The 115,226-nt window shown below is 71.3% G+C and carries 87 protein-coding genes, 2 pseudogenes and 1 riboswitch (1 of these 90 only partly in view); of the genes and pseudogenes, 25 read left to right on the top strand and 64 right to left on the bottom strand.

The features are described from left to right. Positions 1-222 precede the first annotated feature (222 nt). From ACFYY6_RS25900 to ACFYY6_RS25885, 4 genes are read right to left on the bottom strand one after another with little or no spacing between them, the layout of a single operon-like run. Positions 223-1,482, bottom strand: coding sequence for a TIGR02679 family protein (locus ACFYY6_RS25900; protein WP_389195380.1), 1,260 nt, complete (start codon positions 1,480-1,482; stop codon positions 223-225). Then, positions 1,473-5,588 carry a TIGR02680 family protein gene (locus ACFYY6_RS25895; protein WP_389195377.1) on the bottom strand — a complete coding sequence of 1,372 codons (4,116 nt, stop codon included), beginning with the start codon at positions 5,586-5,588 and terminating at the stop codon, positions 1,473-1,475. The genes ACFYY6_RS25900 and ACFYY6_RS25895 overlap by 10 nt, the downstream gene beginning before the upstream one ends. Further along, complete coding sequence (locus tag ACFYY6_RS25890) at positions 5,585-6,817, bottom strand: TIGR02678 family protein (RefSeq protein ID WP_351623853.1); 1,233 nt, start codon at positions 6,815-6,817, stop codon at positions 5,585-5,587. The genes ACFYY6_RS25895 and ACFYY6_RS25890 overlap by 4 nt, the downstream gene beginning before the upstream one ends. After that, positions 6,814-8,424: a TIGR02677 family protein gene (locus tag ACFYY6_RS25885; RefSeq protein ID WP_389195374.1), complete on the bottom strand. Its 1,611-nt coding sequence runs from the start codon at positions 8,422-8,424 to the stop codon at positions 6,814-6,816. The genes ACFYY6_RS25890 and ACFYY6_RS25885 overlap by 4 nt, the downstream gene beginning before the upstream one ends. Positions 8,425-8,687: 263 nt before the next feature. Between ACFYY6_RS25885 and ACFYY6_RS25880 the strand changes: the two genes are divergently transcribed. Genes ACFYY6_RS25880 through ACFYY6_RS25870 form a run of 3 tightly spaced genes read left to right on the top strand, consistent with a single transcriptional unit; the run spans position 8,688 to position 12,733 of the window. Then, positions 8,688-9,971: a serine/threonine-protein kinase gene (locus tag ACFYY6_RS25880; protein ID WP_389195371.1), complete on the top strand. Its 1,284-nt coding sequence runs from the start codon at positions 8,688-8,690 to the stop codon at positions 9,969-9,971. Positions 9,972-10,007: 36 nt separating this feature from the next. After that, the gene (locus ACFYY6_RS25875; RefSeq protein ID WP_389195368.1) at positions 10,008-12,518 is read left to right on the top strand and encodes a C-terminal helicase domain-containing protein; all 2,511 of its coding nucleotides are present in this window, start codon (positions 10,008-10,010) and stop codon (positions 12,516-12,518) included. 8 nt (positions 12,519-12,526) lie between these two features. Beyond that, on the top strand, positions 12,527-12,733 hold the full coding sequence (locus ACFYY6_RS25870; RefSeq protein ID WP_389195365.1) for a hypothetical protein: 207 nt from the start codon (positions 12,527-12,529) through the stop codon (positions 12,731-12,733). A gap of 271 nt (positions 12,734-13,004) precedes the next feature. On the opposite strand, the gene ACFYY6_RS25865 is transcribed toward ACFYY6_RS25870, so the two are convergent. The 4 genes from ACFYY6_RS25865 to ACFYY6_RS25850 form a co-directional block, all read right to left on the bottom strand. After that, entirely contained in the window at positions 13,005-14,333 is a 1,329-nt protein-coding gene (locus ACFYY6_RS25865) for a class I SAM-dependent RNA methyltransferase (RefSeq protein ID WP_389195362.1), read from the bottom strand. Between the two features lie 148 nt (positions 14,334-14,481). Further along, positions 14,482-16,530 carry an APC family permease gene (locus tag ACFYY6_RS25860; RefSeq protein WP_351516355.1) on the bottom strand — a complete coding sequence of 683 codons (2,049 nt, stop codon included), beginning with the start codon at positions 16,528-16,530 and terminating at the stop codon, positions 14,482-14,484. A 237-nt stretch (positions 16,531-16,767) separates the two neighbouring features. Further along, a complete protein-coding gene (locus ACFYY6_RS25855; RefSeq protein WP_351623988.1) occupies positions 16,768-17,832 on the bottom strand; it encodes a 1-aminocyclopropane-1-carboxylate deaminase in 1,065 nt (354 codons plus the stop codon). Positions 17,833-18,364: 532 nt separating this feature from the next. Further along, positions 18,365-19,042, bottom strand: a complete 678-nt coding sequence (locus ACFYY6_RS25850) for a GntR family transcriptional regulator (protein ID WP_388651624.1) — start codon at positions 19,040-19,042, stop codon at positions 18,365-18,367. Between the two features lie 507 nt (positions 19,043-19,549). Here ACFYY6_RS25850 and ACFYY6_RS25845 point away from each other — a divergent pair. Beyond that, complete coding sequence (locus tag ACFYY6_RS25845) at positions 19,550-20,218, top strand: TrkA family potassium uptake protein (protein ID WP_073789829.1); 669 nt, start codon at positions 19,550-19,552, stop codon at positions 20,216-20,218. Then, positions 20,218-20,895: a TrkA family potassium uptake protein gene (locus tag ACFYY6_RS25840; protein WP_351516353.1), complete on the top strand. Its 678-nt coding sequence runs from the start codon at positions 20,218-20,220 to the stop codon at positions 20,893-20,895. Before ACFYY6_RS25845 ends, ACFYY6_RS25840 begins: the two co-directional genes overlap by 1 nt. An 87-nt stretch (positions 20,896-20,982) precedes the next feature. On the opposite strand, the gene ACFYY6_RS25835 is transcribed toward ACFYY6_RS25840, so the two are convergent. From ACFYY6_RS25835 to ACFYY6_RS25820, 4 genes are all read right to left on the bottom strand, one after another. After that, the gene (locus tag ACFYY6_RS25835) at positions 20,983-21,762 is read right to left on the bottom strand and encodes a DUF3159 domain-containing protein (RefSeq protein ID WP_351516351.1); all 780 of its coding nucleotides are present in this window, start codon (positions 21,760-21,762) and stop codon (positions 20,983-20,985) included. A gap of 3 nt (positions 21,763-21,765) precedes the next feature. After that, a complete protein-coding gene (locus ACFYY6_RS25830) occupies positions 21,766-22,191 on the bottom strand; it encodes an OB-fold nucleic acid binding domain-containing protein (RefSeq protein WP_351516350.1) in 426 nt (141 codons plus the stop codon). Between the two features lie 234 nt (positions 22,192-22,425). Then, a complete protein-coding gene (locus ACFYY6_RS25825; protein WP_073789836.1) occupies positions 22,426-23,118 on the bottom strand; it encodes a response regulator in 693 nt (230 codons plus the stop codon). Between the two features lie 98 nt (positions 23,119-23,216). Beyond that, entirely contained in the window at positions 23,217-25,769 is a 2,553-nt protein-coding gene (locus ACFYY6_RS25820) for a sensor histidine kinase KdpD (protein WP_351516349.1), read from the bottom strand. 418 nt (positions 25,770-26,187) lie between these two features. Here ACFYY6_RS25820 and ACFYY6_RS25815 point away from each other — a divergent pair, with 418 nt between their 5' ends. Both ACFYY6_RS25815 and ACFYY6_RS25810 read left to right on the top strand, forming a co-directional pair. Then, positions 26,188-27,153, top strand: a complete 966-nt coding sequence (locus ACFYY6_RS25815; RefSeq protein ID WP_351516348.1) for a M20/M25/M40 family metallo-hydrolase — start codon at positions 26,188-26,190, stop codon at positions 27,151-27,153. Positions 27,154-27,349: 196 nt separating this feature from the next. Continuing rightward, positions 27,350-28,786: a M1 family metallopeptidase gene (locus ACFYY6_RS25810; protein WP_351516347.1), complete on the top strand. Its 1,437-nt coding sequence runs from the start codon at positions 27,350-27,352 to the stop codon at positions 28,784-28,786. Between the two features lie 92 nt (positions 28,787-28,878). Here the strand turns inward: ACFYY6_RS25810 and ACFYY6_RS25805 are convergent, their stop codons facing one another. From ACFYY6_RS25805 to ACFYY6_RS25775, 7 genes are all read right to left on the bottom strand, one after another. Beyond that, the gene (locus tag ACFYY6_RS25805; protein WP_351516346.1) at positions 28,879-29,547 is read right to left on the bottom strand and encodes a potassium-transporting ATPase subunit C; all 669 of its coding nucleotides are present in this window, start codon (positions 29,545-29,547) and stop codon (positions 28,879-28,881) included. A gap of 133 nt (positions 29,548-29,680) precedes the next feature. Beyond that, positions 29,681-31,807 (bottom strand): potassium-transporting ATPase subunit KdpB, encoded by a 2,127-nt coding sequence (gene kdpB, locus ACFYY6_RS25800; RefSeq protein ID WP_386607546.1) that lies wholly within the window; start codon positions 31,805-31,807, stop codon positions 29,681-29,683. Then, complete coding sequence (gene kdpA / locus ACFYY6_RS25795) at positions 31,804-33,468, bottom strand: potassium-transporting ATPase subunit KdpA (protein ID WP_389195357.1); 1,665 nt, start codon at positions 33,466-33,468, stop codon at positions 31,804-31,806. The genes kdpB and kdpA overlap by 4 nt, the downstream gene beginning before the upstream one ends. A gap of 7 nt (positions 33,469-33,475) precedes the next feature. Next, on the bottom strand, positions 33,476-33,565 hold the full coding sequence (kdpF, locus tag ACFYY6_RS25790) for a K(+)-transporting ATPase subunit F (RefSeq protein ID WP_037777601.1): 90 nt from the start codon (positions 33,563-33,565) through the stop codon (positions 33,476-33,478). 432 nt (positions 33,566-33,997) lie between these two features. Next, positions 33,998-34,771, bottom strand: a complete 774-nt coding sequence (locus ACFYY6_RS25785) for a DUF3710 domain-containing protein (RefSeq protein WP_351516342.1) — start codon at positions 34,769-34,771, stop codon at positions 33,998-34,000. Between the two features lies 1 nt (position 34,772). Then, positions 34,773-35,306 (bottom strand): dUTP diphosphatase, encoded by a 534-nt coding sequence (dut, locus tag ACFYY6_RS25780; RefSeq protein WP_351516341.1) that lies wholly within the window; start codon positions 35,304-35,306, stop codon positions 34,773-34,775. Then, positions 35,306-35,890 (bottom strand): PaaI family thioesterase, encoded by a 585-nt coding sequence (locus ACFYY6_RS25775; RefSeq protein WP_351516340.1) that lies wholly within the window; start codon positions 35,888-35,890, stop codon positions 35,306-35,308. The genes dut and ACFYY6_RS25775 overlap by 1 nt, the downstream gene beginning before the upstream one ends. A 58-nt stretch (positions 35,891-35,948) precedes the next feature. On the opposite strand from ACFYY6_RS25775, the gene ACFYY6_RS25770 reads away from it, so the two are divergent. Further along, the gene (locus ACFYY6_RS25770) at positions 35,949-36,404 is read left to right on the top strand and encodes a DUF3093 domain-containing protein (protein ID WP_351516338.1); all 456 of its coding nucleotides are present in this window, start codon (positions 35,949-35,951) and stop codon (positions 36,402-36,404) included. Between the two features lie 71 nt (positions 36,405-36,475). Here ACFYY6_RS25770 and ACFYY6_RS25765 read toward each other — a convergent pair whose 3' ends face one another. From ACFYY6_RS25765 to ACFYY6_RS25750, 4 genes are all read right to left on the bottom strand, one after another. Beyond that, a complete protein-coding gene (locus ACFYY6_RS25765) occupies positions 36,476-37,468 on the bottom strand; it encodes a hypothetical protein (protein WP_351623877.1) in 993 nt (330 codons plus the stop codon). A 12-nt stretch (positions 37,469-37,480) separates the two neighbouring features. Then, the gene (locus tag ACFYY6_RS25760) at positions 37,481-37,777 is read right to left on the bottom strand and encodes a DUF4193 domain-containing protein (protein WP_003965732.1); all 297 of its coding nucleotides are present in this window, start codon (positions 37,775-37,777) and stop codon (positions 37,481-37,483) included. A 404-nt stretch (positions 37,778-38,181) separates the two neighbouring features. Beyond that, complete coding sequence (locus tag ACFYY6_RS25755; protein ID WP_351516334.1) at positions 38,182-39,411, bottom strand: ATP-binding protein; 1,230 nt, start codon at positions 39,409-39,411, stop codon at positions 38,182-38,184. A 6-nt stretch (positions 39,412-39,417) separates the two neighbouring features. Continuing rightward, positions 39,418-40,071, bottom strand: coding sequence for a response regulator transcription factor (locus ACFYY6_RS25750; RefSeq protein ID WP_073789918.1), 654 nt, complete (start codon positions 40,069-40,071; stop codon positions 39,418-39,420). A gap of 397 nt (positions 40,072-40,468) precedes the next feature. On the opposite strand from ACFYY6_RS25750, the gene ACFYY6_RS25745 reads away from it, so the two are divergent. Next, positions 40,469-40,642 (top strand): hypothetical protein, encoded by a 174-nt coding sequence (locus tag ACFYY6_RS25745; RefSeq protein ID WP_199883344.1) that lies wholly within the window; start codon positions 40,469-40,471, stop codon positions 40,640-40,642. Between the two features lie 326 nt (positions 40,643-40,968). Here the strand turns inward: ACFYY6_RS25745 and ACFYY6_RS25740 are convergent, their stop codons facing one another. After that, positions 40,969-41,784: an inositol monophosphatase family protein gene (locus ACFYY6_RS25740; RefSeq protein WP_351516332.1), complete on the bottom strand. Its 816-nt coding sequence runs from the start codon at positions 41,782-41,784 to the stop codon at positions 40,969-40,971. 114 nt (positions 41,785-41,898) lie between these two features. Continuing rightward, complete coding sequence (locus ACFYY6_RS25735; RefSeq protein ID WP_389195354.1) at positions 41,899-43,026, bottom strand: ferrochelatase; 1,128 nt, start codon at positions 43,024-43,026, stop codon at positions 41,899-41,901. 239 nt (positions 43,027-43,265) lie between these two features. Here ACFYY6_RS25735 and ACFYY6_RS25730 point away from each other — a divergent pair, with 239 nt between their 5' ends. Further along, positions 43,266-44,513: an MFS transporter gene (locus tag ACFYY6_RS25730; RefSeq protein ID WP_389195351.1), complete on the top strand. Its 1,248-nt coding sequence runs from the start codon at positions 43,266-43,268 to the stop codon at positions 44,511-44,513. Further along, on the top strand, positions 44,470-45,792 hold the full coding sequence (locus ACFYY6_RS25725; protein ID WP_351516327.1) for a D-arabinono-1,4-lactone oxidase: 1,323 nt from the start codon (positions 44,470-44,472) through the stop codon (positions 45,790-45,792). The genes ACFYY6_RS25730 and ACFYY6_RS25725 overlap by 44 nt, the downstream gene beginning before the upstream one ends. A 241-nt stretch (positions 45,793-46,033) precedes the next feature. Here ACFYY6_RS25725 and ACFYY6_RS25720 read toward each other — a convergent pair whose 3' ends face one another. Further along, a complete protein-coding gene (locus ACFYY6_RS25720) occupies positions 46,034-47,098 on the bottom strand; it encodes a hypothetical protein (protein ID WP_389195348.1) in 1,065 nt (354 codons plus the stop codon). Between the two features lie 498 nt (positions 47,099-47,596). Here ACFYY6_RS25720 and sepH point away from each other — a divergent pair, with 498 nt between their 5' ends. Then, complete coding sequence (gene sepH / locus ACFYY6_RS25715; protein WP_389195345.1) at positions 47,597-48,643, top strand: septation protein SepH; 1,047 nt, start codon at positions 47,597-47,599, stop codon at positions 48,641-48,643. Between the two features lie 245 nt (positions 48,644-48,888). Here the strand turns inward: sepH and ACFYY6_RS25710 are convergent, their stop codons facing one another. Continuing rightward, on the bottom strand, positions 48,889-49,716 hold the full coding sequence (locus tag ACFYY6_RS25710; protein WP_351516321.1) for a sulfurtransferase: 828 nt from the start codon (positions 49,714-49,716) through the stop codon (positions 48,889-48,891). 238 nt (positions 49,717-49,954) lie between these two features. Here ACFYY6_RS25710 and ACFYY6_RS25705 point away from each other — a divergent pair, with 238 nt between their 5' ends. Next, positions 49,955-50,734, top strand: a complete 780-nt coding sequence (locus tag ACFYY6_RS25705) for a VOC family protein (RefSeq protein WP_351516320.1) — start codon at positions 49,955-49,957, stop codon at positions 50,732-50,734. Between the two features lie 24 nt (positions 50,735-50,758). Here the strand turns inward: ACFYY6_RS25705 and ACFYY6_RS25700 are convergent, their stop codons facing one another. The 5 genes from ACFYY6_RS25700 to ACFYY6_RS25680 form a co-directional block, all read right to left on the bottom strand. Next, positions 50,759-51,697: a PaaX family transcriptional regulator C-terminal domain-containing protein gene (locus tag ACFYY6_RS25700; RefSeq protein WP_351516319.1), complete on the bottom strand. Its 939-nt coding sequence runs from the start codon at positions 51,695-51,697 to the stop codon at positions 50,759-50,761. 60 nt (positions 51,698-51,757) lie between these two features. Then, entirely contained in the window at positions 51,758-52,408 is a 651-nt protein-coding gene (locus ACFYY6_RS25695) for a thymidine kinase (protein ID WP_351516317.1), read from the bottom strand. A gap of 236 nt (positions 52,409-52,644) precedes the next feature. Continuing rightward, complete coding sequence (locus ACFYY6_RS25690; RefSeq protein WP_351623889.1) at positions 52,645-53,832, bottom strand: nucleotide pyrophosphatase/phosphodiesterase family protein; 1,188 nt, start codon at positions 53,830-53,832, stop codon at positions 52,645-52,647. Next, positions 53,832-54,428 (bottom strand): DUF5998 family protein, encoded by a 597-nt coding sequence (locus tag ACFYY6_RS25685; protein WP_073789878.1) that lies wholly within the window; start codon positions 54,426-54,428, stop codon positions 53,832-53,834. The genes ACFYY6_RS25690 and ACFYY6_RS25685 overlap by 1 nt, the downstream gene beginning before the upstream one ends. Positions 54,429-54,622: 194 nt before the next feature. Next, the gene (locus tag ACFYY6_RS25680; protein ID WP_351623891.1) at positions 54,623-57,625 is read right to left on the bottom strand and encodes a GNAT family N-acetyltransferase; all 3,003 of its coding nucleotides are present in this window, start codon (positions 57,623-57,625) and stop codon (positions 54,623-54,625) included. A 172-nt stretch (positions 57,626-57,797) separates the two neighbouring features. Here ACFYY6_RS25680 and ACFYY6_RS25675 point away from each other — a divergent pair, with 172 nt between their 5' ends. Beyond that, entirely contained in the window at positions 57,798-58,079 is a 282-nt protein-coding gene (locus tag ACFYY6_RS25675) for an HPr family phosphocarrier protein (protein WP_073789882.1), read from the top strand. Positions 58,080-58,351: 272 nt separating this feature from the next. On the opposite strand, the gene ACFYY6_RS25670 is transcribed toward ACFYY6_RS25675, so the two are convergent. The 3 genes from ACFYY6_RS25670 to ACFYY6_RS25660 all read right to left on the bottom strand — a co-directional run bounded on the left by ACFYY6_RS25670 (position 58,352) and on the right by ACFYY6_RS25660 (position 62,510). Beyond that, positions 58,352-59,143 (bottom strand): M23 family metallopeptidase, encoded by a 792-nt coding sequence (locus ACFYY6_RS25670; RefSeq protein WP_386607549.1) that lies wholly within the window; start codon positions 59,141-59,143, stop codon positions 58,352-58,354. Positions 59,144-59,155: 12 nt separating this feature from the next. Next, positions 59,156-59,325: riboswitch (cyclic di-AMP (ydaO/yuaA leader) on the bottom strand. Between the two features lie 402 nt (positions 59,326-59,727). Then, on the bottom strand, positions 59,728-61,110 hold the full coding sequence (locus ACFYY6_RS25665) for a M16 family metallopeptidase (protein ID WP_389195386.1): 1,383 nt from the start codon (positions 61,108-61,110) through the stop codon (positions 59,728-59,730). Between the two features lie 26 nt (positions 61,111-61,136). Further along, a complete protein-coding gene (locus tag ACFYY6_RS25660; RefSeq protein WP_351516311.1) occupies positions 61,137-62,510 on the bottom strand; it encodes a pitrilysin family protein in 1,374 nt (457 codons plus the stop codon). A gap of 282 nt (positions 62,511-62,792) precedes the next feature. On the opposite strand from ACFYY6_RS25660, the gene ACFYY6_RS25655 reads away from it, so the two are divergent. After that, entirely contained in the window at positions 62,793-65,243 is a 2,451-nt protein-coding gene (locus ACFYY6_RS25655) for a DNA topoisomerase IV subunit A (RefSeq protein ID WP_351623895.1), read from the top strand. A gap of 55 nt (positions 65,244-65,298) precedes the next feature. Here ACFYY6_RS25655 and ACFYY6_RS25650 read toward each other — a convergent pair whose 3' ends face one another. Beyond that, positions 65,299-66,540 carry a GTP-binding protein gene (locus ACFYY6_RS25650; RefSeq protein ID WP_351516308.1) on the bottom strand — a complete coding sequence of 414 codons (1,242 nt, stop codon included), beginning with the start codon at positions 66,538-66,540 and terminating at the stop codon, positions 65,299-65,301. Positions 66,541-66,561: 21 nt separating this feature from the next. Beyond that, positions 66,562-67,722 carry a citrate/2-methylcitrate synthase gene (locus tag ACFYY6_RS25645; RefSeq protein ID WP_351516307.1) on the bottom strand — a complete coding sequence of 387 codons (1,161 nt, stop codon included), beginning with the start codon at positions 67,720-67,722 and terminating at the stop codon, positions 66,562-66,564. A 108-nt stretch (positions 67,723-67,830) separates the two neighbouring features. Between ACFYY6_RS25645 and ACFYY6_RS25640 the strand changes: the two genes are divergently transcribed. Beyond that, entirely contained in the window at positions 67,831-69,156 is a 1,326-nt protein-coding gene (locus ACFYY6_RS25640) for a citrate/2-methylcitrate synthase (RefSeq protein ID WP_389195340.1), read from the top strand. Between the two features lie 118 nt (positions 69,157-69,274). Here ACFYY6_RS25640 and ACFYY6_RS25635 read toward each other — a convergent pair whose 3' ends face one another. From ACFYY6_RS25635 to ACFYY6_RS25620, 4 genes are all read right to left on the bottom strand, one after another. Further along, positions 69,275-70,867 (bottom strand): cation acetate symporter, encoded by a 1,593-nt coding sequence (locus ACFYY6_RS25635; RefSeq protein ID WP_386607551.1) that lies wholly within the window; start codon positions 70,865-70,867, stop codon positions 69,275-69,277. Further along, positions 70,864-71,307 (bottom strand): DUF485 domain-containing protein, encoded by a 444-nt coding sequence (locus tag ACFYY6_RS25630; RefSeq protein ID WP_351623992.1) that lies wholly within the window; start codon positions 71,305-71,307, stop codon positions 70,864-70,866. The genes ACFYY6_RS25635 and ACFYY6_RS25630 overlap by 4 nt, the downstream gene beginning before the upstream one ends. Positions 71,308-71,438: 131 nt before the next feature. Continuing rightward, a complete protein-coding gene (locus ACFYY6_RS25625) occupies positions 71,439-72,308 on the bottom strand; it encodes a LuxR C-terminal-related transcriptional regulator (protein WP_389195337.1) in 870 nt (289 codons plus the stop codon). Between the two features lie 157 nt (positions 72,309-72,465). Continuing rightward, complete coding sequence (locus tag ACFYY6_RS25620) at positions 72,466-74,586, bottom strand: type IIA DNA topoisomerase subunit B (RefSeq protein WP_386607553.1); 2,121 nt, start codon at positions 74,584-74,586, stop codon at positions 72,466-72,468. Between the two features lie 439 nt (positions 74,587-75,025). Here ACFYY6_RS25620 and ACFYY6_RS25615 point away from each other — a divergent pair, with 439 nt between their 5' ends. Beyond that, complete coding sequence (locus ACFYY6_RS25615; protein ID WP_351516300.1) at positions 75,026-75,259, top strand: hypothetical protein; 234 nt, start codon at positions 75,026-75,028, stop codon at positions 75,257-75,259. A gap of 99 nt (positions 75,260-75,358) precedes the next feature. Here ACFYY6_RS25615 and ACFYY6_RS25610 read toward each other — a convergent pair whose 3' ends face one another. The 7 genes and pseudogenes from ACFYY6_RS25610 to ACFYY6_RS25580 form a co-directional block, all read right to left on the bottom strand. After that, the gene (locus tag ACFYY6_RS25610; RefSeq protein WP_351516299.1) at positions 75,359-76,189 is read right to left on the bottom strand and encodes a serine protease; all 831 of its coding nucleotides are present in this window, start codon (positions 76,187-76,189) and stop codon (positions 75,359-75,361) included. A 140-nt stretch (positions 76,190-76,329) separates the two neighbouring features. Beyond that, on the bottom strand, positions 76,330-77,877 hold the full coding sequence (locus ACFYY6_RS25605) for an RNA polymerase sigma factor (RefSeq protein WP_351516298.1): 1,548 nt from the start codon (positions 77,875-77,877) through the stop codon (positions 76,330-76,332). Between the two features lie 323 nt (positions 77,878-78,200). After that, positions 78,201-79,067 carry a FadR/GntR family transcriptional regulator gene (locus ACFYY6_RS25600; protein WP_351516401.1) on the bottom strand — a complete coding sequence of 289 codons (867 nt, stop codon included), beginning with the start codon at positions 79,065-79,067 and terminating at the stop codon, positions 78,201-78,203. Positions 79,068-79,246: 179 nt separating this feature from the next. After that, positions 79,247-81,007, bottom strand: a complete 1,761-nt coding sequence (locus tag ACFYY6_RS25595; protein WP_389195333.1) for an ATP-binding cassette domain-containing protein — start codon at positions 81,005-81,007, stop codon at positions 79,247-79,249. 110 nt (positions 81,008-81,117) lie between these two features. Next, the gene (locus tag ACFYY6_RS25590) at positions 81,118-81,882 is read right to left on the bottom strand and encodes an NUDIX domain-containing protein (RefSeq protein WP_351516296.1); all 765 of its coding nucleotides are present in this window, start codon (positions 81,880-81,882) and stop codon (positions 81,118-81,120) included. Positions 81,883-82,060: 178 nt separating this feature from the next. Continuing rightward, positions 82,061-83,368: a DUF4192 domain-containing protein gene (locus ACFYY6_RS25585; RefSeq protein WP_351623912.1), complete on the bottom strand. Its 1,308-nt coding sequence runs from the start codon at positions 83,366-83,368 to the stop codon at positions 82,061-82,063. Positions 83,369-83,815: 447 nt separating this feature from the next. Then, positions 83,816-84,182, bottom strand: a pseudogene (locus ACFYY6_RS25580) (helix-turn-helix domain-containing protein); the annotation flags it as partial. Between ACFYY6_RS25580 and ACFYY6_RS25575 the strand changes: the two are divergent. From ACFYY6_RS25575 to ACFYY6_RS25565, 3 genes and pseudogenes are all read left to right on the top strand, one after another. Then, a pseudogene (locus ACFYY6_RS25575) lies at positions 84,108-84,266 on the top strand (hypothetical protein); the annotation flags it as partial. The pseudogenes ACFYY6_RS25580 and ACFYY6_RS25575 overlap by 75 nt on opposite strands. A gap of 67 nt (positions 84,267-84,333) precedes the next feature. Continuing rightward, positions 84,334-84,897 (top strand): asparagine synthase-related protein, encoded by a 564-nt coding sequence (locus tag ACFYY6_RS25570; RefSeq protein ID WP_351516294.1) that lies wholly within the window; start codon positions 84,334-84,336, stop codon positions 84,895-84,897. 19 nt (positions 84,898-84,916) lie between these two features. Beyond that, positions 84,917-85,270 (top strand): asparagine synthase-related protein, encoded by a 354-nt coding sequence (locus ACFYY6_RS25565; protein WP_351623914.1) that lies wholly within the window; start codon positions 84,917-84,919, stop codon positions 85,268-85,270. On the opposite strand, the gene ACFYY6_RS25560 is transcribed toward ACFYY6_RS25565, so the two are convergent. Further along, positions 85,171-87,330 carry a RecQ family ATP-dependent DNA helicase gene (locus ACFYY6_RS25560; protein ID WP_389195330.1) on the bottom strand — a complete coding sequence of 720 codons (2,160 nt, stop codon included), beginning with the start codon at positions 87,328-87,330 and terminating at the stop codon, positions 85,171-85,173. The two genes, ACFYY6_RS25565 and ACFYY6_RS25560, sit on opposite strands and share 100 nt — an antisense overlap. Positions 87,331-87,736: 406 nt before the next feature. Here ACFYY6_RS25560 and ACFYY6_RS25555 point away from each other — a divergent pair, with 406 nt between their 5' ends. Next, entirely contained in the window at positions 87,737-88,375 is a 639-nt protein-coding gene (locus ACFYY6_RS25555; RefSeq protein WP_351516291.1) for a hypothetical protein, read from the top strand. A gap of 156 nt (positions 88,376-88,531) precedes the next feature. Here ACFYY6_RS25555 and ACFYY6_RS25550 read toward each other — a convergent pair whose 3' ends face one another. The 5 genes from ACFYY6_RS25550 to ACFYY6_RS25530 form a co-directional block, all read right to left on the bottom strand. Then, positions 88,532-89,152: a hypothetical protein gene (locus tag ACFYY6_RS25550; RefSeq protein ID WP_389195327.1), complete on the bottom strand. Its 621-nt coding sequence runs from the start codon at positions 89,150-89,152 to the stop codon at positions 88,532-88,534. A gap of 60 nt (positions 89,153-89,212) precedes the next feature. Further along, positions 89,213-89,923: a ribonuclease HII gene (locus tag ACFYY6_RS25545; RefSeq protein ID WP_351516288.1), complete on the bottom strand. Its 711-nt coding sequence runs from the start codon at positions 89,921-89,923 to the stop codon at positions 89,213-89,215. Positions 89,924-90,297: 374 nt separating this feature from the next. Further along, complete coding sequence (locus ACFYY6_RS25540; protein WP_386607561.1) at positions 90,298-92,061, bottom strand: DUF4153 domain-containing protein; 1,764 nt, start codon at positions 92,059-92,061, stop codon at positions 90,298-90,300. Between the two features lie 404 nt (positions 92,062-92,465). Next, the gene (locus tag ACFYY6_RS25535; protein ID WP_351516284.1) at positions 92,466-93,368 is read right to left on the bottom strand and encodes an ADP-ribosylglycohydrolase family protein; all 903 of its coding nucleotides are present in this window, start codon (positions 93,366-93,368) and stop codon (positions 92,466-92,468) included. A gap of 11 nt (positions 93,369-93,379) precedes the next feature. Continuing rightward, on the bottom strand, positions 93,380-94,039 hold the full coding sequence (locus tag ACFYY6_RS25530) for a histidine phosphatase family protein (protein ID WP_073789703.1): 660 nt from the start codon (positions 94,037-94,039) through the stop codon (positions 93,380-93,382). On the opposite strand from ACFYY6_RS25530, the gene ACFYY6_RS25525 reads away from it, so the two are divergent. Beyond that, positions 94,033-94,392 carry a GNAT family N-acetyltransferase gene (locus ACFYY6_RS25525; protein WP_351516282.1) on the top strand — a complete coding sequence of 120 codons (360 nt, stop codon included), beginning with the start codon at positions 94,033-94,035 and terminating at the stop codon, positions 94,390-94,392. The genes ACFYY6_RS25530 and ACFYY6_RS25525 overlap by 7 nt on opposite strands. 22 nt (positions 94,393-94,414) lie before the next feature. Here ACFYY6_RS25525 and ACFYY6_RS25520 read toward each other — a convergent pair whose 3' ends face one another. Continuing rightward, a complete protein-coding gene (locus ACFYY6_RS25520) occupies positions 94,415-95,020 on the bottom strand; it encodes a DUF4937 domain-containing protein (RefSeq protein ID WP_351516280.1) in 606 nt (201 codons plus the stop codon). Positions 95,021-95,327: 307 nt separating this feature from the next. Between ACFYY6_RS25520 and ACFYY6_RS25515 the strand changes: the two genes are divergently transcribed. Further along, positions 95,328-95,864, top strand: coding sequence for a TerD family protein (locus tag ACFYY6_RS25515; protein ID WP_351516279.1), 537 nt, complete (start codon positions 95,328-95,330; stop codon positions 95,862-95,864). A 790-nt stretch (positions 95,865-96,654) separates the two neighbouring features. Here the strand turns inward: ACFYY6_RS25515 and ACFYY6_RS25510 are convergent. Next, positions 96,655-99,546, bottom strand: a complete 2,892-nt coding sequence (locus ACFYY6_RS25510; protein WP_389195323.1) for a vitamin B12-dependent ribonucleotide reductase — start codon at positions 99,544-99,546, stop codon at positions 96,655-96,657. 164 nt (positions 99,547-99,710) lie between these two features. Further along, positions 99,711-100,220, bottom strand: coding sequence for a transcriptional regulator NrdR (gene nrdR, locus ACFYY6_RS25505; protein ID WP_386607563.1), 510 nt, complete (start codon positions 100,218-100,220; stop codon positions 99,711-99,713). Between the two features lie 720 nt (positions 100,221-100,940). Here nrdR and lexA point away from each other — a divergent pair. Then, positions 100,941-101,735 (top strand): transcriptional repressor LexA, encoded by a 795-nt coding sequence (lexA, locus tag ACFYY6_RS25500; protein ID WP_073789716.1) that lies wholly within the window; start codon positions 100,941-100,943, stop codon positions 101,733-101,735. 267 nt (positions 101,736-102,002) lie between these two features. On the opposite strand, the gene ACFYY6_RS25495 is transcribed toward lexA, so the two are convergent. The 5 genes from ACFYY6_RS25495 to ACFYY6_RS25475 form a co-directional block, all read right to left on the bottom strand. After that, positions 102,003-103,973 (bottom strand): ATP-dependent DNA helicase, encoded by a 1,971-nt coding sequence (locus tag ACFYY6_RS25495; protein ID WP_351516274.1) that lies wholly within the window; start codon positions 103,971-103,973, stop codon positions 102,003-102,005. 38 nt (positions 103,974-104,011) lie between these two features. Further along, positions 104,012-106,063 carry an IucA/IucC family protein gene (locus ACFYY6_RS25490; protein WP_389195383.1) on the bottom strand — a complete coding sequence of 684 codons (2,052 nt, stop codon included), beginning with the start codon at positions 106,061-106,063 and terminating at the stop codon, positions 104,012-104,014. A gap of 171 nt (positions 106,064-106,234) precedes the next feature. Continuing rightward, on the bottom strand, positions 106,235-107,149 hold the full coding sequence (locus ACFYY6_RS25485; RefSeq protein ID WP_351623933.1) for a GNAT family N-acetyltransferase: 915 nt from the start codon (positions 107,147-107,149) through the stop codon (positions 106,235-106,237). 112 nt (positions 107,150-107,261) lie between these two features. After that, entirely contained in the window at positions 107,262-109,157 is a 1,896-nt protein-coding gene (locus ACFYY6_RS25480) for an IucA/IucC family protein (RefSeq protein WP_389195320.1), read from the bottom strand. A gap of 27 nt (positions 109,158-109,184) precedes the next feature. After that, positions 109,185-110,564 carry a diaminobutyrate--2-oxoglutarate transaminase family protein gene (locus ACFYY6_RS25475; RefSeq protein ID WP_389195317.1) on the bottom strand — a complete coding sequence of 460 codons (1,380 nt, stop codon included), beginning with the start codon at positions 110,562-110,564 and terminating at the stop codon, positions 109,185-109,187. Between the two features lie 333 nt (positions 110,565-110,897). Between ACFYY6_RS25475 and ACFYY6_RS25470 the strand changes: the two genes are divergently transcribed. After that, positions 110,898-112,118 carry a hypothetical protein gene (locus ACFYY6_RS25470; RefSeq protein ID WP_351516265.1) on the top strand — a complete coding sequence of 407 codons (1,221 nt, stop codon included), beginning with the start codon at positions 110,898-110,900 and terminating at the stop codon, positions 112,116-112,118. A gap of 195 nt (positions 112,119-112,313) precedes the next feature. On the opposite strand, the gene hflX is transcribed toward ACFYY6_RS25470, so the two are convergent. After that, entirely contained in the window at positions 112,314-113,834 is a 1,521-nt protein-coding gene (gene hflX / locus ACFYY6_RS25465; RefSeq protein ID WP_351516264.1) for a GTPase HflX, read from the bottom strand. Positions 113,835-114,022: 188 nt separating this feature from the next. Then, positions 114,023-115,226, bottom strand: the 3' portion of a protein-coding gene (locus ACFYY6_RS25460; protein WP_351516262.1) for a M1 family metallopeptidase. Its footprint extends 248 nt past the window's final position; 1,204 of the gene's 1,452 nt are visible here — the last part of the coding sequence; its start codon lies off the right edge, out of view; the stop codon is at positions 114,023-114,025.

The raw sequence follows: 115,226 nt of genomic DNA, 5'->3' as shown, positions 1-115,226 counted from the left end.
AGATCCAGTACCGCCCGGACCTGGTCGACGGATGCCTCGCCAGCACCGACCTGATTATGGACGACTGACCGACATCACGAATTCAAGTTCAGTAGCGACGCCGACCTATCAGCGATCACCTCGGCAGCCGTGCTCGCCGAGGTGATCCACTCCCAGGTCGATGCCGCCGCGATAGGCGGACGCTCTCCCAACCACCTTTGCCCAGCTGGGCGGTCACGATCCTCACGCGAGATCGGACAACAACAGCTCCAGTTCCCTCTCCTCCTCGACACGAACACCGAGTTCGGCGACGGCCGCAGCGAGTGCGGGCTCCCAGGGAGTCTCCGTGGGGGTGCTGGCGAGCGGTGACAGTGGAGGTGAGGCGCAGCGGAGCACGGCGGCGCGGTAGTCCGCGGCCGTGTAGCGCCAGGGCCGCCACGGGACGCGGCGGCGAAGGACGCCGGCGATCCGGAGCCCGCCCCAGTCGAAGTCCCCGTGGTAGTACAGGGTCGCTCCGTGGGCGTGCAGACCACGGAGCAGTGTGAGGGCGGCGGCGGAAGGCTGGCCTTGGAGGCAGACCAGGGGCGGGCAGGCAGGACCGAGCACGTCGGCCGCCGCCGCGAGGACGGTCGGATTCTCGCAGATTCGCACCATGGGAGCGGCGACGGCCGGAGGCTTGCGGGTGAGCTGGCGAAGGGTGAGCACGCAGGGTTCGCCTTCTTCGGCCAGGCGGTCCAGGGCTGGGGTGCCGCGCAGGTTCAGGGTCAGGACGGTCGAGGACAGCTCGTCCCGCAACAGTCCCACCGAGGCCCAGGCATCGCGTCGCCATTCGGCGCCCTGCCCCTCGTGGAAACCGGTCAGCGCACGAGCCCCGGACAGGGTAATGGTGGCCAGCGGTGTGCCGTCATCAAGGGCGTGAGCCCAGCCGAGGACCCGGGCGGCGAAGGCGGGTAGCGAGACGACTGGGACGGCGGGGAGTGCGCGCAGGGCGGTACACACCCCGGTGAGCAGATCGAACGTGACGTCTGGAGTGCGCCCCAGGCGCCGCGCCAGGCCGTCGGCGCGAATCCGGGCCGCCCACTCCGCAAGCGCAGGGACCGCAGCGACAAGCTCGTCGAGCGGCGTGTGCGCCCGCTTCCAGGCGTCCTCCTCCACTTGGCGGGCTTCGACGGGCGATGTGACAGGCCCGGTGAGCGCCGCGACCGCGGCGGCGAGGCCATTCGGGCTTGCGCCCGAACGGCGCAGTACGGCGTCGACCGCTTCCAGCCGTACGGTCAGAGACCTGCCGCCACCGGGGGCCCGGGCGAGAAGTCGTTCGGCCGCCGCCCGCTGGGCCGGAGTGGGATCAGCCAGGGACACGGAACCAGTCAGGGGCTGCCCGGCCACCAGTCGTCGGCGCGCTCGTTCGACGAGCCAGGAGATGTCCGGTGTGCCGAGCAGCCGGGCGAGCCGCGGGCTGTCGACTGCTTCGGTGCCGGGCTCAGGCCCGTGGGTCAGTTCCACAGCGGCTCGGGCTCCTCTCCTCCGGGCGCGTCCTGGGGCGCGTGCCGTATGGGGTCCTCGCGGCGCTGCCGTCGCGTGCCGTCCCACTCCCAGCGGGTGACGAGGACCGCCGCCACCTCGTCGATCCGGGACAGCTGGGCGATGGCGATGCCGGGCACCTGCGGGTAGCAGGACCACTCCCGTTCGCTGGTCATGACCACATCGAGGTCGAAGGCGCTCAGCAGGCCGAGGCACTTGGCGCGGGAATCGTCGTCCACGCCGGCGAACGCCTCGTCGAGGGTGACCAGGCGGGGCGCGTGCGGGCTGCCCGCGCTGGCGTAGTGAGAGGAGGCGGCGGCGAACAGCGGTACGGACACGGCGAGGACGCGTTCGCCGCCGGAGGCGGGGCCGGTGGCCGGGACCCAGCGCCCGTGCTGGTGGCGTTCGACGCCGAATTCGTGCCAGGAGCGGTAGTCGAGCGCGGCGGTGAGGTGTTCGAGCCAGCTGCCCGACCCGTCGTCGGACTGCTGGCGGGCGATCTGGGCCTGGAGGAACTCGCCCACCGCCGCGCGGTCCTCCGAAGTCCAGGCGTCCGCGGACTGGCGCAGCCTCTCGCGGGCTCGGGCCAGTCCGGACGGGGCCTTGCGCGAGGCCCGCCATACCAGCCGGAGTCTCATGCCGGTGGAGGTGGGACGGTCCTCCAGTTCGGCGTTCATGTCCCGCACCTGTCGTTCGGCGGCACCGATGAGTTCCTGGAGGGTGCCGGCGACCTCGGTGATCAGGTGAGTTTCGAGGATCTCGCGTTCGTGCGCGGACAGGATGCGGGTGAGCTCGCCGACCTCCGTGGCGAGCGCGTCGGCGAGTTCGGGTACGGCACGCTCGCGCCCCTGGTAGACGATGTCGACGACCACGCCGTCCTCGACCATGCGGGCGGACGCGCTGTGCCCGTGCCGGGACAGGGTGTCCTGCAGGGTCTTGAGTTCCTCGCTGAGTCGACGCTGGACGCGTTCCCAGGCGGCATCCGTGTCGTCGACGTTCGACAGGCCGGATTCGATGGCGCGGGCGAACGCGATGGCCGGGGTCGCAGCCCAGTGACCGTCGTCCGAGGCGGGGACGGTGGCCTCGGGCAGCGCGACCGCGACCAGGCCGGTGGCCGTGAAGCGCTGGAGGGCGAAGATGGCCTCCGCACGTGCGTCGACGGCTTCGGCGAGGTCCTTCTCCAGTTGCTCGATCCGCCCCTCGGCCCGGCTCGCCTCCCGGTCCGCCTGGGCGTGACGCTGCCGGGCGTTCTTCTGGTCGGTCTCACAGATCCGCTGGGCCTCGGCGGTCTCGGCGAGGCGCCGTTCGAGTTCAGCGACGACGGCGCCGACGGTGGAGCGCAGGGTCTGGTGGCGTTCGTCGGCCGCGGCCGCCTCGCGCACCGCCTCTTCAGCCCGCTGGGCGAGGTCTGCGACCCGCTCCTTCGCCTCGGCCGCCTCGGCACGCTCGTCGTCCACCTGCCGTGCGGCCTCCCCTTGTTCGCGCAGCGCGGGCCACAGAGCCGCCAGCGTGGCGGCGAGGGAGCCGAGGGCGTGACGCACGGCGGTGAGTCCGGCCCGATCTGCGGGCAATCCCAGATCAGTGGCGGCCTCGGCGAGTTCGGCGGCGGCCCGCTCGGCGTGCTCAGCCGCCTCGGTGGCCTCGGTGGCGCGCTCTTCATACCGGGCACGAGCCTTGCGTACGGTCTCAGCGGCTGCGCTCACGAGCGCGTGCGCCCTGGTGAGCGACGACTCGTCGGGGACCTCGGCGAGCTCGGCGTCGAGCATGCGCCGGCGTGCCGCGATCGCCTGGGACCGAGCCGCGAGATTCTCCGATTCCTCGCGCAGGGAGACGAGTTCGATACCGAGCAGGGCGACGCGGGCCCGGCGCGCCGCCTCGCGCGCGCCTTCGCCGATGTACGTGGCGGCGGGCTTGGCCCATGTACCGGTGAGTGCGCCGACCCGAAAGCGCCCGTCGGGTGCCACCCATGTCGCGGCTTCTCCCCTGCCGTCGAGGCCGATGGCCGCGAGCAGCCGGGTCACCGTCACCTCGTCCACAGCGGTGGCTTGTCGATCGCCGTGGTCCAGGGCCGGGCACAGCACATCCGCCAACGAAGGGCCGCTCACCACCCCGTTCGACGGGGAGAACAGGACATCGTGTCCGTCCACCGCCAGGACGGAGCCGTCTGGCAGCACCCATGCGTCGAGGAGGCCGGAGGCTTCGAGCGCCGCTTCGAGCCCGGCGTGGTCGGCTTCAGGCAGTTCGTCACGGAAGTCGACCAGGCGCCAGAGCGGCGCGCCTGGCAGCGTCTCGCGCAAGCCGGGGGTGCGCGTCGCCGGGGGCTGGGGTTCGCTTCCGGTGCCGGCTTCCAGTGCGGCGAGATCGCGACGGGTCTCGGTGATGCGCTCTGCCAGCTCCGTGGTCTCGCGGGCGGCTTCGGCCGCCTGGTCGGCGAGGTCCGCCGAGCGGGCGGTGTGCGCCCGGGTGGCCTCGACCCGCGCCGGGTAGGGACCGTCGAAGTGACGGGTCCACTCCTGGAGGTCGTCCAGGAGGCCCGTCTCGTCGGCGTAGGCCAACTCCTTCCAGGCGCGGGCCCTCTCTCGCACGTCGTCAAGGAGGGCCCGGTCTGCCCGCGCCGCGTTCTCCTCCGTCTCGCAGTGCGTCTCTGCGGCCAGTGCGAGGTCGGTCTCCGCCTCGTCGAGACGGCCCGCCGCCCGACGGTACGCGTCGGCGGCCTGCTCGGACGCTTCGAGGCGGCCCTCGACGTGGGCGAGCGCCCGCTGGGTGCGGGACGCGGCGTCCTCGACGGCGCGCTGCGATTCGGGCTCGGGCAGCATGACGTCCGCCGGCAGGACGACGTGCGCGGCGGCTGCCTGCTCCCGCGCGTGGGCGTACGTCACTTCGGCCCGGCCCCGTGCGGCGCGCAGCCGGTTGTCCGCGGTGCCGAGCCGCCCGAGCGCCTTGGTGTGGAGGGCGTCCGCCTGCTCCAGGTCCCCCCGCGCCCGGTCGGCCTCTTGCGTCGTTCGCAGCACGGCCTGCGCGGCGTGCTCCAGCTCTCGGGCGTCGCGCATCTCGGGCGCCTCGCGCAGCGCTTTCTCCTGGGCCCGCAAGCGTTCGCTGGTCTCAGCCAGGGAGCCGATCTCCTCTTCGGCTGCCGCTCGCTTCTCCACCGCGCCGGTGCGCCGCTCCTGCGCCTCTGCCAAATCTCGCTGTACGCGCTCGTAGCGGGAGTGCTCGGCGCGCGGAAGCCGGGCACGGCGCCGGGTGGCGATCCGGGCGTACCGCCTGTAGTACTCCAGGAAGGCGGCAGCAGCTCGCTCGGCGGCGGACGCGGCGGCCAGCTCGTCCTTCTCCTCGTCCAGGGAGCGGAACGCCTCGGCCACGTCGGCGATGACGGCCTGGTCCATGGGCGGCAGCGCCTCGGTGAGGGCGCGGGAGAGAGCGGCTTCGTTGGGCCGCTTGGAGAGCTGGGGCTGGCGCAGCTGGATGAGCAGGTCGATGAGGGCGGCGTACCGCTGCTCTCCGAGGCCGAAGAGTGCCTCGTCGACGGCCCTGCGGTACGCCTTGGCCTGGTCGTACACCAAGCCGTACCCCTCGACGGCCTCGGCGAGGCGGTCCCGGGACAGGGCCGTGCCGGTGGCGTCGAGGAGACGGAAGGTCCCCTCCGCGCGCTCCGTGGAGCCGTGGGCGACGCGTTGACGGGTGACGGCGTACCAGTGCCGGGCGATGCCCCGTCCGCTGACGGCCTTGAGCCCGCACAGCAGCGTACGGAAGTGCTGCTCGCCGGTCGTGTCGTCGAGCCTGCCGAACTCGACCCAGGTGTAGCCGAGCCGTTCGGAGTGCGGGTGCTCGCCGCCGAGGAGGAGGTTCCATTCCATCCGCTTGCCCGGGTCGCCGTCGGGTTCGACTCGCCGCGGGCTGAGGTCGCCGTCGAGCAGGAACGGCAGAGTCAGGGCGAGCACCTTGGATTTGCCGGTGCCGTTGTTGCCGCGCAGCAACAGGCGTCCGTCCCGGAAGTGGAACTCCTCCACGTCGTAGTGGAACAGGTCGACGAGCCCGATGCGCAGGGGCTGCCAGCGGGAACGCCGCGGGGTGGGGAGGCGGGTCACGAGGTGGCCTTTCGCTGCGGAGGCACGGGGGCGGAGCCGGGTTCGCGGATGACGGTCTCGCCGACCGCGTACCGGGCGAGGGCGGGTCGCACCATGACCGCGTACGGATTACGGGAGACCAGGCCGAGCGCGGTGAGACGGTCGAGGGCCTGTTCGACGAGCTCGGTCTCCATGCCTGGTTCCCGGGCGGACTTCGACCAGAAGCCGCCGTGCTGGGAGGCGAGTTCACGGACGCGGAGGGCAAGCTCGTCGAGAGGGACGGGGCCGTCTGCGGCGGCCAGGTGCTCGGCGATCAGCAGGGTGACGTGGCCGTGGGTGCCCTGCTCGGGCATGCGGACATCGGTGAGGTCGTCTTCGGGGTCGACCATGGCGATCCCCTCGGCCCGGACCTCGGCGACCAGCCCGGTCAGCTCGGTGATCCTAGCGGTGAGGAAGCCGCGCTGCCGGGTGAGGTAGCCGAGCTCCGCGTCGGTCAGGTCGTCGTAGTAGACCACCGGGTCGTCGAGCAACCTGCGAGTGAGTGAGCGGCGCATGGCGCGGAAACGCAGTTCGTCACTGTCCAGAGCGGTTTCGGCCACGAGTTCGGCGAGGCGGTCGTCGAGGGTTGCCGCAGAGATGGTGGAGGGGCCGCGGTGGGAGGCCAGTAGTCCGGCGAGGACGCGACGTTCTACGTCGTACAGGACATCCCCCGCTCCGCTGACGTAGGCATCTTCCTCGCCCGCGACCCGACGCAGCACGCCGTGGCCGAGCAGCAGCCGTACGACGGCGGCGAGGTCGAGGCGCTCGTCGCGGCGTTCCAGGGCGAACTCGATCCCCGTCGCGGCGAGTCGGGGATCGGCGGCGTCGAGGACGATCTGGTCGGCGAGGCGCCCGAGGGCGATCTGGGCCTCGCCGCGTTCGAGGGCGGCGAGCGCGAGACAGAGCAGAACGTAGCGGCGGCGGGTGAAGGGAGCGGCACCGCGGGTTGTGTCCCGCGCGGGGTGGGTGGGGTCGGTGAGGACACCGGGACTCTTGCGCAGCCGGGCGGCTTCGGTGTCCACCTGGAGTGCCCAGCCGGTGTTGCGGTCGAACCACTCCCGTAGTTCCGATGTATGCCGGCGGACGAGGCGGAACTCGTCGGCGTACCGGCCGCGCGCGAGCAGAAGCGGCTGCTTGAGCAGGGCGCGGGCCGCCTTGCGCAGCTCGGCGGCGTGCTGGCCGTCCAGCACCTCGGCGAGTGGTGTGGTCATCGGCCGGGTTCTCCGTCCGTCAGGCCGTCTCCGCCCGCAGGACCGCGTCCCCCCATGAGGTCGACGATCTCGATGAGGTGGTCCGGGCCGCTGAAGACTCCGCCGGGGGTACGAACCTCGGCGGTCGTGCCGTCGGCGAGTGCGGTGAGTCTGATCTCCATGGAGCCGTCGTTGCTGGTGGCCGTGGTGTGCCGCATGCCGGGCCGCCACGTGGCCAGGGCGTCCCCGAGCAGCTGGAGGAACAGCCCGAAGGAGCCAGGGTCGAGCTCGCCGAGACCGGACAGGCGCGTGACGCCATGGGTGACGAGCCGGGCACGGGCAGCGGCCGTTTCGGCGGCCTGCTTGGCGGCGGTCTCGGCGAGCAGGCGCCGCCGCTCCTCCCGGTCCTCGACCTTGCGGGGCTTGCCACGCCGCTCGTAACTGCCGGTGCGGCGCAGTTGTGGGCTGATGCGCAACGGCTCGGCCTCGGCCCACGGGGTGGCGGCCGGGACGGGCCGCGCCGCGCGGGCGGCGAGGGTGTCGGCGTCGACGGTGAGGTGCCGGGCCGGATAGAGGCCGAAGGCGGCCCGCCACAGCCGGTGCCGGGCGTCGTCGTCAGGCGCCTCGGCGAACCAGCGCGCGAGCGTGCGAAAGTCGGCCGAGCGGTCGGAGCGGCCGGCCCGGCGTTCGTTCAGGGCTCGTACGACGGCCAGGAGCTGGGGAATCGCGCCGAGCGCCCGACTGCGCAGGAGCCTGGCCTGCGACTCGCGCCCGTCCCTGCTGATGAACCACGCGCCGAGCCCTGACCAGCGGGCGGCCCACCGCTCGTACACCTCCCGCTCCGCGTTCGCGGCCTCCTCCGGCGAGGCGTCGGCGGCCTCCCGCTGGGCGGCTGCCCACAACAGAGGCTCCACCCTCCCGTCCTCTTCCAGCTCCAGGATCAGCCGCGCGATCCGCCCGCCCAGCGTGATCAGATCTTGGATGAACCGCTCCAGGTACTGGATGAGCCGGTCTTTGTACGCGAGGAAGACCTCCTCCTCGACGTCGTGCAGGTCGATGGTCCGCTGGAGCGATCCCATGAAGGCCCGGGCATTGTCGGCGAGCGCGGCGAACCGGCTGGCCAGCGTGTCGAGCGCCAGATGAGTCTTGGCCGGATCCGGCTCCTCCTCGGCGGCCAGGACGAGAAGTGCCCGCAGCTGGGTGACGATGTCGTGCAGGGCCACAGCCTGGAGGGCGCCGCGGCGCCCGAGCGCCTCGTCGTAGGCGGACAGCGCCTCCTCGACGGCCTCTCCCTCCCGGGTGAGCTGGTAGATGAATCGCTTCCGGTAGAAGTCTTCGACTGCGGTCACGCGGGCGGTGTCGGGGTCCGCCCGCAGGTTGCCCCAGCCGACGAGCTTGTCGAGCGCGCCGGCGACGGCGTCCAGCTCGGCGGGACGGATGTCCGCCGGCAGCGCGGTGTGCACCTCCTCGGGCCGCAGGTGGACCGCGAACCGTTCCTTGGCCGTCAGGAACGCCCGCATCACGTGGCGGTAGAGCGGGGTGTTCGGCACGGTGAGGTGAGCGAAGGGGCCAAAGCCCGACGGCTCGGGAAGGGGGCCGGTGGAAGTGCTGGGGGCGGTGACGGTCATCGCCCGCCATTATCCCTGGGGCGCGGCGACCGCGGAGGGATACCGAAGTACCCAGCTGATTCACGCCTCCCTGATCGGCTCGGAAGGGCAGGGCGAAGCCTGAGCTCGCGGAAACTGTTCTCGATCACCACTGGCTGTATCCGGCCAGGGCATGGGCGGTCTGACCCGAACCCGGCCCTATGTCGGACACCGCCGATACCCTATGGCCCGTACGCGCGCGACCAGCGCACGGCCTTCGGTAGATCTTCGAGGTGGGGACCAGAGTGAACGCAACGCCGCTGAGCCCGGACGATCCGGCCGAACTGGGCGGGTTCACGCTGCTGGGACGGATCAGCCACGGCGGCATGGGCCAGGTCTACCTCGGCGAGTCCGCTGCCGGTGAGGCCGTCGCGGTGAAGGTGATCAAACCCACGGTCGTCGACTCGGAGACCCGGCAGCGGTTCGCCCAGGAGATCGAGGTCCTCAAGACGATCTGGGGACCGCGCGTCGCCGCGTTCGTGAAGGCCGACACAGAGTCGGAGCAGCCGTGGCTCGCGACCGAGTACGTGGAGGGTCCCGACCTGCGTCGGCTCCTCGACACCCGGGGTGTCCTGTCGCCCCTGGCGGCCGCTTCGCTCGGAGCGACCCTTGCCGAGGCGCTGGCCGGAGCCCACAGCCAAGGGCTGCTGCACCGAGACCTCAAGCCGGCGAACATCCTGCTCGGCCCCAACGGCCCCAAGATCATCGACTTCGGCCTCGCCGTCTTCGCCGAGTCCAGCGCCTCCCTCACCGCGCCGAACATGGTGATGGGCACTCCTGCCTGCGTGTCTCCGGAGCAGGCGAACGGGGAGAAGCCGCTGACGGCCCCGGTGGACGTGTACGCGCTCGGGGCGGTGCTGCTCTTCATGACCACGGGCCACTATCCGTACCAGGCCGATCACGTACAGGTGCTGTTCAGTCACATCGTCGACCCCGACAAGGACCCTGACCTGTCGGGAGCCCCCGAGGAACTGGTCGGCCTCCTGTCGTCCATGCTCCGATACGCGCAGCAGGACCGTCCGACGATGGACGAGGTCGTCACCGAGTGCGTGGCGGTCATCAAGGCGCACGGGGCGACCGTGGCCCAGGCCCGACGGCAACTGGCCTCCCTCACCACGGTCGCGTACGAACCGCCGGGGCCCTCCCCCGTACCGGCTCCCGCCCCGCCGCTCACGGATGCCGAGGCCTTCGCCGAGGTGTCGACTCTCCTGGCACCGAACCCGGCGGCCGTGGCGCCGACCGTACCGCTGCAGCAGCCCGCCACCCCCGCCCACCTGCCGGGCTACACCCCGACGGTAGCGGTGCCCCCCAGGAGACCGAGCCCACGGCCGAAGCCGCGCCGCAGCCCACGCCCGCGTCGCCTGCCGGCCCGCGCCGTTCCGCCGCCGCGCTCCGGATCGCGGCACAGTTGCGGGAGACGTACGCGTCGACAGCGCCGTTCTGAGCGGACCGGCAGGCAGCGAGACGCCGGGGCGGGCCGGACAGAGGTGACCATCGCCCCTTGTCCCGGGCCGTGGCCCGCACGATGATCTACACAGTTCAGCGGCTATCAGGAGGTACCGCGGGTGACCGCCCAGCAGTCCAGTGGGCAGCCCGTCCCGAGCACCGGTACGAGCCTCCCGCCCGGCGCCCAGATCGTCGTACGCGATGAGGAATGGCTGGTCAAGAACGTCACCCGGACCGATCACCACGGTGATCGCATCGAAGCCGTCGGGATCTCCGAGTTCGTCCGCGATCAGGAGGCCGTCTTCTTCACCGGCCTGGAACGCACCCGCGACGGCGCGCCCGGCATCGAGCTGATGGACCCCGCCAAGACCACGCTGATCAGCGACGACTCGCCGAACTTCCGCCGTAGCCGGCTCTTCCTCGAAGCGATTCTCCGCAAGACCCCGCTGCCCCAGTCCGAGCGCGGTCTGGCCCTCGCCGACAGCTTCCTGCTCGACTCGCTCCCCTACCAGCAGCGGCCCGCGCAGCTCGCGCTCTCGGGTCAACTGGCCCAGGTCTGGCTGCCCGCCGAGGGCCGCTCGGTGAGCGAGGTCCCGCTGTTCCCGTACACCCTGCTCAAGTCCTTCCTCTCCTCGCACGCCGCGCTGAGTTCGACGGTCGAGACCCGCATCAAGACGCTGGAGAAGAAGAACGACCCGGACGCCACGGGCGCCGAACTGGCCGCGCTCCAGCGTCTGCGGGAGCTGACGATCGGTCTGGCCGCGCAGGACTCGGCCAAGTTCACCGCTCTCGTCGAGCAGTTGAAGGCGATCGGGGTCGGACCGCGCAGCGAGACACGCGTCGTGGTCTTCTCCGAACGCGTCCAGACCCTGGAGTGGCTGCGGTCCGTCGTGCCGGCCGCCCTCGGTTTCAAGGGCAAGGCCTTGGAGGAAGCCGCCCGTGTGATGCACGGCGGCCTCTCCGACGAGCAGCAGATGAGTTGCGTCGAGGACTTCGGCCTCGCCGACACACCCGTACGCATCCTCTTCACCGGTGATGTGGCCTCCGAGGGTGTCAACCTCCACTGGCAGTGCCATCAGCTCATCCACTACGACGTTCCGTGGTCGCTGATCCGCATCGAGCAGCGCAACGGCCGTATCGACCGTTACGGGCAGGTCCACAAGCCACAGTTCCGCGCCCTGATCCTGACCAGCGAGGTGGACGGCGCGAAGGACGACCGCACGGTCGCCGAGCGCCTCCTTGAGCGGGAGGACGAGGCACACCGCTCGCTCGGCACGGCGGAGGCGGTCTCCGGCCTGTACCGCGCGGAGGCCGAGGAGAAGTCGCTGATCCAGGACCTGCTCAAGGGCCGGACGGTCGACGAGTCGCTCCAGCACACCGCCAATGAGGCGGGCGGGGCGGACGATTTCCTGGCCGACTTCTTCGCCCAGGTCGACGACGTGTCCGCCGAGCCCGCCTCAGAGGCCTCCACGTCCGGGTCCGCGCCGGACGATTCCTCGGCGCCGCCGAAGGCCCACGTGCCCCGTCTCTTCACGACCACCCGCGAGTTCGTCGACGAGGCGGTACGTGAGGTCTTCCCGGACGCCCAGCAGTCCCTCGGGATGGACCGCGACCCCGAGAACGGCCTGATCTCCTTCAGGCCTCCGGCCGACCTGGTGCACCGGCTGAAGGCGCTGCCGCCCGACTACCGCCGCGAGCAGCGCCTGAGCGCCGGCAGCCGGGCAAAAGCCAAGCCTCCCCCACAGCCTCGCGTTACGTTCACGGAGCAGCTGTTCCAGGAGCTCGCGGAGGCCGGCGGCAGGATCGTCAAGAGCGGCAGCGGTCCGGACTTGGAGAAGTGGCCGTCCCGCGTCGCCGCGGCACGCAGGTCTGGAAGGATTCCGGAGACGAAGGAGCTGTACGGGGGCTGGTGCCCTGGCGGATACGAGATCAAGCTCGTCGACATCCCCGCCTGGCGCCTCGCCGTCCTCGCACCCGTCCCCGTTCCCTCCCGGCTCGCGCGGCCGCACGCCGTGGTCCGGGCCATGCAGAACGAACAACAGCCACTGCGCCTCACAAAGCCCGTCCAAGGACGTGCCCTCCGGCTCGTCCAGGCGCTGATCATCGCTGCCGAGGCCGTAGGACATTCCAGTTCGGCAGGACAGACCGGCTTCGCGCCCCCGTCTCATCGCCGCCGCAGGCCAGGGCATCTCCCCATTTCACCATCACCGCACAGGGCCAGACCGTGGGGTTTCTCGTCCTCCAGGAGCAGGACCGGACCGAGCACGTCGCCACCGAGAAGGAGCTCGCCGCGGCCAAGAAGGACTCCTGGGTCAGGATCCCCCGCTTCGACTACACCCCGTCCGAACGGCTCCGTTTCGTCCTCAGCGGCGGCCAGCCACACCGGGCAAGCGAATGGTCCGACACCCCCGGCCGCCCCCTCGAAGACCAGCTCGCCGAGATCGCCCAGGAGGTCACCCTCCGCGGCGAAGCTGCTGAACGCAGACGCCAGGACGAGATCGAAGCGGCACGCCAGAAGCGCATCCGCTGGGAAGCCGCCATGGAAGAAGCCCGCATCCGATACGCCGAGGCGTACCGCGTCAGGCATTTCGAAGCGCAGGAAGTGGCATGGCGCCACGCCACCCGACTGACGGAGTACGTGAGCGCCGAACGCACGCACGTGGAGGCCATGCTGCCGGGGCAGGCAAGAACCGAAGCCGAGGCGTGGATCAGCTGGGCAACGGCCACCATCGAGCGCCTCGACCCGCTGAGCACACCACCCCGGCTGCCCGACGTCCCCGAGCCGCGAGCCGACGACCTAAGGCCCTTCCTCGGGCACTGGAATCCCTACGGCCCCACCTACTGAGCACCCGCTACCCAAACGTCCGGCCCACCGAAGTACGGCGGCAGCGCGCCTGCCGCCGCCATCAGCGGTGCCGGAACCCGCCGAACTTTCCTCAAGTTCCCGCAAAACCAGCCGCCAACAGCGCGCCTTCTACTTGGTACGACCTGCGCGATCAGCCAGCTGACGTCCCATCAGAACGAGCGTCAAATGAGCGTCACGAGCGTCATTTCAGCGTCAAGATATCGCCCGTAACGCCCACAACGCACATAATGCGCACGCAAGAAACCGCAGGTCAGGAGCCCTTCGCGGCCGGTTCAAGGATGGCGACACACTCTACATGGTGGGTCATCGGAAACAGGTCGAACGCCCGCAGCGTCCGCACCCGGTACCCCCCCTCGCGGAAGTACGCCAGGTCGCGGGCCAGGGCCGCCGGGTCGCAGGCGACGTAGGCGATGCGGCGGGCGCCCAGGCCCGACAGGTGCTCGATCGTGGCCCGGCCGGCGCCGGCGCGCGGGGGGTCGAGGACGATGAGGTCGGTCTCGGTGATGCCGGTGCGCGGGAGGATCTGGTCGACCTTGCCGTGCTCGATGCGGACGCGGTCCAGGTCCTTGAGGTTGTGCCGGGCGTCCTCGACGGCGCGCTTGCCGGACTCGATGCCGAGGACCGCGCCCTTCTCACCGATGCGCTGGCCGATGGCGCCGGCGAACAGGCCGACGCCGCAGTAGAGGTCGAGGGCGGTGTCGCCCTTGCGGGGCAGGAGGCCCTGCATGACGGCGCGGACGAGGGTGTCGGCGGCCTGGGGGTGGACCTGCCAGAAGCCGCCGGAGCCGACGCGGTAGGTGCGGTCGTCGGCGCGTTCGCGGACGAAGGCGCGGCCGTGCACCCGGTGGACGCCGCCGTCGCGTTCGTCGACGCGCATCACCGAGACGGGCTTGTCGAGTGCGACGAGTGGCAGCCGGGCGCCGGGCCTCGGGGTGAGGATGACCTGGCGGTCGTGGGAGCCGGTGGCGGCGATGGCCTCCACCGAGGCCATGCCGGGCCATTCCCGCTTCTCGATGCCGAGTTCGGTGACGCCGGGGGCGGCGATCAGGCAGCGCTCGACGGGCTCCACGTCGTGGGAGCGGTGCTTGCGCAGGCCGACGCGGCCGTCCTCGTCGATGGCGTACTGGACCCGGGTGCGCCAGGCCGGTACCTGGCCCGCCGGAAGCTTGTCGCCCTCGGCCGGGATGACGGTGCCGTCCCAGCCCGCCTCCTCGGGGGTGAGGCCGGCCAGGCGCCGGAGCTGTTCGGCGATCACCTCGCCCTTGAGCCGGCGCTGCGCGCCGGGCTTGGCGTGCTGCCAGTCGCAGCCGCCGCACTTGCCGGGGCCCGCGTACGGGCAGGGCGCCTCGACGCGGTCCTTGGACGGTTCGAGGATGCGTACGGCGTCGGCGCGCAGGAAACGGGAGTCGCTCGCGCCCTCGGTGACCCGGGCGACGACCTTCTCGCCGGGGAGCGTGTGGCGTACGAAGAGGACCCGGCCCTCCTCGGTGCGGGCGATGCAGTGGCCGCCGTGTGCGACGGGGCCGACCTCGACCTCGTACTCCTCCCCGACCAGCGACGACGTGGGTTCGTTCTGCATGACGGGGTGACTCCAGGTTTCGGGGCGGGACAGCCGGACGACGACCTGCGGCCCGGCCGGACGACGACCCACGAGTCTACGTCGGTGTCGTCCGGCCGTTCACCATGTACGGGCCGGGGAGCCGGCGGGGCCCCGGCACGGGTTCCGGTCAGCCCTTGTTCGCGGGCTCCTTGGGCCTGCGTTCCACGGGTCCGCGGCGCACCGAGCCCGGCGCGTTCCACTCGGCGCGCTTCCTGGCCCGCAGCTTCGCCGCCTCGGAGGACTCCAGCTGGTACGGCACCGAGGTCACCATCACGCCCGGGGTGAACAGCAGCCGTCCCTTGAGACGCAGGGCGCTCTGGTTGTGGAGGAAGTGCTCGTACCAGTGGCCGACCACGTACTCGGGGATGTACACACTGACCACGTCGCGCGGGCTCTCCCGGCGCAGGTTCTTCACGTAGTCGATGACCGGGCGGGTCACCTCGCGGTACGGGGAGTCGAGGATCTTCAGCGGGATGTCGATGCCGCGTCGCTCCCAGTCCTCCCTGAGGGCCTTGGTCTCGGCCGGGTCGACGCTGATGGAGAGCGCCTCCAGCTTGCCCGAGCGGATCAGCTTGGCGTAGGCGAGGGCGCGCAGGGTGGGCCGGTGCAGCTTGGAGACCAGGACGATCGAGTGGACCCGGGAGGGCCGCATCTTCTCGTCGGCCGGGGTCTCGTCGGCCGCGATCTCATCGGCCACGCGGTCGTAGTGCCTGCGGATGGCGGTCATCGTCGCGTAGAAGATCACCATACCGAGCAGGGCGACCCAGGCACCGTGGGTGAACTTGGTGGCGAGCACGACGACGAGCACCGTGCCGGTCAGGAAGGCGCCGAAGGTGTTGATCGCGCGGGAGCGCATCATGCGGCGGCGCTTGGCCCGGTCCTTCTCCGTCGCCAGGTGGCGGTTCCAGTGCCTGACCATGCCGATCTGGCTGAGGGTGAAGGAGACGAACACACCGACGATGTAGAGCTGGATCAGCCGGGTCGAGTCCGCGCCGTAGACCCAGGTCAGCAGGATCGCCGCGCCCGCGAGCAGCACGATGCCGTTGGAGAAGGCGAGCCGGTCGCCGCGGGTGTGGAGCTGGCGGGGCAGGTAGCGGTCCTGGGCGAGGATCGAGCCGAGCACCGGGAAGCCGTTGAACGCGGTGTTGGCGGCCAGGAAGAGCACGAGGGCGGTGGCCGCGGCCAGGACGACGAAGAAGAACGTGCCGTCGCCGAAGACGGCCGCCGCGACCTGCGAGATCACCGGGTCCTGGACGTAGTCGGCGCCGACCGGGACTCCGTTGTGGATCAGGTCCCGGGCCGGGTTCTCGGCCATCTTCACGTCGGTGGCCATGGCCAGGCCGATGATGCCGCAGAACATCGTGACGGCCAGCAGGCCCATCATCGCGAGCGTCGTCGCGGCGTTCCGGCTCTTCGGCTTGCGGAAGGCGGGCACGCCGTTGCTGATCGCCTCGACACCGGTGAGCGCGGCACAGCCGGAGGAGAAGGCCCGCAACAGAAGGAAGACCAGCGCGAAACCGGCCAGCCCCTCGTGCTCGGCCCTGATCTCGAAATCGGAGGTCGGGGCGTGCATGGTGTCCCCGAGGGCCAGGCCCCGGAACGCACCCCAGATGATCATGATGAAGACGCCCGCGACGAAGAGGTACGTGGGGATGGCGAAGAGCTTGCCCGACTCCTTGACGCCGCGCAGGTTCATCAGTGTGAGCAGCACGATGGCCGTGATCGCGGCCGCCGTCTTGTGCTCGACGACGAACGGGATCGCGGACCCCAGGTTCTCCACACCGGAGGCGATCGATACGGCGACGGTCAGCACGTAGTCGACGAGCAGCGCGCTGGCCACGGTGAGCCCCGCCTTGGGCCCGAGGTTGGTGGTGGCGACCTCGTAGTCGCCACCACCGCTCGGGTAGGCGTGCACGTTCTGCCGGTACGACGCCACGACCGTGAACATCAGGACGACGACGGCGAGCGCGATCCAGGGGCTGAAGTGATAGGCCGACACGCCCGCGATGGACAGCACCAGCAGGACTTCGCCGGGTGCGTACGCCACCGAGGACAGCGGGTCGGATGCGAAGACAGGCAGTGCGATGCGCTTAGGGAGGAGCGTTTCTCCCAGCTTGTCGCTGCGCAGCGCCCGTCCGATCAGAATCCGTTTGGGCAGGTCGGTCAGTTTGGACACGCAGAGGATCGTAAGCGTTCCGTATGGAAGGTGCAGAACTGCGGGTGCCGTGGCCCGCCATTTCCCTGCACTCGGCCGAAACCGCCACGAAATCCTTAACGAAATCCTTGCGCCCCCGCGCCGGAAACTGCACCGGCCAACTACGCACAGAAACTGCGCACCGGCACTGCGCCGGGCCCCGGGGCGCTCCGTACGAGCACCCCGCAAGCCCCCGCGCAGGCGCCGGCGCACGCGTGCTCAGGCGTCCTGGAACAGAGCGCTGTAGCCATTGAGCGCGGGCTGACCTCCGAGATGTGCGTAAAGAACGGTGGAATCCCGCGGGATTTCGCCGCGTGACACGAGATCGATCGTTCCCGCCATCGATTTCCCCTCGTACACGGGGTCGGTGATCATTCCTTCGGTACGGGCGGCGAGCCGCATCGCGTCGAGCGTGGTGTCGTCGGGAATGCCGTACGTGCCCGCGTGGTAGCGCGCGTCCAGTTCGATGTCGTCCGCGGTGATCTCCCGGCGCACCCCGATGAGCCGTGCGGTGGCCGCGGCGATCCGGGCGATCTGCTCCCGGGTGCGTGTGGGGTCGGCGGAGGCGTCGATGCCGAGCACGCGTCGTGGCCGCCCGCCCGCCTCTTCGAGCGCGGCGAATCCCGCGACCATGCCGGCCTGGGTGGAACCGGTCACCGAGCAGACGACCACCGTGTCGAAGAAGACGCCGAGCGCGCGTTCCTGCTCGGCGACCTCGTACGCCCAGTTCGCGAAGCCGAGTCCGCCGAGCGGGTGGTCCGAGGCTCCGGCGGGGATGGCGTACGGCCTGCCGCCGTCCTCCTCGACCTCGCGCAGCGCCCGTTCCCAGCTCTCCTTGACGCCGATGCCGAAACCGGCGCGCACCAGGCGCACGTCGGCCCCGGCCAGGCGGCTGATCAGGATGTTGCCGACCTTGTCGTAAACGGCGTCGGGCCAGTCGACCCAGCTCTCCTGGACGAGTACGCACTTGAGGCCGGTGCGGGCGGCGACCGCCGCGACCTGGCGCGTGTGGTTGGACTGGACGCCGCCGATGGAGACGAGGGTGTCGCAGCCCCGCGCGAGCGCGTCGGCCACGAGGTATTCGAGCTTGCGGGTCTTGTTGCCGCCGTAGGCGATGCCGGAGTTGCAGTCCTCCCGCTTGGCCCAGACGGCGGCGCCGCCGAGGTGGTCGGTGAGCCGGTCGAGGCGGTGTACGGGCGAGGGGCCGAAGAGGAGGGGGTGGCGGTCGTACGAGGAGAGCGAGGCGGGAGGGGCGGACGGGGACGGGTGAGCGGCGGTCGGCATCTGGGGCGACGAGGACTGGGGTGCTGCGGGCATCACGGAGGCTCCCTCGGTCGGGTCGGGTCGGGGCTGGGCTCGGAGCGGGGTGGCGATCGGCTTGCCGAAGTGGTTGTCGGCTCGTCGGGGGCGAGGCAGAGGGGCGGCCGGCTGTCGGCGCCACGGTCGGTTGTCGGAGTCGGGGAGGTCGGGGACGGTGATCGGACGCCCTACTGGGGCGTACGGGTATGGGCTCGTAGGTACTGGTGCGGAGACGTGCGGGTACCGACACGTACGGGCGCCGGGACGTACGGGCGCCGGGACGTACGGCTCTCGCGGGCGCCGGTGCCGGGCGCCGGTGCTGCGGGCTGCGTGCGCCGGTGCCGGGCGCCGGTGCTGCCGGCTGCGTGCGCCGGTGCCGGGCGCTGCGTGCTGCGGGCGCCGGGACGTACGGCTCTCGCGGGCGCCGGTGCTGCGTGCTGCGTGCTGCGTGCTGCGTGCTGCGTGCTGCGTGCTGCGTGCTGCGTGCTGCGTGCTGCGTGCTGCGTGCTGGGAGCGCCTACGCCGAGTGCTCCTCCGCAGGGTCGTCGGCGAGTTCTTCGAGTGCCCGCCAGATCCCGGCCGTGATCCGGACCGCCTCGTCGGTGTCGCGCGCCGCGCACGCCTCGATCAGCCGGTCGTGCAGTTCCGCCGAACCGTGCGCCGCGCTCGCCGTGCCGAACCGCCTCCACTCCAACCGCCGGATCAGAGGCGTGTAGCGCTCGACGGTGGCGGCCACGGCACGGTTGTCGCAGGCGATGACGAGCACGTCGTGGAGCCGGTCGTCGGCGCGCAGCGCCTCCGCCACGTCGCCTCGGCGGGCCGCGTCCCGAAACGCGTCGTTCGCCTCGCGCATCGCGGCGAGGTCCGCGTCCGTGAGACGGGGCACGGCCGTCCGGGCGGCCAGTTCGTGCATGGCCCGTACGACGGCCGCCGCGTCCCGGACGTCGCGCGGGATCAGGCGGGTCACCCGCGTGTAGCTCTGCGGCTTGGATTCCACGAGCCCCTCGCCGGAGAGCCGGGACAGCGCCTCGCGGACCGGGGCCCGGGACAACCCGAGACGTTCGGCGAGGTCCGCGTCCCGTACGGGGGTGCCGGGCGGGATCTCGCCACGCACGATCGCGTCACGGATCGCCTCGTACGCCGTTTCCCGCAACAACGTTCGTCGGACAGGACGCAGGGTCCGCAAGCTCTCCATGAACTGACATGTTAGATGTCTGTCCTCGCCGAGCTCAAGGGTTGTGAGAAGGCCGGCCCCCCGAAGGACCCGCATCCGCGGGCGACGAGGGTACGCAGGAAAGCCCCAGCAGCCGGTACGTACATGACGTCGTGGCGCCGCCACGGTGCATGCACCCGCTCCTCCGGGAACGCGCCCGCCCCGTCCGAACGCGCCCGCCTCCTGCGCATGCCCCTGCCCACGGGTGCACCGCCCTCACGGACGGGGTCCCGGCATGGCAGGGTGGCCGGAACCGACCGCTGCGTCGACACGGCGCGATGGCCGGAACCGGGCGCTCTCCCCGGCATCCGTCGCGGACGCGTCGAAAGCGCGGTCGGATGAGGCTTCGCGCTTCCTGCCGCATAAGCTCATCCTGGGCAACGGGACGGACCGTTGCCCCGTTGTTTTGCCCGGCAAGCTGAGGAAGAAGTGTGAGCAGGGTGTTTTCGCAGGTCAGCCGGATGACCAGGACTGCGAGGTAGGCACAAGGTGCACATCGTCATCATGGGCTGCGGGCGAGTGGGAGCCGCTCTCGCGCAGACCCTGGAGCAGCAGGGGCACACGGTCGCCGTCGTCGATCGGGACCCCACCGCGTTCCGGCGTCTCGGGTCGGGCTTCGGTGGGCGGCGCGTCACCGGTGTGGGCTTCGATCAGGACACCCTCCGTGAGGCCGGAATCGAGGAAGCCGGCGCGTTCGCCGCGGTGAGCAGCGGTGACAACTCGAACATCATCGCCGCCCGGGTGGCCCGCGAGATGTTCGGCATCGAGAACGTCGCGGCGCGCATCTACGACCCCCGGCGCGCCGAGGTCTACCAGCGTCTGGGCATTCCCACGGTCGCCACCGTGCGCTGGACCGCGGACCAGATGCTGCGGCGGTTGCTGCCGTCGGGTGCCGAGCCGCTGTGGCGCGACCCGAGCGGTGGCGTACAGCTGGCGGAGGTGCACACCACCCCGTCCTGGATCGGCCACAAGATCAGCACCCTTCAGGAGGAGACGGGCGTCCGCGTGGCCTTCCTCACCCGTTTGGGCGAAGCCATACTGCCCAGCTCGCAGACGGTGCTGCAGGAGGGCGATCTCGTCCACGTGATGATGCGTACGGACGAGATCGCGAAGGTCGAGGCGGCCTTCGCCGAAGGGCCCGAGGAGGGCGGTCACTGATGCGTGTCGCGATTGCCGGTGCCGGTGCGGTGGGCCGTTCCATCGCCGGCGAACTGCTGGAGAACGGGCATGAGGTGCTGCTCATCGACAAGGCACCGACGGCCATCTCGGTGGAGCGGGTGCCGATGGCGGAGTGGCTGCTGGCCGACGCGTGCGAGATCACCTCGCTCGACGAGGCGGCCCTCCAGCGCTGCAACGTCGTGATCGCCGCGACCGGCGACGACAAGGTGAACCTCGTCGTCTCGCTGCTCGCGAAGACCGAGTACGGCGTGCCGAGGGTCGTCGCCCGGGTCAACAACCCCAAGAACGAATGGCTGTTCAACGAGGCGTGGGGGGTCGACGTGGCGGTCTCCACGCCCCGTCTGATGTCGGCCCTGGTCGAGGAGGCGGTGAGCGTCGGTGATCTGGTACGGCTGCTGCGCTTCAGCCATGGCGACGCCAACCTGGTCGAGCTGACGCTGCCTCCGGAGTCGGCGCTGGCCGGCACCCAGGTCGGCGATGTGGCCTGGCCCGAGGACACCTCGCTGGTCACCATCATCCGCGGGCAGCGGGTGCTGACGCCGAGCACGGAGGAGACGCTGGAGGCCGGTGACGAGCTGCTGTTCGTGGCCGCGCAGGCCCGCGAGGAGCAGTTGGAGGATCTGCTGTCGGTGCGTCGGGGCGACTCGGAGGACTGACGCGGCGCGCACACGGGCGGTACGCCGAGGGCCCGGAACCTGTTCCATGGTTCCGGGCCCTCGTGTCCGCCGGTGCCGTCGACGCGTTCAGAAATCCTGGGAGCGGGTCGCCGCACCCGCCTCGGCCGCCGCACGGGCCTCCGCCTTGCGGGCCTTCTCGGCCTGTTCCTCCGCCTCCATCTCGGCGAAGACGTCGATGGGCGGCGGCGCCTTGGCGAGGAAGACCCAGGTCAGGTACACCGCGAGAAGGAACGGCGGGATCTTCAGGGCGACCAGGACCCAGCCGAGCTGGGTGGTGTCGGCCCACCAGTACAGCGGGAAGAGGATCGCGCACTTGGCGAGCAGGATCAGGCCCCAGGCGTAGCTGGCCCTGGCGTACGCCTTCTTGCGGCCGGGGTTCCTGGTGCGCCAGGAGAGGTTCTCCTTGAAGACCGGGCCGAGGATCAGGCCGATCAGCGGCACCCCGGCGAGGGTGGTGACCAGGTAGGCGACGGCCAGGCCGAGCGTGTAGAGCATGCCCGGCAGGTAGAAGTCCTTGGCGTTGCCGGTCATCATCGCGAAGACGACACCGAAGGCGACGCCGAAGACACCGCTGAAGGCGTGCTTGACGGTGTCCTTGAGGACCAGCCGTACGGCCACGAGGACCAGCGACACCACCAGGGCCGCGATGGCCGAGACGTGCAGGTCCTTGTTGATCGTGAAGATCGTGACGAAGAGCAGCCCGGGAACGACTGTCTCCACCATCCCCCGGACACCGCCGAAGGCCTCGAAGAGCGCGGCCTCGGTGACCGCCTTCGCTTCGGCCTCCTGGGGGTCGGTGCGGGTGATGCGGTCCGTGTCGGACGTCGGCTTGTCGTGAGACGTCACCGGCTACTCCTTGCCGAGCGGTCGGAGTTCGTATTTGGGGTTGAACAGCACCCGGCGTCCGTGACTCATGGCGATCCGGCCCGAGGCGATGAGCTTGCGGCCCGGTTCTATGCCGACGATGGAGCGCCGGCCCAGCCAGACCACGTCCAGCGGTGCGGTGCCATCGAACAGCTCCGCCTCCAGGGCAGGCACTCCGGCCCGCGGTCGCAGGGTGACGGTCCGCAACGTACCGGTCACTTTCACGATCTGCCGGTCGGTGCATTCGGAGATCTGCGTACAGCCCGAAGCCTGCGAGTCCTCCTGCAGCTCCTCGGACTCCAGGTCCTCCTGGGAGCTGGACAGTCGGTCGAGCATCCGCCGGAAGCGGCCGGAAGGCTTCTCCGCCTTACCGGACCTTCCGGGCTTCTCGAATCGAGGAACAGCACTCATACCCGAAGGGTACCGGTCCCCGGTCCGCCGAGTGGGTGTCCGGTCTCGCTCGAACGGGTTCCCGAATGGGCGCCCGGCCTCACCCTTGTTGACCCCACGCGCCGGCCGAATCGGCCGCATGCTCCTCCGGCCCAGGCGCCCCCTGCGACACGCACGCTCGCCCGACACGCGCGCCTGCCCAGGGCACGTCCGCCGGGCACGCCTGCCCCGCACGCCCGCCCCCGCACACCCCTCTCAGCCGCGTTCGAAGCGGTAACCCATCCCCGGTTCGGTGACGAAGTGCCGGGGGTGCGAGGGGTCGGCCTCCAGCTTGCGCCGCAGCTGTGCCATGTAGACCCGCAGGTAGTTGGTCTCGGTGCCGTACGAGGGCCCCCAGACCTCCTGGAGCAGTTGCTTCTGGCTGACCAGCCGGCCGCTGTTGCGGACCAGGACCTCCAGGAGGTGCCATTCCGTGGGGGTGAGCCGCACGTCGCGGCCCGCGCGCTGAACCTTCTTCGCCGCCAGATCGACGGTGAACTCCCCGGTCTCGACGATCACGACGTCGTCGGAGCCCTGTCCGCCGACCGGTTCGGCGCGGCGTACGGCGGCCCGCAGCCGGGCCAGCAGCTCGTCCATGCCGAACGGCTTGGTCACGTAGTCGTCGGCACCCGCGTCCAGAGCCTCGACCTTCTCGTCGGAGGTGTGACGGGCGGAGAGCACCAGGATCGGCACCCGGGTCCAGCCGCGCAGCCCCTTGATCACCTCGACGCCGTCCATGTCGGGCAGGCCGAGGTCGAGGACGACGACGTCGGGGTGGCGTGCGGCGGCGAGCTGGAGCGCGGTGGCGCCGTCGGGCGCGGCGTCCACCTCGTACTTGCGCGCCTTCAGGTTGATCACGAGGGCGCGTACGATCTGCGGCTCGTCGTCGACCACGAGCACCCGGGTCATGGGGGCCCTGCCTTTCTGCTGTAGGGCGACCGCCCGTGCGGCGGTCTGCGGTGCGGCGGCCTTCCGGGACCGCGGGAGGATCGGGGCGTCCCGCGCGGTCACGGGGCTGCCCGAGCGGACAGGTCGGGGCCGATCGGGACGTGTCCGACGTGTCCCGGTGCGGCCTTCAGCGTGAGCACCATGGTGAGCCCTCCGCCGGGGGTGTCCTCGGCGCCCAGTGTGCCGCCCATGGACTCGACGAACCCGCGGGCGACGGCCAGCCCCAGTCCGACGCCCGCACCGCGCGGGGCGTCACCATAGCGCTGGAACGGCTCGAAGATACGGTCCTTGGCGTCGTCGGGGACGCCGGGTCCGCGATCGGCCACCCGCAGCTCGACGCGTTCGCCGAGCGCACTGGCGGCCACGGTGACGCGCTGCCCGTCCGGGCTGTACTTGACGGCGTTCTCGACGATGTTGGCGACGGCCCGTTCCAGCAGCCCGGGATCGACGTCGACCATCGGCAGGGTCTCCGGGATGTCCAGGTCCACACTGCCCTCGGGGACGCCGCCGAGCGCCATCGGGACCACCTCGTCGAGGTCGATCTCGCGGATCAGCGGGGTGACGGTGCCCGTCTGCAGCCGGGACATGTCGAGGAGGTTGCCGACGAGGTGGTCGAGCCGGTCGGCGCCGTTCTCGATGCCCTCCAGCAGTTCGGCCTCGTCCTCGTCGGACCAGGCGACGTCGTCGGAGCGCAGCGAGCTGACGGCCGCCTTGATGGCGGCCAGCGGGGTGCGCAGATCGTGGCTGACGGCGGCGAGGAGCGCCGTCCTGATCCGGTTCCCCTCGGCGAGCCGCCGTGCCTCCTCCGCCTCGTCGACCAGGCGCTGCCGTTCCAGTACGACGGCGGCCTGGGCGGCGAACGCGCCGAGCACCCGGCGGTCCTCGGCGGGCAGCACCCGGCCGGAGAGCGCGAGCGCCATGTGGTCGCCGACGGGCATGTCCACGTCGGCGTCCTCCGGCCGGGCCACCGGCCCCGGCCCGACGCTCCCGGCGCAGGTCCACGGGTCGACGTCGCTGCGCCGTTCCAGCAGCGCGACGGACTCCATGGCGAACGTCTCGCGCACCCGCTCCAGGAGCGCGTCCAGGCTGGTCTCGCCGCGCAGCACACTGCCGGCCAGGAAGGAGAGGATCTCCGACTCGGCGCGCAGCCGGGCCGCCTGATGGGTGCGGCGGGCCGCCAGATCGACGACCGAGGCGACCGAGACCGCGACCGCGAAGAAGATCACGATGGCGACGATGTTCTCCGGGTCCTGCACGGTCAGGGTGTGGGTGGGCGGCGTGAACCAGTAGTTCAGCAGCAGCGAGCCGACGGCGGCCGACGCGAGGGCGGGTCGCAGCCCGCCGAGCAGGGCCGCGAGGACCGTCATGAAGAGGAACAGCAGGACGTCGTTGGCGAGCCCGGGGCCGTTGCCCAGTTCGCGCAGCAGCAGGGTGAGCAGGACCGGGCCGCCCACGCCGACCAGCCAGCCCCAGATGCTGCGGACCCGGCCCAGCCGGGCGCCGCGAGCGATGGGCAGCCCGCGGCCCTTGGCGACCTCGTCGTGGGTGACGATGTGGACGTCGAGGTCGGGGCCGGAATCGCGGGCGACGGTGGCTCCCACGCCCGGTCCGTAGACGTACTGCCACGTCTTGCGGCGGCTGGAGCCCAGGACGATCTGTGTGGCGTTCACCCCGCGGGCGAATTCGAGCAGTGCCGAGGGGATGTCGTCGCCGACGACGTGGTGGAAGGTGCCGCCGAGGTCCTCGACGAGGGTGCGCTGGACGGTGAGTTCCTTGGGCGAGGCGGAGGTCAGTCCGTCGCTGCGGGCGATGTAGACGGCGAGGATCTCGCTGCCGGAGCCCTTGGCCGCCATCCGGGACGCGCGGCGGATGAGCGTGCGGCCCTCGGGGCCGCCGGTGAGTCCGACGACGATGCGTTCACGGGCCTGCCAGGTGGTGCGGATGTTGTGCTCGCCGCGGTACTGCTGGAGGTATTCGTCGACCCGGTCGGCGACCCAGAGGAGGGCCAGCTCGCGCAGGGCGGTCAGGTTGCCGGGGCGGAAGTAGTTGGACAGGGACGCGTCGATCCGGTCCGGCTTGTAGATGTTGCCGTGGGCCATCCGGCGGCGCAGGGCCTGGGGCGACATGTCGACGAGCTCGATCTGGTCGGCCCTGCGGACGACCTCGTCGGGAACGGTCTCGCGCTGCCGTACCCCGGTTATCGACTCGACGACGTCACCGAGCGACTCCAGGTGCTGGATGTTGACGGTGGAGATCACGTCTATGCCGGCCTTCAGGAGTTCCTCGACGTCCTGCCAGCGCTTGGCGTTGCGGGAGCCCGGCACGTTGGTGTGCGCCAGTTCGTCCACCAGGGCCACGGCCGGGGCGCGCTCCAGGACCGCGTCGACGTCCATCTCGGTGAAGAGGGCGGAGCGGTACTCGATCTGGCGGCGTCGGACCTGCTCCAGACCGTGCAGCATCACCTCGGTGCGCGGGCGGTCGTGGTGCTCCACGAAGGCGACGACGCAGTCGGTGCCCCGCTCCACGCGGCGGTGTGCCTCGGAGAGCATCGCGTACGTCTTGCCGACGCCGGGTGCCGCGCCCAGGTAGATCCGAAGCTTGCCGCGTGCCATGGCCCCATTGTCTTCTCGAAACCCGGCTGCGGCCGATGCGGCAGCCATCTCGAAAAACTACTCCTCCGATTCCCGGCAAATAGGGCAGGGGGTGGGGGTGGGGACCGAATTGACAGGATTCTGACGCCCGGGACCGCGAGTCCCGCCGCCGACGGCACCCCTCCCCCCTCCCGAGGCGCGCGGCGGGCAGCACCCTCACCGCGCGGCACTGCGGCATCACCCGCACGGGACGCACGGCCGACAGCGCCACCCGCCCGGTGCGCGACCGGGGTGCCCTCGTCGCGGCACCCCGCCGACGGCGCCCTGATCGCGGCCCAACGGCTTCGCGACAACTTCCTGACATCGGCCGGACAGCCTTGGGCGGGTCAGCCGGTCCGCCGGTCCACCGGGGTCACTCCCCGTCCTCGAAAGCGTGTGCATGACGACACGAAGGAGCTTCACCGGGCCCGCCACCGCGGCCCTCACGGCGGCCCTCGCCGTGATCCTGTCCCTGTCATCGGCCCCCTACGCGGCCCCCGCCGACGCGCGGACCCGTTCGACCGCCGCCGGCGCACAGCCCCCGGCGGCCGTACCCCGCTCCCCCGCCGTCCCGACCGTCACCGAGCAGCAGGTGATGCCGCATCTGCGCGCCCTGCAGCGCATCGCCGACCGCAACGGCGGCACCCGCGCACACGGCACGAAGGGGTACGCGGAGTCCGTGGCGTACGTGAAGCGCGCCCTGGACCGGGCCGGCTTCCGGACCCGGCTGGTCCCCTTCACGTACGCGGGCGCCACCGGCCACAACCTGATCGCCGACTGGCCCGGCGGCGACCCGGACCACGTGCTGCTGACCGGTGCCCACCTCGACAGCGTGCCGGAGGGGCCGGGAATCAACGACAACGGCTCCGGCTCGGCCACCGTCCTGGCCGCCGCCCTCCAGGTGGCGGAGTCCGGTCTCGCGCCGCGACGCCATCTCCGGTTCGCGTGGTGGGGCGCGGAGGAGCCGGGGCTGATCGGTTCGGCGGACTACGTCAAGAAGCTGTCCGCGGCCGATCGCCGCCGGATCGACGTCTACCTCAACTTCGACCAGACCGGCAGCAGGAACACCGACAAGTGGCTCGTGGTCCACGACGACGAGCGCGGCGAGACCGAGGCCCGGCAGGCGTTCGAGGCATGGTTCGCCGAACGGGGCATCCCGACGTTCGACATCGGGGTCGGCGGCTCGGACCACGAGTCGTTCGGGGACGCGGGCATCCCGTCGTCCGGCTTCAGCACCGGCATCTCGGACTGCATCCACGAGGCGTGCGACGACCTCGCCAACGTCGATCCGAAGACGGAGAAGACCAGCACCGACGCCGTCGTCGCCGTGCTGTGGAAGCTCGCCTCCACCGCTCCCCGCCGCTGACCACGGCCCCGGAAGGCCGAGAACGCGCGAAACCGCGAGCCCGGCGCCCCCGCCCCGTAAGGCGAGAACGCGGGAACCACGAGCCCGGCACCCACCGGCCCGTACGCCGCGGGTCCAGACATCACCAGTCCAGACATCACCGGTCCGGAGATCACGAGTCCGGACATCGAGACCCAGGAATCGAGCCGACCGAGACATGCGCAGACCGTCGAACCACCACCGCAGGAGCACCACCGCCCTCGTCGCCGCCGTGATAGGAGGAATCACCCTGGCCGCCGTCCCCGCCTCGGCCGCCGTCGGGGGTCCGGGCGTCGGCGACCCGTACTTCCCCGACGACGGCAACTCCGGCTACGACGTCTCCCACTACGACGTCAAGATCGCCTACGACCCGGCGCGCACCGACCGCCTCGACGGCGACACCACGGTCACCGCCCGTGCCCTGACCGGCCTGGACCGGTTCAGCCTGGACCTCAAGGGCTTCACCGTGGCATCGGTCGCCGTGAACGGCACACCGGCGAGGAAGTTCTCCCGGGAGGGCGCCCACGAACTGGTCGTCACCCCGGCCCGCCCGGTCGCGAAGGGCACGACGTTCACCGTGCGGGTGAAGTACGCCGGGAAGCCCGACGCCGAGGGCTGGCACACCCTGAAGAGCGGCGGCGCGTACGTGGCGGGCGAACCGCACTCCGCGACCTCCTGGTACCCCGCCAACGACCACCCGTCCGACAAGGCCACCTTCGCGCTCACCGCGACGGTGCCCGACGGCTGGACGGTCGTCGGCAACGGCCTGCCGGGCCCGGAGAGCGTCGAGGACGGCAGGAGGACCTTCCGCTGGTTCGAGGACAAGCCGATGGTCACGTACGCCAGCACGGTCGCCATCGACCGGTTCACCGTCCACCGGGGGAAGACCGCCGCGGGGACGCCTGTCATCACGGCGTACAGCCCGGACGCCGAGATCGACCCGGCGGCGGAGGCCCAACAGACGGAGATCCTGGACTTCCTGACCACGAAGTTCGGCCCGTACCCCTTCTCCTCGGCGGGCGCCATCGTTGTCGGGGCCGCGAAGGATCCCACGAACGACCCCGGTGCCCTGGAGACGCAGAGCCGCCCCACGTACCACACGATGATCTTCGACGCCTCGATGGTCCACGAGAACACCCACCAGTGGTTCGGTGACAGCGTCTCGTTCAAGGACTGGCGCGACGGCTGCGTCGCGGAGTGCTTCGCCCAGTACGCCGGGCAGTTGTGGGAGGAGCACAAGGGCGCCGACCTCGACACGGACTTCTACCGGTCCGAGGTGGAGGACTACCGCGACGACCCGTCGTTCTGGTCCGTCAGGCTCTACGATCCGGGCCCGGGCCGGGAGCTGGACTCGGCGCTGTACTTCAAGGGTTCGCTGATGCTGCACGCCCTGCGGCGCACCGTGGGCGACGAGGCGTTCTTCCGCACGCTGCGGACCTGGACCCATGACCACGCCTACGGAAACGCCTCGTTCCGGCAGTTCGAGGCGCTGGCGGCGAAGGTCTCGGGCAAGGATCTCAAGGGATTCTTCACCGCGTGGGTCGACGGCACCGTGATCCCTGCGGAGCGGTACCTCTACCCGGGCGGCCTCGCCGGACCGGCCGCACGACGCTGAACCAGCGGTACGACGCCGGACCGGCCGGATACGCCCGGGCCGGGCGGGGGCCGTGTCGTCGGGGAGGAGACGACGCGGCCCCCCTCTCCCTCTCAGCGGTCGTTCACCAACTGCCGGAGAGAGATGTTGAGTTGGAGGACGTTGACCGTCGGTTCCCCGGCGATGCCGAGGATCCTGCCCTCCGTGTTCCGCTCGACCAGCCTCTTCACCTCGGCGACGGGAAGGTGGTTCCGCTCGGCCACCCGCCGCACCTGGAGCCGGGCGTACGCCGGGGAGATGGCCGGGTCGAGGCCGGAGCCCGAGGAGGTGACCGCGTCGGGCGGCACATCGGCGGGGTCGACGGGATGGCCGGGTACCGAGTTGTCCCTGACGACGTCGGCCTTGGCGGCCTTCACCTGGTCGACGAGCTTCTTGTTGTCGCCGGCCAGGTTGGTCGCGCCGGAGACGAGCAGCCGGTACTGGGTGTTGACGCTGTTGGCGCCCAGGCCCGCGGACGGGCGCGGCTGGAACCATCGCAGGTCCGGGGCCGCCGCGGCCTGGCCCTTCTTCAGCGGCAGGTCGTAACGCTGGCCGATGAGCTCGGAGCCGACGACCCTGCCGTTCTCGGTGATCTCGGATCCGTTGGCCTGATGGGGGAAGACGCCCTGGGCGATGCCCGTCACGGCGAGCGGATAGAGCACTCCGCAGACGACGGTGAGGACCAGCAGGGCGCGCAGCCCGGCCCAGAGCAGCCGGGCGGTGTTCGCTACGGATTCGTTCATGGCAGCTCAGCCGATTCCTGATTTCGGTTGGGTCCGGGAGAGGGAACCCGTCCCGGGGGACGACGGCTCGGTCCGATCCGGACGAGGGCTCGGTGCAGCCCGGACGTGGGCTCAGTGCAGCCCGGACGTGGGCTCAGTGCAGCCCGGGAATGAGGGAGATGATCATGTCGATGGCCTTGATGCCGAGGAACGGGGCGACCAGGCCGCCGAGGCCGTAGATCCCGAGGTTGCGGCGGAGCATCGAGTCGGCGCTGCTGGGCCGGTAGCGCACGCCGCGCAGGGCGAGCGGGACCAGCGCGACGATGATCAGCGCGTTGAAGACGACCGCCGAGAGGATCGCGGACTGCGGCGAGGACAGCTGCATGATGTTGAGCTTGTCCAGGCCCGGGTAGACCGCCGCGAACATCGCCGGGATGATCGCGAAGTACTTCGCGACGTCGTTGGCGATGGAGAACGTCGTCAGCGCGCCGCGGGTGATGAGCAGCTGTTTGCCGATCTCCACGATCTCGATCAGCTTCGTCGGGTTGGAGTCCAGGTCCACCATGTTCCCGGCCTCCTTCGCGGCCGAGGTTCCGGTGTTCATGGCCACGCCGACGTCCGCCTGGGCCAGCGCCGGGGCGTCGTTCGTGCCGTCGCCCGTCATCGCGACGAGCTTGCCTCCGGACTGCTCCCGCCTGATGAGGGCCATCTTGTCCTCGGGCGTGGCCTCGGCGAGGAAGTCGTCGACGCCCGCCTCCTCGGCGATGGCCCGTGCGGTCAGCGGGTTGTCGCCGGTGATCATGACGGTGCGGATGCCCATCCGGCGCAGTTCGTCGAACCGTTCCCGCATGCCCTCCTTGACGACGTCCTTGAGGTGGATGACGCCCAGGACGCGGGCGCCCTTCTCGTCCTCCAGCGCCACCAGCAGCGGGGTGCCGCCGGCCTCGGAGATCCTGTCGGTGAGCTCCCGCGCATCCGGCGAGACGGTGCCGCCGCGTGCCTCGACCCAGCCGACGACGGAACCGGTCGCACCCTTGCGGACGCTGCGTCCGTCGATGTCCACGCCGGACATGCGGGTCTGGGCGGTGAACGGGACCCAGGTGGCCTGCCGCAGTTCGCCGTGGTGGCGCTCGCGCAAGCCGTACTTCTCCTTGGCGAGCACGACGATCGAGCGCCCCTCGGGCGTCTCGTCGGCCAGTGAGGACAACTGGGCGGCGTCGGCCAGCTCGGCCGCCGTCGTGCCCTTGACGGGGACGAACTCGGACGCCTGCCGATTGCCGAGGGTGATCGTTCCGGTCTTGTCGAGCAGCAGGGTCGAGACGTCCCCGGCGGCCTCGACGGCACGTCCCGACATGGCGAGCACGTTGCGCTGCACGAGTCGGTCCATGCCTGCGATGCCGATCGCGGAGAGCAGCGCGCCGATGGTCGTCGGGATGAGGCAGACCAGCAGCGCGGTCAGCACGATGATCGACTGCTCACGGCCGGCGTGGGCCGCGAACGGCTGGAGGGTGACGACGGCGAGCAGGAAGACGATGGTGAGGGACGCGAGCAGGATGTTCAGCGCGATCTCGTTGGGCGTCTTCTGCCGGGCGGCGCCCTCGACCAGGGCGATCATCCGGTCGATGAAGGTCTCGCCGGGCCTGGTGGTGATCTTGATGACGATGCGGTCGGAGAGCACCTTGGTGCCCCCGGTGACGGCGCTGCGGTCGCCGCCCGACTCCCGGATCACCGGTGCGGACTCGCCCGTGATGGCGGACTCGTCGACGCTCGCGACGCCCTCGACGACGTCACCGTCGCCGGGGATGATGTCGCCCGCCTCGCAGACCACCAGGTCGCCGATGTGCAGGTCCGTGCCCGGCACCCGCTCCTCTCCGCGATCGGTGACGCGCCGGGCGACGGTGTCGGTCTTCGCCTTGCGCAGGGTGTCCGCCTGCGCCTTGCCGCGCCCCTCCGCGACCGCCTCCGCCAGATTGGCGAAGATCGTGGTCAGCCAGAGCCAGGCCGCGATCGCCCAGCCGAACCAGTCGCCCGGGTCCAGGCAGGCCAGCACGGTGGTGAACACCGAACCGACCAGCACCACGAACATCACCGGGGACTTGGCCATCGACCGCGGGTCGAGCTTGCGTACGGCGTCCGGGAGCGAGGTGAGCAGCTGTCGGGGGTCGAACAGTCCCCCGCCGACGCGTCCTTCGCCCGTGCGGCCCGTGGGCGTGTCCCGGTGCGGTGCCCGGGCCGGAGTGACATGGGACATCGGGTCCTCTTGCTTCGTACGGGAGTTCATGACGCCAGCCCTTCGGCCAGCGGTCCCAGCGCCAGGGCCGGGAAGTAGGTCAGCGCGGTGACGATCAGGACCGTGCCGACCAGCAGACCGCTGAAGAGCGGCCGGTGCGTGGCGAGGGTTCCCGCGGTCGCCGGTACGGGCCGCTGCCCGGCGAGGGAGCCGGCGAGCGCGAGGACGAAGACCATCGGCAGGAACCGGCCGAGCAGCATCGCGAGGCCGATCGTCGTGTTGAACCACTGCGTGTCCGCGTTCAGCCCGGCGAACGCCGAACCGTTGTTGTTGGCGCCCGAGGTGTACGCGTACAGCACCTCGGAGAACCCGTGCGCGCCGGGGTTCAGGATCGAGTGGGGCGGCGTGGGCAGGGCGACCGCCAGGGCGGTGAAGCAGAGCACCAGGGCCGGGGTGATCAGGATGTAGCAGGCGGCGAGCTTCATCTCGCGGGTGCCGATCTTCTTGCCGAGGTACTCCGGTGTGCGGCCGACCATCAGCCCCGCGATGAACACCGCGATGATCGCCATGATCAGCATGCCGTAGAGACCGGACCCGACGCCGCCGGGCGCGACCTCGCCCAGCTGCATGCCCAGCAGCGTGATCCCGCCGCCGAAGCCGGTGTACGAGGAGTGGAAGGAGTTCACCGCGCCGGTGGACGTGAGTGTCGTCGTGACGGCGAAGAGCGACGACCCCGCGATGCCGAACCTGGTCTCCTTGCCCTCCATCGCTCCGCCCGCGACGTCGAACGCGGGCCCGTGGTGGGCGAATTCCGTCCACATCATCAGTGCGGTGAAGCCCAGCCAGATGGCGCCCATCGCCCCCAGGATCGCGTAGCCCTGCTTGGGCGAACCGACCATCCGGCCGAACGTCCGGGTCAGCGCGAACGGGATGACCAGGATCAGGAAGATCTCGAAAAGGTTGGACAGTCCGTTGGGGTTCTCGAACGGATGGGCCGAGTTGGCGTTGAAGTAGCCGCCGCCGTTCGTGCCCAGTTCCTTGATGACCTCCTGCGAGGCCACCGCGCCACTGCGCCACTGCTGCGAGCCGCCCAGGAACTGGCCGACCTCGTGGACGCCGGAGAAGTTCTGCACGGCACCGCAGGCGACCAGCACCAGCGCCCCGACGACGGAGATCGGCAGCAGGACGCGCACGGTGCCGCGCACCAGGTCGGCCCAGAAGTTGCCGAGTTCGCCGGTGCGGGACCTGGCGAAGCCGCGAACCAGGGCGACCGCGACGGCGATGCCGACGGCCGCCGAGACGAAGTTCTGCACCGCGAGGCCGCCGGTCTGGACGACGTGGCCCATGGCCTGTTCGCCCGCGTACGACTGCCAGTTGGTGTTCGCCACGAACGACGCGGCGGTGTTGAACGCCTGGTCGGGGTCGATCGAGGCGAAGCCCAGTGATCCGGGCAGACTGCCCTGGAGCCGCTGGAGGAGGTAGAGGAAGAGGACACTCACCGCGGAGAAGGCGAGCACACCGCGCAGATAGGCGGGCCAGCGCATCTCGGTGTCCGGGTTGGCGCCGATGGCCTTGTAGATCCACTTCTCGACCCGGAGGTGTTTCCGGGAGGAGTAGACGCGGGCCATGTGGTCGCCCAGGGGGCGGTACACCAGGCCCAGCGCCACGACGAGCGCGAGGACCTGGAGCGCTCCGGCGAGGACGGGGCTCATATCGGGCTCAGAACCTCTCCGGGTACAGAAGGGCGAGGACGAGATAGCCCAGCAGGGCGACGGCCACGACGAGGCCGACGACGTTCTCGGCGGTCACAGCCTGGCCACCCCCTTGGCGACGAGGGCCACCAGCGCGAACACCGCGATCGTGGTGACGACGAAGGCCGGATCAGCCATCGTGTGCTCCTGGATGAGGTACGGAATTCTCTGACCTCTTGAGCAAACCCCGCGTCGATGCCGTTCCGACGTGCGTTGATGGCTTCCTTACGGCGTTCGGGTGGCCTTTGACGGAGCACATACGTGCCCGATACGCGCCCCCTACGCGCGCCCCTCGCGCGCCTCTTGGGCCCGGCCCGCTCCCCGCCTCACACGTGTCCCGCCGCCTCACACGTCCCGCCCCCGGCTCTCTCCCGAACGCGAAAAGGCCGGTGGGCCGTACCCCTCCGCAAAGGGGGGTACGGCCCACCGGCCTCGGATCGATTCGGCACGGGTCGCGGCCCGTGCCGCCGTGCCCTGCCGCCGAGCCCGCTCAGCGCACCTCGGTGATCTCCGGGCCGCGCTGGAGCTGGCCCATGCCGCCGGAGAACCGGGAACTCTCCTGGTCCTCCTGCTGGACGCCCTCGGGCACCATCTGGGCATCGTTGGGAAGCTTGAGGACGATCGGGTCGCGGGGTGCCATCGGGCCGTCGCCGCGGACGACCACGGTGTCCCGGAAGATCGTCTCCAGCAGCCCGGCGGCCTCCGGCTGCACGGCACCCTGACCGGAGATCACTCCGCGCAGGAACCAGCGCGGGCCGTCGACACCGACGAAGCGCACCAGCTGTGCGCCGCTCGTGCCGTCCGGGAGCTGTACGGGGACCTGGGCGCGCAGTTCCCAGCCCAGCGGACCCTCGATCTCGTCGATGATCCCGCCCTGCTGGGTGATGCCCGTGGCGATCTCCTCGCGGACCTCGCCCCAGATGCCCTCCTTCTTGGGGGCGGCGAATGCCTGGAGCTGGACGGCGCTGTCGCGCAGCACCACCGTCGCGGCGACGATCGCGTCGCCGGCCACCTCGACGCGCAGCTCCATGCCCTCGACGCCGGGCACGAACATGCCGCCCAGATCGACCCGGCCCTCACCGGGCTGGGAGACCTCGGTGATGTCCCACGGCCCGTCCGGCCGCGGCGCCGGCGGGAGATTCACCCGGCGCGGGCCGCCGTCGGCCGCGTCGGTGCCATCGTGCTCGTCGACGACCTGCTCGGCCTCGCGCGCTTCGTCCGCCACGTCCTCGGCGGAACCACTCTTCTTGCGACGTCCGAACACGTCACTGTCCTTCCCGGTCGGGTACGACCGAAGCGTAGCTGTTCCCGCCCTGGATGATCCCGTCCCCGACACCATCGGCTCCGGCGGAGGAGTGGCCTCCGGTGGATCCGAAGCCCCCCTCGCCGCGGGCCGAACCCGGAAGCTCGGCCACCTCGTGGAAGCGCACCTTCTCGACCCGCTGCACGACCAGCTGGGCAATCCGGTCGAAACGCTCGAACCGCACGGGCTCGCGGGGGTCGAGATTGATGACGATCACCTTGATCTCTCCACGGTACCCGGCATCGACCGTCCCCGGGGCATTCACGAGGGCGACTCCGCAGCGCGCGGCGAGGCCGGAGCGCGGATGCACGAACGCGGCGTATCCGTCGGGCAACGCGATCGACACCCCGGTGGGCAGCACCGCCCGCTCGCCCGGGGCGAGTTCGGCGGACTCGGTGGTCACCAGGTCGACCCCGGCGTCCCCGGGGTGTCCGTAGGCCGGAACCGGCACCTCCGGGTCGAGGCGGCGGATCAGGACGTCCACGGGCCGTCGCATCAGGGGTTCACCTCGAAGGCACGGGCGCGCCGGACCTGGTCCGGGTCGGCCATGGCGGCGCGGATCTCGGCCGGACGGCCGTTCTCGACGAAGTGGTCGACCTTCACCTCGATGAAGAGGGCCTCGGCACGGACCGCGACCGGCCCGTCGGGGCCGCCTATCCGTCCGGTCGCCCGCGAGTAGATCTTCCGGCCGTGCACCGCAGTGACCTCGGCGTCGAGGTGCAGCACGGTGTCCACCGGCACCGGGCGCACGAAGTCGGTCTCCAGCCGTCCGGTCACCGCGATCACCCGCAGCAGCCAGTTCAGCGAGCCCAGCGTCTCGTCCAGCGCGGTGGTCAGGACACCTCCGTGCGCCAGCCCCGGGGCGCCCTGGTGAGCGGCCTGCACGGTGAACTCGGCTGTGACGCTCACGCCCTCGCCGGCCCGCGCCTGGAGGTGCAGCCCGTGCGGCTGTGCCCCACCGCAGCCGAAACAGTGTTCGTAGTGCGCGCCGAGGAGTTCGCCGGGGGCCGGGGCCTCGGGGTGCCGTACCGGTTCCACCGCGTCGGCGGGGGGATTCAGAGCCGCAGATGTTCCACTCACAGGCGCAGACCTTACCCGCGCGGCCGAGGCCGGGGCGCACCGTGCCAAGCTTGGACGCATGCAGCCTTCCGCCCCGCCTTTCGACGAACGTCTCACCGCACCCCGCTCGTGGTGGCTCATCGCCTTCCTGGTCGGCATCGCCTGCGCGCTGATGCTGCTGCCGCTCGGCACCGTGCCCCTGCTGGCCGGTCTGGCGGGCGGTAGCGCGCTGTCGGCGATCGCGGTGAGTTCGTACGGCTCGGCCAGGATCCGGGTGGTGGCCGGTGCCCTGGTGGCCGGGGACGCGCGGATCCCGGTCTCGGCGCTGGGCGAGGCCGAGGTGCTGGACGGCGAGGAGGCGCGCGCGTGGCGCTCGTACAAGGCCGACACCCGTGCCTTCATGCTGCTGCGCAGCTACATCCCGACGGCGGTCCGGGTGGAGGTCACCGACCCGCAGGACCCGACTCCGTACGTCTACCTCTCGACCCGGGAACCGCAGGCGCTGGTCGCTGCCCTCGGCTCGGCGCGTTCCTGACCGGAGGATCCCGCGCCGGCCGGCCCTCGCGGGGTTGTGTCCGGGGCGTCGACGTTCCCCGGGCCGGCGGATCAGTTCTCCGGTTCCTTCCGCGGCCCCTCGCGCGGGCCGCGCGCCCGCTCCAGCGGCGGCAGCTCCGGCAGCCGGTCCCACGGGACCTGGCGCTCGCGCAGGTCCTTCCTGATCTTGTCGGCGAGCTTCCGGGTGTCGCGCCGGTTCATCACCGCGCCGACGGCGGCGCCGATCAGGAACGGGATCAGGTTCGGCAGATCGCGCGTCATGCGCTTCGTGATCTGCTGGCGCAGTTCGCGCTTCATCCGGCCGCCCAGCGCCGCGTTGATCGTCATGGGTTGGGCGACGTCGATGCCGCGCTCCTCCGTCCAGGACGTGAGGTAGGCGGTGGACCGCTGTGTGAGTCCGCCCGGCGGGCGCAGCCCGTAGACCTCGTAGAGTTCGGCGACGAGCTTCAGCTCGATCGCGGCCACGCCGGTGATCTCCGCCGTCAGTTCGGTGAGCATCGCGGGCGGCACCGGCAACATGGCCGCCGCGCCGATACCGGCGCCGACGGTGGCGCTCGCCCTGCTCGCGCCCGCGACGAGCTTGTCGGCGAGGTCCTCGGGCCCGAGGACCGGGAACTGCTTGCGCAGCGTCGCGAGGTCGCGCACGGGGACGCGGGGAGCGGACTCGATGATCAGGTCGGCGATATGACCGATCGCGACCCTGGCGCCCTCCCCACTCTTGCGCACACCCCGTCTCACCGAGCTCAGACGGTCCCCTGCGGTCCGGGGCCCCGTTCTGTCGAGCTGTCGGTCGAGCTGTCCGGCCCCGTGGGCCGGGCCGGCTCCTTCATGTCCCCCCTGCGCGGTCACCGCTTCGAGTGCCGCGGCTGCTTCGAGCGAGGCCGACCGGCCTCGCTCGTCGTACCGCTCGCCCGGGGAGGGCGACAGGGCGGACCGCCCGGCAGGCGTCACCACGCCTTTCGCCGGGCCTGTTCCGCCCTGGTCCGCCTCCGACGACTTCTTGCGCCGCAGGCGTCGCCTCCGGAACGGTTTGTCGCCTGTCACGGCCGACTCGACCTAGTCGCAGTCGCGGCAGATCGGCTGACCGTTCTTCTCCCGTGCCAGCTGGCTCCTGTGGTGCACGAGGAAGCAGCTCATGCACGTGAACTCGTCGGCCTGCTTCGGCAGGACCCGGACGGCCAGTTCCTCGTTGGACAGGTCCGCGCCGGGCAGCTCCAGACCCTCGGCGGCGTCGAACTCGTCGACGTCGACGGCGGAGGCCGTCTTGTCGCTGCGGCGCGCCTTGAGCTCTTCGAGGCTGTCCTGATCGACGTCGTCGTCGGTCTTGCGTGGAGTGTCGTAATCGGTTGCCATGTCGCTCTCCCCCTCTGGGTGTCTGCGGTGTCTCAGCGCACGTAACGCGTGAGAGGCCGGACTTGTGCCCGACCCGAGGCGGAGATTTTGCCTCACATCAAGGTCTGTTACTCAATCGACACCCAAAAGGACCGCTCGGGAGTGATCGGTCTGGGTGGCGATGGGGACCGTACACGGCCCTCGCGTCGCGCTTCACGGGCGCCACCCCGTGTACTTCCCGTGATATCAGGCCCTGAAAACCCCGGCTTTTACGGGATTTCCGGCGCGGGCACCCATCACGGAGCGTTGACGTATAGAAATTCGTTTCTGTGATCGATCACACATGAGCGCCTTGGTCACAGGTCACGAAAATTCCGCCCAAAGCGAACAAAGCACTTCGGGTACGATTCGCCGCGTCGGCGCGGTCAGACGGGCAGTGAGACGCGCATCACAAGGCCCCCTCCCTCACGGGGTTCCGCGACGATACGGCCGCCGTGGGCGCGCGCCACGGACCGCGCGATCGACAGGCCGAGCCCGACCCCCTTGTCGCTCCCCGTCCGCTCCGTACGCAGCCGTCTGAAGGGCTCGAAGAGGTTGTCGATCTCGTAGGCGGGCACCACCGGCCCCGTGTTCGAGACCACCAGCACGGCGTGGCCGGACTGCAGCGTGGTGGTGACCTCCACCCAGCCGTTCTCCGGCACGTTGTAGCGCACGGCGTTCTGCACGAGGTTCAGCGCGATCCGCTCCAGCAGGACGCCGTTGCCCTGGATGACGGCCGGGGACCGCTCGCCGCGGATCTCCACGCCCCGCTCCTCGGCCTCGGCGCGCGTCTGGTCGATGGCGCGCGAGGCGACCTCGGCCAGGTCGACCGGTTTGCGTTCGACGATCTGGTTGTCGCTGCGGGCCAGCAGCAGCAGACCCTCCACCAGCTGCTCGCTGCGCTCGTTGGTGGCCAGCAGGGTCTTCCCCAGCTGTTTGAGCTCCGCCGGCGCCTGAGGGTCGGAGAGGTGCACCTCCAGCAGCGTGCGGTTGATCGCGAGCGGCGTGCGCAGTTCGTGCGACGCGTTCCCGACGAACCGCTGCTGGGCCGTGAAGGCGCGCTCCAGGCGGTCGAGCATCTCGTCGAAGGTGTCGGCGAGCTCCTTCAGCTCGTCGTCCGGGCCGTCCAGCTCGATCCGGCGGGACAGGTCCGTTCCGGCCACCCTGCGGGCGGTGCGGGTGATCCGGCCCAGCGGGGAGAGCACCCGGCCCGCCATGGCGTAGCCGAAGGCGAACGCGATGACACTGAGGCCGACCAGGGCCAGCAGCGACCGGTTCAGCAGCGTGTCCAGCGCCTGCTGCCGCTGGTGGTTGACGCAGGAGTTCATCGCCGCGTTGATGGCGTCCGGCGTGGGGTTCGTGCCGAAGTTGCACACGTCGCTGACGATCCGGCCGCTCACGATCCTGAACGGCAGCTCACTGCCCACGTGGAGGGCCTGGGCGGCCAGCATGTAGATGATCGAGAGCAGCAGGATGCCCGCGATCAGGAACATGCCGCCGTAGAGCAGCGTGAGCCGTATGCGGATGGTCGGGCGCAGCCAGTACGGCGGCTCCGGCTGCTTGGGCTCCCAGGTGGGCTTCGGAGGCGCCGTCGGGGGCGCCGGGACGCTGGGCATCGGCGCTCAGATCCGGTAGCCGGAGCCGGGCACGGTAACGATCACCGGGGGCTCGCCGAGCTTGCGGCGCAGCGTCATGACGGTGACCCGGACAACGTTGGTGAACGGGTCGGTGTTCTCGTCCCACGCCTTCTCCAGCAGCTGCTCGGCCGAGACGACCGCGCCCTCGCTGCGCATCAGGACCTCCAGCACGGCGAACTCCTTCGGCGCGAGCTGGATCTCGGTCTCGCCGCGGAACACCTCCCGCCGGTTGGGATCCAGCTTGATGCCGGCGCGTTCCAGGACGGGCGGCAGCGCCACCGTCGTGCGCCGGCCCAGGGCCCGCACGCGGGCGGTGAGCTCGCTGAACGCGAACGGCTTGGGCAGATAGTCGTCGGCGCCGAGCTCCAGCCCCTCCACCCGGTCGCTGACGTCCCCGGATGCCGTGAGCATGAGCACCCGCGTGGGGATGCCCAGCTCGACGACCCGGCGGCAGACGTCGTCACCGTGCACCAGGGGAAGGTCCCGGTCCAGCACCACGACGTCGTAGTCGTTGATCTCGATGCGCTCCACGGCCGCCGCGCCGTCGTACACGACATCGACGGCCATGGCCTCTCGGCGCAATCCGGTGGCCACCGCATCGGCGAGCAGCTGCTCGTCCTCCACGACGAGTACGCGCACGGCGCTGTCCTTCCTCAGAGATTTCACGTTTTCACGTTCAGGCTTCACCACGTCGAAAACGCAGAACGTGCCGATGCGCACACGGTCCGTGAAGCGGACCGCTCATCGACACGGTCATGCGCTGCTCCATCCTGCCCGCAACGCGCATAAACCGGCGGTAAGACGGCGTTCACCGGCCCGGACCTCCCAGGAATTCACCGGATTTCCGGGCCAGTTGAGGTTTCTGTGAGGTTCGGGCCGGGGAGGACGCATGCACACCCGAGATCACGCCTCGAATGTGGCGTGCCACAGGCCACTCCGTCCCCGGAGAGTGCGTGATCACCGCCCTACCGCCACCGCGCGGAGGGAAACCCCGGGCACACCCCCGTGCCACCGACCCACGATGAGGGGGCGCATTATGGACGCTTTCACCGCTGGTCTGCTGCAGCGGATCAGGACGACCGAATCCGACCTCACAAGGGCTCGGGAGACGGGCGACGACTTCCTCGCGGACGTCGAGCAGGGCGAACTGGACGACCTGCACCGCCTCGCCGCCGAGCACGGCGTCAAGATCGGCACCACCGGCGTCTGAACCGTCGTGAGAGGGCCCCGGCCACCATTCGTGGTGGTCGGGGCCCTTCTGCTGCTCCAGGGGCCTCTGGCGGGCCTCTGCGGCCTCTCCCCGTCCCGTCCGCCGCGCGGCCCGGCCTCCGCTCGAACGACGGTGCGTCGACGACAGACCCCGAGAGCCGTCCCGTGACGCGTTGGATCGGCGCGCGGCCTCGGACGGGGTGCAGCGCGAGATGGGGTGCACCGCAAGACGGAGGGACGCCCGCATGCCGGTCGGATGCGGGCCCCCGACGACGCGGCGGGCGCCGCAGCTGTCGATGTGCGCCACCGGGGGCCGTGGGACAGCCCTCAGTCGTGCCAGGCGCCGTATTCCTCCAGGAGGGCCTGAAGCGGTTCGAAGACGCCCGGCGTCGCGGCGACCGTCAGGTCTCCGTCGGCGGGCAGCCCGGGGCGGCCTCCGGTACGTGCCCCCGCCTCGCGGGCGATGAGATCACCGGCCGCCAGGTCCCACGGGTGGAGCCCGCGCTCGTAGTAGCCGTCGAGGCGGCCCGCCGCCACGTCGCACAGGTCCACGGCCGCGGAGCCGCCGCGCCGGATGTCGCGCAGCCGCGGGATCAGTCGCTGGGCCACGTCCGCCTGGTGCGCGCGGACGTGGGCGACGTAGTTGAAACCGGTCGAGACGAGCGCCTGGTCGAGCGGTGGCGCGGGCCGGCAGCGCAGAGCGGTGTTCTCGCCGTGCGCCCCACGGGCGTACGCGCCGCCGCCGAGCACGGCCCAGTACGTCTCCCGGCGCATCGGGGCCTCCACCACGCCCACGATCCGCTCGCCGTCCCGCTCCGCGGCGATGGAGACGGCCCAGGTGGGCAGGCCGTACAGGTAGTTCACCGTGCCGTCGAGCGGGTCGATGACCCAGCGGATACCGCTGCTGCCCGGCGTGCTGGCGCCCTCCTCGCCGAGGAAGCCGTCCTCAGGGCGGCGTTCGGCGAGGAGACCGGTGATCAGCTTCTCGGCGGCGATGTCCATCTCGGTGACGACGTCGATCGGGCTGGACTTGGTGGCGGCCACGCCCAGATCGGCCGGGCGGCCGTCGCGCAGCAGCTCACCGGCGCGACGGGCGGTCTCCAGGGCGAGGGCGAGCAGTTCGGACGGGTTCGGGTCGGTCACGGCGCTCCAGGTGTCGGCGGACGACGGATGTCGGCGGGCTACGGCGAGGCACGGTCGACGGGAGCCACGGCGGGCCCTCGGTCCCGGGCGGGGCGGCGGTGCGCCCCGGACGGATCAGGCGTAGGGGCTGTCGGCGCCCGCGGCTGCGGGCCTGGGTGCCCGAGCCGGACAGCACCCGACCGGACACAGATCGTGGCTCGGGCCGAGCGCGCCCAGGGCGCAGCGCTCCGGAGCGCACCCCCGCTCGGTCCCGGCCCGCTCCAGCACCAGTTCGCGCACGGCCGCCGCGAACCGGGGGTCGGCGCCCACGGTCGCGGACCTGCGGACCGGAAGTCCGAGTTCGGCCGCCTTCGCGGTGGCCTCGGTGTCGAGGTCGTACAGGACCTCCATGTGGTCCGAGACGAAACCGATGGGGGCCATCACCACGGCGGGGACTCCCTCGCCATGCAGGCTCTCCAGGTGGTCGCAGATGTCGGGTTCCAGCCACGGGATGTGCGGGGCGCCGCTGCGCGACTGGTAGACGAGCTTCCAGGGGTGTGCGATGCCGGTCTCCTCGCGCACCGCGTCGACGATCAGACGGGCGATGTCGAGATGGGCCGCGACGTAGGCGCCGCCGTCGCCGTGTCCCTCGACGGGGCCGGAGGTGTCGGCGGCGGACACGGGGATGGAGTGCGTGGTGAAGGCGAGGTGCGCCGCGGCCCGTACGTCCTCGGGCAGGTCGGCCAGGGAGGCGAGGACGCCGTCCACCATGGGCCGCACGAACCCGGGGTGGTTGAAGTAGTGCCGCAGCTTGTCGACGCGGGGCACCGGCAGCCCCTCGGCCTCCAGGGTGGCCAGCGACTCCGCGAGGTTCTCGCGGTACTGCCGACAGCCGGAGTAGGAGGCGTAGGCGCTGGTGGCGAGGACGGCGATGCGGCGACGGCCGTCCGCGACCATCTCGCGCAGGGTGTCGGTGAGGTACGGCGCCCAGTTGCGGTTGCCCCAGTACACCGGCAGGTCCAGGCCGTGCTCCGCGAAGTCCTTGCGCAGGGCGTCCAGCAGCGCCCTGTTCTGGGCGTTGATCGGGCTGACGCCGCCGAACCGGAAGTAGTGCTTGCCGACCTCTTTCAGCCGCTCCTCGGGGATGCCCCGGCCGCGGGTCACGTTCGCCAGGAACGGGACCACGTCGTCCGGGCCTTCGGGGCCGCCGAAGGAGAGCAGCAGCAGGGCGTCGTAGGGAGCGGGGTCACACAGATCGGACATGCCATCGATCCTGCCACTCGCCCCGGACAGTGCTTCCACCGACATCCCCCGGCACCGCCTCCGCGCCCCGACCGCCCGCGCCCGCCCCGGTCCGGGGCCCGCCCCCGGCCTCCTGCGCGGAGCCTGGGCCCCACCCCGCTCCCCTCCCGTCCCCCGCCCCTAAGCTGTACCGGCCGCATTCAGGCGTAACAGACACGTTCGTCACAGGCACGTTCGATCGCATCGCCCCGGAGCCTTCCTTGCCCAGTCCCTACCGCGCGATTTTCGCCGCCCCCGGCACCAAGCGGTTCTCGGCGGCCGGATTCCTCGGCCGGATGCCGCTGTCCATGATGGGCATCGGCGTGGTGACCATGGTTTCCCAGCTCACCGGCCGCTACGGGCTCGCCGGGGCGCTCTCCGCGACGCTGGCGATGTCGGCCGCCGTGATCGGGCCGCAGATCTCCCGGCTCGTGGACCGGCACGGTCAGCGCCGGGTGCTGCGGCCGGCCACGCTCGTCGCGCTCGCGGCGGTGGCCGGGCTCCTCGTCTGCGCGCAGCAGCGACTGCCGGACTGGACGCTCTTCGTCTTCGCGGCGGGCGCCGGCTGCGTACCCAGCGTGGGCTCGATGATCCGGGCCCGCTGGGCGGAGATCTACCGCGGTTCGCCGCAGCGGCTGCACACCGCGTACTCGTGGGAGTCGATCGTCGACGAGGTGTGCTTCATCTTCGGGCCGATCATCTCGATCGGCCTGTCCACGTCCTGGTTCCCGGAGGCGGGCCCGCTGCTCGCGGCGGTGTTCCTGCTGGTCGGCGTGGTCTGGCTGACCGCGCAGCGCGCCACCGAACCGGTCCCGCACCCGGGCGAGCAGCACACCGGCGGTTCCGCGATGCGTTCCCGGGGTCTGCGGGTGCTCGTGGTGACGTTCATGGCGACCGGGGCGATCTTCGGGGCGATCGACGTGGTGACGGTGGCCTTCGCCGAGGAGCAGGGGCACAAGGCGGCGGCGAGTCTCGTCCTGGCCGTTTACGCCCTGGGGTCCTGCGTGGCCGGGGCCGTCTTCGGCCTGCTGCGGCCGGGCGGGAAGCCGTCCACCCGGTGGCTGCTGGGTGTGTGCGCGATGGCCGTGAGTATGATCCCCCTCCAACTGGCCGGGAGCCTGCCGTTCCTGGCCGTGGCGCTCTTTGTCGCGGGCCTCGCCATCGCACCGACGATGGTCACCACCATGGCCCTCGTCGAGCAGCACGTACCGCGCACCGCACTGACCGAGGGCATGACCTGGACCAGCACCGGGCTCGCCGTCGGCGTGGCACTCGGCTCCTCGGCCGCCGGCTGGGTGGTCGACGCCGCCGGGGCCGAGGCGGGGTACGCGGTGCCCGCCGTGGCGGGAGCGCTCGCGGCCGCGGTGGCGTTCCTGGGGTACCGCCGGCTCAGCGGGCCGGCCGCTACGGGAGGGCGTGGGGAAGATGACCGGAACCGGCGCACGGACGACGGCGAGCGCGTGGCGTAACTGGGCGGGGAACGTCACGGCACGTCCGGCGCGGGCCGTGACCCCCGCCTCCGCGCCCGAACTGGCCGAGGCGCTGCGCCGGGCCTCCGAGGACGGCCTGCGGGTGAAGCCGGTCGGCTCCGGGCACTCCTTCACGTCGGTGGCGGCCACCGACGGACTGCTGATCCGCCCCGATCTGCTCGCCGGCATCCGGGAGATCGACCGCGAGGCGATGACGGTGACCGTCGGGGCCGGCACGACGCTGGAGCGGCTCAACACCGCCCTGGCGCGGGAGGGCCTCTCGCTCACCAACATGGGCGACATCATGAAGCAGACGGTCGCCGGTGCCACGTCGACCGGCACCCATGGCACCGGCCGCGACTCGGGGTCCATATCCGCGCAGATCCGCGCCCTCGAACTGGTCACCGCCGACGGGCGGGTCCTGACCTGCTCGGAGAAGGAGAACGCCGACATCTTCGCCGTCGCCCGGATCGGGCTCGGCGCGCTGGGCGTCGTCACGGCGATCACCTTCGCCGTGGAGCCGGTCTTCCTGCTGACGGCCCGTGAGGAGCCGATGAGCTTCGACCGGGTCATGGCCGACTTCGACCAACTGGTCACGGAGAACGAGCACTTCGAGTTCTACTGGTTCCCGCACACCGGCAACTGCAACACCAAGCGCAACAACCGCAGCGCGGGACCGGCCGCGCCTCCCGGGAAGGTCAGCGGCTGGATCGAGGACGAACTCCTCTCCAACGGGGTCTTCCAGGCGGCCTGTGCGGTCGGCCGGGCGTTCCCCGCGACGATCCCGTCGATCGCCAGGGTCTCCAGCCGCGCGCTCTCGGCTCGTACGTACACCGACATTCCTTACAAGGTCTTCACCAGTCCGCGCCGGGTGCGCTTCGTGGAGATGGAGTACGCCGTGCCGCGCGAGGCCGCCCTGGAGGTGCTGCGGGAGGTCAGGGCGATGGTCGACCGCTCTCCGCTGCGGATCAGCTTCCCGGTGGAGGTGCGCACCGCACCCGCCGACGACATCGCGCTCTCCACGGCCTCGGGCCGGGACAGCGTGTACATCGCCGTCCACATGTACCGGGGCACGCCCTACCAGGCGTACTTCACGGCCGTCGAGCGGATCATGGCCGCCCATGCCGGCCGCCCGCACTGGGGCAAGATCAACACCCGCGACGCGGAGTACTTCGCCGAGGTCTACCCGCGCTTCGGCGAGTTCACCGCCGTACGAGACCGGCTCGACCCGGACCGGCTGTTCGGCAACGACTATCTGCGCCGGGTGCTGGGCGACTAGTGCTGTGACCGGCAAGGTTTGCCCGGAAGGAGCGTCGTCCGGTGCGTGCGACCGCAAGGCGGCCGAAAGCCCTCGTAGCGGGGCTACGTGGGCTTTCGGCCAACGCCGCGAGCGTGCGTGCCGGACGGTGCGACGGGGCAAACGTTGCCGGTCACGGCACTAGGGCGTGTTTCGAAAGTGCCGTCGTATGGCCGGAGGCCGGGACGAGGGGGCGGTGCCGGAGGACGCCGCCCCCTCGGTCTCATCGGCCGGTGTCGGTGCCGGTGGTGGCCTGTCCGCCCTGCGCCGGGGCCTGCCCGGCATCCGTGGGCTGCGGGGCGACGCCGCCGTCGCCGGGGGCCGACGGGGCGGGTGTGGTGGCCGGGGACGGACCGGTCCCCTCGCCGCTGTCGGCGGGCCGCGTGGGGCTGGGCGCCGGATCGGCCGGGGCGCGGCCGTCCTGACCGGAGTCGGGGTTCCGGCTCTGGCCGCCGCCCGGCGCCGTGCCGGGGGCCCCGTCGCTCTCCTGCCCCGGCGTCCGGTCCGGGCCGGTGCCGGTCGACGGCGCGGGATCGTTCGTCCCGGAGTCCCGTTCGCCGCCGCGTACGACGGAGCCCACGGTGGTGCCCCGGCCCCCGCTCAGGTCGTTCCCGGAAACCAGTTCGTATGTGGTGATTCCGGCCATGGCCACGGCGAAGACCACGGCCGCCCCGGCGGCGGAGCGCTTCCAGCCCCGGAACCGGGTGCCGTGCGTGGTGGCCTCGGAGAACTCCTCGTCGGGCGCCCCGTCCCGGCCCGGGCGGACCGCCGCGAGCGGCCGGGTCGCGCCGAACGGCCCGGTCGGCCGGGTGGGGTCCTGATCGGTGTCCACGGCGCGCAGCACGGTCGTGGCATCCACGGCGGGAAGAACCGTCGTGGCATCGACGGAGGGGAGCGCGGTTGTCGCGTCCATGAGGGGGAGCGCCGTCGTGGCGTCCTCGACCCCGTCGCGGCCCGGCTCGGGCGAGAACCGCCGCTCCCCCCGCGAGGCCCGCGCGTCGCCCGCCCTCCGGTTCCGCCCGGCCGTCTCGCGGCCCTGGTGCTTCGCCTGGACCGTAACCTCGCGGAGCTGCTCCCCCGTGCGGCGGAAGAAGTGCTGGAAGACGGAGCCGCCGCACGTGGCGACGACGCTCATCACCCCCGCGCCCAGGATCGTTCCGTAGACGCCCAACTGGGAGGCCGCCACCGCCGCGGCGACCGCCGCCACGGCGCTGCCCGCCACCTGCGGCAGGCTCAGATCTATTCGCTTTTCCTTGGGATCCGTGTCACTTTCCGGCTTCTGCACCATTTCCAGCCCTTGATTGACATCTCTCCCACCATGCAACAGATAGGGACATCTGAGCGAAGTGATTAGTTCCGCTTCGGGAGATTCTGTGAAGCAGGACACGCACGAGGGGCATACGACCCCCGACTGGGTAGCTCAACTGCCGCACCCGACGACAACTTCGACGGCGCGGCGGTCCACTCACGTGGCCCGAATGGAGTACTGTGACGAGCCCTGAGCCGGATTCCCGCACGGGTGTCCGGGATCTTCGGGAAGGGGGCCGCAAGGAGGCGCTCGAACCGGCGGCGCCGCGGCATCGCACGGGGACCGGCTACATGAGGTGACCAGAAGTCGCTTCATGTTGCACAATGGGTCACCGTGTCATACCGGCGGTCAAGGGCTCACGCTCGACACACCGGGCAACACGGCAATGTTGTGGCAGGCTGCACCCGGGCAGGCCACACTCGACTAGCGGAAGCAGCGACGCACGTGACGTCGGCAGGCACCACCCGGGAGGTCCCCATGCCCGAACTGCGTGTCGTGGCCGTCTCCAACGACGGCACACGACTGGTGCTCAAGGCTGCGGACAACACGGAGTACACGCTTCCGATCGACGAGCGGCTGCGAGCCGCCGTGCGCAACGACCGTGCGCGGCTGGGCCAGATCGAGATCGAGGTGGAGAGCCACCTCCGCCCGCGCGACATCCAGGCGCGGATACGGGCGGGCGCCTCCGCCGAGGAGGTCGCCCAGTTCGCCGGGATCCCGGTCGACCGTGTCCGTCGCTTCGAGGGCCCTGTCCTCGCGGAACGCGCCTTCATGGCCGAGCGCGCCCGCAAGACCCCCGTACGCCGTCCCGGCGAGAACACCGGCCCCCTGCTCGGCGAGGCGGTCAAGGAGCGGCTGCTGCTGCGCGGGGCCGACAAGGAGACCGTCCAGTGGGACTCGTGGCGCCGTGACGACGGCACCTGGGAGGTCCTGCTCGTCTACCGGGTCGCGGGCGAACCACATTCGGCGAGCTGGACGTACGACGCGCCGCGTCGGCTGGTCCAGGCCATGGACGACGAGGCGCGTTCGCTGATCGGCGAGACCGACGAGGTCGCCGCGCCCGAGCCGACCTTCCCGTTCGTGCCCCGGATCGCCCGGCTGCCCCGCGACCGGCCGCTGGACCGCCCCTTGGAGCGCCCGTCGGTCCCGGCCCCCGTGCCCGACCCCGAGGAGCACGTGGGCGGCATCTCGTCCGGTGAACGCGATTCGCTGACCAGCCTGCTGGAAGCGGTCCCGAGCTTCCGCGGCGACATGGTCGTCCCGGAACGGCCCGAGCCCCCCGTCCCGGACCCGGTCGCGGAGGAGCCGGAGGCCGACGAGCCGCCCGCGGCTGCCGCCTCCGCGGGTGCCGGTTCCGCCTACGCGGATGTGCTGATGCCGCGGGCGGTGGCGGGGCACCGCGACCGGCTGATCGGGACCACGGACCGTCAGGCCGAGGCCGACGGCGTACGCCCGGGCCGCCGGGCCGCGGTGCCGAGCTGGGACGAGATCGTCTTCGGCACGCGCCGAAAGAAACAGGACTGAACGGGCCGACCGCAGCATGACGAGGGCCCGTACGCCACGGCGTACGGGCCCTCGCGCCGTGTCCTGCGCGCGCGGCACGGGAGAAACATGCGCGCCCCGGAGCGACGCACCGCACGCAAGCGGCGCACGGCACGGAGGAAGCGCACGGTCCGGAAGAAGCGCGTGGCACGGAAGGAGCGGCCGGAGAAGCGCGCGACCGGACCGCGTCCCGGCCGCGCGCCGCGCTCAGTCCGGCGCGCCTCGCGTCAGCGGGGGTCGGGGCCCGTGGCGACCGGGCGGGTCCCGTCGGCGGTCCACTCGGACCAGGAGCCCGCGTAGAGCGCCGCCGGAATCCCGGCGACGGCCAGGGCCAGCACCTCATGGGCGCCCGAGACGCCCGAGCCGCAGTAGACACCGACCTCGGACGCCCGGTCGGCGCCGAGCTCACCGAAGCGGGCCGCCAGCGAGGAGGCGGGCAGAAACCGGCCGTCCTCCTCCACGTTCTCGGTGGTCGGGGCCGAGACGGCGCCCGGGATGTGACCGGCCACCCGGTCGATCGGTTCCACCTCGCCCCGGTAGCGTGCGGCGGCCCGCGCGTCGAGCAGCAGGCCCGACCGGGCCAGCGCCGCCGCCCCGTCGGCGTCCAGCAGCGGCACGGCGCCGGGCACCGGCCGGAAGTCGCCCTCGTCCGGCGTCGGGATCTCCGTGTCGAGCTTCCCCTCCCAGGCCGCGAGGCCGCCGTCCAGCACCCGGACGTTCTCGTGCCCGGTCCAGCGCAGCAGCCACCAGGCACGGGCCGCCGCCCAGCCCTGGCCGCCGTCGTACACGACCACCGGGGTGTCCGCGCGGACACCGGCCCTGCGCATGGTCGCGCCGAACTCCTCGGGGTCGGGCAGGGGGTGGCGCCCACCACTGCCCGCCGGACCGGCGAGGTCCGCGTCCAGGTCGACGAAGACCGCGCCCGGGATGTGTCCGGCCTCGTAGTCCGGGCGGCCGTGCGAGCCGCCCTGCTGCCAACGTACGTCCAGGAGCACCGGCGGACGTGGCCCCGCCAGCTCGCTCGCGCATTCGGGCGCGGTGATGATCGGCTTCATGGGAACCATCCTCGCGCAGGGGCGGTCCCACCCGTAACACCGTCACACCACCGACCCGGACGCACCGCATGTTTCCGGCCTCTCTGTCGGGATCCCGGACGATGCGGCGCGGCCGGGCCGCATGGAGCGCCGGGTGGTGCGAGCATCTGCACGGGGCGCGCACCACCCGTGCCGCACCACGGCACACGGCCCCGTTCCCCCCGTACGGCCACCACGATGGTCCGAGGAGAGAGTGACGATGACCGAGGCTCCCGCCCGGCGCACACCCGGAACACCTTGCTGGGTGAGTCTGATCGTGCACGGCTTGAGCACCACAGAGGATTTCTACGCCGGTCTGTTCGGCTGGGAGTTCGCGCCCGGACCGGACCAACTGGGTCCGTATGTCCGCGCGTCGATCGGCGGGAAGGTGGTCGCGGGCATCGGACAGCTGCCGTCCGACCGCCTCCTGCCTGTGGCCTGGACGACGTATCTGGCCACCGACGACGCCGATGTCACGGCGGAGCTGATCCGCTCCTGCGGCGGCACGGTCGCCGTGGGGCCGCTCGACGCGGGCGAGGCGGGACGGCTCGCCGTCGCCGCCGATCCGGGGGGCGCGGTCTTCGGGATCTGGCAGGCCGCCGCGCATCTCGGCACGGCGCTCTCCGGCACCCACGGCGCCCCGGTCTGGAACGAGCTGCTGACCCGTGAGACCTCGACGGTCTGCAAGTTCTACCAGACGGTGTTCGGCTACGAGGCGGAGGCGGTCGTATCGGCCGACTTCGACTACCAGACACTGCGTCTGCGCGGTCGCCCGGTCGCCTCGCTGCACGGCGTGGGTCATGCCCTCCCCCGCGACCGCGGGCCGCACTGGATGACGTACTTCGAGGTCGACGACACCGACGCGACCGCGCGTCGTGTGGTGGACCTGGGTGGGTACGTCCTCCAGCCGCCCCGCGACGGCTCCTTCGGCCGGATCGCGACCGTGGCCGACCCGGAGGGCGCCGTGTTCACGATCGTGCGGTCACCCGACAGGCCGTGAACCGACTGGCTCCGGGCCGGGGCGTCAGCCGGTCCGGAGCCGTTCGACATGGCGGCGGGCGGGGCCGGACAGCCGGGCGTGGAGCTCGTCGAAGAGGTCGGACGCCTCGGTTCCGCTCCATTCGGCCGGCAGCAGCTCCCGGGCGACACCGGGGTCGAGGTAGACCAGCCGGCGCCAGTCGGTGATGACTCTGATGTACGTCGTGAACGCCTCGTCGTCGTTGACCCGGTCCCCGCCCGCGATGCGCTCGGCCACCGGCCGGTACGCCGCGAGGAACTCGACGTAGAGCCGCTGCAGCCGGACGGTGTCCCACCAGGTGCGCACCTTCGCGGCCAGTTCCGCGCGGCCCGCCCGGCCCTTGCCCGGCCCGCACTCGCCCTCGGGCGCGTTCCCGGCCGGGATCCCGGTCTCCGTCCTCCCGGCCGCGGGGAGGTGGTCGGCCCGGAAGAGGTCGGCGTAGGAGCGCAGCCCGTGCCGGGCCAGCATGTCCTCCGCCTCCTCGTACACATGGCCCGGTGCGATCCACACCCCGGCGGACACGGATCCGAAGCCGAGCCGGGTCAGCTGGGTGCGCAGCGTGTGCCGTCGGGCGCGCTCGGACTCGGGCACGGAGAAGACGACGAGCACCCAGCCCTCGTCGACGGTGGCGCGCCGTGCCGCGAAGATGCGCGGATCGCCGTCTCGGAGGACGCGTTCGGTGTCCGGCGAGATCCGGTATCCGGCCGCTCCGGACACCGTTTCCGCTTCGAGGATTCCGGCGCGCTTCAGCCGGGAGACGGAGGACCGCACGGTCGGCCCCTCGACGCCCAGGTCGGCGAGCAGCCGGATCAGCGAGGCCACGGACATCCAGCCGCCGGTGTCGCGCGCGTACAGCCCGTAGACCGTCACGATCAGCTGCCTCGGTTGCGCCTTGCCCGGGAATCCCGGTCCAGGCGCGGACTCTTCCCCGCTCGCCGTGTTCACGGCGTCATCCTAAGCACCCGCGCCGCGGGCCCCGGGAGGACGGGGCTGCCCGAGGGGAGGTCAGCCCGAGGTGACCGGCAGCACGTCGGGCGACAGGGCGGCCGCGCGCGCCGTCGCGCTCGTCATCCGCCTGCGATGGTGACGACGGCACAGGACCTCGTACCCGACGGTCTCGGCGGCCACGCCCACGTCGCCCACCACGACCTGCTCGCCGTCGACGACCATCTCGCCGCCCACCGTGCGAGCGTTGTGGGTGGCCCGCGCTCCGCACCAGCACATCGCCTCGACCTGGAGCGTCTCGACCCGGTCCGCCAGCTCGATCAGCCGCTGCGAACCCGGGAAGAGCCTGGTGCGGAAGTCCGTGGTGATGCCGAACGCGAAGACGTCCAGGTCCAGGTCGTCCACGATCCGGGCCAGTTGGTCGATCTGCTCGGGGGCGAGGAACTGCGCCTCGTCCACAATGACGTAGTCGGCCTTTCCGCCCTTCGACATCTGGGCCACGAGGTAGGCGTACAGGTCCATGTGCGGTGCGGCCTCGACCGCTTCCGTCACCAGTCCGAGACGGGAGGAGAGCTTTCCCTCGCCCGCGCGGTCGTCCCGGGTGAAGATCACGCCCCGCAGTCCCCTGGCCGACCGGTTGTGCCCGATCTGCAGCGCCAGCGTGCTCTTTCCGCAGTCCATGGTGCCGGAGAAGAAAACCAGTTCGGACATCAGTGGAGCACAATCTTCCGGATCGAGGCGGAGCGCCGGAGGGACCCGCTGACCGGCCGGTACCGGCGCGGCGCGATCCGTTCGCGGGGCGACGGATGCCCGAGCACGACGGCGCGCCCTGCGCGGTCCGTCGCACCGGAGGAGAACACGGGCTCGGGCATGGGGAACTGAGGGCCTTTCGGACGCGGTGGGGCGGTCGGGCGGATCGAGACGGAGACGTCCCTGCGCGGGAGCGGCTACGAGCGTACTTCGAGCAGGGGCACGAGCTGCTCGGTGGGGGTCATCGAGCCGTGCATGCCGACCATCGCGGACTCGTGCGGTTCGTTGACCGAGGCGGTGATCACCACGTCGTCGTGGGCCGCGGCGACGACGTCGCCGATCCTGCCGTGGACACGTTCGTCGATCGTCGGGCCGAACCATCCGGCCTCGATCGCCTCGTCCCGGCTCGCCACCCAGAACTGCTCGCCGAGCACTTCGCGCCAGACGGCCAGGACGTCGTTCTCGGCGCCGGGGACGGCGTACACGTGCCGGGCCCGGCCCTCGCCGCCGAGCAGCGCGACGCCCGCGCGCAGTTCCCAGTCCTCGTCGAAGTCGATGCGCGACCGCTCGTCGAAGGGGATGTCGATCATGCCGTGGTCGGCGGTGATGTACAGCGCCGAGCGGGGCGGGAGCTGTTCGGCCAGGCGCCGGGCCAGGCCGTCCACGTGCATGAGCTGTCCGCGCCAGGCGTCGGAGTCGACGCCGAAGCGGTGGCCGTTGGCGTCGACCTCGCTGTAGTACGTGTAGACGAGCGACCGGTCGCCCGCGGCGAGGCGTTCGGCGGCGACGTCCATCCGTTCCTCGCCGGTCAGCCGGCCGAGGAACGTGCCGCCGCTGAGCGCGACCTGGGTGAGCGGGGTCCGCTCGAAGGCCGGCGCGGAGACCTGGGCGGTGCGCACCCCCGCGGCGTCGGCGAGCGCGAAGACGGTGGGGTGCGGCTGCCAGACGGCGGGCGGGGTCCACGGCTGCCAGCGGAGCTGGTTCATCAGCTCGCCGGTGTCCGGATCGCGCACGGTGTAGCCGGGCAGGCCGTGCTCCCCCGGCGGGCGTCCGGTGCCGACCGAGGCCAGTGACGTCGCCGTGGTGGCCGGGAAGCCCGCCGTGACCGGACGGCCGGTGCCGCCGCGAGAGGTGGGGAGCAGCGAGTGCAGGAAGGGCGCCTCGTCGGGGTGCGCCTCGATCTGTTCCCAGCCGAGGCCGTCGATCAGGAAGACGCAGTTCCGGTCCGCCGGGGCGAGTTCGGGGATCGTGGCGGTGAAACCGGGCACGCCCTGCCCGGCGACGAGCGTGGGCAGCAGATCGGCGAGGGAGCCGCTGCCGTACTCGGGGACGGGAGCGGTGTCGACGTCGAGCAGGACGGGGTCCTGCCAGGCCGGCTGAGCCATCAGCGGCCGGTCGCCGCGGTCGCGGCCGTGGCCTCGGAGAGGGACTGCGCGAAGGCGAGGGTCTGGCGCACGGTGTCCGGGCCGTCCCCGGCCTCGCTCACCCGCAGGCTCAGGTCGTCGGCCGTCGAGTTGCCGGTGTAGCCGTGGTCGGCCTCGCAGTTGGGGTCGCCGCAGGCCGCCGGTTCGAGATCGATGCGGGAGACCGCACCCCAGCCGATGGTGAGGACGACTTCGCGGGGCAGCGTGCCCGGCACGTACTTCTCGGGGTTGGCCACGACCCGGCTGACCACGACCGACGAGATGCGGTCGAGCTTGACCGATTCCGTCGAGGTGGTGGCGTACGGCGACGGGGAGGTGGTGTCCGCGTTCTGCTCGTCGGTGTGGCTGACGATGAAACGAGTGCCCGTGAGGACCAGGACCGTGACGTGGCGGCGCACCTCGTTGGAGTCGAAGGTGGTCTCCTGGTGGACCAGGTACGAGGCGACGGGCTCACCGCCCACGGCGGCTTCCACCGCCTCGGCCACGAGGGCCGGGTAGTAGCCACTGCGCTCGATCGCCGCGCGCAGCCCCTGGGTCGTCGTACCGGTCTTAGCCATGGGCACCATCCTACGGGGGGCGGATGACTGCCGGGGACGTCGTACGGCGGCCCGGACCGGGGACAAGGTGGTCCGCGCTCTCGTGGGGGCGGGGCGGTGAGGACGGGAGGGTCCCGGCCCGGCCGGCGGCGGGAACGCCCCGGCCCGGTCCCGGTCCTCTCGGCGACGGGAACGTCCCGGCAGCGGCCGTCCGGTCAGTAGTTGGGAAGGCGGCGGGGGCCGAGGTCGGTGCGGGGCGGCGGCGGGGAGAGCCGGACGCTCGCGCCGAGGACGGCCAGCCCGTGGGTGGCGACCACGACCGGTTCCAGGGCGACGGAGACCACCTCGGGGTGGTCGTCGACCAGCCGGGACACCCGCAGCAGCAGTTCTTCGAGCGCCGCGGTGTCCACGGGTGCCGCGCCCCGCCAGCCGAACAGCACGGGGGCCGCCCGGATGGACCGGATCAGCTCGGCGGCGTCGCGGTCGGTGGCCGGAACCAGGCGGTGGACAGTGTCGCCGAGGAGCTCGGAGGGCGCGCCCGCGAGCCCGAACGAGAGAACGGCGCCCGCCGCCGGGTCGATCGAGGCCCGTACGACGGTGTCGACCCCGCGCGGCGCCATGGCCTGGACGACGGGCTGGAGTTCGGCGGGCCTGCCGAGCAGGTCGGTCAGCTCGCCGTACGCGCGGCGCAGCGCGTCCTCCCCCGCGAGGTCCAGCCGCACACCGCCGAGATCGGCCCGGTGACGCAGATGGGGCGCGGTGGTCTTGAGCGCGACGGGATAACCGATCCGTGCCGCGGCGGCGACGGCGGCATCCGGGTCGGGGGCGGGCAGTGTCGGCCGTACGGCGATGCCGTAGCGGCCGAGGAGCTCGCACGCCTCGTCGGGCGTGAGCTGTCTGCCGCGCGGGGCGGGGTCCGGGCCGAGAAGGGTGTCGATCAGCTCGGCGGTACCCGACTCGTCGATGGTGTCGTCGAGGAACTCGGGCACCTTGCCGGGTACGGCGGCCTGCCGCCGCCACTGCGCGTACCGCACCGACTCGGCCAGGGCGCGTACGGCCCGTTCGGCGGCGGGGTAGGCGGGGATCCGGCCCGCGCGGCCCTCCGTTCCCGGTCCGGCCGTTCCGTTGCCGTCCGTTCCCGGTCCGTCCGTTCCCGGTCCGGCCGGGGTGGGCCGGGCGCCCCGGCCGTTCTGACCGTCCTGGCCGTTCGGCGCTTCCCGGGTGCCCGTGGCTCCGGCGGGCGCGGAGGCGGACACGGGCGGAGTGGTCGCCGGCCGTGCGGTCCCGGGCCGGGTGTCCGCGGGCTCCCTGGGCGTGGAGGACGGCTTCGCCGGGCGCGGCGCGACCGTGCCGCTGGCCACGGCCAGGGCCTCCGCCAGCCCGCCGATCTCCACGTGGACGACGGCCACGGGCTTGGCGGGGCCGGTGGCCGCCGCCGCGCGGAGCGCGGTCGCCAGGACCTCTCCGCCACCGTTCTCCGCCTGGCCGTCCTCGCCCACCCAGGGGATCGCCGTAACGATCACCGAGTCGCAGTCGTCGTCGGCGAGGGCCTCGGTCAGGGCGTCCCGGAAGTCCTGCGGCGTCGCGGCGGTGGTGAGGTCGAGGGGCGGCCGCGGACGCAGACCCTCGGTCAGGCAGGCGTCGTAGGTGAGCAGGCCCAGCGACTCGGAGTTGCCGAGGATCGCGACCCGGGGGCCCGCCGGGAGCGGCTGGTCCGCGAGGAGGAGACCCACGTCGACGACCTCCGTCACCGTGTCGACGCGGATCACGCCCGCCTGCCGCATGAGGGCGGAGACCGTCGCGTCCGGGATCCGGCTGACGGGTACGGCGTGGCCGGGCGGGGTGGCGCCGGTGTGCCGGGCCCCCTTCACCACGACCACGGGCTTCACGGCCGCGGTGCGCCGGGCGAGCCGCATGAACTTGCGCGGGTTGCCGAACGATTCGAGGTACAGCAGGGCGACGTCGGTGTCCGGGTCCTCATACCAGTACTGCAGGAAGTCGTTGCCCGAGATGTCGGCCCGGTTGCCCGCGGAGATGAAGGTGGAGAGCCCCGCACCCTGCCGGTAGAGCCGGGAGAGCAGGGCGATGCCGATCGCCCCGGACTGGGTGAACAGACCGATACGGCCCCGCTTGGGCGGCTCGGGGGCGAGGGAGGCGTTCAGCCGGACGGCCTCGGCGTTGTTGATGACGCCGAAGGCGTTCGGGCCGATGATCCGCATCCCGTACGAGCGTGCCTGGCGGACGAGTTCGCGCTGCCGGTCCCTGCCCTCGGCGCCCCACTCGGCGTATCCGGCGGAGAGGACGACGAGACCCTGGACGCCGTGCTCGCCGCAGTCGGCCACGGCCTCCGGTACGCGCTCGGCGGGGACGGCGACGACCGCGAGGTCCACCGGTTCGCCGATCTCGCCGACGCGGCGGTGGGCGGGGACGCCGTCGATGGTGTCCTGGTCGGCGGCGAAGGAACGATTCACGGCATACGTACGGCCGGTGAATCCGGCCGCGAGGAGGTTACGCAGGACCGTGCGGCCGACACCGCCGGGCGTCCGGCCGACACCGATGACGGCCACGGACCCGGGGGCGAGCAGCCGTTGCACGGAGCGCGCCTCGGCCCGCTGCTCACGGCCGCGCTGGACGGCGAGGGACTCGGCCGTCGGTTCGAGGTCCAGGGTGAGGTGGACGGAGCCTTCCTCGAAGCTCCGCTGCTGGGTGTAGCCGGCGTCCCGGAACACCTTGATCATTTTGGTGTTGGCGGGGAGCACCTCGGCGACGAAGCGGCGGATGCCGCGCTCGCGGGCCACCGCGGCGATGTGCTCCAGCAGTGCCGACGCCACTCCCCGGCCCTGGTGCGCGTCCTGGACCAGGAAGGCGACCTCCGCCTCGTCCGCGGGCGCGGAGGCGGGCCTGCCCCGTCCGTCGATCCGGTCGTAGCGGACGGTCGCGATGAACTCGCCGCCGACCGTGACCGCGAGCCCCACCCGGTCGACGTAATCGTGATGGGTGAAGCGGTGCACGTCCCTGGCGGACAGCCGGGGGTACGGGGCGAAGAAGCGGTAGTACTTCGACTCGTCGGAGACCTGCTCGTAGAAACTGACCAGGCGTTCGGCGTCGTCCGTGGTGATGGGCCTGATCCGCGCGGTGCCTCCGTCACGGAGGACCACGTCCGCTTCCCAGTGGTCGGGATAGACGTGACGCGGACTCTGCTCCGTCGAGGACTGCATGGGCACAGACTAAGGCTCGTCCACCACTCGCGTAGCCGCCGGGCCCGGGGCAGTCTGAGGGGGGCCGAACGGCGTTGCGGCACCGCTCGTGGGTGTTCGCGGGTCGGCCGGAGCACCGCGCACCGCATGAGAGAGTGGTCTAGACAACTATTGATTCATGAAGGGCAGAACCATGGCTGAGCGCCGCGTCAACGTCGGCTGGGCCGAGGGCCTGCACGCCCGCCCCGCTTCCATATTCGTCCGCGCCGCCACGGCGTCCGGCATCCCCGTGACGATCTCCAAGGCCGACGGCACCCCGGTGAACGCCGCCTCCATGCTCGCGGTGCTCGGGCTCGGCGCGCAGGGCGGCGAGGAGATCGTGCTCGCGTCCGAGGCGGACGACGCCGAGGCCGCCCTGGACCGCCTGGCGAAGCTGGTCGCGGAGGGGCTCGACGAACTCCCGGAGACCGTCTGAGCCACGTTCCGGATCTCCGGGATTCCCGCTTCCGGGACTTCCGGGGTTCGGCACGGGACCGATTCCCGCGAAGGAGCCGCGGTGCCGCCCACCGGCACCGCGGCTCCTTCGTCTTCCGGCCCCGGGATTCCTTCCCGGCCCCGGGCGCCTCTTCCCGGGATCCGGGACGGTCGCGCAAGGGACGGGTCCGGCTGACGGGGCGACCCGGACATGCAGAAGGCCCCGGCGTGCTGCCGGGGCCTTCGGGAGGCGGTTCGCGGGTCGGCCGTCGGTCAGAGGGAGACGCCGTGGGCACGCAGATACGCGACGGGGTCCATGTCGGATCCGTAGGAGGGCGTGGTCCGGGCCTCGAAGTGGAGGTGCGGTCCGGTGGAGTTGCCGGTCGAGCCGGAGAGGCCGATCTGCTGGCCCGCGCCGACGCTCTGGCCGACACGGACACCGATCGACGAGAGGTGCCCGTACTGCGTGTACGTGCCGTCCGTCATGCGCAGCACGATGTTGTTGCCGTACGCACCGCCCCAGCCGGCCTCGACGACCGTACCGGCTCCGACTGCGACGACGGAGCTGCCGGACGCGGCGTGGAAGTCGATGCCCGAGTGGCTGCCGGAGGACCAGAGCGAACCGCTGGACTTGTAGCCGGTGGTGACGTAGGAACCGGCGACCGGAAGCTGGAAGAGGCCCAGCCGGGTGCGCTCGGCGGAGCGGGCGGCACGCGCCTTCTCGGCCCGCGCCTCGGCGGCACGCTTCGCCTCGGCCCGGGCACGCTTCTCGGCCTCGGCCTTGCGCTGCGCCGCCTCCTTCGCCTCGGCGATGAGGTCGGCCCGGTGCTGCTGCGCGTCGGCCTGGGCGTCGATCCGGTCGGCGATGACGTCCTGGATGGCGATGACCTGGTTCAGGCCGGTCTCGCCGACCGCGGAGGTCTCGGCGTCCGCGGCGAGGGCCGGGGAGGCGGCGCCTGCGATGACGCCGGTGGTGGCCAGCGCCGCGACGCCGGCGATCCTCGCGCTGCCGCGCGTCAGTCGGCCGGGGGCACGATGCTTCCCGGTGGCACGGGTGAACGCCATGAAGTGGCTGATCCTTTCCTTCCCTCTCGCCTACCGGGTTAGCTGACGGGTTCGGAGCAGGAAGGTCTCCTACGGAGGCCCCGGCCTCACCGAGGCTCAGGCTTCCGATTCACCCCAGGGACTTCATTGGGTCCCCGGCTCCCCAGGGCTCACGCCCGGCGGGGACTCGGCGATGGCTGTCCGGTGCGTCGCGGTCGCGACATACGAGTGGCCGGCAGCCCGGTCGACGCTAAGCGCGAGCACATTCGTTCGCCAAACGGACAAGCCGTTTTGTAGCGCATGCCACAGGACGTACGGGCAACCCGGCGACCGGAACCGCACATGGGGAAGACCCCGGCGAGACATCGCTCACAGGGGCCTTCGACGCCCGCGCGCCCGGCCGTCGGACCGGCCGGGCCGGTCGGGCCGCACCCGTTCGGCACCCGGAACGGCCCGGTCTGCGGCTGTCCTCCGACACCTGCCCCGTACGGGAACGGGGCACCGGACGCCCGGCCGTCGGACCGGCGGGGCCGGGACGCCAGAGGTCCGGACGGTCCCCGGCGTCTTCGCCCGGGAAGGCCGCCGGGACCGTGACGGCACACCGCTCAGCCGGCGACCACCGACACCTCACCGATGCCCAGCGCCCGGACCGGCTCCTCGATCCGGGACGCGTCGCCGACGAGGATCGTCACCAGACGGTCGCCCGGGAAGGCGCTGACCACGGCCGCGGTCGCCTCGACCGTGCCGGCCTCCGCGAGCCGGGCGTACAGGTGGGCCTGGAAGTCGTCCGGGAGGCGCTGCTCGACCTGGTCGGCCAGCGTGCCCGCCACGGAGGCAGCCGTCTCGAACTTCAGCGGCGCGACGCCCACGAGGTTCTGCACCGCGGTCTCGCGCTCCTCGTCGGTGAGCCCCTCGGCCGCGAGCGTCCGCAGGACCGTCCACAGATCCTCCAGCGCCGGTCCGGTCGACTCCGTGTCCACCGATCCGCTGATCGCGAGCATGGCGGCGCCGGTCGCGCCCGTGACCGAGTCCGCGGCCGACGACCGCAGCACCTGCGCGAAGGCGCGGACACCGTAGGTGTAGCCCTTCTCCTCGCGCAGCACCCGGTCCAGCCGGGAGGTGAGCGTGCCGCCCAAGCAGTACGTGCCGAGCACCTGGGCGGGCCACACGCTGTCGTGCCGGTCCGGTCCGATCCGGCCGATCAGCAGCTGCGTCTGCACCGCGCCCGGACGGTCCACGATGACCACCCGGCCGGTGTCGTCGGCGGTGATCGGCGGGGCGGGGCGAGGCTCGACGGTGTCGCCCGACCAGTCGCCGAGCGTCTCGGCGAGCAGGGCCTCCAGGTCGATGCCGGTCAGGTCGCCGACGACCACGACGGTCGCCGCGGACGGCCGGACATGGGCCTCGAAGAAGGCGCGCACCGCCCCCGCGTCGATCCGTTCCACCGTCTCCTCGGTGCCCTGGCGCGGCCGGGACATCCGCGACGCGGCCGGGAAGAGCTCCTTGGAGAGCTGCTTGGCGGCGCGGCGCGCCGGGTTGGCCTGCTCGTGCGGGATCTCGTCGAGCCGGTTGCGCACCAGCCGTTCGATCTCGCTCTCGGCGAAGGCGGGGGCCCGCAGCGCCTCGGCGACCAGTCCGAGCGCCTTGGCCAGCCGGGAGGCCGGGACCTCCAGGGAGACCCGGAGGCCGGGGTGGTCGGCGTGCGCGTCGAGCGTGGCACCGCAGCGCTCCAGCTCGGCGGCGAACTCCTCGGCGGTGTGCTTGTCGGTGCCCTCGGACAGGGCCCGCGCCATGATCGTGGCCACGCCGTCCAGGCCCTCCGGCTCGGCGTCCAGGGGGGCGTCGAGGACGATCTCGACCGCCACCACCTGCTGGCCGGGGCGGTGGCAGCGCAGCACCGTCAGGCCGTTGGGCAGCGAACCGCGCTCCGGCGCGGGGAAAGCCCAGGGGCGTGCGACGCCGGGGGCCGGCTGGGGGTGGAACTGCATCGAAACTCCAGTCGCGGCGGCGTCGGTCACTTGTCCGCTCCTTCGTGCGCGTCGGTGTCGTCGGCGTCGGTCTCGTCGGTATCCGCGGAATCGGCCGGTTCGACCGGTTCGTAGGCCAGCACCGCCCGGTTGTCGGGCCGCAGCCGGGCCTTGGCGACCGCCTGGACCTCCTCCGCCGTCACGTCCAGAACCCGCTGCACCGCGGTCAGGGCGAGCTGGGGGTCGCCGAACAGCACGGCGAACCGGCACAGTTCGTCGGCGCGGCCCGCGACCGTACCGAGCCGGTCCAGCCACTCGCGCTCCAACTGGGCCTGGGCGCGCTCCATTTCCTCGGGCGTCGGACCCTCGGCGGCGAACCGGGCCAGCTCCTCGTCGACCGCCGCCTCGATCCGCGGCACCTCGACACCACCGGAGGTCTTGACGTCCAGCCAGCCGAGCGACGGGGCGCCCGCCAGCCGCAGCAGCCCGAATCCGGCGGCCACGGCCGTCCGGTCACGGCGGACCAGGCGGTTGTGCAGCCGCGACGACTCCCCGCCACCGAGCACGGTCAGCGCGAGGTCCGCCGCGTCGCACTCGCGGGTGCCGTCGTGCGGGAGCCGGTAGGCGGCCATCAGCGCCCGCGCCGGGACCTCCTCGCGCACCTCCTCGCGCAGCTGCTCGCCGATGACGTCGGGCAGCGTGCCGTCGCGCGGGGGCCGCTTCCCGTCGTGGGAGGGGATGGAGCCGAAGTACTTCTCGATCCAGGCGAGCGTCTGCTCGGGGTCGATGTCGCCGACGACCGACAGCACCGCGTTGTTCGGCGCGTAGTACGTACGGAAGAAGGTGCGCGCGTCCTCCAGCGTCGCGGCGTCCAGGTCCGCCATCGAGCCGATCGGGGTGTGGTGGTACGGGTGTCCCTCGGGGTAGGCGAGCGCCGTCAGCCGCTCGAACGCCGTGCCGTAGGGGACGTTGTCGTAGCGCTGGCGGCGCTCGTTCTTGACGACGTCGCGCTGGTTCTCCATCGACTCCTCGTCGAGCGCGGCGAGGAGCGAGCCCATCCGGTCCGCCTCCAGCCAGAGGGCCAGCTCCAGCTGGTGCGCGGGCATCGTCTCGAAGTAGTTGGTGCGCTCGAAGCTGGTGGTCCCGTTGAGCGAACCGCCGGCGCCCTGCACCAGCTCGAAGTGTCCGTTCCCCTTCACCTGGCCGGAGCCCTGGAACATCAGGTGCTCGAAGAGGTGAGCCAGACCGGTGCGTCCCTCGACCTCGTGGCGCGATCCGACGTCGTACCAGAGGCAGACCGCGGCGACCGGGGTCAGATGGTCCTCGGAGAGCACCACGCGCAGGCCGTTGGCCAGGCGGTGCTCGGTCGCTGTCAAGCCGCCGGAACCGGCCTGGGCTGTGGCCGTGTGACCCATGGGCATGTACGTCCCTTCGATCGCGATACTGGTTTTTCTGCGTGACCTGCCACTGTAAGCAAGCGGACCGACACCTGGCGAAGTTCCCATACCGCGGAAGTTCGCGTGAAAGAGGGGCGCACCACCCGGCGCACGCGCCTCTTTCACCGCTCCGGGGCCCTTCCCGGCGGAGTCGAGAGGGCCGGTTGGGACGGGGCGAGGTCGGCATTGTCGGTGCGGAGGTCCACAATGGTCCGCGTCAGAACCTGAGGTTGCCCGAACAGAATCCGTGAAGGAGTCGCAGCAGCGATGGCCCGCCGCAGCACGAAGACCCCGCCGCCGGACGACTTCGAGGAGAACATCCTCGACATCGACGTCGTCGACGAAATGCAGGGCTCCTTCCTCGAGTACGCGTACTCGGTGATCTACTCACGGGCCCTGCCCGACGCCCGTGACGGTCTGAAGCCGGTGCACCGACGCATCGTCTACCAGATGAACGAGATGGGCTTGCGCCCCGACCGCGGCTTCGTGAAGTGCGCGCGGGTCGTGGGCGAGGTCATGGGCAAGCTGCACCCGCACGGCGACGCGTCGATCTACGACGCGCTGGTCCGGCTGGCGCAGCCGTTCTCCATGCGTCTCCCCCTGGTCGACGGCCACGGCAACTTCGGTTCGCTCGGGAACGACGACCCGCCGGCCGCCATGCGGTACACCGAGTGCCGGATGGCCGACGCGACGTCGTTGATGACGGAGTCGATCGACGAGGACACCGTCGCCTTCCAGGCGAACTACGACGGCCAGGAGCAGGAGCCCTCCGTCCTCCCGGCCGCGTACCCGAACCTCCTGGTCAACGGGGCGTCCGGGATCGCGGTCGGCATGGCGACCAACATGCCTCCGCACAACCTGGGCGAGGTCGTCGCCGCCGCCCGCCACCTCATCAAGCATCCGGGCGCGGACCTGGAGACGCTGATGCGGTTCATCCCCGGTCCCGACCTGCCGACCGGCGGCCGGATCGTGGGCCTGGGCGGCATCAAGGACGCGTACGCCGGCGGGCGCGGGACGTTCAAGATCCGTGCGACGGTGTCCGTGGAGAACGTGACGCCGCGCCGCAAGGGCATCGTCGTCACCGAACTGCCCTTCGCCGTCGGCCCGGAGAAGGTGATCGCCAAGATCAAGGACCTGGTCTCGGCGAAGAAGCTCCAGGGCATCGCGGACGTGAAGGACCTGACCGACCGCGAGCACGGTCTGCGCCTGGTCATCGAGGTGAAGAACGGCTTCGTACCCGAGGCGGTGCTGGAGCAGCTCTACAAGCTGACCCCGATGGAGGACTCCTTCGGGATCAACAACGTGGCGCTGGTCGACGGGCAGCCGCTCACGCTCGGCCTGAAGGAATTGCTGGAGGTCTACCTCGACCACCGCTTCGACGTGGTGCGCCGGCGCAGCGAGTTCCGGCGCGGCAAGCGCCGCGACCGTCTCCACCTGGTCGAGGGCCTGCTCGTCGCGCTGCTCGACATCGACGAGGTCATCCGGCTCATCCGGTCCAGCGACAATTCGGCGCAGGCCAAGGCACGGCTCATCGAGCGCTTCTCGCTGAGCGAGATCCAGACGCAGTACATCCTGGACACGCCGCTGCGCCGACTGACCAAGTTCGACCGGATCGAGCTGGAGAGCGAGCGGGACCGGCTCAACAAGGAGATCGACGAGCTGACCACGATCCTCGAGTCGGACGCCGCGTTGCGCAAGCTCGTCTCGTCGGAACTGGCCGCGGTCGCCAAGAAGTTCGGTACCGAGCGGCGCACGGTGCTGCTGGAGTCGGCCGGTACGCAGGTCGCCTCGGTGCCGCTGCAGGTCGCGGACGACCCGTGCCGGGTGCTGCTGTCGTCGACCGGTCTGCTGGCGCGTACCGCCAACGACGACCCGATCGTCTTCGCCGAGGACGCCAAGCGGGCCAAGCACGACGTGATCGTGTCCGCGGTGCCCGCGACCGCCCGGGGCGACATCGGGGTGGTGACATCGACGGGACGGCTGCTGCGGCTCGCGGTCATCGATCTGCCGCAGCTGCCGGACACGCACGCGGCGCCCAATCTTTCCGGCGGGGCGATGGTCTCGGAGTTCCTCACGCTGGGGAGCGACGAGGAGGTCGTCTGTCTGACCACGCTGGACGAGACGTCCCCCGGTCTGGCGCTCGGCACCCTGCAGGGCATCGTCAAGCGGGTGGTGCCGGACTACCCGGTCAACAAGGACGAGCTGGAGGTCATCGCCCTCAAGGAGGGTGACCGGATCGTCGGCGCGGCCGAACTGCGCACGGCCGAGGAGGACCTGGTCTTCATCACGTCCGACGCGCAGTTGCTGCGCTACCCGGCGGCGCAGGTGCGACCGCAGGGCAGGCCCGCAGGCGGCATGGCGGGCATCAAGCTCGCGGCGGGCGTCTCGGTGATCTCGTTCACGGCGGTGGATCCGGCCGCGGACGCGATGGTGTTCACGGTGGCGGGTTCGCAGGGCATGCTGGACGACTCGCTGCTGACGTGCAAGCTCACCCCGTTCGACCAGTACCCGCGCAAGGGCCGGGCCACCGGCGGGGTGCGCTGTCAGCGGTTCCTCAAGGGGGAGGACGCCCTGGTCTTCGCCTGGGCGGGCCCCGCGCCCGCGAGGGCCGCCCAGAAGAACGGCGCGCCCGCCGAGCTGCCGGCGCCGGACCCCCGGCGCGACGGTTCGGGTGCGCCGCTGGCCAAGCCGGTCGCGTCGGTCGCGGGACCGGTGTAGCCCCCTCGTCAGGCCCGGCGACGGCGGTGCGACGACGGGGCTCGTGCCCCTTCCGTCACCAGCCGTCCTCGTCGGGCCGTCGCACGTACCGCAGGACGCCCCACATGCTTCGGTCATGTGCGGCGTCCTGCGCCGTGTCCGGGCCCGGCGCGTCCGGCACGTCAGGGATCGAGGCGCCCGGAATCGAGGTGCCGGAGTCCGGTGGGCCGGCCGGCGGTGTGTCCCGGGTCCACGTGTCCGTCTCGCGGCAGTCGGTCAGCTCCTTGTGCAGGGCCTCCGCATCGATGCCCGAGCCGATCAGCACGAGTCGGGTGAGGCGTGGTTCGTCGCGTGCCCACGGCTGCGGCTCGAACCGCAGGAACCGCCCGACCGCGTGCAGCACGTACTTGTTGGCGCGATCGCCCGCGCCGAAGTCGACGAATCCCTTGATCCGGTAGAGCCCCTGCGGCCGGGAGTCGAGGAAGTCCAGCAGCCTGCGCGGGTTCATGGGCACGTCCGCGGTGAAGGACACGCTCTCGTACGCGGCATGCAGATGGTGCTCGTGCCCGGCGTCGGCCTCCGCCTCGGCCCGCTCCGCCAGCAGCAGGTCCTCGAAGGTGAGCTGGCGCGCCTTCTCCTCGCCGTCCGGGCGCAAGGAGGGGTCGAAGAGCAGCTCGGGATCGACGCGTCCGTACGTGGCGCAGATGACGGCACCCGCGCCGCCGCCCGGGGACCCGCCGGTGCCCGCTGCGGATCCGTCGCTGCCCGGGGCGCCGGCCGTGGCGACGGCCTCACGGATGCGGGCCAGTTCGTCGTCCCCGACCCGGTCGGTCTTGTTGAGGACGACGAGATCGGCGACGGCGAGATGGCGGTCGATCTCCGGGTGGCGGCGCCGGGTGGCGGCGAACTCCGCCGCATCCACGACCTCCACCAGACCGCCGTACATGACGCGCGGATTCTCGCTGGCCAGGAGCATGCGGACGAGCTCCCGCGGTTCCGCCAGTCCGCTGGCCTCGATGACGATCACGTCGAGCCGGGCCGAGGGCCGGGTCAGCGTCTCCAGAAAGGAGTCGAGTTCGCTCGCGTCGACCGCGCAGCACAGGCAGCCGTTGCCGAGCGAGACCGTCGAACCGACCTGTCCCGAAACCGTCATGGCGTCGATCTCGATCGAACCGAAGTCGTTGACGATCACGCCGATCCGGTTGCCCGCACGGTTGCGCAGGAGGTGGTTGAGCAGTGTCGTCTTGCCCGACCCCAAGAACCCCGCGAGGACGATGACCGGAATCTGCTGCGTGCGGGGCGGGGACGGGGGGTTCAACGGGGACCTTCCTCCGGGTCGTCAGGGCGCCGGGACCGGCTGCGGCGGCGGTGTGCCGACGTAACGGGCCGCCGGGCGGATGATCTTCGTGTCCTCCGCCTGCTCCAGGATATTGGCGCTCCAGCCGATCACCCGCGCCGCACAGAACGTCGGGGTGAACATCTCGCGCGGCAGCCCGCACAGCTCCATGACGACCCCGGCGTAGAACTCCACGTTGGTGTGGAGCTCGCGGCCCGGCTTGAGCTCGGCGAGGATCGCCTCGACCTGCCGCTCGACCTCGACGGCGAGATCGACGAGCGGGCCGCCGAAGCTCCGGGCGATGGTACGGAGCATGCGGGAACGGGGGTCCTCGGTGCGGTAGACGGGATGGCCGAAGCCCATGATCCGCTCCCCCGCGAGCACCCGTTCGCGGATCCAGCCGTCGATGCGGTCGGGGGTCCCGATGGCGTCCAGGGTGTCCAGGGCGCGGCTGGGTGCCCCGCCGTGCAGCGGCCCGGAGAGCGCGCCGACGGCCGCCACCAGGCAGGCGGCGGCATCGGCGCCGGTGGAGGCGACGACCCGGCCCGTGAAGGTGGAGGCGTTGAAGCCGTGGTCGATCGTGGAGATCAGGTACTGCTCCACGGCCCTGACGCGTGCGGCGTCCGGCACGGAACCGTCGAGCATGTACAGGTAGTTGGCCGCGTACGGCAGATCGTCGCGGGGCTCGACCGGTTCGAGGCCGCGGCCGAGCCGGTGCAGGGCGGTGAGCACGGTCGGAACGGCGGCGCAGGCGGCCAGGGCGTCGTCGCGACGCCGGTCGGCGTCGATGTCGTACACCGGCCGGAAGTGCGCCGAGGCGCCGAGGAGGGACAGGGCGGTGCGCAGACCGGCCAGCGGGCCGGATACGGATCCCGCCCGGGCTATGGCGGGCAGGGCCTCGCGCACCTCCGCGGGCAGTCGTCGCAGCGCGGCGGTCCGGGCGGTGAAACCGTCCCGGGCCGCGGCATCGGGCAGGTCGCCCTCGAACATCAGGTGCCAGACGTCCTCGAAGCTGCGGGTGCGCGCCAGCTCGATCGCCGAGTACTGCCGGTAGTGGTAGAAGCCCTCGCCGCCCCGGACATCGCCGAGAGCCGTGTCCGTGACGACGACACCCGCGAGGCCCCGGGGTACGTCGAGCGGCCTTCCGCCGGTCGTGGTCTGCATCGTTTCCTCCATGGGCGTACCGCCGAACCATCGATATTGATTCGACCATTCATGATTGACTTCAATCCTGTCAACGTTGATTGAATCAATATGTATACGGTTGATGACATGAAGGATCAGGCAGTCCGGGAAGACGCCCCGGACACGGCGGCAGCACGGCGGCTCAGCACGAAGGAGACGGCCGACCGTCTCGGGGTGAAGCCCGAGACGGTGTACGCGTACGTCAGCCGGGGCCAGCTGAGCAGCAGACGTGCCCCCGGCGGACGCGGCAGCACGTTCGACGCCGCGGAGGTGGACGCCCTGGCCCGGCGCTCGGGCCGCCGCGAGTCCTCCGTGGCCGGCGCCGGTGACCTGGTATTCCGCACCGGCATCACGCTGATCGAGAGCGACCGCTACTACTTCCGTGGCGTCGACGCCACGGAACTGGCGCTGCGCCACTCCTACGAAGAGGTCGCCGAGTGGCTCTGGACCGGTGTCCTGCGGCCGGGGATCCGTTTCGCGGCGCCCGCCGAGGCACTGGCGGCGGCGCGCCGGGCGGTCGGCGCGCTGCCCGCCCACAGCGGTTCGACGGACCGGTTGCGGGTGGCCGTCGTCGCCGCGGCGACGGCCGATCCGCTCCGCTTCGACCTCTCGCGCGAGGCGGTGATCGCCGGTGCGCGGAGCCTGATCCCGACGCTGGTCCGCGCGTTGCCCGCGGTGTCCGGCGTTCCTTCGACCGCCGACGACTCGGGACGGACCTCCGGCGAGGAGGAAGGGACATCGGGCAAGGAGGACGGGCTCGCCCGGCTGTTGTGGCCGAAACTCACCGCGCGCCCGGCGGACGGGCCGTCGGTCGCCGTGCTGGACGCCGCGCTCGCCCTGCTGATCGACCACGATCTCGCGGCCTCTACGCTGGCCGCCAGGATGGCCGCGTCCGCCCACGCCCATCCGTACGCGGTGGTCTCCGCGGGCCTCGGGGTGCTGGAGGGCCCGCTTCACGGGGCGGCGAGCGGTCTGGCGCACCGGATGCTGACGGAGGTCCTGGAACGGGGCAGCGCCGTCCCGGTGGTCGCGGACCAGCTGCGCACCGGCCACGGAGTGCCGGGACTCGGTCATCGGCTCTACGCCTCCGAGGACCCGCGGGCACAAACGCTGTTCGCCCTGCTCGCGGACGTCCCCGAGGCCGCTCCCGCACTCGCCGCCGCGCACGACGTGGTCGCCACGGCCGCCCGCCACGCACCCCTGCACGCCAACGTCGACCTGGCGCTGGCCGTGCTCTCGGTCTCCTGCGGCATGTCCGCGGAGGCGGGCGAGACAGCGTTCGCCGTGTCGCGCACAGCGGGCTGGATCGCGCACGCGCTGGAGGAGTACGGGGAACGGCCGTTGCGCATACGGCCCAGCGGGCAGTACGACGGCCCGCGTCCCCCGCAGCCGCTCCCCTCCGCCGAGCGCTGACCGGCGATCGGCCGCCGTGCTGAACGACGACCGACCGGCGAAGGCCCGACCGGGGTGAACGACGGCCGGAGGCCCCCACGGGTCGCGCGGCGCCGGAGGCCCGCGATGTGGCCGGCGGCTACACCGCTCCGGCGCCGGTGAGCGCGCGGACCTCGGTCTCCGCGTGCTTGGCGGCATCGGATGGCTCGGCGGAGGTCACCGTTCCGGCCCAACCGGCCAGGAATCCCAGTGGGATGGAGACCAGACCGGGGTTCTCCAAGGGGAAGAAGTGGAAGTCGACCCCGGGGAAGAACGAGGCCGGGCTACCGGAGACGACCGGTGAGAACACCACGAGGAGGACTGCGGGTATCAGCCCTCCGTAGATCGACCAGACCGCTCCCCTCGTGGTGAAACGCCGCCAGAACAGGGAGTAGAGCAACGCCGGGAGGTTGGCCGAGGCAGCCACGGCGAAGGCCAGCCCGACCAGGAACGCCACATTCAGGTTCTGCGCGACCAGACCGAGCCCGATGGCCGCCAGCCCGATCCCGGCCGCGGCGACCCGGGCCACGGTGACCTCGCTGTACTGCTTGGAACCGGGAGTCCTGAGCGAGGCGTAGAGGTCGTGGGCGACGGAGGCGGAGGACGCGAGGGTGATCCCCGCGACGACGGCGAGGATGGTCGCGAAGGCGACGGCCGCCACCACGGCGAACAGGATCGTTCCCGCGGTGGAACCCTCGCCGCCGCCGAGGACCAGGGCCAGCAGCGGCACCGCCGTGTTCCCCGCGGCGTTCGACGCCCGCACGTCGGCCGGCCCGACCAGTGCCGCGGCCCCGAAGCCGAGCGCGATGGTCATCAAGTAGAAGCCGCCGATGAGCCCGATCGACCAGACGACCGACCTCCGGGCCGCGCGGGCGGTGGGCACGGTGTAGAACCGCGACAGGATGTGCGGCAGGCCCGCCGTACCGAGCACCAGAGCCAGGCCCAGGCTGATGAAGTCGACGCGCGCCGTCCAGGTTCCGCCGTACAGGAGACCGGGCGAGAGGAAACTGCTTCCGTGTCCGCTGCGCCGGGCCGCGGAGTCGAGCAGTGCGTTGATATCGCCGTGGAAGCGGACCAGGACGAGAACGGTGAGCACGACCGCTCCCGCCATCAGCAGCACGGCCTTGACGATCTGGATCCACGTGGTGGCACGCATTCCGCCGAAGGAAACGTAGATCACCATGAGCGCTCCGACACCGATGACGGTCCAGGACCGGGCGTCACCGCTCGTACCTCCGAGGAGCAGGGCGACGAGGCTGCCCGCGCCGACCATCTGAGCCACCAGATAGAGCAGGGAGACGGTGACGGACGACATGCCCGCGGCGATCCGCACCGGGCGCTCCGCCATGCGCGCCGCCACCACGTCGGCGAGCGTGAACCGGCCGCAGTTGCGGACCAGTTCGGCGATCAACAGCAGAACCACGAGCCAGGCGACGAAGAATCCGACCGAGTAGAGCATGCCGTCGTAGCCGAAGAGGGCGATCAGACCGGAGATGCCGAGGAAGGACGCCGCGGACATGTAGTCGCCCGCGATGGCGAAACCGTTCTCCATCGGGGAGAACAGCCGGCCGCCCGCGTAGAACTCCTCGGCCGAGCCGTGCCGGTTGCGGCTCACCCAGGTGGTGATGGCGAGCGTCACCACGATGAAGACGCTGAAGAGCACGAGCGCCAGCGTCTGGTGGTTCCCGCTCAACGGCCCGCCTCCCGTGTCATCTCCTGTGTCTCCCAGCGCAGTTCGAGCGCGGCGCGGTCCCTGCGCAGCCGTGCGTGTCGTACGTACGCCCAGGTGAGGAGGAACGTCGTCAGAAACTGCCCGAGACCCGCGACCATCGCGACATTGACCGCCCCGGCCACCGGACGGGACATCAGCCCGGGCTCGGTGATCGCGACCACGACATAGGCGAGGTACCAGGTGAGGAAGGCGAGTGTCGCGGGGAGGACGAAGCGCCTGTACCGGCGGCGCACCTCCTGGAAGGCTTCGCTGCGCTGCACCTCCAGATAGATCTCGGCCGCCCTGTTGCCGCGGTGCGGGGCAGCAGGACCGGGTGGCCCCGCGGGTGCGAACCTCCCCGCCCCGTCCAGCTCGCCCCAGCCGGAGGCAAGCGCGTCGTACCACGGGTCGTCGAGCCGCACCGCCGCGGCGTCAGGCCCTGCTTCCTTCTCCACCGAACAACTCCCCTTGTCCACGGACCACTTCGGCCGCGTACCCAACAATGGGCGGATTGGGAAGATCTCGGGCAGTTCATTCGCCGGTGTTCACCTGATCAGGTGAACACCGGCCCGGATGGCCGCGCGAAGCCCCGAACGTACGCATAGCGAACGGCCTGTGCACGGTCACGCACCCCGGCCTTGGCGAAGAGGTTGTTGATGTGACTCTTCACCGTGGCCTGCGAGATGTGCAGTCTGCGTGCGATCTCCGGGTTGGACAGCCCATCGGCGATCAGGACCAGCACCTCCACCTCACGCGGTGTCATGCCGTCGGGCAGTTGCGGATCGGGAGACGCCTCGGGCGGAGGTGGCTGTGTGGAGACGTGTTCCAGCAGCCGCCGCTGCACGGACGGCGAGAGTCCGGCCTCCCCCGACAGCACCGCCTGGATGGCCCGCACGATCTCCTCGCCCCCGGCGTCCTTGGTGAGATAGCCCCGGGCCCCCGCCCGCAGCGCGGGGAAGAGCGAGTCGTCGTCCGCGAACGTCGCCCGCCACATCAGCACACCGCCGCGCGCCGCCAGGGTCACGGAGAGAGCCAACAGCAGTGCGGAACTGTTCTGCCGTATGCCCACCAGCGTGGCAGCCCCGTACAGGGACGCCCTCAGTGCCAGTCCGCATGCCCGGACGAAGACGGTCGCCCCGCCGCCCTTGGCCCACGACGAGCCGTCCGCACCACGCCACAGGCGGCAAGTCCAGCCCCAGGCGGCACCGGTCATCAGCGCCACTGCCAGTTCCGCGCACAGGAACACCACGGCCGACGCCGCGTGATGCGGACCGACGAGTCCGGGCTCCCGCAGCGATATGACGAGGAGGACGCCCGGCAGGACCCAACAGCGCCCGTCGTCGGAGATCCGCTGTGCCGAGAACTGACGGACCACGACGGCGACGACGACAATGGTCGCCAGGACATCGGCGAACCCCGGCATGACCGCCTCCGTGATGCGGGAAGATCGGACGTCTTCGACGCTACGGAATCGACCGGGTCGCGGGATCGGCTCAGGGGTTGATCACGGGTGGAGATGCCGTCTCCACCCACGGGTGGAGAGCCCGGACGGTGGAGGCCCCGGGTGGAGACGGCAGCGCTCAGGCGTCGATGCGCGAGCGGTCGAGGGTGGCCGCCGAGCTGGTGATGAACTCCTTGCGCGGAGCCACTTCGTTCCCCATCAGCAGATCGAAGACCTGCTCGGCCGCTTCCAGGTCGCCGATGTTGATCCGCCGCAGCGTGCGGTGGCGGGGGTCCATCGTGGTCTCCGCCAGTTGGTCGGCGTCCATCTCGCCCAGACCCTTGTAGCGCTGGATCGAGTCCTTGTACCGGATGTTCTTCCGCTGCAGCTCCAGCAGCCGCTGGCGCAGTTCGTTGTCGGAGTACGTGTAGATGTACTTGTCCTGGCCCTTCTTGGGCTGGACGAGTTCGATCCGGTGCAGCGGCGGCACGGCGGCGAAGACCCGGCCGGCCTCGACCATGGGCCGCATGTAGCGCTGGAACAGCGTCAGCAGCAGGATGCGGATGTGCGCGCCGTCGACGTCGGCGTCCACCAGCAGGACGATCTTCCCGTAGCGTGCGGCGTCGATGTCGAAGGTCCGTCCGGACCCGGCTCCTATGACCTGGATGATCGCGCCGCACTCGGCGTTCTTCAGCATGTCCGAGACGGACGCCTTCTGCACATTGAGGATCTTGCCCCGGATTGGCAGCAGTGCCTGGAACTCGCTGTTCCGGGCGAGCTTGGCCGTACCGAGCGCGGAGTCGCCCTCGACGATGAAGAGTTCGCTGCGGTCGACGTCGTCACTGCGGCAGTCGGCGAGCTTCGCGGGCAGCGAGGAGGACTCCAGTGCCGTCTTCCGACGCTGGGCGTCCTTGTGCTGACGCGCGGCGATGCGGGTGCGCGCGGCTGCCACCGCCTTGTCCAGAACCGCCCTGGCCTGTGCCTTCGCGTCGCGCTTCGTCGAGGTGAGGAACGCCTTGAGCTCCTTGGCCACGACGTTGGCGACGATCCGGTTGGCCGCCGAGGTGCCGAGCACCTCCTTGGTCTGGCCCTCGAACTGCGGTTCCGCCAGCCGCACGGTCACGACCGCGGTGAGCCCCTCCAGCGCATCGTCCTTGACGATGTCGTCCTCGGCGACACGGAGCAGCTTGGCGGACCGCAGCGCTTCGTTGATGGCCTTGGTCACGGAGCGTTCGAACCCGGTGACGTGCGTGCCACCCTTGGGGGTGGCGATGATGTTGACGAAGGACTTGACGGTGGTGTCGTATCCGGTGCCCCAGCGCATGGCGATGTCGACCCCGAGTTCACGGGTGACCTCGGTCGCCGTCATGTGTCCGCGCTCGTCCAGGACCGGCACGGTCTCCTTGAACGTGCCCTGCCCGGACAGGCGGAGCACGTCGCAGACCGCCTTGTCCTGGGCGAGGTACTCGCAGAATTCGCTGATCCCGCCGTCGAAGTGGAAGGTCTCCTCCGACTTCCCCTCGCCGTCGAGACCGCGCTCGTCGCGCACGACGATCGTGAGGCCGGGCACGAGGAAGGCCGTCTGCCGCGCCCTCTGGTGAAGCGTCTCCAGGCTGAGCTTGGCGTCCTTGAGGAAGATCTGCCGGTCGGCCCAGTAGCGCACCCTCGTGCCGGTGCGGGCCTTCGGCACCCGCTTGCCCTTGATCAGACCGTTGGCCGGGTCGAACGGGCTGTCCGGCCCCTGCTCGGTGAAGATCCCGGGCACTCCGCGCCGGAAGCTGATCGAGTGGGTCGCGCTGTTCCGGTCGACCTCGACGTCGAGCCGGGCGGAGAGGGCGTTGACCACGGAGGCGCCCACGCCGTGCAGTCCGCCCGACGCGGCGTACGAACCGCCGCCGAACTTTCCGCCGGCGTGCAGCTTCGTCATCACGACCTCGACGCCGGACAGGCCCGTCTTCGGCTCGACGTCGACCGGGATCCCGCGGCCGTTGTCCCTGACCTCGACGGAGTTGTCGTCGTGGAGGACGACATCGATGCGGTCGCAGTAGCCGCCCAGGGCCTCGTCGACGGAGTTGTCGATGATCTCCCAGAGGCAGTGCATGAGACCACGGCTGTCCGTGGACCCGATGTACATGCCAGGACGCTTGCGAACCGCTTCGAGCCCTTCGAGTACGAGGAGATGCCGCGCGGTGTAGTTGGAACCGTCTCGGTCTGCTCCGGTCAGCAGCGCAGTGGACGGCACGGACGTATCGGCGGTCACGCGGTTCGCTCCTCGCTGAATTTCTTTTTGGGGCCCAGTGGGCAAGGGGTTCGGCTTCGGTCGCCGCTGAGAGGGTACCGAGGCCTGGTAGAGCGGTTGTCACGCCACCCTCCGAGAACCCTCACACTAGTCCAGCCTCGCATACACGTTCGATCCCTCGGAGGAGTGACGCGCACATCACGTTCCCTTCCAGGCATGAACCATTTAGGCTCCGGGCACGTCCTCATGAACAAACCGGCAAGCCGGCCGGGAGGAACGAACCACCGAGACAAGCAATGCGAAACCGTAGCGCTACGCAATACGGCACATTCGCCGCCAACCGGCAACAGACAGCCATCTTGAGAAGAAGTTTCAAAGAAAAGCCACGAGCGGGAACGTTTTCGGCCTGGTTGGATGTTGACCCTGGTACGACAGCTCGTCGAGCTAGAGAAGAGGCGACGTGACTACTGTTCTGACCCCCGCGAGCCCGCTGACCGCAGCAGACCGCTGTGACCGCTGCGGCGCCCAGGCATATCTGCGCGTCGTCCTGATCAGCGGCGGTGAGCTGCTCTTCTGCGCCCACCATGGTCGCAAGTTCGAGCCGGAACTCAAGAAGATCGCCGCGGAGATACAGGATGAGACGGACAGGCTGACGGCCGTGCCGGAGCACGCCGTCGAAGAGGAACGGCACTGACACCTCGCATCCACGACGAGCCAGGGCCAGGTTGCAACCTGGCGACGGGCGGCTTCCGCATGGAAGCCGCCCGTTCTCGTCATCACGGCCCGGTACCGTTCAGTCACCCTTCGACATCCAGCCGATGGCGGCGGAGACGCGGGTGTACACACCGGGGCTGCCCGCGCCGCCGCAGCCGTCCCCCCAGGACACCAGCCCGATGAGCCGCCCGCGGGCCACCAGCGGCCCTCCGCTGTCCCCCTGGCAGGCGTCGTACCCGCCCTGCGGTTCGCCCGCGCAGAGCATTGCCGAGGCGTCGTACGTGCCGTTTCTGCCCCCGGGGTAGGCCCGCTCGCACGTACTGTCCGACAACACGCTCACTTTCGCGGCGCGAAGTGACGAGGCGTAGTCGCTGTTACCGGTCGTGTCACCCCACCCGTAGACCATTGCGCTCGTACCCGGCCGGTAGGCCGTGTCGCCGGATTCGGCCATGGGGATCACGTTCTTCGCGGGGAGCGCATCGGCCAGGGTGAGCACCGCCAGGTCCCCGGCGTTCGTCAAGGGGTCGAACCTCGGGTTGCTCCACGCCGCCTGCACAGGAATCTCCTGACCATCGGTTCCGCGTAGCCGGTCCCGGCCCACGATCACCTTCAGGTCACGCACCCGGCCGACATCGACACCGAGCGCCGCCCGGCTCAGGCAGTGCGCGACCGTGAGCACTTTCCTCGGCGCCACGACGACGCCTCCGCAGAACTGACCGGCGCGCGCCTCCCCGAAACGCTCCCGACTGGACAGGGCCACGACCCAGGGACTGTCCTTGACGTGTGCGGGCTGACCACCGATGACGATGCTGTCCGCGGCGGCGGGAGCGGAGAGTCCGAACGGTAATGCGACCGTTGCGGCGACCAGGGCGAGCGCCCCTGACATGGCGTGAAAGACGGTACGGGACATGCGCGCTCCTGACTCTGTGGTGAACACCTCCTACCCAGAGTCGTCGCAGCCGACCCCGGGCGCACCCGCAGATACGCCGAGGGCCCGGCTCCCCATGGGATCCGGGCCCTCGGTACGAGAACTCCGACGAGTCCTTCGGCCTAGTCGAGGTAGTCGCGCAGCACCTGCGAACGCGACGGGTGGCGCAGCTTCGACATGGTCTTGGACTCGATCTGCCGGATGCGCTCACGCGTCACGCCGTAGACCTTGCCGATCTCGTCCAGCGTCTTCGGCTGGCCGTCGGTGAGTCCGAAACGCATCGAGACGACGCCCGCCTCGCGCTCGGAGAGGGTGTCGAGCACCGAGTGCAGCTGCTCCTGGAGGAGCGTGAAGCTGACCGCGTCGGCCGGGACGACCGCCTCGGAGTCCTCGATCAGATCACCGAACTCGCTGTCTCCGTCCTCGCCCAGCGGGGTGTGGAGGGAGATCGGCTCGCGGCCGTACTTCTGGACCTCGATGACCTTCTCGGGCGTCATGTCGAGTTCCTTGGCCAGCTCCTCCGGCGTGGGCTCACGGCCCAGGTCCTGGAGCATCTGGCGCTGCACACGGGCGAGCTTGTTGATGACCTCGACCATGTGCACCGGGATGCGGATGGTGCGGGCCTGGTCGGCCATGGCGCGGGTGATCGCCTGACGAATCCACCAGGTGGCGTACGTGGAGAACTTGTAGCCCTTGGTGTAGTCGAACTTCTCGACCGCACGGATCAGACCGAGGTTGCCCTCCTGGATCAGGTCCAGGAAGAGCATGCCGCGGCCGGTGTAGCGCTTGGCCAGCGACACCACGAGACGGAGGTTGGCCTCCAGCAGGTGGTTCTTGGCGCGGCGACCGTCCTCGGCGATGATCTCCAGCTCACGCTTGAGCTTCGGCGCGAGCTTGTCGGAGTTCGCCAGCTTGTCCTCCGCGAACAGACCGGCCTCGATGCGCTTGGCGAGTTCGACCTCCTGCTCGGCGTTGAGGAGGGGGACCTTCCCGATCTGCTTCAGGTAGTCCTTGACCGGGTCGGCGGTGGCACCGGCGACGGCGACCTGCTGCGCGGGCGCGTCGTCCTCGTCGTCGTCGGAGAGGACGAAGCCCTTGTTCTCGCCCTCGCTCTCCTCGTCCTCGCCCTTGCCGACCTTCACGTCTTCGACCAGGTCGTCGCCGTCGAGGAGGTCCTCGTCCTGCTTCCCGGCCTTCTTCGTAGCTGTCTTCTTCGCCGCCGTCTTCTTCGCGGCGGTCTTCTTGGCTGCCGTCTTCTTGGCTGCCGCCTTCTTCGCGGGTCCGGCCGCGGCGGCGTCGCCGGCCGCCGTGCCCACGGCCTCTGCCGACGGGGCGGCAGCGGCCGCGACGGTCCTGGTCACGGTCGTCTTGGCCGCGACGGTCTTGGTGGCGGTGCGCTTGACCGGGCTCTTTGCTGCGACGCTCTTGCGGGCACGTTTGGACGGCTCCGCGGCACTGACCATCAGCGTCACACCCTCTTCCTCGAGGATCTGATTGAGGCTGCGCAGAACATTCTTCCACTGGGTTGGCGGAATCTGGTCAGCCTCGAAGGCCCGACGCACGTCATCGCCGGCGATCTGCCCATCAGCCTTTCCCCGCTCGATGAGCGCCATCACAGACTCGGACTCGGCGATCTCCGGCGGGAGCGTACGGGATGTGCTGGCCGACACGAACAACCTCTCGGAACGATGGAAACGGCTTCCGGCCCGGCCCTGGAGAGGACCGGAGCCGACGACCGCCGGGCTGGGAATGTACCGACGGCGCGGGTTTGGCCTCAGAACTGCACAGCGCACTGAACGGCTGCTGTATTCCTTCCGTGGCGGTCACCTCTTAGGTCATCGCACTGCTTCGAGGAGTGTTACGCCCAATCCGCGTGGCCCGAGTCACACCTCATTTGCGACGAAAGTGATCAGGGGTGTCATCTCGCCACAATTATGTCGCCGGACCGCAGGGGTCCGGCGACACACGGTTCACACACCTGACCGTGCTGTGTTCAGTGCTCGCGGGGGGCGGGCACCACCCGTTCCACCTCGGGATGGACGACCAGCAGTTGACGCATGGCCGCCTCGGCGCCCGACGCGTCCCCCGAAGCGAGGGCGTCGACGATCCGGGCATGGTGGGCGAGGGACGCTTCGGTGGGGCGGTCGCAGCTCGTGGCGGGACCACCCGAGACCTGCAGGGCCGCCGCGACGATTCCGGACAGGTGCTCCAGCATGCGGTTGCCCGCGGCCTGGATGAGCAGGGAGTGGAACTCCGCGTCGGCCCGCGAGCCGGTGATCACGTCACCCTGCCCGAGGGCGTGCCCCATGATCTCGACCATGTCGCCGAGGCGCTGCTGGATGTCCTCGCGGCCGTGGCCCGCCGCGAGACGGGCCGCGAGCGGCTCGATGGTCCACCGGAGCTCCCCCAGCTCGCGCCGCTGGTCCTCGCGCTGCGGGCCGAAGGCGCGCCATTCGATGATGTCGGGGTCGAGCAGATTCCAGTCGCTGACGGGACGGACCCGGGTGCCCACGTTGGGCCGGGCGCTGACCAGGCCCTTCGCCTCGAGGACGCGCAGTGATTCACGGACGACGGTGCGGGAGACCTCGAAGCGCTGGCCGATCTCCTCCGGCACGAGGGGGCGGTCGGCGCCCAGGTCTCCGGAGACGATCATCTGCCCCAGCTGCTGAACGAGTTGGCCGTGCAGGCCGCGCCCCCGGCTGGCCGAGCCCCGCCGGCCTGCCCGGCCGAGCTCGGCATCGGACCCTTCCCAGGAACGCAGAGCGGCGCGCTCGCCGGCCGGCGCCTCCGCATACGAGTAGCGGTCGAGTTCACCCGGGCCGGCGAGACCGGAATCGACGGAGCGGGCGGCGGTCATCATGGTGTGCGCAAGGGTACTCACGCATCCTTTGTCGGCGCGGCTCCTCCGCCCCTTGAGGTCTTTGGTGAAAAGCACACGAAAGGGTGATCGGCACCCGCCTGCCAATTGACGCCTTATCTCCTCAAATCAGGCATTTTCAAGGGAGTTGCGATCCCGAAACGGCTCGCCGTCGTCCTCGGTCACCAACGAACCCTGGCGCGAAGACCGGTGAGCACGTAGGCGCAGACCAGGGCCGACAGCGAGAGCGACAAGGCGGCCGCCACCGGTTGGTCCGCCACGCGCAGGGCGGCCGCCAGCCACCGCTCCGCCTCGTGCGGCCAGTGCGGCCACACCAGCTCACGGAGCCTGCCGAGCAACCCGACGGCCGGGCGGGAGCCCGATCCCATCGGCACCGCCCGGAGCAGCGGAACGACGAGTACGGGCACGGCGAGCACGGCGGCAACCCCAGCCGCCGTCGCCCTGAAGACCCCGGCGCCCAGCAGGCCCGCCCAGGCGCAGCCGACGGTCAGCCCCGCCCAACTCACGCCCAGGGTCGGCGAATTATGGATGATTACCGTCAAATCGGCTCCACCTAGGAGGTAATAGGCCCCTGCGGAGGTCAGTACGACGGCCGCGGCGAGCACCAGGGCCGCTCCCGCCGACACCACCAGCTTGGCAAGGAGCAGCCCGAGGCGGCGCGGGACGGTGCCGCACCCCGCCGCGAGGGCGGGGTGGCGGAATTCGTCGCCGAACGAGAGCGCGCCGAGCAGCCCGGCCCCGATCGCCGCAGGCGGCAGCGGCAGTGGCGATGGCCAGGCCACCAACACCCTGTACAGCGGGGCATGCCCGGAGAGTGCGAGGACCGCGGAGATTCCGAGCGAGACGGCAAGGACGGCGGCGGTGACCAGAGTTGCCGTACCCGTGCCGAGGAGGCGACGCAGTTCGTAGCGCAGCGGCTGGAGGGGGCCGCGGGCGAGCCGGCGCCTGATCGGCGGCGCGGGTCGCACGCCGTTCGCCCGTGCGGCCGGGCGCGTTTCGGCTTCCGCGGACCCGGCGGCGACGGCCTTTGGGTCGACGATGTGCGAGGGACGGGCATCGGCGATCTCGTCGGCGAGTCCGTGCACCGGGAGACCGTGCCGGAAGGCCGTGTCTCCGATCTCGGCACAGGTGGCCCCGTACACGGAGAGCCGGCCACCCGTCCCGGCCACCACCTCGACGGGGCGTCTCGCCGCCCGGGCCTCACGCCCGACGACGGCGGCGAGGCGGGCGGCATGCGGACTGCGCACCGCGACCCGCGGACGGAGGCGGGCCCGGGAGAAGTCGCCCGCGCTCTGGTCGGCGACGAGCCGTCCCGCGTCGACGGTGACCACTCGGTCGGCGGTCCGCAGGGCCTCCTTGGCGTCGGTCGTGGTGCACAGAACCGTTCCGCCGCGGGCCGCCCGGTCCCGGATCAGCCGGTGCACCCGGTTCGCCTCCTGCGGCGGGAGCCCTTCGGCCGGATCGTCCAGGACGAGCGTGTGCGGGTCTCCCAGCAGGGCCGACGCGAATGCGAGCATGCGGTCCATGCCGAGCGGCAGGGCATCGATGCGCTGGTCCCTCAGCCCGGCGAGACCGACGAGCTCCAGCACCTCGTCGGTCCTGGAGACCGGTACGCCCACGGCGGCGCAGAGCATGCGGAGGTGCCCCTGGACCGTACGGGCGGGGTGCCCGGGTACGTCGCCGAGGAGCACCCCCACCTCGTGCGCGGGGTGCTCGATCCGGTGCAGTGGCCTGCCCCGGAAATACGTGACCCCCCACCCCGGGTCGAGTTCGAGCATCAGGCGGAGGGCCGCGGTCTTGCCCGATCCGGGCATGCCCAGAAGTGTGGTGACGTGACCGGGCCGGGCTTCGAAGGTGAGATCGTCCACGACGGCCGGATGGCCGCGTCGGGGTGCGCTGGTGAGTCCGATGGCCTGGAGCATCGCTTCTCTCGCGGAGGATGAGACCGCTCGACGGCAGGGCGGTACCGCAGCACGATAACGCGACGTATCCGACTTTTCGCGCAGGGTCGACCCGCGGGTGTTCCGCGGGGTCAGACCTCCGGCCTGAGCATCGGCGGGTTGAGCACCGTCGCCGCGCCGGCCCGGAAGAGCTGGGCGGGGCGGCCGCCCTGCCGCGTGGTCGTCCCCCCGGAGGGCACCAGGAAGCCCGGGGTGCCCGTCACCTTGCGGTGGAAGTTCCGGGGGTCCAGAACCACGCCCCACACCGCCTCGTACACCCGCCGCAGCTCACCGACCGTGAACTCCGGCGGGCAGAAGGCGGTGGCCAGGGAGGAGTACTCGATCTTGGAGCGCGCGCGCTCGACGCCGTCGGCGAGGATCTGCGCGTGGTCGAAGGCGAGCACAGCCTGGTTCTCACCCTCGCGGCCGTCCTTGGCCTCGGCTGCGAGCAGGTCCTCGACAGGCGCCCAACGGGCGTAGTTCGCGTCACCGCCCGCCCGGGGCGCGGGCAGGTCCGGGGCCAGCACCAGATGGGCGACGCTGACGACCCTCATCCTGGGATCGCGACCGGGGGCGCCGTACGTGGCCAGCTGCTCCAGATGCGCGCCGTTGCCGACCGCCGGTGCCGCCGGGTCCTGGGCGCACAGGCCGGTCTCCTCGGCCAGTTCGCGCGCCGCGGCGGCGCCGAGGTCCTCGTCGGCCCTGACGAAGCCCCCGGGCAGTGCCCATCTGCCCTGGAAGGGCGGTTCACCCCGGCGTACGACCAGTGCGCAGAGCGCGTGACGGCGCACCGTGAGCACAACCAGGTCGACGGTGACTGCGAAGGGCGGGAAGGTCGACGGGTCGTAGGGCGGCATGCCGCGATCATAGTCGTCTTCCTGACGATAAACACTCTCTTCGCCGTGCTCCGGGGCCCGACTGTCGCTCTCGCGCCGTTCGTTGCGTCCGTTGCCTCGCCCGTCGTCCCGTATGGACCGGATTGCGGGCGGGACACTGCGGCCGCTCCCCCGCCCGTCCGTGCCATGCGGCATGTCGTCATCGACCGCTCCTGGAACCGCGACGGTTCGGAGGTGTCTGCGCCGAACGGCGTCGGGAAGACGTCGGCCCCGGGCGGACGGGTCCCCGTGGCGGCTTCGTGCGCCGGCCGACGGCCGGGCGAACCGTCCGGTGTCGTGCGCGGCGTTCCTCGCGGGGACGCCCGGTCCGCTCGGCGGCCCGGGCGCCGCGCTCGCCACGAAGGCAGCGGCGCAGCGTTTCCGGATCCAACCCCTGATTGCACGCCTCGTGGAGGAGCTGGGCGAAGGTGTAGTGCGGGTCCGCGCGCAGGGCGAGGCCGAGTGCGACCCGCGCACCGGGTTCGTCGCCGGTGGACCAGGAGACCCACCCGGCGAGCGTCAGCGGGGCGGCCGCGTGCTCCTCGTACGGTGTGACGCAGCGCCGTGCGAGTGCACGCCAGAGCCGCAGCGCGAAACCGGCTTCGGGCCCCTCCATCCATTCCGCGGCCCGGTCGCGCGTTTCCCGGTCCTGCAGGCCGAGGATCACCGCGGCGGCCTCGTCGTGCGTGATCAACCGGTCGTCGTCGGTGTCCGACGCCGAGGGTGTCGGCATGGGTGCCTCCTCGAGGCGCTTCATGAGCCGTCGGACGAGATCGAGGGTCTCTCGGGCCACGTCCCCGCGCCCCGCCTCGTCGAGAATCTTCGGGATCAGTTCGGCGCCCGCCGCGTCGAGCGCGCGCTGCTGTTCCGCGACCACCGCCGAGGCGTCCAACGGTGCGAGCCGCGCCTCCATCTCCCGCAGCGTGCCGCGCACTTGAATGCCCGCGTACGCCGCGGCGGCCGCCATCACCGAGGTACCGGGCATCGCCATCCGGTTCCCCTCGGCCGGGCAGCAGCGCTCCTCGGGGCAGCAGTACGACCAGTAACGGCCGCCGGAAATGCAGAGTGCTTCGAGCACCGGCACGTCGAGCGCGCCGCAGGCGGTGCGCAGGTTCTGGGCGAGGGGGCGCAGCCGCTCCATGACCTGGTTGCCGTTCTCGCCCTCGGCGGGGTCCTGGCAGAGGAAGACGACGATCGCGTCGGGCCGTCCGCCGCGTCGCTCGCTCCCCTTGATCAGGCATTCGGCAAGTTGCTCGGCGACGGACGGCCATTCGCGGGACGCCTGGGGAATGCCGAGTCGCAGCCGCCCGCCGAAGCGACCGCGGCCGCCGTGCAGGGCGACCATGACCACGCTGTCGCTCGGGTGGAACCCCATCAGATACGGGAGGGCGTCGGCGAGTTCGGCAGGGCCTCGCAGAGTGATCTGCTGCTCGTCGACCGGACCGGTGGATTCGTGGTGCTGGTTCATGGCACGACCGTCCCGCGAACGGCCGATTCCCGCGACCCCTGTGGATAACGTTATCCACAGGTGCCGGGGGGCACTCGCCTTTCGTCGCGCTGTCGGGTTGCATGAGTGGATGACCACGCAGACCACGCAGAGCCCGGAGCCCGGGGCTTCGGCCGATCCCGTGCACCCCTGTCCGTTCGGGGAGTCCTCCGGCCCTGCGCGTGGCATAGCGGCGGGCCGGGCCGTGATGGTCGACCACCGCCGGAGCTGACGCGCGACCAGTCGCGGCCCCTGTCAGGCCCTGTGCCCATGCGCGGAGTTCGTCGCGTGGACGTGAGAACCCTGGCCGAAAAGGCATAGCCCTCCGGCGACAACGGCGCAGGGCCGACGGTCAGCGCCTCGGCCGACCGGGATGCCCGGTGGAGGCGGACGTGCCGGTCGGCGGACCGGTCCCCCCGCCACTCCGCTGCGGCCCGCTGGGCGGCCGAGGACCTTGTGACCGCCGCCGTCGGGGATGTTGCCGGGCTTCTTGATGTCCACGTGGGCCGGCTCGCCGGGCCTGTCGCGTTCGTAGCGGCGTATGACGCGGCCGGTGGCCCGGTCCAGGTGGGGCAAGCAAGCCATAGCGGACGAGGACCCGGTGGACGGTCGAGGGGACCGGGCCCAGCAGGTGGGCGATGCGGGCCGGGCCCCACCGGCGCAGGAGCCGGACCTTGATGATCCGGCGCTCGGTGCGGGTCGGTGTCCGGCACGGACTCAGGTGAGGCCGGGAGGAGCGGTCGCCCATCCCGCTCTCGCCGAACTGCGGGTAGCGGCCGGCCCACCGCCGGGCCGTGAGAGCGGCCCGGACGGTGAGCCGCTGGTTGTCCTCAGCTACAGCGGTGAGGTCTACAACTTCCGTGAGATCCGCGACAAGTTGGTGCTGCTGGGTCACCGATTCCGTCTCAGGAGCGACACCGAGGGGTCGTGCTCCGGTCGTACCTGGGGTGGGGCGACGGCTTCGTCAGCCGATTCAACGGCACGTACGCCTTCGCCCTCTGGGACACCAGGACGAGGAGCTGCTGCTGGTCCGGGACCGCCTCGGCATCAAGCCGCTCTACTCCTACCCCACCGCGAGCGGCGTGCTCTGCGGCTCGGAGCCCAAGGCCGTCCTGGCCAATCCGCTCGGCGGCGCCGTGCCGGACCTCGACAGGCTGCGCAACGCGCTCGCACTGGTCCGGGTGCCCGGCCGGACCCCCTTGAAGTACCTGTTCGAGGTCCGGCCGGGCCACATCGTCCACGCCGGGCCGCTCCGGCGTCCGCGACAAGACGTACTTTGGCCCTCACCACCCGCCCGCACACCGACGACATCGACACCACCGTGCGGGAGATCCTGGAGGACGCGGTCGGCCGGCATGATCTCCGACGTTCCGCTGTGCACACTGCTGTCCGGAGGTCTGGACTCCAGCGCGCCGGCCGCCCTCGCCCAGCGTTCCCCGGGCGCCGACGGTGGGGGCCGGGTCCGCACGTTCTCCGTGGACTTCGCCGGCCCCGCCGAGAACTTCGAGTGACCGCAAGGACCGGACGAGCATGGAGACCGGTCTGGAAGTACGGGTCCCGCTGTGCGACCACCGGCTTCGAGTACGTCTACAGCGTCCCCCTGGGCTGAAGACCTTCGACGGCCGCGAGAAGAGTCTCCTGCGGCACGCGACCAAGGACCTCCTGCCGGCCCCCATCGTCCAGCGCCGCAAGGCTCCCCGCCCCTCGACCCAGGACCTGGGACAGGACCGGGCCGTCAATCGGGAGCCGACCCGGATCGCCGCCGACCCCGGCCCCGAGGAGGCTCAGCCCGTCGCGGCGAGGACCAGCGGAAGCACCTGTTCGCCGCCGGCCCGGCGCAGCAGGCGGGCGGCGACCGCGAGGGTCCAGCCTGAGTCGGTGTAGTCGTCCACGAGCAGGACGGGTCCGGGAGCGTCGGCCAGCGCGCCCGCCAACTCCTCGGGGACGGCGAAGACGTCGGACAGCGCCCGGAGGCGCTGGGCGGAGTTGCTGCGACGAACGGCGTGCGCTCCATTCGGTCCGGTGTGCGCCAGGGTGCCCAGGAAGGGCAGGCGTCCGATGGCCGCGATTTCCCGGGCGAGGGAGCCGACCAGCCGAGGACGGGCCAGCGACGGCACGGCGACGACTCCGACCGGGCGGGCGGAGGCGTCCGGGGCGTTCGACGCCCAGCCGCCGGGAGTGCGCGCCCAGTCGGCGAGGACCGCCACCGCGGCCCGCAGAACGTCGTCGGGGACCGGACCGTCGGGCGCGTTCTCCGCGAGCAGCGGGCGCAGGCGGTTGCCCCAGCCGATGTCCGAGAGCCGGCCCAGGGCGCGCCCGGTGGAACACTGCTCGCCGACGGGGATGCGGCCCTTGAGGTCGATGCCGAGGGCGGGCATACCGGTCGGCCACATCCGGCGCGGCTCGATCTCCACGCCCGGGCGGTCCAGTTCCTTCGTGGCCCCCGTCAGCGCCTCCGCGGAAACGGAGGTATCGGCCCAGGCCCCGGCGCAGTTGTCGCACCGGCCGCACGGGACCGCCCCCTCGTCGTCCAGCTGACGGCGCAGGAACTCCATCCGGCACTGCGTCGTGCTCACGTAATCGCGCATGGCCTGTTGCTCGGCCGCCCGCTGCCGGGCGACCCAGGCGTAGCGCTCGGAGTCGTAGACCCACTGCTCGCCGGTGGAGACCCAGCCGCCCTTCACCCGCTTGACCGCCCCGTCCACGTCGAGCACCTTGAGCATGGTCTCCAGGCGGGTGCGCCGGAGGTCCACCGCCGCCTCCAGGGCCGGAACGGACAGTGGCCGCTCCGCACCGGCGAGGGCCGAGAGGGTCTGACGCACCTGTGCCTCGGGCGGGAAGGCGGTGTCGGCGAAGTAGCGCCAGATGGCCTCGTCCTCCTTGCCCGGCAGCAGCAGCACATCGGCGTGGGCCACACCGCGGCCCGCCCGCCCCACCTGCTGGTAGTAGGCGATCGGCGAGGACGGCGAGCCGAGATGGACCACGAATCCCAGGTCCGGCTTGTCGAAGCCCATGCCCAGCGCCGAGGTCGCGATCAGTGCCTTGACCCGGTTGTCCAGCAGGTCGGCCTCGGCCTGCAGCCGGTCGGCGTTCTCGGTCCGGCCCGTGTAGGAGGCCACCTGGAAGCCGCGCTGCCGCAGGTAGGCGGTGGCCTCCTCGGCCGCGGCGACGGTGAGGGCGTAGACGATCCCGGAACCCGGCAGCTCGTCCAGGTGCTCGGCGAGCCAGGCCAGGCGGTGGGCCGCGTCGGGGAGCCGGATGACGCCGAGCCGCAGGCTCTCCCGTTCCAGCGAGCCGCGCAGCACCAGGGCCTCACCGGCGCCGGTGCCCAGTTGCTCGGCCACGTCGGCCGTCACCCGCGCGTTGGCGGTCGCGGTGGTCGCCAGTACCGGCACGCCGGGCGCGAGGTCCCCGAGCATGGCCCGCAACCGGCGGTAGTCGGGGCGGAAGTCGTGGCCCCAGTCGGAGATGCAGTGCGCCTCGTCGACCACCAGCAGGCCGGTCGTGGCCGCGAGCCCGGGCAGCACCTGCTCCCTGAAATCCACGGAGTTGAGGCGTTCCGGACTCACCAGGAGGACGTCGGTCGCGCCGCGCTCGACCTCCTCGTAGATGGTGTCCCACTCCTCCGGATTGGCCGAGTTGATGGTGCGCGCCCGGATGCCGGCCCGTTCCGCCGCCTCGACCTGGTTGCGCATCAGCGCCAGCAGCGGCGAGACGATCACCGTCGGGCCGGATCCGCGCCGACGCAGCAGGGAGGTGGCGACGAAGTACACCGCCGACTTGCCCCAGCCCGTGCGCTGCACCACCAGGGCGCGTCGGCGCTCCCGCACCAGAGCGGCCACCGCCTGCCACTGGTCCTCCCGCAGCCGTGCCGAGCCCTCGGGGGCACCGACGAGTTCGGCGAGGACGGCGTCGGCTTCGGCGCGGAGTTCGGGTTCGTTCATGCCCCCATGCAACCCGATGGCGGGCGCGGACAGCCAGTTCACGCGGCGTGACGAGCGACTCATGCACGGTCCGCAGGTCGCGTACCGCTCTCGGACGGCCGGACCCGGGTGCTCGGCGAGGAGCCCGCCCCGAATCGCCGCCGACGCCCCGATCGGAACGTTTTCGCTGGTCCCCGCCGTTCGAGCGCGACCGGGGGCGTCGTCCGGGTACGGCACGGGCGGGATATCAGGGTCATACCCCCGCATTCCCGTCGGTCGCGCCGATTGCTCGTTGCCGCCGGTCGAAACGCCAGGGAGAATTGAGCTCGCTCCCCGCACGGGCGTTCGCCATCCCGGAACAGCTGTGCCCCGGTGCGCCCTCACTCGTCCCTGCCCGCCATGTGGGCGCGTACGCGAAGGGAGGATCGTGACCTTCGAATTCGCCCCGTCCGCGGCCGCTTCGATACCGGCGCCGTCCGCGGCCGCCGATTCCGCCAACCGCCTTGCCAGGATGCTCGAACCGGCCGAGTGGGCCGAGGCCGGCATACCGTTGCTGCGCAGCCCCCGCGAGGTCGTCGGCGGTCTGCACGCCCGGCACCGGCCCGCTCCGGGAACCGCCGTCGTCGCGGTCCTGGACCATGAGGAACGCCTCGTGGCCAGCGCCTCGTTCGCCCGCCGTGGCACGGCCACGGACGGCTGGGAGTTCCGCAACGCGCTGCTGGCGCATCTGCGCCGGGTCGTTCCGCACGATCTGCGCCGCCGCACCCCCGTCCGCACCGCCGTACTGCTCTACTGCCGTGAGGGCGACGAGCGTTGGACGGAGGAGGACGGGGCTTGGATGTGGGGGCTGCGGGACGCCTGCACCCTGCACGGTCTGCGGTGCGGCGCGTACATCACCCTGACCCGCGGGGGCTGGCAGGTGCTCGGCGAGGGGCGCGGCGGCCGTCGGCCCAGCGCCACGTCGCGACCGTCGCCCCTCGCGGGAACGACGCTCGACGCCGCCCCGCAGCCGATGCGTGCCGGCGGCGGGGCGTCCCGGGCGCTGCGTCACACCGCGGCACGCTGACCGGCGGTCGCGGACCCGGCCACCCCCTCGGGCGACCGGGCCACCACGTTCACGACGACGGACGACACCGGCGGCGTCGCACCACGACCGCGTACACGACGCCCGCACCACGACGGCGTACGCGCCATCGCGTCACGACCGCGTACGCGCCGTCGCTCAGACCCCTGCGCCGAGCACCGCGTCGACCCGTCGCGGGTCCCCGCACACGATCAGCAGGGCACCCGCCCGTGCGCGGGCGCCGGACAGCACGTCGGCGATGTCGTCACCACCGGCGTCATTGACGGCGACGACCACCACGGGACGGGGCTTCAGCCGTCCGGCGGCATCGGAACGGGCGAAGAAGACGTCCTCGCCGGCGTCGTGCTGGGCCCAGTAGGCGGCCTCGCCGAAGGAGAGTTCGTGCGCGGCCCACGGGTGCTGCTCACCGGTGGTGACCACCAGGATGTCGCCCGGTGCGCGCCCGGAGTCGAGCAGCAGGTCCACCGCCTCGTCGGCGGCGTCGACCGCGGCGGCGGCCGCGGCGGGGATCAGCTGGATCTGCGGTGCGGAACGATTCTCCGGACGAGCCGTCTGCGACGTTCCGGAGGCGGGGTGCGGGCGCGGCGTCGGCGGCGCGGGCCTCGCGGGGCCGGGGCCCGGGCGGCCGGGACGCGGCGTGGTCGCTGAACGCGGACCGGGTACGGGACGGGGGGTCGACGCGGCGCGGCCTGAGGCCGGAGTGGCGCGGGGACCCTGGGCGCTCTCGTGAATCTGAGGCTCCTCGGGGATGAGAGGCATGGGTGGTTGTCTATCAAACGCCGACATGTGGGACGTCGGCGGGTGGGTGTTCGTGCGCGGTCAGAAGTCGAAGCCGAGCTGGCCCCCGCTTTCCAGTGCGGCCGCCTCGGCGGAGAAACGGACCTTCTTGAGGTGCTGCCACCTGGGCAGCGCGTCGAGGTAGGACCACGAGAGGCGGTGGTGGGGCGTGGGACCCCACTCCTCCAGCGCGGCCCTGTGCACGGGCGACGGATAACCGGCGTTGGCACCGAAGTCGAATGCGGCGTACTCGCCGGAATCCGCGCCCAGTTCAGCCATCATCGCGTCCCGTCGGACCTTCGCGATCACCGAGGCCGCCGCGACGGCGACGCAGGACTGGTCGCCCTTGATCACCGTACGGACCTTCCAAGGCTGTCCCAGGTAGTCGTGCTTGCCGTCGAGTATCACCGCGTCGGGACGCACCGGCAGACCCTCCAGAGCGCGTACGGCGGCGAGGCGCAGTGCCGCCGTCATCCCCAGGTCGTCGATCTCCTGCGGGGAGGCGTCCCCCACGGCGAACGCGGTGACCCACCGTTCCAGCTGCGGGGCCAGCTCCGCGCGGCGTCTGGGGGTGATCAGCTTGGAGTCGGTCAGTCCGACGGGAGGTCTGCGAAGGCCGGTGACGGCCGCACACACGGTGACCGGCCCCGCCCACGCTCCGCGTCCGACCTCGTCGACACCGGCGACGATCCTGGCGCCGGTGGTGGCGCGCAACGAGCGCTCGACAGTGTGCGTGGGTGGTTCGTACGGCATGGCGCCTGTCAGCGTACGCCGACGGGAACGCGGGCAACACCCCGGGGGCGCCTGACGACCGGGCCGGACGCGGGCCGTGCCGGAGGGACGAACTGCCGCCCGGGCGCGGATCCTCGCGCCGGTTTGCTGCGGTACACGGATCAGTGGGCCTGGCGCGGCCGGTGTGGTCCGCGATCGGTCGCGGCGACGTCGGGGGAACCTCTCTGCGGATCACCACCCGAAGAGCTCGTGGGCGCCCGCGTCACACTCGTGAAGACCGCAACACCGTACGGAGCGGTACGGCAACGGGCAGCGCCCCGGCGCGCGAGTGACCGGCGCAACAGGGAAGGCCGACACACCGCCGCAGGTGCGGACCGCACCCGCGGCGGCGCGGGTCAGCGCGGGTCGCCCACGTCGCTCGTGTCGCTCGTGTCGCTCGTGTCGCTCGTGTCGCTCGGAACGTAACGGCCGTCCTCGTAGCCGCGGTCGTCGTTCGCGCCTCCTCCGTCTCCTCCTCCGACGCCCCCGCGCGCGAGGGAACAGGGCCCCTTTGACCTGTCCGTACCGCGCTCGCGCAGGATCTCCCGGGCTCGCGCCTCCCCCAGGCTCATGGCGTACCAGGGCGTGTCCGAGGACCGCAGCGAACGCTCGATGTCCCGCAGTGCGCAGGAGCGCAGCGGCTCGGGCAGGGTGTCGAGAGCGGGAACGGCGTCGGCCGAGAGGTCACGGAGGTAGGCGATGTCGATCGAGCGACCGTCGCGGTACCGCTGGACGTTCTGTTCCGCGATCAGGCCGTCGGGCGAGACCAGACCGAACGCGAGCACCGCGGCGGCCGCGCTCGCGGCGACGGCGCGCGGGAGCAGGCGCGGCCGGAGCGCGCCGAAGACCACGATCAGGACGAGGACGACACCCAGCCAGAGTTCCATCGCCGCCACCGAGATGCGCAGCCTGGTCAGGCCGTAGGTGTCGACGTACAGGTCCATGCGCCTGAGCGCGGACGCCACGACGACGAGGGTGAGCACGCAGAGCGTGCCGAGCACACCCCGTACGAGGGTGCGGTCCCCGTCCCGTCCGCGCGGGGCCAGGCGAAGGGCGACGGCGATGACCAGCAGGGTGAGGAAGGTGGCCCAGAGAAGCTGCCAGAAGCCCTGACGCGCGTACTGGGCATAGCTGAGGTGGGTTTCCGCCATCACCTTGGCGTATCCGCCGAGCAACACGGTCAGCTGGACGGCGATGAAGACGGCGAACAGCAGGTTCAGCACGACGAGCGGCAGCGCCCATTCCAGCCGCCCGCGTGGCTTTCCCGGCCGGAGGGCGAAGCCGTCCCAGCGCACCGGGGCGGCGGCGGTGTACGCGGCGGCGAGGGAGCCCACCAGACCGAGCGCGAAGAGGAGAAGTCTCCAGGGACCGTCCCCCAGCGACACGTCGGGAACCAGTCTGCCGAGCACATCGGCGAAGGCGGCGTCGGCGCTCGCGAAGAGTGTGCCGAACACGACGAGCAGGACGGTCGCCACCGCGGTGGTGCGGAGTGCGGCACCCCACCCCTTCCGGGCCCCCGCCATGCGATCGCGCACGCCCCGCCAGCCCCAGACCGTCCCCTCGACGAGCGAACCGAACAGGCCCAGCGAACCGAGGAACACCCCGAACCAGCTGCGGGCACCGTGGAGCGCGAGCGAACCCAGTGCCACGGCCGACACGACGGCGAGAAAGCTGGGCCACCCGGCGTCCCGCAGGGCCGGGACGACGAGCAGTGCCAGGCCGCCGACCGCCCAGACGGCCGTCCACGGGCGGAGGCGGCGTCCGGCCACCCGCGCGGCGAAGAAGGCCGCGAGCGCCGCGGGAATCGCGACGATCAGCAGGTTCGCGCCGAGACCGTCGCCGAGCAGCGACGCGCTCAGGACCGCGGTGACGAGGACGGAGCAGAGGGTCGCTCCCCGGACGGCGGCCGGCTCGGCGACCCGCAGTCGCGCGATCGGCGACGGAGGACTGGTGCGCCGCCCGGGACCGGGCGGGGGCTGTGGTGCGCCGACCCGCGAGGCGTGGGCCCGTGCCTGCGGCGGCCCGGGCGTGATGCCGTGGGACGGCTGCGGCGCCGGCTTCGGTGGCGCGCTCGTCCCCGGCTCCGCGCCATGTTCCGGCGGCCCGGATCGCTCGGACACGTCCTGCGGCCGGGGGTTGTCTGGTACGTGATCGGACAATGGGACCCCTCCCCCGCCGGGGTCCGCGCGCACCGCCGCCGGGCAGCACGGGGACACCCCGGCGTCTCATTCGGTGCACGCCCGTCCGGTTGATCACCGGGGGCGACGTGGCCGAAAGAGTAACTTCCCCTTCCCCTGGGCACGCGCTCGGGAGAAGGCTGTGGCAGGACCGTGACGGTACCGGTCGGGCGCCCGCCACGGCCGGGGAACCATCGCGTTCGACGCGAGAGCCGTGCGGCTCGGGGAGACGCCGTCCGCCCGCGTCGCCCGTCCGGTTCGCGATCACCATCCGGCTCGCGGGGGACGTGCTCCGGCTCCGGGCGGATGCCGTCCGGTTCAGGGGCGTGCCGTTCGCCCGGGTCGCGCTACCGCGGCAGCCAGCCCGGCAGTTCCTCCGTCTGTGCCGCCCAGTCGGCGGGCGGTGCGCCTGTCCCGCTCGCCGCGACGATGCCGCCGACGATCGCGCAGGTGGTGTCGACGTCGCCGCCCGCCCGGGCCGTGCCCCAGAAGGCCTGCTCGAAGTCGCCGAGGTGCCGTGCCGCGGACCACAGGGCGAACGGGACGGTGTCGTGGGCGCTGGTGCGCCGTCCGTTGCCGAGCACCGCGGCGACCGTACCCGCGTCGTCGTAGTCGAGCATGTCGCGCGCCCGGCGCAGTCCGGCACCGACCGCGCTGCGCGGCACGAGGTCGATCACGCCGTCGAGGAACTCCGTCGGGGTCGGCGGCCCCGCGCTCGCCGCGGCCAGCGCCGCGGCCGCCGCGACGGCCATCGCGCCCGCGACCGCCTCGCGGTGCTGGTGCGTGATGTACGAGGAGATCTCGGCCTGGTGCGTGGCCTGCTCCGGGTCGTCGGCGTACCAGGCCCCGAGCGGGGCGATGCGCATCGAGGAGCCGTTGCCCCAGGAACCCTGCCCCTGGAACAGCGCGGACGCCAGCTCACGCCAGTCGCCGCCCTCCCGCACCAGCCTGAGCAGCCGGTTCACGGCGGGGCCGTATCCCCGGTCGAAGTCATGGTGCTCGGCGAAGGACCGGGCCAGCGCGTCCTGGTCGATCCGCCCGTGTGCCACCAGCACGGCCACCACCGAGGCGGCCATCTCGGTGTCGTCCGTCCACTGCCAGGGGCCGGGAGGCAACCCTCCCTGCTTCAGCAGCGGGTAGTTCACCGGCACGAAGAACTGGGACCCCAGCGCGTCCCCCACGGCCAGTCCGCGGAGGCTGGCCAGGGCACGTTCGAATCGTTGGTCGGTGGCAGAGGAGGCGGTCGTCATCGCCTTCCACTCTATCCGGTGATTCCGTACGGTTCAGGGGTGCGCCAGCGCTCGAACGGCCGGTCCAGGGTGTACCGCCCGTCCTCGCCGAGTATCAGCATCCTGGTCTCCCCGTTGCCGGGATTGGACAGGGACTCGAACTCGGCCACCGACCAGTGGAACCACCGCATGCAGAACAGACGCATGGTCAGCCCGTGCGTGACCAGCAGGACGTTCGGCGGGTGGTCGGGGGCATCGAAACTCCGGTGCAGACTCTCCAGGAAGGCATCGACCCGGTCGTACACATCGGCCCCGGACTCGCCCTGCGCGAACCGGTAGAAGAAGTGCCCGTAGGCGTCCCGGTACTCCTTCTGGAGCCGCACGTCCTCCCGGTCCTGCCAGTTCCCCCAGTCCTGCTCCCGCAGCCTCGGCTCCTCCCTCACCCTCACCCGAGCCAGATCCAGGTCCAGGGCCCTGAAGGTCTCGTGCGTACGGCGGTAGGGCGAGACGTACACGCTGACCCGTTCGGTGCCGAACAGCTCGCGCAGCCGCGCGCCGGTCTCCCTGGCCTGCCGGAGCCCCGTGGAGGTGAGCCTCAGCGCGTGGTCCGGCACGCGCTCGTACACCGAGTCGTCTGCGTTGCCCTCGGACTCCCCGTGGCGGACGAGGACGATGCGTTGCGGTCGTGCCATGGTTCGACCCTAAGCGCTGCGCCCCGACCCCCGGCGGGCGCCGGGCGACAGTCGTACCGGGGCTGAGGCGGGAGAAGGGCTCCCGGTCCCGGCCGGGCCTGGCCGAGATCCACAGCTTCCACAGCCATCCCGACAGCTGGGGCAGCGGCATCGCCACGGCGCTGATGACCGGGACCCTACGGCTGCTGCGCGACGACGGCTTTCACCGTGTCCATCTGTGGACGCTGCGCGACACCCCGCGCTCCCGCCGCTTCTACGCCAAGTGCGGCTTCGCCGAGAGCGGGGCCACGCGCCCCTGCGGCTTCGGCGACGGGAACCCTCTGGAGCAGGTCGAGTACGAACGGTCGTGCTGAGGACCGCGAGCGTTCGCCCTCGTCACACCGTCCAGGACGGTTCGAGCCGCACGACGTCGCCCGCCACCGCTGCCACGTCCTCCTCGACCTGCGTCCGCTGCGTCAGCCGCTCGATGCTGCCGGCCCGGTACTTGCCGCGCTCGGCACTCGACTGCCACATCGACAACACCAGGAACTCGTGCCCCGGTGCCTCCGCGAACACCCCTCGCACCATGCCGGGAGAACCGGCCATCGCCGGGTTCCACACCCGCTCCTGCATCAGCGCGAAGTGCTCGGCCCGGTCCTCGTGCACCGTGCTGTGCGCCACCCTGACGACGTCCACGTCGGTGAAGCGCGGCTCGAAACCCGTCTTCACGTCGAAGCGGTGCTCGAACAGCTTGACCTGGACGCCACTGCACGTACCGGACTGCGAGGCGGCCAACCGGTCGTGCTTGCGCGCCATGAACGAGTCGTAGAAGACACGGTTGTCCCAGAAGGCGAAGACATGTGCCACATCGGGACGTCCTCGGCTCCACCCACCGCCCTGTCCGCCGAATCCCGGCTCTCCCAGCAGCTCCGCCCACTTTCGTTGTTCCCGTTCAAAACCCCGACGGTCCACCACGGTGCAACGAATCCACTTGACCAGCACTGCGCCATCGTACGGTGCCGGACCTGGCCGAAGTCACTCCCGCGCACGGTCATTTCGAACCGGCCCGGCGCGAAACGGAGTTGCAGGCCATGTGTACCGTCGTCGCACCAACCCCCGTTTCCCCGGCCCTGATTCGTGGTACGCGTGCGAGGCGACCGCCGTTCACCCCACCCGGGACTCGCACCGGGCGAGATGGCCCGATTCCGCCGCCGTGGGCCAACCCGGTTGGTTCCGCGGCCGGTTACGGACATGATCGAGTGGTATGAACGGCCCGAAAGCACAGCGGCGCACCAAGGAGGGAAGTCCGATGAGCACCCCCAACAAGGACATCGAGAAGGTCGAGGTCAGGCTCAAGTGGGATCCCAGCCCTCATGGCGCCCCGGACCACGATCTCGACATCATCGCGGCCACCTACCGCACGGACGCGCCCTACGACGCTCCCGCGTATCTCGTGCACTTCGACAGCCGGTCGCCGGACGGTACCATCACGCTCAACCGTGACAGCAGGACCGGTCAGGGCTTCGGCTTCGACGAGGTGATGACCCTGGAACTGGACCGCCTGTCGTCCGCGTACGCGCGGGTCGTCGTCGGGGTCGCCATCCAGCAGCGCGACGGCCGCAAGACGTTCGGCGACATCGAGAACACCGTCGTGCAGGTCAGGGAGGGCTACACCAACCTGTCGGAGGACGACTTCTCCTCGGTGGGCGACGCCACCGCCGCGACCGTTGCGGAGTTCGCCCGCGGCGCCTCGGGAGTATGGGAGTTCCGCGACACGGTCAGGGGCTTCGACGGCGACCCCGAGTCGTTCACCACCGCGATGGGAGGCCGTCCGCCCGCGTCCTGACCCCGCCCGCCGCCGACACCGCGGAAGGCACGGCACTGCACTGCACGCGCAACCGCACGGCATGGTGGTACCCGGCACCGGAGACGTACCCGACGCGGGACGGGAACCCCGCTCGATCGACGAGGCGACGAGAGGGTGCCGGGCTGCGGTGTGCGAGGGTGCTCCGGAGCGTTCGGCCGGATCGCGGGCCGACGCGGACGCGGGTGGTTCTTGGATGCCTGTCGTGTGATTCCTGCCGCGGAGGTTCCTGACCGCACAGCGGAGCCTGAGCAGCCTCGGGGCACGGATTCCACGGGTACTCCAGGCGGACGACAGTCAGCACCGGTACCCGGCGGACGTCGCCGTGGTCGAGGATGTCTCCGGCGGCACACTCGAAGCACTCTTCGAAACCGACCCCATGCGCGCCGCGGGTGCCCTGGGCGAACTCGCCGGGATGCTCGAGATGATGCACCGATGCCGGGCCCGGCGCCACGGCAGGCCGGACCTGCTGGAGCGGGGCGACTCCGCGCCGAGATCTCGTGCGAGCGACATTTCCCCGACCGGACGCTCATGTGGGGAATCGTCGAGCACAACCTGGAAGAGGCGCTGGCGCTCCTGCCGCCGGTGTAGTCGGCAGCTCCGCTCCTTCTGCTCACGGTGCGCCGGGCACGGCGTCGTCGAATCGGTGCGCCGCCCCGGTCACGGGCACGACGAAGGGGATCGACCGATGGTCGACCCCCTTCGTGTGCTGCTGGTCAGCTACAGGTGCGGCCTATGTCGGACGGCGCGTCCGGTGCGACTCCCGTCGGTCTCAGCTGCAGCCGCTGGTCGAGCCGCAGCCCTCGCAGATGTAGCAGGACCCGGCGCGCTGCATCCTCGTGCCGCAGGAGAAGCAGAGCGGGGCGTCCGCGCTGATACCGAGCTGCATCTCGACGAGCTCCGCCGAGGTGTGCGCCGTCTTCGGGGCCGGCTTCTCGGCCTCCTGCACCGCGACCACGGCCTTCAGGGGCTCCGTCCGCACCGGGGCGGACTGGGCCAGGCTCTCCACGTCGATCTCGTCGTCCGAGGGCTCGTACGAACCGGTGTCGAGGTGGCGCTGACGCTCCTCGGCCGAGTGGATGCCCAGCGCCGAGCGGGTCTCGAAGGGCAGGAAGTCCAGCGCGAGGCGGCGGAAGATGTAGTCGACGATCGACTGCGCCATCCGCACGTCCGGGTCGTCCGTCATGCCGGCCGGCTCGAAGCGCATGTTGGTGAACTTCGAGACGTACGTCTCCAGCGGGACGCCGTACTGCAGACCGACCGAGACGGCGATGGAGAAGGCGTCCATCATGCCCGCGAGCGTGGAGCCCTGCTTCGACATCTTCAGGAAGACCTCGCCGAGACCGTCGTCCGGGTAGGAATTGGCGGTCATGTAGCCCTCGGCGCCGCCCACCGTGAAGGAGGTGGTGATGCCCGGACGGCCCTTGGGGAGGCGCTTGCGGACCGGGCGGTACTCGACGACCTTCTCGACCGCTTCGCGGATGGTCGCCTCGGTCCTGGCCGCGACCGCGTCCGTAGCGGACTTCTCCTTGGTCTTCGCGGAGAGGGGCTGGCCGACCTTGCAGTTGTCGCGGTAGATCGCGAGCGCCTTGACGCCCATCTTCCACGCCTCGAAGTAGATCTCCTCGACCTCCTCGACGGTCGCCGACTCCGGCATGTTGACCGTCTTGGACAGGGCGCCGGAGATCCACGGCTGGATCGCGGCCATCATGCGGACGTGGCCCATCGGGGAGATGGCGCGCTCGCCCATCGCGCAGTCGAAGACCTCGTAGTGCTCGGTCTTCAGGCCAGGGGCGTCGATCACATTGCCGTGCTCGGCGATGTGGGCGACGATCGCCTCGATCTGCTCCTCCTGGTAGCCCAGGCGGCGCAAGGCCTGCGGGACGGTGCCGTTGACGATCTGCATCGAGCCGCCGCCGACCAGCTTCTTGAACTTGACCAGGGCCAGGTCCGGTTCGAGGCCGGTGGTGTCGCAGGACATCGCGAGACCGATGGTGCCGGTGGGGGCGATGACCGACGCCTGCGCGTTGCGGAAACCGTTCTTCGCGCCCAGACGGATCACGTCCTGCCACGCCTCCGTCGCGGCGGCCCAGATCGGACTGTCCAGGTCGTCCATGCGCACGGCGGCGGTGTTGGCGTCCGCGTGCTGCTTCATGACGCGCTGGTGCGGCTCGGCGTTGCGGGCGTAGCCGTCGTACGGGCCGACCACCGCGGCGAGCTCGGCGGAGCGGCGGTACGAGGTGCCGGTCATCAGCGAGGTGATGGCACCGGCGAGGGCGCGGCCGCCGTCGCTGTCGTAGGCGTGGCCGGTCGCCATCAGCAGGGCGCCGAGGTTGGCGTAGCCGATGCCCAGCTGACGGAAGGCGCGGGTGTTCTCACCGATCTTCTGAGTGGGGAAGTCGGCGAAGCAGATGGAGATGTCCATCGCGGTGATGACCAGCTCGACGACCTTCGCGAAGCGCTCGGAGTCGAAGGACTGGTTGCCCTTGCCGTCGTCCTTGAGGAACTTCATCAGGTTCAGCGAGGCGAGGTTGCACGAGGTGTTGTCCAGGTGCATGTACTCGCTGCACGGGTTCGAGCCGTTGATCCGGCCGGACTCGGGGCAGGTGTGCCAGTGGTTGATCGTGTCGTCGTACTGGATGCCCGGGTCGGCGCAGGCCCAGGCCGCCTCGGCCATCTTGCGGAAGAGGGCCTTGGCCTCGACCTCTTCGATGACCTCGCCGGTCATGCGCGCGCGCAGCCCGAACTTGCCGCCGGACTCCACGGCCTTCATGAACTCGTCGTTCACGCGGACCGAGTTGTTGGCGTTCTGGTACTGGACGGACGTGATGTCGTCGCCGCCCAGGTCCATGTCGAAGCCCGCGTCGCGCAGGGCGCGGATCTTCTCCTCCTCCTTCACCTTGGTCTCGATGAAGCCCTCGATGTCGGGGTGGTCGACGTCGAGGATGACCATCTTGGCCGCGCGCCGGGTGGCGCCGCCGGACTTGATCGTTCCGGCGGAGGCATCGGCGCCACGCATGAAGGAGACCGGGCCGGAGGCGTTGCCGCCGGAGGACAGCAGTTCCTTGGAGGAACGGATCCGGGAGAGGTTCAGACCGGCCCCGGAACCGCCCTTGAAGATCATGCCTTCTTCCTTGTACCAGTCGAGGATCGACTCCATGGAGTCGTCGACGGACAGGATGAAGCAGGCGGAGACCTGCTGCGGCTGGGGCGTTCCGACGTTGAACCACACCGGGGAGTTGAAGCTGAAGATCTGGTGCAGGAGGGCGTACGCCAGTTCGTGCTCGAAGATCTCGGCGTCCGCGGGCGAGGCGAAGTAGCTGTGGTCCTCGCCGGCCTTGCGGTACGTCTTCACGATCCGGTCGATGAGCTGCCGCAGACCGGTCTCGCGCTGCGGGGTGCCGACGGCCCCGCGGAAGTACTTGCTGGTGACGATGTTGACCGCGTTCACCGACCAGAAGTCGGGGAACTCGACGCCGCGCTGCTCGAAGTTGATCGAGCCGTCGCGCCAGTTGGTCATGACGACGTCACGGCGCTCCCAGACCACCTCGTCGTACGGATGCACGCCGGGGGTGGTGTGGATGCGCTCGATGCGCAGCCCCTTGCTCGCCTTGGAACCCTTGGCTCGGGAACCTCGTGCCGGGCCGCTCGCCGTCTCTGTCATGCCGCCTCCCATATGTGGGCAAAAACGCCCTGAAGTGCCCAGAACTTCCCAGGGCACAGTCTGTCTCTGCTGCTCCGGGCGCCACGAAGGACGCCCTGAGCGGGTTCAAAAAGCCGCTTGGCCGCGCCGACCCGCGGACACGCCGCAGGACCGGCCGGTGCCGCTCAGTCGGCGGCGGCGGGAACGGGGACCACAAGGGCCGCGCCGGTCCCGCGCTCCTCCGTGGGAGGCCGCCGTTCGCGGAGCTCCGCGATGGCCGCCTCGAAGTCTTCAAGTGTGTCGAACGCCCGGTACACGGACGCGAAACGCAGGTAAGCGACGAGGTCGAGTTCCTGCAGGGGGCCGAGGATCGCCAGGCCCACGTCATGGGTGGTCAGCTCGGCACTGCCGGTGGCGCGCACCGCCTCCTCGACCCGCTGGCCGAGCTTGGCGAGGGCGTCCTCGGTGACCGGCCGCCCCTGGCATGCCTTGCGCACGCCGGAGATGACCTTGGTCCGGCTGAAGGGTTCGGTCACACCGCTGCGCTTGACCACCATCAGCGAGCAGGTCTCCACCGTCGTGAAACGGCGGGAGCAGTCGGGGCACTGGCGGCGGCGGCGGATCGACGTGCCGTCGTCGGTGGTGCGGCTGTCGACGACCCGGCTGTCGGGGTGCCTGCAGAAGGGGCAGTGCATGGCTCCCAACCCTCCTTCACAGCACGACTGAACAGCCTCGGCAGGGCCCGTCGGGGCCCCTCGAAGCAATCACAAGCATAGGCGATGGCCACACCCCTGACGGACCAGGGACCACAACTTCTGGGTGGCCGGAACAATCCAACCACTAGATCTTGGGTTCCGTCGCGCATTTGGCCCTGTGAGCGTGTCGCGGTTCGCGGACAGCCGGCAGGCGGCGTGCGGCCGTGGACGAGGGTACGGGAGCCACCAGGCCGCCGAAATCGCGGGGCTCCTTCGGCCACGCCCGCGCGGCGTACGGCCGGAGCCCCGAACCGCCACTCCGCGCCCGCGGACGTTACCGTAATGACCCGCGTCGCGCGCGGTCCGGATTCACCTCCACAGCCCCGTCCGCCCCACCCATGCACGATCCGCCCCACGCACGCGCCCGCCCGCACCCGCACGAGGAGGAGGAGAGGGCGGGGCCACCGGTCGCACGGGGCACGGCCGCCGACACGCGCGGCCACCGCCACGCACGACCGCCGACACGCGATGCGGCCCACACTCGACGGTCGCACGCCACCGGCACCCGTTCGCACAAACACCCGGCAGCGAATCCGCATACACCCAGCAGTTAACTGGCGACAGCCTTTTATTCGTTTTTCACTCGAACGTGTGTTTGGCGCAACCTTTCGAAAGCTACTACCGTTGTCCAGCCAGGGAGACCATTCGAGAGGGGCCGACGTGACCACCACCGCAGACAGTGCCACCATCACCGCCCAGGACCGCTCCCAGGGCCGACTTGAGCCGGTGCACGCCATGAATGACCACCTCACGAGCACGGAGGGGCCGGAGCCCATGCGCCCAGCGCGCTCGTTGCCCGGCCGACCTCCAGGCATCCGGGCGGACAGCTCTGGGCTCACGGACCGGCAACGGCGCGTGATCGAGGTGATCCGGGATTCCGTCCAGCGGCGTGGTTACCCGCCCTCCATGCGGGAGATCGGTCAGGCGGTGGGCCTGTCCAGCACGTCGTCCGTGGCCCATCAGCTGATGGCCCTGGAGCGCAAGGGGTTCCTCCGCCGCGACCCCCACCGCCCCCGGGCGTACGAGGTCCGCGGTTCGGACCAGCCCAGCACCCAGCCCGCCGACACGGCCGGCAAGCCCGCGGCGTCCTACGTGCCGCTCGTCGGCCGGATCGCCGCCGGTGGCCCGATCCTCGCCGAGGAGTCGGTCGAGGACGTCTTCCCGCTCCCCCGCCAGTTGGTCGGCGACGGAGAGCTCTTCGTCCTCAAGGTCGTCGGTGACTCGATGGTGGAGGCGGCGATCTGTGACGGCGACTGGGTCACCGTGCGTCGTCAGCCCGTCGCGGAGAACGGCGACATCGTCGCCGCCATGCTCGACGGCGAGGCCACCGTCAAGCGCTTCAAGCGCGAGGACGGCCATGTCTGGCTCCTCCCCCACAATGCCGCGTACCAGCCGATCCCCGGTGACGAGGCGACCATTCTCGGCAAGGTGGTGGCGGTGCTGCGACGGGTTTGACACGTCGCAGGTCCCGACCGGGGCCCCGGGATCCACTGCGCCGATCCCGGGGCCCCTTTTCCATGCGGGTCCTGCCATGCGCATGACCGCGCCACCATCGCGGCCGTCGAGGGTCGCGAAGGTGCCGGGCGCGGAACCGACCGAACGGCCCCGACGGACGAGCGGGGCCGCGCCTGGACCAGGGCAGCCCGGTCCCGATGGGTCCCCGCCCGCGTCCCGGCAGCCGACGCGCGGGCGGGCCCGCCGGAGACGCCCCGGGCCGACCGGCTACCGGCCGTCGGCCTTGGCCGCCGCGTCGATCGCCGCGAGTGAGCGTCGCACCTGATTGCGGTCGACCGTGTACCAGAAGTCGGGCAGCGAGGCGCGCAGAAAACTGCCGTACCGAGCGTTGGCCAACCGCGGATCGAGCGCCGCGACCACCCCCCTGTCCCCCGTGGCTCGAACCAGCCGACCGGCGCCCTGCGCCATCAGCAGCGCCGCGTGCGTGGCCGCGACGGCCATGAAGCCGTTGCCTCCGGCCTCGTCCACCGCCTTCTGGCGCGCACTCATCAACGGGTCGTCGGGGCGCGGGAAGGGAATCCGGTCCATGACCACGAGCTGGCAGCTGGGTCCGGGCACGTCGACGCCCTGCCAGAGCGACAGCGTGCCGAAGAGACAGGTCTCGGGATCGGCCGCGAAGTTCTTGATCAGTTCGCCGAGCGTCTCCTCGCCCTGGAGCAGGATCGGCTTGTCGAGCCGACCCCGCAGTTCCTCGGCCGCTGCCTGCGCCGCGCGCATGGACGAGAACAGCCCGAGCGTGCGCCCGCCCGCCGCCTCCACCAGCTCGGCGAGCTCGTCCAGCATGTCCGTACGGGACGCCTCGCGGCCGGGCGTGGCCAGATGCCGGGCGACGTACAGGATCCCCTGCTTCGGGTAGTCGAACGGCGACCCGACGTCGAGCCCCTTCCACTGCGGGAGGTCGTCGCCCTCGGTGCCCTCGGGAGCGAGTCCCAGCGACGCCCCCACCCCGTTGAAGTCGCCGCCGAGCTTGAGGGTGGCCGAGGTGAGGACCACGGACCGGTCAGCGAAGAGCTTCTCGCGCAGCAGCCCGGAGACCGAGAGCGGAGCGACCCTCAGCGACGCTCCGAAGCGGTCGTGGCGCTCGTACCAGACGACGTCGTACTCGGAGCCCTGGGTGATCCGTTCGGCGACACCGTGGATCGTCTCCACGGACGCGAGGGCCTGCTTGCGGACCGCATCCTCGTCCTGGACGGACTTGTCGCGCGTGGTACCCAGGGCCGTGATCACCGTACGCGCCGCGTCACGCAGGGACATCAGCGCGTAGCCCAGGTCCTCGGGGATCTCCTCCAGACGGCCGGGAAGCGCCAACTCCATCACCCGCTCGAAACCCTCGGAGGCGGTCTGGAGGGCGTCGGCCGCCTTCTCGTTCACCAGCTTCGCAGCGCGGCGCACCGCGCGGTTGACCTGGCCTGGGGTGAGCTCGCCGGTGGCCACGCCTGTGACCCTGGAGACCAGCTCGTGGGCCTCGTCGACGATCAGCACCTCGTGTTGCGGGAGCACCGGGGCGCCCTCGATGGCGTCGATGGCGAGCAGGGCGTGATTGGTGACGACGACATCGGCGAGCTTGGCCCGCTCACGGGCCTGCTCGGCGAAGCACTCGGCCCCGTATGCGCACTTGGTGGCGCCCAGGCACTCCCGGGAGGAGACGGAGACCTGCGCCCAGGCCCGGTCGGAGACACCGGGGGTGAGGTCGTCGCGGTCACCGCTCTCCGTCTCGTCCGACCAGTCGCGCAGCCGCAGCAGGTCCTGGCCGAGCTTGCTCGACGGGGCCGCCGCCTCGAACTGGTCGAACAGCCCTTCCTCCTCGTCCTGCGGCACACCCTCGTGCAGGCGGTGCAGGCACAGGTAGTTCGAGCGCCCCTTGAGCATGGCGAACTGGGGGCGTCTGCGCAGCAGCGGATGCAGGGCATCGACCGTACGCGGAAGGTCGCGCTCCACGAGCTGGCGCTGGAGCGCGAGGGTCGCCGTGGCCACCACGACGCGCTCCCCGTGGGCCAGCGCGGGCACCAGGTAGCCGAGGGACTTGCCCGTGCCGGTGCCGGCCTGTACGAGCAGATGGGAGTTGTCGTCGACGGCCTCGGCGACGGCTGCGGCCATGGCGGCCTGGCCGGGCCGTTCCGTACCGCCGACGGCGGTCACGGCGGCGTGGAGGAGCTCGGGGAGGGATGGCTTCGTCATAGCCCGACCACCCTACGGGGCACCACTGACAACGGCGATCACTCCCGGTCGGATTCAGCGGGGTGGAGCGGATTGGGCACGCTCCCGTGGATGGCCGCGTGCGGGCGCCCCGGGCGGTCCCGGTAGCCGTCCACATGCAGACGGTTGCGGTTCAGACAGAGACGGTCGATGCGCGGCGTGAGCATGTCGAACATCTCGAACCGGTCCTTGAGCTCGGGAAAGCGGGCGTGGTACCGCAGCACCTCGTCCCGCACAAGTGACCAGAAATCGGCCTCGGGTACACCCAGTTGCTCCTCGCACAGCGGGGAGAGGAAGCGGAAGACGCCGATGAACAGTCCGGCGTGGATGAACTGGGTGAGGAAGGAGGGCTCCTCGGTGAGCAGGATGTCGCGCACGTCCTGCGGCATGGATGCGTGTTCCGGCAGTTGCTGGGCGCTGACGTTCACGTCGTCGACGAAGTCCTTGATCGCCAGGCGCACCGGCACGTCCTGCCCGTCGAAGACGACGATGGCGTTCTCACCGTGCGGCGAGAACACCGTGCCGTAGCGGTAGAGGAAGTGCAGCAGCGGGGGCAACAGCGTGGCGAAGAGGCGGGTCAGCCAGGCGGTGGGGGCGAGTCCGGAGCGTTCGACGAGCTCGGCCGTGAAGGCGCGCCCGTGCGGATCGGTGTGGAGCAGCGAGGCGAGGGTCCGGGCGCGCTCGCCGGGGGCGAGCCGGGGGCGGAGGGGTTCGCGCCAGATCGCGCCGAGGACCTCCTTGAACTGGTACGGCGTCTCCGGCAGGTGATCGTAGAGCGGGTGCTCGACGGTCACGGAGGCCACTTCGCCGAGCAGGACGACCCCGCAGGTGTCGCGCAGAAAGCCGTCGCGCTCGCACAGGCCCTGGACCCAGGCGGTCACGGCGGGGGCCGCGAGGGTGCGTTCGGTCGGCAGCCCGCGCCAGACCAGGGTGTTGAGGATCGACAGCGGCAGCTTGACGGTGTGCCGGTCGAGACGGGACACATTGGTGAAGGTGCGGATGGACTGCTGGGGCAGCCTGAGGTCGGGATCGGCGTGGAGCGGCACGATGTCGCCCGAGGCGATGGCCGGGGCGAAGAGCGGAACGATCCATTCGTCCCACTGCCAGGGGTGCACGGGCAGGAAGAGGTATCGGTCCGGGTCGAGGTCGCGGGCGCGGAGCACGGCGGCGAAGGAGTCGCGGACGGCCGGGTCGAGTTCCCGCGCGTACAGCTGCCCGGGCGTGGCCAGACCGGTGACGCCCCGGTAGGCACCGATCCGGGTGGACACCGCGATCCACGGCAGCCGTACGGGCCGGCGGGCCTCGGGGGTGTAGCGGGAGGCGTCGGTGGCGGAGAAGCCGAGGCGGCCCTTGTTGGCCACGAGCCAGGGGTGGCCCGTCTGGTGTCCTTCCAGCTCGGCGTAGTCGAGTTCGGCCAGGCGGGCGGCGGTGAGCGCGGTGTGGGCGAGCCGGGCGTCGGCGGCGAGGGTGGTGGTGATCTCGCGGATGAGGTGGCCGAGCGTGGCGCCGTCGATCCCCAGGAGGCGGCGGGCGCGGGCGAGGAAGCTCAGGGGGTCGCGGAACGGCACGGCGTCGGAGCCCGGGTGTCGTGACGGGGCGGCGTCGTCGGCGCCGCGGCGCGGTGTCGACACCGCTTCGGTGCTGCTGTCCGGTACGGGATCCGTGCGACGGCCCGGGATAGACACGGCGTCGGCGCATCGGTCCGGCCGGGGCTTGCCGGACGCCCCGGGGAGGCTGTCGCACTCCGCCCCGGCCGCCGGGTCCGCGAGCTCCCGCGTCCTGGCGCGCGTCGATTCCGGCGACGCGCTCCCGACGGTGTCGTGTGCGGCTCGCGTCGGCGCTTCCCCGGCGGTGCCGCGCAGTTCCTGGATCGACTCGGGGGCGATGAGCCAGCTCCCGTACACCCCGCGCCGGGCCTTGAAGATCAGGGTGCCCCCGTCGTCGAACCGGAGAGTGTAGCCATCGCGGCCGTCGACGGGGCCGACCGGTTCGACGACCTCCTCGTAGGCGAATTGGCCGAGCATTTTCGCGAGCAGTCGGACGGCGGCCCCCTCCCAGACCGCCGGGTTCAGTTCGGGCGTGCTGAGCGGCGCGGCGGATTCCGCTGAATCGCTCGCTGGATCAGTCGCTGAACCAGTCGTGGAATCAGTCGGTGAATCGATGCGCGCGGGATATTTCGGCACGGTGACTCCTCGGGGTGGAACCGATGGGGTTCGAGCGGTGTATGTATCGCAGTCGTTCGTTCACAGGTGGGCCCGGTGGGTTCGGTCGCGGACCATCAGGGCGGCTCGTTTGTCGGGAAGCTCGACCTCCGCGGAGAAACGGAAGCCGGCGCTGAGGAAGGCGGACACGGACGGGGTGTTGCGCAGGTCGGGTTCCGCGACGACGCGCCCGCACAGGGGGCGGTTGTCCAGGATCAGGTCGGCGACGGCCCGGAGGAGGGTGGTGCCGACGCCGCGTCCGCGATCGTCGACCCCTCCGATGAGCAGGTGGATTCCGGTGTCGTGCGGGCGTGCCGGGTAGTGGCGGGCCAGCGGGTCGAGGTCCGCGCGGTAGATCTCCCAGTAGCTCATGGGGATGCCCGCCAGCACTCCGAGGCACGGCACGCTGCGTCCGTCGCCGTCCAGTTGGGGGCGCAGATGGTCCGCGGTGACCGTTTCGGTTCCGGCGAGTTCCCAGAACGCCGCCACCGCGGGGTCGTTCATCCAGCGGCTGATGAGGGCGAGATCGCGTTCCAGTCGCACGGGGACGAGTTGGAACACTCCGGCCGGGGTGTTGGCGGGGCCCCAGTCCGCCGGCCGGTCGAGCAGGCCGGCGGACGCCGCTGTGCTCTCCGGCGTGCGTGGGACGGTCGTGCCGGTGGCCGCGGTGCGTGCGGCGTCCGTCGGGACCGCGCCGCCCGGTGCCGCCGTCACGGACGTCACGGACGACATCGCGGAGGACACGGGCGAGGCGGACGACACGGACGACCAGGCCGACGGCCCGGGCGCGTCCGGCGTCACGGGGGGTGCCCCGGCGGTGGCCGTGGCACCCGTGCCGTCCCCGAACAGACCGAGGAGTTCCTCGGAGAGCGGCAGGTCCAGGGTGTCCTCGGCGCTCGTGTCGGTCTGCGGGGCCGGGCCGGTATCGGCGCCTGTGGGCGCGTCGGCGGAAGCCATGGTGTCGCTCTCCTCCCGGGGTTCAGACGGTGGTCATGGTCGTGCGTCGGTCATCGGCCCTCGCCGGTCCCGCTCTGTCGCTGGTCATGCGGTCTCCTCTCGTCGCGCTCCTTCAGGCGTGCAGCGGGTTGGCGATGGTGACGTACACGGACTGGGTGTCGACGGGACCGACGAGTTCGTCGAGGCCGTGCAGCCTGGTCAGCAGGTTGGCCTTGCACCGCAGATGAGTGTTGTCCAGGAGATGCGCGGGCAGCGGGGAGCCGAGTGCGGCGGCCGAGCCGAGGAACCGGCGGAACGCGGCGACGAGGACCCGCTCGTCGACGAGCCGCTGGGAGCCGAAGGACCCGATCAGCCCGAACACGTTGTTGATCCCGAGGTAGTAGGCGAAGCGTTCGTCGGTGACCTCGTCGGAGACGAAGGTGTCGCTGACCGTTCCGATGCCGGGGAGCCGTCGTTCCAGGGTGGCGCGGTGCGACTCGCGGAAGTAGTAGCCCTGGTTGTCGCGGTACCGGCCGCCGACGGGCCAGCCGTGGCCGTCGAGCAGCACCAGGGTGTTCTGCTGATGCGCTTCGAGGGCCACGCCCGCGTGGGCGTCGAGCCAGAGCACGGGGCGTACGACCCGGTCGAGGTAGCGCAGGAACCACTCGGTGGCCACTGCGCCCACGCCCCTGCCGGTGGCTGCGGAGAGGGAGAGGACGACCTCCGCGAGGCGCGAGTGCATGGCCTTGCGTCCCGGCCACGGACGCGGAGCGGTGAGCCCGGCGATGCAGACCGCGTCGTCGTGCGGACCGAACGGGTTGTGCCGCAGCACCACGTCGAGGCCGGTGACGGGCGCCCCGTCCGGGCCGTCGACGGCGAGCCAGGCGGGGTCGCGGACGATGTCGAAGCCGGGGTGGACGGCGTGCCACTGTGCGGCGAGCCCGCTGCGCAGCAGGCGGTGGACCTCCACCCCGCGGTGGAGCTCCTTGCGGAGGTTCTCACGACGGGAGTTGGTGATGCGCAGGCCGAGGGAGAGCTTGAGCATCAGCTCGGCGCCGGGCCGGTGCACGGTACGGACGGAGGAGGTGGGGTGCCAGTGCCCGCCGTACGGTCCGAGGTCGCGGAGGAGCCCGGCGTCGAGCAGGGCGGCCGCTTCGGACCGGTGCAGCAGGTCGCGTGCCTGCCAGGGGTGGAGCGGGATCGGTGCGGTGTTCTCGGGGAGGCACAGCCCTTCGGCCTGGGCGGTGAGCAGTTCCGTGGCGGGCACGGGACGGCCGCGTTCGGTCCAGGCGGAGTCGGTGGCCAGGACGGACCGGTCGACTGCCATCCAGTGCAGTGGGAAGGAGCCGTACGACTCGGGCGAGTAGCGGCGGGCCTCCGATTCGGAGAGTCCCTCACGGCTCTTGGGCGTCGGGTGGAGCGGGTGGCCGAGGAGCAGCGACTGCTCGGCCGTGAGGAAGAGGTCCGCCGCGGCCGGGGGCTCTGGGGCGCGCCGCCGCTCCGCGAGGAAGCCCGCGGTGCGGCGGACCGAGTCGGCGACCCGCGCCACCAAGTCGGCTCCCTCGTCGCGGTCGGCCTCACGGCCCAGCAGGGCGGCGACCGTGACCGCGTCGACGGACGGCGCGCTGTCGGGCGCCCCTTCCAGGACGGGTGGCCCGAACCGGTGCCAGCCCGTGACGGACCAGTGCACGACGGGGACGAGCAATGCCGTTCCGCTCGCGGGGAGGGGGACGCGCAGCACGTCCGCCTCGGGGCGGGCCAGGCCGCTCTCACGGACCCAGCAGCGGAGGAGGTTCTCGACGCCCGCCGCGTCGGCGGCGCGCAGCGGGTCCGGGTGGTCGAGATGGTCGACGTGGCCGTCCGGCGTCGCGTCGGCGGTCCGGGCCGGCCGGGTGTACCGCTCGTCGTCCGGTGCGGCCTTCTGGCGCGGCACGGTGGGCTCGACGAGGAGGCTTCCGGCGGGTCCGGCCTCCGCTCGCTGCGGCGTGGGGGGCGGGCCATCGGCCCGGGGCGGGGGGGTGGGGTTCACTGCGGTCTTCCTTGTGAGGTGGCCGGGTCAGTGGATCGACCCGGTCGCGATCCGGCGGTGCGGCAGTCGCTCGGCGGCTGCCAGGGCGTCGGCGAGGCGGTCCACGACCGCCGTCGCCTGTTCGTCGGTGAGGGTGAGGGGCGGCAGGAGGCGTACGACGGTGGAGTGGCGTCCGCCGAGTTCGACGATGAGACCGCGGCGCAGGCATTCCTGCTGGACGGCGGCGGCGAGCGCGGGGGCGGGCGGCGGTTCGGGGCTGCGGTCGGGCGCGGCGGCCTCGGGGTCGACGAGCTCCACCCCGATCATCAGTCCCCGGCCCCGGACGTCCCCGACGCACGGATAGGCCGCCGCCAGGCCCTGGAGTCGGGCGAGCATCCGGGCCCCGAGCGTCGCGGCGCGCTCGGCGAGGCGGTTCTCCCGTACGTAGGAGAGAGTGGCGGTTCCGGCGGCCATCGCGAGCTGGTTGCCCCGGAAGGTGCCGGCGTGCGCGCCGGGCTGCCAGGTGTCGAGCGCGGAGCGGTAGACGACGACGGCGAGCGGGAGGGAACCGCCGATGGCCTTGGAGAGCACCATCACGTCGGGGGTGATCCCGCTGTGCTCGACCGCCCAGAAGGCGCCGGTGCGGCCGACGCCCGTCTGGACCTCGTCGGCGATCAGCGGCACGGACCGGGCGCGGGTGATCTCGCGCATGCGGCGCATCCAGTCGTCGGGGGCCGGGATCACCCCGCCCTCCCCCTGGACCGGTTCCAGGATCATCCCGGCCGGGGCCGGCACGCCGCCCTTCGGATCATCCAGGAGGTTCTCGGTCCACCGGGCGGCGATCTCCGCGCCGCGCCCTCCCCCGATCCCGAAGGGGCAGCGGTAGTCGCGGGGGAACGGCAGGCGCGTCACCCGTACGTCCTCGGCACCGCCCGAGGCGGCCAGGGCGCCCTCGGTCATGCCGTGGTAGGCGCCCGTGAAGGCGAGGAGTCCGTCGCGGCCGGTGGCGGCACGGACCAGTTTGAGGGCCGCCTCCACGGCGTCCGTCCCGGCGGGTCCGCAGAACAGGATCCGGGCGTCGTCGGCGAACCTCCGCGGCAGGGTGGCGAACAGCTCGGTGGTGAACGCGTCCTTGACCGGGGTGGCGAGGTCGAGGACGTGCAGGGGCGCGCCCGAGTCGAGCACCTTCTTGATGGCCTCCAGCACCACCGGATGGTTGTGACCGAGCGCCAGGGTGCCGGCTCCCGAGAGGCAGTCGAGATACCGCCGCCCGTCCGCGCCCTCGATGGTCATCCCCCTGGCGCGCACCGGGACGATGGGCAGTGAGCGCGCGTAGGTACGGGCGGCGGACTCGCGCATCGACTGACGGCGCAGGATCCCCTCGTACGCCGCCGGTGCTGCCACCGGAGCTGGTTCGGTCACGGCCACGGCTGTCGGTCCTCCCGCTGGAACGGTTGCGTCGCACGTCGGTACGTCGGTGCGCGGACGGACGGACTCGGGGGATGAACTCCCTCCCCGGGGTCCCTCGCACGTACCAACGACGCCGGGCCCGGCGGATCACGGCCATATCCGAAGATCCTTGCGGGGGTGGAACCACGGACCTGCCTCACGCCGTCCCCAGCGGCACCGGCATAGTGGGGGCCGCACCAGGCGCTCGGGCGGCCTTCCGCATGCCGACAGGGCGTTCGAGGCCGTTGGCCCGCAACAGCGCCGAAGTGCCGTACGAAGTGTTGAGTTACGAAGTCCCAGGGGGATCACCACATGCGACTCAGTCGACCGGCTCTCGCCGCACGCCGGAGAGGTGTGCGGCGTACGCGCTTCTCGCTGCCGGCCGTGACCGCGGTCACCGCGGTCCTCGCGCTCACCGCCACCGCCTGCGGGCCGGAGGAGGACACCGGGGGCGACAAGCCGAACGCGGCGGCGACCCCGGCGTCCGACGGCAAGATCACCATCCCGGACGATCTCAAGGAACGGCTCAAGGACCGCGGGATAGACCTCGACCGGTGGCGGAACGGCGAGTGGAAGAACTGGGACAAGGAGAAGTGGCTGCGCGAGGCCAGGGACTTCGTCAATCCGATCATTGAGGACCTCTGGGACCCGGACCGGATGCGGGATGCCGACAAGGCGCCGGAGCGGCCGGTCGAGAACGACATCTCGGGCGATGCCGGCGTGACGGACCCGACGCCGGCGCCGGTGCGCGCCGTCGCCGTCGGAACGCCGTACCACTCCAGCGCCGCCGAGTCCGGGAAGCTCTTCTTCGACGGCCCCGAGGGCTCCATGGTGTGCTCCGCGACCGTGGTGAAGGACCCGGCGCACCCCGGTAAGTCGAATCTGGTGTGGACGGCGGGGCACTGTGTGCACGCGGGCAAGAAGGGCGGCTGGTACCGCAACATCGCCTTCGTGCCGTCGTACAACAACGAGGGTCTGCCCACGGCCGGGCTGAAGAAGGCGACCAGGGAGCAGATGGCCCCCTACGGCGTGTGGTGGGGGCAGTGGGCGCAGACCTCCGACCAGTGGATCTCCCAGGGATCCTCGGTCGGTGGGCAGGGGGCTCCGTACGACTTCGCGGTGCTGCGCGTCACGCCCGAGAAGGGGTCGACGGGCAAGTCTCTGGAGGAGACGGTCGGTTCCGCGCTGTCCGTCGAGTTCGACGCCCCGGCCGTGTCGAAGATCGGCACCATGACCGCCACCGGTTTCCCGGCGGCGCCTCCGTACGACGGCCAGAAGGCGTTCCGCTGCGAGGACGAGCCGGGCCGGCTGTCGTTGGCCGCACAGGACCCCACGATGTACCGCATCGGCTGCACGATGACCGGCGGCGCCTCCGGCGGTGGCTGGGTCGCGACCGGCCGGGACGGCAAGCCCGCGCTGGTCTCGAACACCTCCATCGGCCCGGTGACGGCCGGCTGGCTTGCCGGACCGCGGTTCGGCAAGGAGGCCGAGGGCGTCTACGAGGCGGTCAGCAAGAAGTACGCGGGACAGTGAGGACGGGCCGTCACCGGACCGGTGTCCGGTGACGGCGTCGCTTCACGGTGACGACGCCCCGTTCACGACGACGGCGTTACGACCGGGCGCGGGACGCGCGGCCCGGCGGCGTCGACGGCGAAGGCCCGTTCCCCGAGAGGGGCATGTGCCTCTCGGGGAACGGGCCTTCGGTCCGTACCGGGTGGTGCCGCGCCGTCAGTGCGCCGCGGGAACGAACGCGGAGAGCTCCGCGGCCAGTTCCTCGTGGACCCGGGCCTTGAGGAGGGTGCCCTCCGACGTGTGCTCCTCGGAGATCAGCTCGCCCTCGGCGTGCACGCGCGAGACGAGACCGCCCCGGGTGTACGGCACGAGTGCCTCGATCTCGACCGACGGCCGGGGCAGTTCGGTGTCGATGAGCGCGAGCAGTTCGTCGATGCCGTCGCCCGTGCGTGCCGAGACGGCGATCGCGTGCTTCTCGATGCGCAGCAGTCGCTGGAGCACCAGCGGATCGGCGGCGTCAGCCTTGTTGACCACCACGATCTCGGGCACGTCCACCGCGTCGACGTCGCGGATCACCTCGCGGACCGCGGCGAGCTGTTCCTCCGGGGCCGGGTGGGAGCCGTCCACCACGTGCAGGATCAGGTCGGACTCGCCGACCTCCTCCATGGTGGAGCGGAACGCCTCGACGAGGTGGTGCGGCAGATGCCGTACGAACCCGACGGTGTCGGCCAGGGTGTAGATCCGGCCGCTCGGCGTCTCGGCCCGGCGCACGGTCGGGTCCAGGGTGGCGAACAGCGCGTTCTCCACCAGGACGCCCGCCCCGGTGAGCCGGTTGAGCAACGAGGACTTGCCCGCGTTGGTGTAGCCGGCGATGGCGACCGAAGGCACCCTGTTGCGCTTGCGCTCCTGGCGCTTGATCTCGCGGCCGGTCTTCATCTCCGCGATCTCCCGGCGCATCTTCGCCATCTTCTCGCGGATCCGGCGCCGGTCGGTCTCGATCTTGGTCTCACCGGGGCCGCGGGTCGCCATGCCCCCGCCGCCGCTGGAACCGCCGCCGCCCATCTGCCGGGACAGCGACTGACCCCAGCCGCGCAGGCGCGGCAGCATGTACTGCATCTGCGCCAGGGAGACCTGCGCCTTGCCCTCTCGGGACTTGGCGTGCTGGGCGAAGATGTCGAGGATCAGGGCGGTCCGGTCGACCACCTTGACCTTGACGACGTCCTCCAGATGGATCAGCTGGCCGGGGCTGAGCTCACCATCGCAGACGACGGTGTCGGCCCCCGATTCGAGGACGATGTCACGCAGCTCCAGCGCCTTGCCGGACCCGATGTAGGTGGCCGGATCGGGCTTGTCGCGGCGCTGGTAGACGGCGTCGAGCACCTGGGCGCCCGCCGTCTCCGCCAGCGCGGCGAGCTCAGCCAGGGAGTTCTCCGCCTCTCGGGCGGTCCCCGAGGTCCACACGCCCACCAGCACCACGCGCTCCAGGCGCAGCTGGCGGTACTCGACCTCGGTGACGTCCTCCAGCTCGGTGGAGAGACCGACAACCCGTCGCAGCGCGGCGCGCTCGGAGCGGTCGAACTGGTCGCCGTCCCGCTCTCCGTCGATCTCGTGGCTCCAGGCGACGTCCTCTTCCATCAGGGCGTCGGCCCGAAGGCCCTCTGTGAGGCTCTCGGTGGTGTTCTCCGTAGCACTCCGCGCGTACCGCGCGTCCTGGGGAAGGGAAGAAGAGGAGGTCATTGGATCCTTACGTCGATGGAAGTCCGTTACATCTGTCACAACGTGTGACCTCTCCCGATGATTCCCGGTGCGGCGAATCATCGGTCCGGCCGCCGTGGCGACCCGTCGATAGTGGCACGGCCGCTCCGGGCTCGTCACCCGAGTTTGCCCCGGCCGGGCCGCGCTCGTGGCCGCCCGTGCGCCCCGCGTCACCGGCCGTCCGGGTCGGCACTGCGCCAGTCGGGGTGTCCCGGCATCGACGGAGTCCTCTCGCCGTACAGCCAGCCCTCGAAGAACGAGGTCAGGTCACGGCCCGTGATCCGCGACGCCAGCCGGACGAAGTCCGCGGTGTCCGCGGTGGAGTCCCGGTGCTTCCTCACCCAGCTCCGCTCCAGCCGGTCGAACGCGCTCGCTCCGATCTCCTGGCGCAGGGCGTACAGCACCAGCGCGCTTCCGTCGTACACCACCGGCCGGAAGAGGCTGAGCTTCTTGCCCGGCTCGGGCGTCGTGGGGCGGGCCGGCGGGCCGCCCGCGGCACGCCAGCCGTCGGACCGGACGTAGGCGTCGTGCATCCGGCTCTCCAGCGACTTCCCGGCGTGCTCCTCCGCGTAGCGTGCCTCGTACCAGGTGGCGTGCCCCTCGTTGAGCCACAGGTCGGACCAGGTCCGGGGCGAGACGCTGTCGCCGAACCACTGGTGGGCCAGCTCGTGCACCATGATCGATTCGACGTACCAGTCGGGGTGGCCGTCCCCCACGAACAGGGACCGTTCGAAGAGGGAGATCGTCTGGGTCTCCAGCTCGAAGCCCGTCCGGGTGTCGGCGACGAGTAGTCCGTACGTCTCGAAGGGGTAGCGTCCGACCTGCCGCTCCATCCACGCGATCTGCTCCGGGGTCTTGCCGAGCCGGTGTTCCAGGCGCTCGCGGTCGGCGGTCGGGACCACGTCGCGCACGGGCAGTCCGCGCGGTCCGATGCGGTGCAGCACGGTGGAGCGGCCGATGCCGACCTGGGCCAGTTCGGTGGCCATGGGGTGCTGGGTGCGATAGGTCCAGGTGGTCGTGTCGCCGTGCCGGGCGGCGGCGACGAGCAGTCCGTTGGCCACCGCCGTGAGGCCCTTGGGCGCGGTGACCCGGAAGGTGAAGTACGCCTTGTCGGCGGGGTGGTCGTTGCCCGGGAAGACGCGGTGGGCGGCGTCGGCCTGGTTGGCCATGGCCAGGCCGTCGGCGGTGCGCACCCATCCTCCGGTGTCCTGGGCGCCCCCGGGGTCGCTGGTGTGGTGGACGGTGATGCGCAACGGCGCTCCGGGCGGGAGGTGGCCGGGCGGGCTGATGACCAAGTCCTCGCCCACGGTGGCGAATTCGCTGCGCAGGCCGTTGACCGCGACCGCGCGGACGGTGCCGTGGGTGAAGTCGAGG

Origin of the sequence: Streptomyces sp. NPDC001750, assembly GCF_042892615.1 — a bacterium.
Lineage (GTDB): Bacteria > Actinomycetota > Actinomycetes > Streptomycetales > Streptomycetaceae > Streptomyces.
Note: the sequence above shows the minus strand (reverse complement) of the source record. Positions and strands in the feature narration are given on the sequence as shown.

Bases quoted from the DNA above. Each gene is read 5' to 3' on its own strand.
- ACFYY6_RS25535 (WP_351516284.1), bottom strand. From the start codon at position 93,368: ATGACGACCGCCTCCTCTGCCACCGACCAACGATTCGAACGTGCCCTG.
- ACFYY6_RS25645 (WP_351516307.1), bottom strand. From the start codon at position 67,722: ATGCAGACCACGACCGGCGGAAGGCCGCTCGACGTACCCCGGGGCCTC.
- ACFYY6_RS25585 (WP_351623912.1), bottom strand. From the start codon at position 83,368: ATGAACCAGCACCACGAATCCACCGGTCCGGTCGACGAGCAGCAGATC.
- ACFYY6_RS25760 (WP_003965732.1), bottom strand. From the start codon at position 37,777: ATGGCAACCGATTACGACACTCCACGCAAGACCGACGACGACGTCGAT.
- dut (WP_351516341.1), bottom strand. From the start codon at position 35,306: ATGCGACGGCCCGTGGACGTCCTGATCCGCCGCCTCGACCCGGAGGTG.
- ACFYY6_RS25640 (WP_389195340.1), top strand. From the start codon at position 67,831: ATGAAGGATCAGGCAGTCCGGGAAGACGCCCCGGACACGGCGGCAGCA.
- ACFYY6_RS25685 (WP_073789878.1), bottom strand. From the start codon at position 54,428: ATGGCTAAGACCGGTACGACGACCCAGGGGCTGCGCGCGGCGATCGAG.
- ACFYY6_RS25470 (WP_351516265.1), top strand. From the start codon at position 110,898: ATGCGACTCAGTCGACCGGCTCTCGCCGCACGCCGGAGAGGTGTGCGG.
- kdpA (WP_389195357.1), bottom strand. From the start codon at position 33,468: ATGAGCCCCGTCCTCGCCGGAGCGCTCCAGGTCCTCGCGCTCGTCGTG.
- ACFYY6_RS25770 (WP_351516338.1), top strand. From the start codon at position 35,949: ATGCAGCCTTCCGCCCCGCCTTTCGACGAACGTCTCACCGCACCCCGC.
- ACFYY6_RS25710 (WP_351516321.1), bottom strand. From the start codon at position 49,716: ATGAAGCCGATCATCACCGCGCCCGAATGCGCGAGCGAGCTGGCGGGG.
- ACFYY6_RS25625 (WP_389195337.1), bottom strand. From the start codon at position 72,308: ATGCCGGGGTTCGCCGATGTCCTGGCGACCATTGTCGTCGTCGCCGTC.
- ACFYY6_RS25855 (WP_351623988.1), bottom strand. From the start codon at position 17,832: ATGCCGACCGCCGCTCACCCGTCCCCGTCCGCCCCTCCCGCCTCGCTC.
- ACFYY6_RS25735 (WP_389195354.1), bottom strand. From the start codon at position 43,026: ATGTCCGATCTGTGTGACCCCGCTCCCTACGACGCCCTGCTGCTGCTC.
- ACFYY6_RS25805 (WP_351516346.1), bottom strand. From the start codon at position 29,547: ATGAACGAATCCGTAGCGAACACCGCCCGGCTGCTCTGGGCCGGGCTG.
- ACFYY6_RS25850 (WP_388651624.1), bottom strand. From the start codon at position 19,042: ATGGAGAGCTTGCGGACCCTGCGTCCTGTCCGACGAACGTTGTTGCGG.
- ACFYY6_RS25595 (WP_389195333.1), bottom strand. From the start codon at position 81,007: ATGCTCCAGGCCATCGGACTCACCAGCGCACCCCGACGCGGCCATCCG.
- ACFYY6_RS25690 (WP_351623889.1), bottom strand. From the start codon at position 53,832: ATGGCTCAGCCGGCCTGGCAGGACCCCGTCCTGCTCGACGTCGACACC.
- ACFYY6_RS25485 (WP_351623933.1), bottom strand. From the start codon at position 107,149: ATGGCTTCCGCCGACGCGCCCACAGGCGCCGATACCGGCCCGGCCCCG.
- ACFYY6_RS25755 (WP_351516334.1), bottom strand. From the start codon at position 39,411: ATGCCCAGCGTCCCGGCGCCCCCGACGGCGCCTCCGAAGCCCACCTGG.
- ACFYY6_RS25865 (WP_389195362.1), bottom strand. From the start codon at position 14,333: ATGCAGAACGAACCCACGTCGTCGCTGGTCGGGGAGGAGTACGAGGTC.
- ACFYY6_RS25660 (WP_351516311.1), bottom strand. From the start codon at position 62,510: ATGCCCATGGGTCACACGGCCACAGCCCAGGCCGGTTCCGGCGGCTTG.
- ACFYY6_RS25695 (WP_351516317.1), bottom strand. From the start codon at position 52,408: ATGTCCGAACTGGTTTTCTTCTCCGGCACCATGGACTGCGGAAAGAGC.
- hflX (WP_351516264.1), bottom strand. From the start codon at position 113,834: ATGACCTCCTCTTCTTCCCTTCCCCAGGACGCGCGGTACGCGCGGAGT.
- ACFYY6_RS25825 (WP_073789836.1), bottom strand. From the start codon at position 23,118: ATGACCCGGGTGCTCGTGGTCGACGACGAGCCGCAGATCGTACGCGCC.
- ACFYY6_RS25720 (WP_389195348.1), bottom strand. From the start codon at position 47,098: ATGGTGCAGAAGCCGGAAAGTGACACGGATCCCAAGGAAAAGCGAATA.
- ACFYY6_RS25670 (WP_386607549.1), bottom strand. From the start codon at position 59,143: ATGGCGTTCACCCGTGCCACCGGGAAGCATCGTGCCCCCGGCCGACTG.
- ACFYY6_RS25830 (WP_351516350.1), bottom strand. From the start codon at position 22,191: ATGAGTGCTGTTCCTCGATTCGAGAAGCCCGGAAGGTCCGGTAAGGCG.
- ACFYY6_RS25705 (WP_351516320.1), top strand. From the start codon at position 49,955: ATGACCGAGGCTCCCGCCCGGCGCACACCCGGAACACCTTGCTGGGTG.
- ACFYY6_RS25530 (WP_073789703.1), bottom strand. From the start codon at position 94,039: ATGGCACGACCGCAACGCATCGTCCTCGTCCGCCACGGGGAGTCCGAG.
- ACFYY6_RS25590 (WP_351516296.1), bottom strand. From the start codon at position 81,882: ATGCCGCCCTACGACCCGTCGACCTTCCCGCCCTTCGCAGTCACCGTC.
- ACFYY6_RS25610 (WP_351516299.1), bottom strand. From the start codon at position 76,189: ATGTCCCGTACCGTCTTTCACGCCATGTCAGGGGCGCTCGCCCTGGTC.
- ACFYY6_RS25840 (WP_351516353.1), top strand. From the start codon at position 20,218: ATGCGTGTCGCGATTGCCGGTGCCGGTGCGGTGGGCCGTTCCATCGCC.
- sepH (WP_389195345.1), top strand. From the start codon at position 47,597: ATGCCCGAACTGCGTGTCGTGGCCGTCTCCAACGACGGCACACGACTG.
- ACFYY6_RS25515 (WP_351516279.1), top strand. From the start codon at position 95,328: ATGAGCACCCCCAACAAGGACATCGAGAAGGTCGAGGTCAGGCTCAAG.
- ACFYY6_RS25545 (WP_351516288.1), bottom strand. From the start codon at position 89,923: ATGCCGTACGAACCACCCACGCACACTGTCGAGCGCTCGTTGCGCGCC.
- nrdR (WP_386607563.1), bottom strand. From the start codon at position 100,220: ATGCACTGCCCCTTCTGCAGGCACCCCGACAGCCGGGTCGTCGACAGC.
- ACFYY6_RS25810 (WP_351516347.1), top strand. From the start codon at position 27,350: ATGCGCAGACCGTCGAACCACCACCGCAGGAGCACCACCGCCCTCGTC.
- ACFYY6_RS25565 (WP_351623914.1), top strand. From the start codon at position 84,917: ATGGAGACCGGTCTGGAAGTACGGGTCCCGCTGTGCGACCACCGGCTT.
- ACFYY6_RS25550 (WP_389195327.1), bottom strand. From the start codon at position 89,152: ATGCCTCTCATCCCCGAGGAGCCTCAGATTCACGAGAGCGCCCAGGGT.
- ACFYY6_RS25560 (WP_389195330.1), bottom strand. From the start codon at position 87,330: ATGAACGAACCCGAACTCCGCGCCGAAGCCGACGCCGTCCTCGCCGAA.
- ACFYY6_RS25495 (WP_351516274.1), bottom strand. From the start codon at position 103,973: ATGACGAAGCCATCCCTCCCCGAGCTCCTCCACGCCGCCGTGACCGCC.
- ACFYY6_RS25725 (WP_351516327.1), top strand. From the start codon at position 44,470: ATGACCGGAACCGGCGCACGGACGACGGCGAGCGCGTGGCGTAACTGG.
- ACFYY6_RS25665 (WP_389195386.1), bottom strand. From the start codon at position 61,110: ATGCAGTTCCACCCCCAGCCGGCCCCCGGCGTCGCACGCCCCTGGGCT.
- ACFYY6_RS25655 (WP_351623895.1), top strand. From the start codon at position 62,793: ATGGCCCGCCGCAGCACGAAGACCCCGCCGCCGGACGACTTCGAGGAG.
- ACFYY6_RS25600 (WP_351516401.1), bottom strand. From the start codon at position 79,067: ATGATGACCGCCGCCCGCTCCGTCGATTCCGGTCTCGCCGGCCCGGGT.
- ACFYY6_RS25815 (WP_351516348.1), top strand. From the start codon at position 26,188: ATGACGACACGAAGGAGCTTCACCGGGCCCGCCACCGCGGCCCTCACG.
- kdpB (WP_386607546.1), bottom strand. From the start codon at position 31,807: ATGAACTCCCGTACGAAGCAAGAGGACCCGATGTCCCATGTCACTCCG.
- ACFYY6_RS25820 (WP_351516349.1), bottom strand. From the start codon at position 25,769: ATGGCACGCGGCAAGCTTCGGATCTACCTGGGCGCGGCACCCGGCGTC.
- ACFYY6_RS25675 (WP_073789882.1), top strand. From the start codon at position 57,798: ATGGCTGAGCGCCGCGTCAACGTCGGCTGGGCCGAGGGCCTGCACGCC.
- ACFYY6_RS25890 (WP_351623853.1), bottom strand. From the start codon at position 6,817: ATGACCACACCACTCGCCGAGGTGCTGGACGGCCAGCACGCCGCCGAG.
- ACFYY6_RS25745 (WP_199883344.1), top strand. From the start codon at position 40,469: ATGGACGCTTTCACCGCTGGTCTGCTGCAGCGGATCAGGACGACCGAA.
- ACFYY6_RS25885 (WP_389195374.1), bottom strand. From the start codon at position 8,424: ATGACCGTCACCGCCCCCAGCACTTCCACCGGCCCCCTTCCCGAGCCG.
- ACFYY6_RS25680 (WP_351623891.1), bottom strand. From the start codon at position 57,625: ATGCAGTCCTCGACGGAGCAGAGTCCGCGTCACGTCTATCCCGACCAC.
- ACFYY6_RS25510 (WP_389195323.1), bottom strand. From the start codon at position 99,546: ATGACAGAGACGGCGAGCGGCCCGGCACGAGGTTCCCGAGCCAAGGGT.